The organism is Ideonella sp. FW305-24 (assembly GCF_058788035.1).
The window spans coordinates 1-108,867 of record NZ_JBYTAI010000015.1 but is presented as its reverse complement, the minus strand read 5'-3'; the positions used below and the strand labels follow the sequence as shown (position 1 = coordinate 108,867).

Below are 108,867 nucleotides of genomic sequence, written 5' to 3'. Positions count from 1 at the left end.
ACGGCGAACTGGAGGTGATCTGATGCCCATGCTGCCGATCCACCCCACGACGGACCTGGCGCTGCCGGACAGCTTCACCGAGGCCGTCAAGCCCGCCCGCCCGGACCCGATGCAGGCCGCTGCGAAGCAGGCCGCGCAACAGTTCGAAAGCCACTTCATTGGCCAGATGCTGCACGACATGCGGCGCAGCAGCCGCGTGCTGAGCGACGAGAAGGAGACCCAGCGCAGCGGCGAGGACATGCTGGACATGGCCGACACGATGGTGGCCGACCAGCTGGCCACTCAGGGCGCGTTTGGCATTGCCGACCTGATGCTGCGGCAGGTGATGCCGTCGGCTGCCTCGTCATTTAAGTCCGCACTGCCACCGGTCGCCTCTTCTGAGGACAAGCCCTGAACTCCGGGGCCGGCTTCCCTCCTTCTCTTCACGCCACGCCGTCATGACGCTCATCACCAACGCCCTGTCAGGCGCCCAGGCGGCGCAGGTCGCGCTGAACACCACCAGCCAGAACATCGCCAACGTGATGACGGCTGGCTACACCCGCCAGGGCGTGCTGCTGCGCTCGGTGCAACCGTCGCGCAGCGGCGTGGCTGCAGCGGGTGACGGCGTGGCCTCGCCTTCGCTGTTCCGCTTCAGCGACAGCTACAAGAACCTGCAGCTCTGGCAGTCCAACACCCAGCTCGGCCAGCACAGCGTGGCCCAGCCCTACCTGACCCAGATGGAGCAGGTGATGGGCAACGACGACGCCAGCATCGCCACCGGGCTGGACAACTTCTTCGCGTCGCTGAACGCCGCCAGCGTGGAGCCCACGTCCACGCCCTTGCGGGATGGCGTGATCGGCGCGGCCCAGGCGCTGGCGCAGCGTTTCAACAGCCTGCGCCAGACGCTGTCCAGCCAGCAGGCCGCGGTGAGCCAGCAGCGCCAGGACCTGGTGACGCAGGTCAACAGCCAGGCGGCCGACATTGCCGGCCTGAACAAGCGCATTGCCGCGGCCCAGGCCGATGGCGTGAACGCTTCCGGCCTGATCGACCAGCGCGACCAGAAGATCGACAGCCTGTCCTCGCTGGTCGGCTTGCAGGTGGTGACGCAGCCCGACGGCAGCGCCAATGTCTCGCTGGCCGGCGGCCAGCCGCTGGTGGTCGGCCAGCTGAATTCGGCGCTGACGCTGACGACCCAACCCGACGGCAGCCAGGTCATGGCGCTGAAGTTCGCCAGCGAAAGCTTTGGCGTCAACTCCACGCAGATGGGCGGCGAGCTGGGCGGCCTGGCGGACTTCGAAAGCCAGCAGCTCAAGCCCATGGTGCAGTCGCTGCAGGACATGGCCAAGGGCCTGGCCGACGGCGTCAACAGCGTGCTGAGCGCCGGCTACACGATGAGCGGTGCGGCCGGCAAGCCGATGTTCAGCTTCGACCCGACCAGCAGCACCGCGATGCTGAGCGTGGACCCCACGCTGCAGGCCGCAGACCTGGGCCTTTCCGGCAGTGCCACCGAGCCGGGCAACAGCGACCAGCTGCAGGCCTTGATCGCGCTCAAGCAGCAGCCGGTCGCCATCAGCTCGCTGGGCAATGTGCTGCTGGGCGATGTGTACACCCAGCTGGTCGGCCGCGTGGGCATGGCCAGCCAGTCCAACCAGACGGCGATGGACACCGCGCAGACCGTGCGCGACCAGGCCGATGCCAACTGGAAGGCCACCAGCGGCGTCAACGAGGACGAGGAAGCCATCAACCTGATGCAGTACCAGCAGATGTACCAGGCCAACATGAAGGTGGTCGCCGTGGCCAACGACTTGTTCGACAGCCTGCTGCAAATGCTCTGAGCCCCCGGGAGACCACACCATGCGCATTGCCAGCACCCAGTACCACACGACGATGAACACGGCCCTGCAGCGGGCCAACGAGCGGCTCGAACACATCATGGAGCAGATGTCCACCGGCGCGCGCGTGCAGCTGCCTTCGGACGACCCGGTGACCAGCGTGCGGCTGTCGCGCCTGACGCGCGAGGACGCCGCGCTGACGCAGTACCGCAGCAACATCTCGGCGCTGAAGTCGCGGCTGTCGAACAACGAGGCCCAGCTGACCAGCATGACCGACGACATGCAGCAGGCGCGCGACCTGCTGCTGTGGGCCACCAACGGCAGCAACACCACCGACGACGTGGCCGCGATGGCCAGCTCGCTGACCGCCCTGCGCGACAGCCTGTACGACACCAGCAACAGCCGCGACCAGGAAGGCCGCTACCTGTTCTCCGGCACGGCCACCGGCACGGCCACCGTGACGCTGAACAGCAGCGCCGCCGCCGGCAGCCGCTACAGCTACACCGGCAACGGCGCGCTGCAGCAGGTGGTCGTGGGCAATGGCGTGACGCAGGCGGCCAACGTCGTGTTGCCGGAGTCCGCCGGGCTGCTGAACCAGCTGGACCTGATGATCCAGACGCTCAGCACACCGGGCGTGAACGTCAACGACGCGACCGTGCAGGCCACGCTGAAGACCGGGCTGACCAGCCTGGACAGCGCGATGAATTCGGTCAGCGCACGCATTTCCAAGCTGGGCGGCGCGCAGAACATGCTGGACACGCTGGACGGCGGCCACGCCAGCATCAGCCTGTCCAACCAGCAGGCCGCATTGACGCTGGGCCAGCTGGACTACAACCAGGCGGCGGTGCTGCTCAATGGCTACACCACGGCGGTGCAGGCGACCCAGAAAGCCTACGCCAAGGTCAGTGAACTGTCCTTGTTCAACGCAATGTGATGCCGTGAATCCGCCAGACTGACGGCCTATGCAGACGCTTTCCCTGGACCCGTCGACCCTGCTGCGGCCGACCTCGCCGGCTGGCACGCCTTCTTCGTCTTCGGCCAACGCAGCGGGCCGGACCGGTGCCGCGACGGCCATGCCGTCCGCCGAATTCACCGCGGCCCCCAGGCCCTCGCCGGCAGCCAAGGCCAGTCCCGCGCTGCGCACCAGCGCGTTGCAAGCCTGGGTGCCCGGCCAGCAGCAACAGGTGGCCGCCACACAGCAGACGGCCGACTACCTCGGCCGGCTCGGCCAGGCGCTGGGCGAGTTCAAGCAGGGCCTGAGCCAGGCCATCGCGCTGAAGCTGCCGGCCAGCAGCACGCTGCTGGCCCAGCGTGACCAGATCGGCCAGCTCTGGCAGCAGCGCAGCAGCGCCACCGCCGGCACGCTGGACGCGCAAGGCCAGCGCACCGAACCGGGTGCTGCGCGCCAAAGTTTCCAGATGCGCGGCCTGGACCAGGCCTCGCTCACCAGCCCCGCGCGCGAAACGCTGAGCCTGAACGTGCCCGGCCAACGCCAGGCCATCACCGTGGTGCTGGGCAATGCCAGCGGCCAGCCGGCCGACCCGGACAGCGCGCTGCGCCAGCTCAACGAAGCACTGGCGCCAGCCGACCTCAAGGCCACACTGAACAGCGAAGACGGTTCGGTGCAACTCTCGGTGCCCGAAGCCCAGTGGCCCGCAGTGCGCGACGGGCTCAGCTTGCGCGGCGGCGGCCAGCGCTTTCCGGCCGGCCAACCCACCCGCCCGCGGCTGGAAGCCCAGCCCGAAGCGATGCAGCCGGCCCGCTGGCAACTGGGCGACGCAACCAGCCAGCGCGAGGCCTTGCATGCCGTGCTGGGCGCCGAGCGCCTGATGCGCGAACGCAGCCACGAAACACGCAGCGAACTGGCGGACCTGCAAGCCGCTGCGGACACTTCGAGCGCCGAGTCCCTGGCCGCAGCCCAGGATCGCGCGCAGGCCACGGCCGACAAATTGGCCGCAGCGCCCGCCTATGCCAGCTGGCGCGAACTGCTGCCCGCCGTGCACGCGCTGCAGCGCGACCGCGTCGACAAGCTGCTGTCCTGATCAGTACAGCCGCGGCTCACCCGGCGGCCGGGTCTTGAAGCGGCGGTGCACCCAGTAATACTGCGCAGGCTGCTCGCGGATGCGGGCTTCCAGCCAACGGTTGAAGGCTGCCGTGGCGACCACCGGATCCGGGTCGTCGAAACCCGGCGGCGGGTCCTGGAACGACACCTTGTAGCCGCGGCCGCGCGGCAGCATCGTGATGACCATGGGCTGCACCCGCATCTTCATCGACTGCACCATGCGAGCTGGCGAGGCCAGCGTGGCGGTCTGCACGCCGAAGAAGGGCACGAAGACGGCGTCCTTCTCGGCGAAGCGGCCGAAGTCCATGTCCGGCAGGTTGACGAAACCGGCCCCGTCCTGGATGGCCCGCACGATGGGCCGGATGCCGCTGCGGCGCTCGATCAGCCGCGCATTGCCGAAGCGCGCACGCGACTTGTGCAGCCGCGCGTCCAGCACCGGGTTGCTCTGGCGCTGGTAGATGTTGATCGCGGGGCGCGACTGGAACAGCGTCAGCGCCGGGGCTGCGTAGTCCATACCGACGAAGTGCGGCAGCAGCCACATGATGGGCGCGCCGGTGCGCTCGGCCAACTGGATGTCGCCCTCCACATGCACCAGCCGCCGCACGCGCGCCTCGCTGCCGAACCACAGCACGCAGCGCTCCAGCAGGCTGCGCACCAGGAACACGAAGTGCTCACGGCCGAGTTGTTCGCGCTCCGCCTCGCTCTTTTCCGGAAAGCACAGCCGCAGGTTGGTGCGGACGATGCGCCGGCGCGACTTCAGCAGCGGCCACAGCAGCCGCCCCAGCACCTCGCCGAAAAACGCCAGCACCGGCGTAGGGAACCAGTGCAGCAGCCACAGGCCGAAGATCAGCACGCGGGCGCCGCCGTGCGAGAACTTCGCGCGCCAGCCGGTCTTGTGTCGTTTGCTGCTCATGCCAGCCCCTCGGCCGAGGTGTACCTCTGCCGGTCCCCCGAGGGGACTGCGGGCCGGCTTGGGGCGGCCCGGCGCTCGGCCCGCCCGGCTTCGGTCAACGGCATCGTCTGGTTCATGCCTGCCCTTCCGGCTTGCGCGGATTCTTGTAGCGGTTGTAGCCCCAGATGTATTGCTCCGGGCACTGCGAGATGACCCATTCCATGGCCTGGTTCATCGCGGTGGTCACGGCGAGGTCGTCGGCTTCGGCGTCACCCGTGGGCACCGGCAGGGGCGCGGGCAGCGGACGGTAGCAGAGCCGGAAGCCACGCCCGCCGGGCAGGCGGTCGCACCAGGTGAGCAGCACCGTGCAGCCGGTCTGCATCGCCAGCCGCGGGGCCAGCGTCATGGTGTAGGCGGGTCGGCCGAAAAACGCGGCCCAGGCGCCCTGCCCCTTGGGTGGCACCTGGTCGGGCAACAGGCCGACCGTCTCGCCTTTTTTCAGGGCCCGCAGCATCTGCCGCACGCCGGCCAGCGAGGCCGGCGCAACGCGCATGCCGGGCGCGTTGCGCGAGTGCACCTGCAAGGCCGCCAGGCTGGCTTTCCTGGACGGCCGGTACAGCGCGGTGATGGGCTGCTGCGCGCCCCAGCGTTCGGCATAGCCGCGCGCTGCAAACTCGAAACCACCCAGGTGCGGGGTGAGCAATAGCAAGCCACGGCCGGCGGCCAGCGCAGCGTCCACCTGCTCGGCCCCGTCCCAGACCAGGTAGGGCGCCAGCGAACGGCCAGCATCCCGGAACCACAGCCAGGGCGCCTCGGCCGACATGCGGCCAGCCTGCAGCGCCGAGCGCCGGGCCTGGGCTGGCGTGAGCCCGGCCAGCGCGGCGTTGGCCAGCAGGCGGCGGCGGTAGGACGGCGACAGCGCCCATGCCAGCCAGCCCAGCACCGCGCCCAGGGATTGCACCCAAGCGAGCGGCAAGCGCGAAATACCTCGCAACAAGAACATCAAAGCTTCGGATAAGATCGGCCCCATCGCCGAGTTAACAGGACAACTTGCGGGGCGATGCGCCAGGTTTTCGACCGATGGCGCCGGGCCGATTCTCTCCAGAATCGCCTGCCAAATGCCGCTAAAGCGTTCGCCGCTCTCTCAGGTTGCCGAGCTGCCAACGCGTCATCGACACAGCAACCGGAGAACCGCCAGTGGCGAACGATTATCTCTTCACCTCCGAATCCGTTTCGGAAGGTCACCCCGACAAGGTCGCCGACCAGATCTCCGATGCGATCCTCGACGCCATCTTCGCGCAGGACCCGCTGTCCCGCGTGGCGGCCGAAACGCTGTGCAACACCGGCCTGGTGGTGCTGGCCGGTGAAATCACCACGCAGGCCAACGTGGATTACATCCAGGTCGCGCGCGACACGATCAAGCGCATCGGCTACGACAACACCGAATACGGCATCGACTACAAGGGCTGCGCGGTGCTGGTGGCCTACGACAAGCAGAGCAACGACATCGCCCAGGGCGTGGACCGCGCCAGCGACGACTACCTGAACATCGGCGCCGGCGACCAGGGCCTGATGTTCGGCTACGCCTGCGACGAAACACCCGAGCTGATGCCCGCGCCGATCTACTACGCGCACCGCCTGGTCGAGCGCCAGGCCCAGCTGCGCAAGGACGGCCGCCTGCCTTTCCTGCGGCCGGACGCCAAGAGCCAGGTCACGCTGCGCTACGTGGACGGCAAGCCGGTGTCCATCGACACCGTCGTGCTGTCGACCCAGCACGCGCCCGAGATGAGCCTGGGCGACAAGATGAAGCCCGAGTTCTACGAGGCGGTGCGCGAAGAGATCATCAAGCCGGTGCTGCCGGCCGAATGGTTCACCGCCGAGACCAAGTACCTGATCAACCCGACAGGCCGCTTCGTCATCGGCGGCCCGCAGGGCGACTGCGGCCTGACCGGCCGCAAGATCATCGTCGACACCTACGGCGGCGCCTGCCCGCACGGCGGTGGCGCCTTCTCCGGCAAGGACCCGACCAAGGTCGACCGCTCGGCCGCCTACGCCGCACGCTACGTGGCCAAGAACATCGTGGCCGCCGGCCTGGCCCGCCAGTGCCAGATCCAGGTGGCTTACGCGATCGGCGTGGCCCGCCCGATGAACGTCACGGTCTACACCGAAGGCACAGGCCTGATCCCCGACGAGCAGATCGCCAAGCTGGTCAATGAGCTGTTCGACCTGCGCCCCAAGGGCATCATCCAGATGCTGGACCTGCTCAAGCCCATCTACTCGAAGACCGCGGCCTACGGCCACTTCGGGCGGGAGGAGCCTGAGTTCACGTGGGAGCGCACGGATCGCGCTGCCGCACTGCGCGCAGCAGCCGGCTTGTAAACGCCCAGCGCCAAAGACAAAGGCCGCCACCGGAATCCCGGCGGCGGCCTTTTTTTCGTGGCTGAATGGCGGGTTCAGCCCATTCCGCAAAGCTTGCGAAACGGTCCCAGCACCGCGTCGCCGCGGAAGGGTTTGACGATCCAGCCGTTGATGCCGATGGCCTTCGCGCGCGTGCGCATCGCCGGGTTGTCCTCGGTCGTCAGCATCACGATGCGCACGTCCTTGTTGCAAAGCTCGGTGCGGATCTTCTCGGCCATGGTCAGGCCGTCCATGTTGGGCATGTTGATGTCGCTGACCACCAGCCGGATGCCGGGGTCCTTGTTCAGCTGCACCAGGCCATCGCGGCCATCGGTCGCCACCGCCACCTCGAAGCCGTTCTTGCTCAGGAAACCGGCAACGATCTCCCGCATCGTGTTGGAGTCATCAACCACCAGAACGTGGGCCATGGCGGTCTCCTCTTTGAGGTCTTTGGGAATGAGACATCGGATGGCGCGCGATCAAAACAATTCGAGCTCACCAGTGGCTGCGCTGCTGCCGCTGGAAGCGTCGGCAAACACCGCGAACTCCTCGGGCGACCAGTGCAGGTTGAAGATCAGGCGCTGCACGATGGTCAGCGGTGGCAGGCCGGGGCGGCGCGGGTCCGAAAGCTGGTAGCGCACGCATAGCTGCGGGTCCTGAGAGCCGAACGAGATGTACTTGTGCTCGTGGTTGATCACGATGGGCACCTGGCTCTGCTGGTTGGCAAAGGCCTTGGGCGGGATGTAGCGGTTCTTGAACGCGCCCCAGATCAGGTTGGTCGTCTCGCCCAGCAGGTGATTGAGTTCGCGGAAATTCAGGTCGCCACCGACGCCTTCGTAACCCATGCCCTGCATCAGGCCCTGGCGCAACGCCCCCTCTTCCGTCTGCAGCATCATGTAGCCGCGGCACCAGGTGCTCTCCAGCGGAATCAGCGTCGACACCTGGCCGAAGATGATGCGGTCGTGCACCACGTAGGGCGACTCGGCCTTCACCGTCGCATGCGGGAACATCGAACGCATCGCCGAGCAGGTCAGCTCGACCACACCGTTCACCAGCTCGGTCGGGTAGCGCAGGCTGAAGATGCTGCGCTCGACGCAGGACTGCAGCTGCGCCAGGTCGCCGGTCGTCCACGGATGGCGAATCGCAATTTCCTGCTCCTCGCTCAGCGGCTGGTTGCTGGTGCGGCGCAGGAAGATCGGCAGCTCCGGCCGCAACTTGTGGATGCTGCAGGCCAGCGCCAGGCTGTCCATGCCCTCCAGCGGCAAGTCCTCGGCCAGCATCACGCCGCCCAGGTCCTTGTGCTGCGACAAGGTGGCCAGCGCGTCCGGCGCACTGCGCGGCATGGCCATCAAGCCCATGCGCTCGCAAAAATCCATCAGGCATTGGTACTGCTTGGCGTCATGCTCCAGCAGCAGTACCTTGGCGGCGAGATTGGTGGTCTCAGTCACAGCATCCTCCGAAACCCAGGCGTGAACAAGACGACCAGCCCACACGAGCCGGTCGCTTCATGCATGCTTATCGGCAGGTCGGCGCCGGGCTGGAGGCCCTGGCCACCATTGACTTCAAGCCTTGCGCGGCTTGACCTTGCTGGCGGCCAGCTTGGCCTGGGTGCGGGCGGTTTCCACGTCCGCGTCGTGCACCAGGGCCACGCCCATGCGGCGCTTGACGAAGCTCTCGGGCTTGCCGAACAGGCGGATCTCGCTGTTCGGGACGCGCATGGCGTCGGCCACGCCGTCGAAGACGATGCCCGTGGCATCGACGCCGCCGTAGATCACGGCGCTGGCGCCGGGGCTCTTCAGCGAGGTGTCCACCGGCAGGCCGAGGATGGCGCGGGCGTGAAGTTCGAATTCGTTCTGCCACTGGGTGATCATCGTGACCATGCCGGTGTCGTGCGGGCGCGGGCTGACTTCGCTGAACCAGACCTGGTCGCCCTTGACGAACAGCTCCACGCCGAACAAGCCCTGGCCGCCCAGGTTGTCGGTGACGGTCTTGGCGACGCGGCGCGACTCGGCCAGCGCGGCGGGCGACATCGGGTGCGGCTGCCAGCTCTCCACGTAGTCGCCGCTGACCTGCACGTGGCCGATCGGGTCGCAGAAGAAGGTTTCGACCTGGCCGCTTTCACCCACCGCACGGACGGTAAGCTGCGTGATCTCGTAGTCGAAGTCAATGAAGCCTTCGACGATGACCCGGCCCGGGCCAACGCGGCCGCCAGCCATTGCGTAGTCCCAGGCCTTCTGCACATCGGCCGGACCGTCGATCTTGCTCTGGCCCTTGCCTGAGCTGCTCATCACCGGCTTGACGATGCAGGGGTAGCCAATGCCCGCATCGATGGCCGCTTGCAGTTCAGCCAGCGAATCGCAGAACTTGTACGGGCTGGTCGGCAGGCCCAGGGTTTCGGCGGCCAGGCGGCGGATGCCTTCGCGGTCCATCGTCAGCCGGGCGGCGCGGGCAGTGGGGATGCAACGAACCTTGCCTTCGGCCTCCAGCGCTTCCAGCACCGGCGTGGCAATGGCCTCGATCTCGGGCACGACCAGGTCCGGCTTCTCGGCTTCGATCAGCGCGCGCAGCTGGACCGGGTCGCTCATCGTGATGGTGCGCGCATGGTGCGCCACCTGCTGGCCGGGCGCGTTGTCGTAGCGGTCGACCGCGATGGTCTCGACGCCCAGGCGCTGCAGCGCGATCAGCACCTCCTTGCCCAGTTCCCCCGAGCCAAGCAGCATCACACGGGTGGCGGAAGGGGACAGCGGGGTTCCAAGGGTGGTCATGGCGGAGGTCAATCTCGGTATTTCGATGAGGCCGGCATTGTCGCCGCTGCGGCATCATCCTGACCATGCCTGCCCTGACCCTGGACGACCTGCGCCGCTACGCGATTGCCCGCAGCCTTTTCAAGCCCACCACCCTGCCCCGCGCACTGCAGCGCCTGGGCTTTGTGCAAGCCGACCCGCTGCGCGCGCCGGCCCGCGCACAGGACCTGACGCTGCGCCACCGCGTGCTGGACTACCGCGCCGGCGACCTGGACCGGCGCTACACCAGGCTGCCGTACGAGGAAGACTTCTTCGTCAACTACGGCTATGTGCACCGCGACACGCAGGCGCTGATGCACCCGCGCGAGGCCAGGCACGAGTGGGCGCCCGAGCGCTGGGCGCAGGCCGCGGACGTGCTGGCCTATGTGCGCGAACGCGGCGTGGTGCACCCGCGCGAGGTGGACGCGCATTTCGCCCACGGCAAGGTGACCAACTGGTTCGGCGGCTCGTCCAACGCCAGCACCGAATTGCTGGACGGCATGCACTACCGCGGCATGCTGCGCGTGGCACGGCGCGAGGGCGGCACGCGGCTGTACGCGGTGCGCGAAGCCGCGGCGGCCCCGGTGGACCGGGACGTGGCCTTCGACACGCTGATCGACCTGGTGGTCAACAAGTACGCGCCGCTGCCGGCCACCACGCTGGCGCAGCTCACGCGTTTCCTCGGCGGCGGCGTGCCGCAGTGGCGCGCGCACCGGGCCGAGGCGCTGCACCGCGCCCGCGAGCGGCTGGCCAGTGCCGAGGTGGACGGCGTGCAATGGTTCTGGCCGGCCGACGAAAAACCGGCTTCGAAGCGCCATCAGGTGCCCGAAGCCGTGTGGCTGCTGGCGCCGTTCGACCCGGTGGTCTGGGACCGGCCGCGCTTCGAGCATTTCTGGGGCTGGGCCTACCGCTTCGAGGCCTACACCCCCGCGGCCAAACGCCTGCGCGGCCACTACGCGCTGCCGCTGCTGTGGCGCGAGCAGGTGATCGGCTGGGCCAACCTGAAGGTGAGCGACGGCCGGCTGGTGCCGGACCTCGGTTTCGTGGAGAAACGCCCGCGCAGCGCCGCGTTCAGCCAGGCGCTGGACGAGGAGCTGCAGCGCATGCACAGCTTCCTCGACCTGGGCTGAGAGCCCTCAGAAGCTGTGAATGAATCGATCGGGCCCGAAGGGGTTGTCAAAACGGGCCCAATCTAGGCGCAAAGCACAGCTGTAGCTCGGGCTACAGCGAGCATTTGCAACGACGAGTGGGCGCGTTTTGGCGGCCCAGGCGGGTTCGAGTGATTCGTTCGCAGCTTCTCTAGACGTTCACGTTGGCCATGGCTGCTTCCGGGTAGCGGGTGCCCGAAACCGGGTGTTCGGCCAGCACGGCCATCAGTTGCTCGCGCAGCGCCGGATCCAGCGTGATGCGCGTGGCCGCGGCGTTTTCGTCCAGCCTGGTGCTGCTGCGGGTGCCAGGGATGGGCACGATGTCGTCACCCTGGTCCAGCAGCCAGGCCAGCGCCAGTTGGGCCGGCGTGTGGCCATGGTCGCGGGCCAGCATGCCCAGCGCGTTGGCCAGCGCCAGGTTGGCGTCGAGGTTGGCGGCCTGGAAGCGCGGGTTGGCGCGGCGCCAGTCGTCGGCCGCCAGCTGGTCGGTGCTGCGGATCGCACCGGTCAGGAAACCACGGCCCAGCGGGCTGTAGGGGACCAGCGCAATGCCCAGTTCGCGGCAGGTGGGCAGCACTTCATCTTCGACGTCGCGGCTCCACAGCGAATACTCGGTCTGCACCGCGGCAATCGGGTGCACCGCGGCGGCGCGGCGGATGGTTGCGGCCGAGGCTTCGGACAGGCCCAGGTGCTTGACCTTGCCGGCCTTGACCAGTTCGGCCATCGCACCGACGGTCTCCTCGATCGGCACCTTCTTGTCGACCCGATGCTGATAGTAGAGGTCGATCTGCTCGACGCCCAGGCGCTGCAGGCTGGCGTCGCAGGCCTTGCGCACGTAGGCCGCGCTGCCGTCGATGCCCAGCAGCGTGCCGTCCGGCGCACGCACGTTGCCGAACTTGGTGGCGATCACGACTTCGCTGCGGCGCTTGGCCAGCACCTGCGAGATGAGCTGCTCGTTGCGGCCCACGCCGTACATGTCGGCGGTGTCGAAGAAATTCAGGCCGATGTCCAGCGCGTGGTGCAGCACGGCCAGGGACTGGGCGTCGTCCCGCGGGCCGTAGAAGTCGGACATGCCCATGCAGCCCAGGCCGATGGCCGAGACCTGCGGGCCCTGGGTGCCCAGGCGGCGGCGCGGCAGTGCGGCGCTTGTCTTGGTGGTGGTCATGACAGTCTCTCCTTGTGAGCGGGCAGCGGCCCTGTGCCGCTGCGATGGACCGAAGCTTAGGCAGCGGCGCCACGCCGGCACAGTGCAAAGCTCGGCCATCCTTGCCTGATCCTCCGATCCTGCGGCCACCGCCGCGCCAGGGCCAATGCGGCGCTTGCACAATCGACAGCATGGCCGAATCGACACTTGCAGCTGCCCCATCCACCGCCGAACTTGAACTGGATGCCCTGCGACAGCAGGCCCTGGCCCTGGCGCTGCGCCGAGCCACCAGCGAAGGCACGCATGCCACCGCGGTGCCCGGCCTGAAGCTGATCCGCGCCAGCGCACCCGCCGCGCGGCTGCCTGTCGTCTACGAACCCGGCCTGGTGCTGGCACTGCAGGGCGCCAAGCAGGTGCAGTTGGGCGACGAAGTACTGACCTACGGCCCCAGCCACTGCCTGCTGGTGGCCATGCCGCTGATGCCGCGCAGCCACGTGATCCAGGCCACGCCGGACAAGCCCTACATCTGCCTGCGCTTCAGCTGCGACACCCAGACGCTGGCCGACCTGTTGCTCGAACTGGACGCCGGCCCGCCGGTGACGGCAGCGCCGGTCGAACCCGCCGCCGGCGGCCTGAACCTGGCGCCCGTGACCGCGCCGCTGCTGGACGCTGCGCTGCGCCTGTTGCAGCTGCTGGACACGCCGCAGGACCTGCGCATGCTGGCACCGCTGGTGCAGCGCGAGATCTTCTACCGCGTGCTGACCGGGCCGCTGGGCCCGCGGCTGCGCGCACTGGCGGCCGGCGACAGCGCCGCGCCGCGCATTGCCCGCGCAGTCGAGCAGCTGACGCAGCGCTACGACCAGCCGCTGCGCATCGACGAGCTGGCCGCCAGCGCGGCGATGAGCCCATCCACGCTGCACCTGCGCTTCAAGCAGCTGACGACGCTGTCGCCGCTGCAGTTCCAGAAGTCCCTGCGGCTGCAGCACGCGCGCCGGCTGATGCTGGCCGAAGGGCTGGACGCCAGCACTGCGGCGCACCGCGTGGGCTACGAAAGCCCGTCGCAGTTCAGCCGCGAGTACCGGCGGCTGTTCGGCACGCCGCCGCGGGCCGACATCAGCCAGCTCAAAGCGCCGGCCGATGCGACATAAGTCCTGAAACCGACAGCGCCGGTACTGCACCCGCGGCAAGGGACGCCTCGCCAGCGGCTGCGGTGCTGGTTAGAATCCGGCCCTCGGTTCCGAGGAGCGTTGCAAGGCCAGCAGGCCCCAGGCTCGGAACCTTCTGCTTTGCAACGGCGCTCACCCGCACGGCCCTGCGATCCATGGCCGTGGCGCCCAGGGTGAGTTGTGTCCCGCTTGTGCCGGTGCACGCTGTTGTTCATCCTGTTCGCCACCGCGGGTCAACCCTTTGACTTTCGGAGCTCCCCGATGAATGCAGCCACTCCCGCCAGCCAACTGCTGGCCACCGATTCCCACGTCATTGCCGACCTGTCCCTCGCCGCCTGGGGCCGCAAGGAAATCAAGATCGCCGAGACCGAGATGCCCGGCCTGATGGCGATCCGCGAGGAATTCGCCGCCAGCCAGCCGCTGAAAGGCGCGCGCATCACCGGCTCGCTGCACATGACGATCCAGACCGCCGTGCTGGTCGAGACGCTGCAGGCCCTGGGCGCGCAAGTGCGCTGGGCCTCGTGCAACATCTTCTCGACGCAGGACCATGCCGCTGCCGCGCTGGTCGCCGCCGGCACTCCGGTCTTCGCCTACAAGGGCGAAACCCTGAAAGACTACTGGGACTACACCCACCGCATCTTCGACTTCGGCGCCGCCGGCACGCCGGGCGAAGGCCCGAACATGATCCTGGACGATGGCGGCGACGCCACGCTGCTGATGCATCTGGGCCAGAAGGCCGAGAAGGATCTGTCCGTCATCGCCAACCCGAAGAGCGAAGAAGAGACCGAACTCTTCGCCGCGATCAAGGCCAAGCTGGCGGTGGACCCGACCTGGTACACCCGCAAGAGCGCCGAGATCATCGGCGTGACCGAAGAGACAACCACCGGCGTGCACCGCCTGAAGGAAATGTCGGTCAAGGGCACGCTGCTGTTCCGCGCGATCAACGTCAACGACTCGGTCACCAAGAGCAAGTTCGACAACCTCTACGGCTGCCGTGAAAGCCTGGTGGACGGCATCAAGCGCGCCACCGACGTGATGATCGCCGGCAAGGTCGCCTGCGTGGCCGGTTATGGCGACGTGGGCAAGGGCTCGGCGCAGGCACTGCGCGCGCTGTCGGCCCAGGTCTGGGTGACCGAGATCGACCCGATCAACGCGCTGCAGGCTGCGATGGAAGGCTACAAGGTCGTGACCATGGAATACGCGGCCGACAAGGCCGACATCTTCGTGACCACCACCGGCAACAAGGACGTCATCCGCCATGAACACATGGCAGCGATGAAGGACCAGGCCATCGTCTGCAACATCGGCCACTTCGACAACGAGATCGACGTCGCGTCGCTCGAGAAGTACGAGTGGGACGAGATCAAGCCCCAGGTCGACCACGTGGTCTTCCCGGACGGCAAGAAGATCATCCTGCTGGCCAAGGGTCGCCTGGTGAACCTGGGCTGCGGCACCGGCCACCCCAGCTTCGTGATGAGCTCCTCGTTCGCCAACCAGACCATCGCCCAGATCGAGCTGTTCTGCCACAAGGACGGCTACGACGTGGGCAAGGTCTACGTGCTGCCCAAGCACCTGGACGAGAAGGTCGCCCGCCTGCACCTGAAGAAGGTCGGCGCGATGCTGACCGAGCTGACGGACGAGCAGGCGGCCTACATTGGCGTGCCCAAGCAAGGCCCCTACAAGCCCGACACCTACCGGTACTGACCCGGTTTCGCGCCCAGCGTTCGCCTCGCCATGTACGACGACGATGAGTTGCAGGCAGTGTCCGGCCCCGGACTGAGCACCTTGCTGCAACAGTTCGGCTCGGGTGCTCGCGAGCGTGGCGAACGCTACGCTCGCGAGCGGCGGGTCGGCGAGCTCACACTCACCGAAGACCCGAATGCGAACCCCGGCTGGACGGTGGACGCCGAAGTGGGCGGCAGCTCGGGCAACTACGAGACCTGGCTGGACCTGGTGCGCGACGAAAACGGCCAGTGGTGGTTTGGCGCGGGCTGCGATTGCCCGGTAGGCCAGCGCTGCAAGCACGCGGTCGCGCTGTTGCTTGAGCTGTCAAGGCAGCAGCCTGAGGTCGTGCCACCCACCCAGCCCCAGGCGCCGCGCGCCACCTCGGCACCGGCGGCAACACCGGTGGGCAAAGCGGCGTCCCGGCAGCCGTCCGCCGAAGAAGCGGCGGCTCAGCGCTGGCTGGAAAATCAACAGTTGGTTCGGGTCAGCCTGTCTTTCAGACCCTCACAGCCCGATGGCATCGTTTATTTCGAACTGGCAGAACATCGCGGCCATCAGCCGGGCGAGCACAGGCTCACGCTGAGGCCGGCGCGCAGCAAATTGCTGAAGAAGACCGGGTTGCCGGGACGCTTGCAAAGCCTGCCCTCGCAGAACTTTCACGACTTCAACGCCCATGCCGGAGACCCGGATTTGCTGTTCCTGCTGCAGAACCTGGAGGCCATGCAGCACCTGTCCGGTTCGCGCTGGAACACCCTGCCTTGGGGCGTCCTGGCCGGCGCGCTGGCGCGACCCACGCTGGAGCGGGTCCTGGCCAGTGGCCGCGTGGTTCAGCGCCTGTCCGACGACACGCCGTCTGCACCCTGGCATTGGGGCCCGAGCCGCCGCCTGGACTGGACCTGGCAGCCCCTGGCCTCGGCCATGTGGGCGCTGAGCCCATGCATCCGGGACGCGCACGGCCAGGAAGCCGCTGCCGTGCCCTACCTGGGGCAGGCCAATCTCTATCGGGACGACGCCACCCACTGCATCGGTCCACTGGATCTGCAAGGCATCGCCGAGTCGCAGGTTGCGCAATGGCTGCGCTGCCCGCCCATGCCGGAGGCCTGGCTGCGCCAGCAGCCGGAACTGCGGGGGCTGCTGCCTTCGCTGCCGGAGGCCGTGGCCGAGCCGGTGGTGCGCACCATCCGGCAGATCGCGCCGCGGCCAGTGCTCCGGCTGCGCTGGCCCGAACCGGCGGCCAGGCGCTCGAAACCTGCTGCACCCGCGCCCGTGGCCGAGGCGGAACTTTGGCTCGACTACGACGGCCTGCGTTGCGCCCCCTGGCCGGCGCGCGCGCCCGTACGCCAGTTCGTTACGAGCGCGCAAGGGTTAGTGGAACTGCACCGCGAGCCGGCCGCCGAATTGGCCGCAGCGCATGCCTGGGCCGAATTCGCCACACCGCGCCATGTGACCACATCGGACATCACGGACCCGCCGCACCACTGGCAACTGGGTGGCGCCAGGAGCGAAGACCCGAAGACCCTGCTGGCCGGCTGGCTGACCCAGGATTTCGCGCCACTGCGCGAGCTGGGCTTCATCGTTGAACTCGACGAGGATTGGCTGCGCCGCACCCAGCGGGTCGACGACATCTCCGCCAGCCTGGAAAGCAGCGACCCGCGCGATGCCGGGGGCTGGTTGGACCTTTCCCTGGGCTTCGACATCGACGGCCGGCGCATCAACCTGCTGCCCTTGCTGCCGCAGGTGCTGGCCGGCCTGAATCTGGATGCCGCCAACGATCCCGCCGCCCTGCCCGAGCATTTCTGGCTGCAAACGGACGACAACCACTGGTGGCAGCTGCCCTCGGCGCCGCTACGGCCGTGGCTGCAGGTGCTGATCGAGCTGCTGGGGGAACGCGAAGGCGACTTCGGCAGCGAATCCTTGAGCCTTTCGCCGGTGGAAGCCTTGCGGCTGGGCGCCGACCAGGCCGAGTTCGGCCAAAACGGCCATGCCGCTTTACGAGAGGTGCTGGCGCCACGCCAGGCCGGAGTCACGCTGCCACCGCCTCCCGAGGGACTGCAGGCCAAGCTGCGGCCGTACCAGCAACAGGGCTGGGCCTGGATGAGCGCACTCGCCAAGCATCGCCTGGGCGGCGTGCTGGCAGACGACATGGGCCTGGGCAAGACCCTGCAGACCCTGACCCACCTGCTGGACGAACAACGACGTGGCCTGGGCCGGCACCCAAGCCTGATCGTGGTGCCTACCAGCCTGGTCGGCAACTGGCACCGCGAATGCGAGCGCTTCGCGCCCGAACTGCGCATGCTGGTGCTGCACGGCGCCGGCCGCCACGCGCGCCACGCCGAGTTGGCTGAACACGATGTGGTACTGACGACCTACCCCTTGCTGCAACGCGATCTGCACGTGCTGGTCGAACAGTCCTGGCATGCCCTGGTCCTGGACGAGGCCCAGACGCTGAAGAATGCGCGCACCCATACCGCCAAGGCGGCCCGGCAACTGCACGCCCACCACCGCATCGCGCTGACCGGCACGCCGATGGAGAACCACCTGGGCGAGCTGTGGAGCCTGTTCGACCTGGTGCTGCCGGGCTACCTCGGGCGCGAGCCGCGCTTCACCGAGCTGTACCGCACGCCCATCGAAAAGCAGCGCGACAGCCGTCGCCTGGCCTTGCTCCGCCGCCGGCTCATGCCCTTCATGCTGCGCCGGGACAAGCGCATGGTGGCATCGGAACTGCCGCCGAAGATCGAGCAGGTCGTGCGCGTGCAACTGGGCGCAGCGCAAGCCAATCTTTATGAAACCATCCGCGCTGCCGCCGAGGCCTCGGTGCAGAAGGCGCTCGCCGCCAAAGGCCTGGCCCGTTCCCAGATCTTCGTGCTGGACGCCTTGCTCAAGCTGCGCCAGGCCTGCTGCGACCCGCGACTGGTCAAGCTGAAGAACAACCGCCAGAAGATCGGCAGCGAATCGGCCAAGCTGACCTGGTTGCTGGAGAACCTGCCGCAGATGCTGGAAGAAGGCCGCCGCATATTGCTGTTCTCTCAGTTCACCTCGATGCTGGCGCTGATCGAAGCCGCGCTGGCCAGCGCCGACCTGCGCTGGACACTTCTGACCGGCGACACCCTGGACCGCGAGGCCGCGATCACCCGTTTCACATCGGGCGAGGTGCCGCTGTTCCTGATCAGCCTGAAAGCCGGCGGCACCGGCCTGAACCTGCCGCAGGCCGACACCGTGATCCATTTCGACCCCTGGTGGAACCCGGCTGCCGAGAACCAGGCCACCGACCGGGCCCACCGTCTGGGGCGGACCCAGACCGTCTTCGTCTACAAGCTCGTGGCTGATGGCACGCTGGAAGAGCGCATCCTCGCGATGCAGGCCCGCAAGGCAGAACTTGCCCGCAGCGTGCAAGGCGCAGCAGATGCCGAAGACACCAGCGCCCGCCTCAGCGAAGCCGACCTGAACTGGCTGCTGCAGCCGCTGGGCGCTGCCACGCTCGGCGAAGCCAGCAGCGTCTCCACCGAAAATTCCGAAATGGCCTCTGCATGAACAGCATCGCCGCCCTCTCACATTCCACTGGAACTCCATGCGCGCAGATCAATTGATTCTTCAACGAGGCCTCGTGGCCACCCGGTCGGCGGCTCAGCGCCTGATCGAGAGCCATGCCGTGCGGTGGAAGGGGCCCAAGGGCTGGGCGGTGATCAACAAGGCGGGGCTGGACGTGCCGGAGGAGTGTGAGCTGCAGGTCACCGACGACGCCGAGCTGCGTTTTGTCTCGCGCGGCGGGCTGAAGCTGGAAGGCGCGCTGAAGGCCTGCAAGATCGACGTGGCCGGGCGGCAATGCCTGGACCTGGGGCAGAGCACCGGCGGCTTCACCGACGCGCTGCTGCAGGCGGGCGCGGCCCATGTGGTGGGCATCGACGTGGGCCACGGCCAGTTGCACCCCAAGCTGCAGGCCGACGAGCGCGTGACCAGCTTCGAGGGCCAGAACGCGCGCGACGTCGAGGGCTCGCCGTTTGCGGCCAGCTACGAACCGCACAGCTTCAACTTCGTGACCGGCGACCTGTCCTTCATCACCTCCACCCACGTGCTGCCGACCATGGTCGAGTACCTGGCGCCGGGCGGCGACCTGCTGGTGCTGATCAAGCCGCAGTTCGAGCTGCAGCCCGCGCAGATCGGCAAGGGCGGCATCGTCAAGGACAAGGTGCACTTCATCGAGGTCGAGAACCGCCTCTGGCAGGCCTGCAAGGCGCACGGCCTGAAGGTGCAGAAGTACTTCGAGAGCCCGATCAAGGGCGGCAACGGCAACACCGAATTCTTCGTCTGGGCCAAGCAGCCCGCTTGAACCTGCAAGCCAGATTGACATGACCTCCATCAGCCTAGAGTTCTTTCCGCCGAAGACGCCCGAAGGCGTGGTCAAACTTGCTGCCGTGCGCCAGCAGCTCTATGCGCTCAAGCCCGAGTTCTGCTCGGTGACCTATGGCGCTGGCGGCTCGACGCAAGACGGCACGCTGGCCGCCGTGCAGGCCATCCTGGCCGAGGGCATGGACGCGGCCTCGCACTTCACCTGCGTGGGGGCCACGCGCGCGTCGGTGCGCGAGAAGCTGCAGCTGTTCCAGGGCGCCGGCATCCGCCGGCTGGTGGCGCTGCGCGGCGACCTGCCCAGTGGCTACGGCGCCTTCGGCGAGTTCCGCTATGCCAGCGACCTGATCGCCTTCATCCGCGAGACCACCGGCACACACTTCCACATCGAAGTGGCCGCCTATCCGGAGATGCACCCGCAGGCCAGGTCGCCGCAAGCCGACCTGGAGGCCTTCGCGACCAAGGCGCGGGCCGGTGCGAACTCGGCGATGACGCAGTTCTTCTTCAATGCCGATGCGTATTTCCGCTTCGTCGACGAAGCCCGCGCGCTGGGGCTGGACCTGCCCATCGTGCCCGGCATCATGCCCATCACCAACGCCAGCGGCCTGATGCGCTTTGCCGACAGCACCGGCGCCGACATTCCGCGCTGGATCCGCATGCGGCTGCAAAGCTTTGGCGATGACACGGCCAGCATCAAGGCCTTCGGGCTGGACGTGGTCAGCGCGCTGTGCGAGCGCCTGATCGCCGGTGGCGCGCCGAGCCTGCACTTCTACACGATGAACCAGAGCACGGCCACGCTGGCGCTCTGCGAGCGGCTGGGCCTGGGCGGCTGAGCCCTGTGGCGCCGGCGCATCACCGCGCCTGCGCCAATGCTGACCTGGATCAAGCGCTTTCCGCGGACACCGCCTCGCGCACCGGCAACTTGCGCCAGCACAGCTTGACGAACCCCTCCCCCGGTTGCAATGACATCACGTCATGTCATTCAACAACAAGGAGTTCGCCACCATGCGCAAGACCCTCATCGCCCTGGCCGCCGTTGCCGCCGCCCTCGCCCCCCAATTCGCCGCCGCCCAGCAAGACAGCGGCCAGTGGCTGCTGCGCGCCCGTGCGCTCTACCTGCAGTCCGACAACAGCGACAGCACCGGGCTGGACCTGAAGATCAACGACAAGGCCTTTCCCGAGTTCGATGTCAGCTACTTCTTCACGCCCAACATCGCCACCGAACTGGTGCTGACCTACCCGCAGCGCCACACCATCCGCTCGGGCGACACCATCATCGGCAGCCTCAAGCACCTGCCACCCACGCTGACGCTGCAGTACCACTTCACCGACCTGAAGGCGTTGCGGCCCTACGTCGGCGCCGGCCTGAACTACACCCGCTTCTCGTCGGTCAGCTTCGAGCCCGCGGTAGATGCGGCGCTGTCGCCCTCGATCAAGAAGAACAGCTTCGGCTGGGCGCTGCAAGCCGGCGTGGACGTGCCGGTGAAGGACGGCTGGCTGGTCAACTTCGACCTGAAGAAGGTGCAGATCGAGACCGATGTGAGCTCGGCCGGCACCAAGGTCGGCACCTTCAAGGTCAACCCGCTGCTGGTCAGCGTGGGTGTCGGCAAGCGGTTCTGATTCAAGCCCGGGCGATCTTCACCCAGGACAGTTCATCCCACACCTGCGCGGCGCCGGCCGGCCGGCGCCGATGCCGCGCGCCACCTGCCGACACCCGCGCCTGCAGCCGGGCCAGATGCGACTGCAGGCGCTGATCTTCCGGCCAATGCCGCAGGCTATCCTCCGCAACACGCAGCGCCATGTTCAACCGGCCCAGCTTGAGCAGGGTCGCGCTGAGGTGCAGGAAGATGCCCGCGGACCTGACGCCGCTTGCGAGCGCCTGGGCCAGGACCTCGCGGGCGCCCGGCAGGTCATCGATCTTGAGCAGCAGCTTGCCCAACTGCTCGTTCATTTCGGGATCGTCGGTCGCGATGAAGTGCGCCTCCCGCGCCGCCTGCACGGCGTCGCCCATGCGACCCGTGCGCGACAGCACCTGCGCGCGCTGCATGTGGAACTGCGCCGAGCCCGGCGCCATGGCCAGCGCGGCGTCGATGGCGGACAGCGCGTCTACCCACTGTTCGGCCTGCATCTGGCGCCGGCTCAGCTGAAACAAGCGTCTTGGGTGCTCCCCGTCGCCAAGCATCTGACGGCTCAGTTGCCTGGCCTCATCCTCTCGCCCCAACACCTGCAGGACTTTGGCCTTGAGCCAGATCGAGGTCGGGTCCCGCTCATCACGGGCCACGGCCGCATGCGCAGCTGCGAGCGCTGCATGTGGCCGACGATGGGTCAGCAACCGCCTTGAAAGATTTTTCCAGTAGGTCTTCGAGTCGCGGCGCGCATGGCGATGCAACTGCGGCCCGAGCGAATCGCCCTGCAGCACGTCCAGCACCGCGGGCTTCAACTGCCTGGCTTCATGGAGGAATTGAAGGCAGGGATGACCACTGTGCGGCAAGGCCAAAACATGCAGCCGAGAAGGCGCGATCAGGGCCCTCAATCGGTCCACGTGCAGCCAGTCTGCGTCCTGCGAATCGGCCCACACGAAGTAGCGGCAATCGGCTCCCAGCGCAGCCGCATCAATGCGGTAGCGCCAGGCCAATTGCTGGCCGAAAAATGCCCAGCGCTTGTCGAATGCTTGGTCGATCGCGAACTGAGGGGAGCAGGCCAGGACGGTGTCGAGTTTCAACCGACCTGAAAACGCGATGGCTGCAAAGCCCCCCATCGACGAGCCGTAGCCCACCCGGCGCTCATGGCCTCGATCGGCCACAAAGGCATTGATGGCCGAAAAGAGTTCGGCGGGCACTTCCTGAAACCAGCCATCCACCGAAGACTTGAATGCCAGGACATCGAAACCTGACTTCAGCAGGAAGTCGCCGCCAAACCCCGTGCCGTCGAGCTGCTTGTTGTTCGAGGGCGTGAAGGTCACGGCCAGCGGCCGCCGACCGCCGTCGTTCATCGAGAAAAACTGAACCTTTAACGTCTTGGAGACGTGGAAATCCAATGCCTGCATGCAGCCCTGCCGCCGGTTTTCTAGTGGCCACTCCCGGCCCGCGCGCACGAATGCCGGCGAGCCCCTTCGCGGGACTATAACGACGATTGACAGGTACGTGACAGGAATGCCCCAAGCGGCGGCAGTATTACCACTGAGGAAGCAAGGCTACTTGTCCAGCTGAACGCCCTCTTCGTTCAGCATCGCATCGAGCGGCACGTCGTGCGGCTCGGGCTCCAGCCACGGCACGTAGCCGTGCGAGTAGCCCAGGCCGGCGGTGTACGGCTTCGGCTGGATCTCGGCCAGCGTGCGGTCGTAGAAGCCGCCACCGTAGCCCAGGCGCACGCCGCCGGGGCCGTAACCCACACACGGCACCAGCAGCAACTGCGGGTGGAAGATCTCGGTGTTTTTGGGCTTGGGGATGCCGTAGGCGTCCTCTTCCATCTCGCAGCCGGGATACCAGACGTGAAAGCTCAGGCGCTTGGTCTCGCGGTTCATCACCGGCAGCCCGATGCGCCGCGGCGGCTGGCCGGGCTCCGCTGCCTCGCTCCAGCGGTACAGCGCCGGCAGCGCGTCGAACTCGCCCTTGATCGGCCAGTAGGCGCCAATCGTGGTTTCCGGCCGCTTGATCAGCCAGACCTGCAGCACTTCCTGCAGCTGCGCCGCGCGCTTGTGGCGGTCCAGCAGCCCCATGCGTTCGGCCTGCAATTGTTTGCGCAGCACAGCCTTGTCGCGGGACGGTTCCAGTTGCAGCTTGAACGGCAGGGTCATGGTCGGACTCGGTACCAGGGAGCTTTGCATTGTGCGGCCTGAGCGGCCTGTGCACACCTGGCCTGACCCGCGAGAATCCGACCATGAGCAATGACTTCGTGGCGTGGTGCCGGGAATTGCTGTCGCCGCTGGGCACGGTGCGCAGCCGCCGCATGTTCGGTGGCCACGGCTTCTACGTGGATGACCTGTTCCTCGCACTGATTTTTGACGAGCGGCTGTACCTGAAGGTCGACGACGAAACCCGCGCGAGCTTCGAGGCCCAGGGCTGCACACCATTCACCTACAGCGTGCGCGACGGCGGCCAGCACTCGCTGAGCTATTTCACCGCGCCAGACGACGCGATGGACTCTCCCGCTCAGATGCTGCCGTGGGCCCGGCTCGCGCTGGCTTCGGCGCTGCGTGCCAGAGCCAGCAAACCGCCGGCCAGGAAACGCGCGCCAGCTGCCACGCCACGGCCGGTCTCCTCGCGCAAGCGGGCGAAGGGCAAGGCCGGTTGAGCCTGCCAGGCCAGTTGCACCGGCTTGCCCGCTTCCCATGGGCCGGCAGACAGCTGCTCGCCACGCTGCACGTGCAGCGTTTCGCCGGCTTGCAGCACATGGTCGGACAGGTCGCCGGCGCGGGTGATCCACACCTCGCCTTGCAGCACCTTGAGGTCGCCGGCGCGCGGGGCGCGCCAGGCTTGGGCTTGGCGCAGGGTCATCGCTTGAGAGGCTTGGGTTTGCATGGTGAGGCTCCTTTGGGCTGGCGGTGTCAATAGCGTTCTTGCATCAGTGCGGTGGAAGAAGCTCACCGCTGCATGACCTGAATCATCGGCGTGTGGGCCGTAAAATTCCAATGAGACTTGGCGCAGGGATTGATACCATCTGCGCATGAATACGCCGCTTTCCGGTGCACGCCAGCGCCCGCTCTCGCTGGACGGCCTGCGCAGCTTCGAGGCCGTTGCCCGGCTGCTCAGCTTCAGCGCCGCGGCCGAGGAAATGCACCTCACGCAGCCGGCCATCAGCCGCCAGATCAAGGGCCTGGAGCAAGAGCTGGGCGCCAGCTTGTTCAACCGCGGCACCCGCAAGGTCGAGCTCACTGCCGCCGGCCACGCGCTGCTGCGCAGCGTGGCACCGCTGCTCACGCGGCTGGACACCAGCGTGCGCCAGATCCGCATGGCGCGCTCGCGCACCCAGGTCAGCCTGACGACCTTCCCATCGTTCGCCTCGCTGTGGCTGATGCCGCGGCTGGTCAACTTCGAACGCCAACACCCGAAACTGGACATCCGCATCTCGGCCACCGACAGGCTGGTGGAAGTGGACGATGCCGAGCTGGACTTGGCGCTGCGCAGCTGCATGCCCGACAAGGCCCCTGGCGGCGCCATCCGGCTGTTCGACGAGGTGCTGACGCCCGTGGTGGGCGCCCGCCTGGCCGACGCCATCGCCCGCGGCGAGGCACCGCCGCTGCGCACCCCCGCCGACATGAGCGAACACACGCTGCTGGAGATGGACGACGGCACCGCGCAGGCCACCGCGATGGCCTGGCCGACCTGGCTGGAGGCCAAGGGCCTGGGCCGGCTGCAGCCGCGTCGCTGGATCAGCGTCAACTTCACCCATCAGCAGATGCAGGCCGCGCTGGCCGGCCAGGGCGTGGCGCTGGCCCGGCTGCCGATGGTGCACGACGCGCTGGCCCGCGGCGAGATCGTCGAGCCCTTCGGCGAAACCGGCCGCCTCGGCTCGCCCTACAGCTACTGGCTGATCCCGCTGGGCGCCAACCCGGCCGAGCGCCCCGAACTGCAGGCCTTCACCGCGTGGCTGCTCGCGCAGTCCAAAGAGACCTGTGACGCGGTGGGTTGTAGTGGCCGTGACTTACGATGAAGCGCCCCGGCTCTCAACCACGCCTCGCCATGCAGCTCTACATCGGCAACAAGAACTACTCGTCCTGGTCCATGCGCCCGTGGGTGCTGATGCGCCACTTCGGCATCCCGTTCGAAGAGGTCATGGTGCGCTTCGACAGCTTCGAGGCCGACTCCGCCTTCAAGGCCACCGTCAACGCCGTGGCGCCCACCGGCAAGGTGCCGCTGCTGGTGGACGAAGGTTTCGCCGTGTGGGACACGCTGGCCATCGCCGAATACGTGGCCGAAAAGTTTCCGAACCTGCCACTGTGGCCAGTTGACCAGCGCCAGCGCGCTCGTGCCCGCAGCCTGTGCGCCGAGATGCATGCCGGCTTCGGTCACCTGCGCAACCATTGCTCGCAAAACATCGAAGCTTCACTGCCCGAAGTGGGCGCGAAGCTGATGGCAGAACAACCCGGCGTCGTGTCAGACCTGCAGCGCCTGCAAGCCATGTGGACCGAAGCCCTGGACCAATCCGGCGGCCCCTTCCTCTTCGGCAGCTTCGGCATCACCGACGCCTACTTCGCCCCGGTCGTCGGCCGCATCCGCACCTATGCGCTGCCGGTTTCCGGGATCGTTGCCGAATACATCGCCAACGTGTGGGAGACGCCAGGTGTCGCGGCGTTTGTGGGTGAAGCGCTGGCGGAGAAGGACTTCCGGGAATTCGAAGAGCCGTATCGGAAGTCTGCGGCGGGTTGACCGTAGGTCGGCGCACGATCAGGTCGCCGGGTGGCCGATGTAGCGAAGTAAAGGAGGAGCCGAAGGCGGGGGACATGAGCGGAATCGGTCGCCCGGCGGCCTCGCACGACAACACCTCGGCGAAGGCCTTTCAACCTTTGGCGACCAACGCCGTCCGCAAACGCCCAGGCGCCATGCCGTAGTGCTGCTGGAAAAGTCGGATGAAGTGCGCCGAGTCCGCAAAGCCACTGTCGGCCGCAATGACGCTGATGGTGGCGTCCGTCGTGGTCAGCAGCCACCGCCCGAACTTCAGGCGCGAGCGGCGGTAGAACTCGGCGGGTGACAGGCCCGTCTCGGCGACGAACACCCGCTCCAGTTGCCGCCGGTTGCAGTCCACCAGCCGCGCGATCACGCCGATTTCCAGCGGCGTGGCGATGTTCTTTTCCATCAGCAGGATGGCCTGGCGCAGCTTGTCGTTGTCGGCACCGGCGTAGCCCAGCGCGTGGCGGCGGGCGACGTGGGAGCTGGCGGCGCGGCGGGTGACGGTCATCTGGTGCACGACCTTGGCCGCGCGGTCGGCCCCGCAGTGGCGGCGCACCAGCTCGGTGGCCAGCTCGATGATGGAGACGCCGCCGGCGCAGGTGATGCGGTCGCCGTCAATCAGGTAGTCGCCGTGCGTGCTGTGCGGCAGCGCGGGGAACAGGCGCTGCCAGTCGGCCACGTGGAAGGGGTGCACGCAGGCGGTGTGGCCGTCCATCAGGCCGTGGTGCGCCAGCACGAAGCTGCCGGTGCAGATGCCTAGCAGCGGCACGCCCGAGGCCGCGGCCTGTTTCAGAAAGCGGACCTGCCGGCGGTCCGCCTTGTCCAGCTGCGGCAGCAGGCCGCCGATCACCGCGATGTAGTCGAACGTGGCTTCCGAGCCCAGCGACTGCTGCACCGGCACCTCGATGCCGCAGCTGGCCGCAATGCGCTCGCCAGGCGTGCCCAGGACCGTCCAGCTGCAGCGCAGCTGCTGGCTCTGGTCGCCGATGTCGGCCGCGTGGCGCAGCGCGTCGCACAGGCCGGCCAGCGACAGCAGCGGGAACTGCGGCCACAGCAGGATGCCGATGCGCAGTTCCACGCCGCCCGCGCCGGGTGCGTCCAGGCGCGCCACCAGGGCATCAGCGCCAGTGTCTGGTGCAGCTTTGACGGTTCGGGCGGCTTGTCGCATGCGTTCAATTCGGGGGGTTGCGCCTTCAATGCAAGAAGCAGGCGCGTTCCTAAAGTCGGCTTCGTTCAACCCACCCAAGTGTGTCTCCCAAGGAGTTGCCGATGACCCCGTTCTTGCCCCTGTTGCGCCGCCTGCTGCCTGCTGCACTGCTGTTGAGTGGCGCTTGCGCCTTTGCGCAAACGCCCGCCACCGTCGAGCCCGGCACGCTGACGATTGCCTTCACCGGCGACATGCCCGGCACCGGCTGGCAGGACGGCAAGATGATCGGCTACGACGGCGAGGTGCTGCAGCACGTGGCCGACACGCTGAAGCTGAAGGTCAAGCCGGCGCTGATGGAATGGTCCGGCACCATCGCCTCGGTGCAGGCCAAGCGCGTGGACCTGATGGCCGGCACCATGGGCTGGACCGAGCAGCGCTCGAAGATCATGCTGCTGAGCGACCCGATCCACTACTTCAAGAACGGCATCACCCAGGTCGACAAGACGAACTGGACCACACTGAAGGACCTGGAGAAGAAGAAGGTCGGCACCATCACCGGCTTCTCGTTCATCCCCGAGCTGCGCAAGATCCCCGGCCTGGAGCTGTCGCTCTACGACACCTCCGACGCCGCGGTGCGCGACATGCTGGCCGGCCGCATCGACGCGGTGATCGGCGACCCGCCGGTGATGCAGTACGCCATCTCGCGCAACCCGCAGTGGCACCTGCGCTTCAACGCCTTTACCGACAACAATCCCGACTTCCCGCTGCTGACCGGGCTGGGCCAGGTGGTGATCGGCCTGAACAAGGATTCGCCCGAGCTGCTGGCTGCGGTGAATGCCGAGATCGGCAAGCTCTGGCAGGGCTGCGAGCTGAAGAAGATCGGCACGCGCTACGGGCTGGTGCAGGACGTCTGGTACATGCCGGTGGGCAAGAACTTCCGCGCCGGCGTGGACCGCCCGGCCGGCTGGCCACTGCCCAGCTGCAAGTAAGCCCTGCCGCCGGAAGCTGTCGCCATGAATACCACCCCTCCACCGCTGCTGCAGGTGCGTGACCTGCACAAGCGCTACGGCGCCCTGGAGGTGCTCAAGGGCATTTCCTTCGACCTGCATAAGGGCGAGACGCTCTCGCTGATCGGACCCAGCGGCTCGGGCAAGTCCACCTGCCTGCGCTGCCTGAACTTCCTGGAACGGCCCGACGGCGGCTCGGTGACGCTGGGCCACCAACGCATCGGCCAGCGCCAGGGTGGCAACGGCCAGTGGCGCTTCATGACCGACAGCGAACTCGCGCCGCAGCGCGCCGGCATCGCGATGGTGTTCCAGCTGTTTTACCTCTGGCCCCACCTCACGGTGCGCGACAACGTGGCGCTGGCGCCGATGAAGGCGCAAGGCATCCCCAGGGCCGAGGCCTACGCGCTGGCCGACGCGATGCTGGCCAAGGTGCACCTGCACCACAAGGCAGGCGAGTACCCGGAGCGGCTTTCCGGCGGCCAGCAGCAGCGCGTGGCGATTGCCCGCGCGCTGGCCCAGCAGCCGCAGCTGATCCTGTTCGACGAACCCACCTCGGCGCTGGACCCGGAGCTGGTCGGCGAGGTGCTGAACGTGATCCACGAACTGGCCGACGAAGGCCGCTCGATGATCCTGGTGACGCACGAGATCCGCTTCGCGCGCGAGACGGCCGACCGGGTCATCTTCATGGAAGGCGGCCACATCGTCGAGCAAGGCAGCGCGGCGGAGGTGATCGACCGGCCGCAGGCGGCGCGCACGCGGCAGTTCCTGGGCCAGATGCTCACGGCAGCCTGAAGTCGAGACATGAACGCCCTCGACGTGCTCCCGTCCATCCTCGCCACGCTGGCAGCCGGCGCCTGGACCGCCGCGCGCATCGCCGCCGGTGCGCTGGTCATCGCGCTGGCCGGTGGCCTCGCGCTGGCGCTGCTGGTGCATGCCAGCAGCGGTGGCTCGTTGGCCGGCCGGCTGCTGCGCGGCCTGGTCGCCGCGCTGATCGAATGGGCGCGCAACGTGCCGGCACTGGCCCACCTGTTCCTCTTGTACTTCGGCCTGGCCTCGGTCGGCCTGCGGCTCTCCCCGATGGCGGCCGCCATCCTCGGCCTGGGCGGCATTGGCGCGGCCACGCTGTGCGACGTCTTCGTCGCCGCGCTGAAGTCCCTGCACGTGGGCCAGCACGAAGCGGCCCTGGCCGCGGGGCTCACGCCCTGGCAAACGCTGCGCTTCGTGCTGCTGCCGCAGATGCTGCGGCTGGTGATGCCGGCGCTGACCAACTTCGCCAGCCAGCTGCTGAAGGACACCTCGCTGGCCTCGGCGATTGCCGCGCCCGAGATCATGTTCTTCGCCCGGCAGCTGGTCACCAGCACCTTCCAGACCCCGCTGATCTACGCCAGCGCGCTGGCGCTGTATGCCGCGATGCTGCTGCCGCTGGGCTGGGCCTTGTCCCGCTTCGAAACCCGGCTGACCCGCGGCCGGCTGGAGGCCACGCCATGACCGCATTCTTCGCGCTGTATGCCGACCAGTTGGCCGACTGGCTGCCCCGGCTGCGCCAGGCCGCGCTGCTGACCATCGCGCTTTCGCTGCTCGGCTTTGCGCTGGCGCTGCTGCTGGGCGCCGGCTGGGTCGCGATGCAACGCAGCGGCCGGCCGTGGCAGCGCCGCGTGGCGCAGGCCGCCATCCAGGGCCTGCGCACCGTGCCGCTGCTGGCTTTGCTGCTGGCGCTGTATTTCGCGCTGCCGGCGCTGGGCCTGCGGCTTTCGGGCTTCTGGGCCGGCGTGCTGGGGCTGGGCTTGCACGGCTCAGCCTATGTGGCCGAGTTGCTGCGCGGCGGCCTGTCCGCGGTGCACCGTGGCCAGCGCGAAGCCGCGTTGGCGGCCGGGCTCACGCCGCTGCAGGCCTTGCGCTTTGTCGTGCTGCCGCAGGCACTGCGCGTGATGTTGCCGCCCCTCTTGAACAGCTACGTCGCGCTGCTGAAAGACAGCTCTCTGTGCGCACTGATCGCCACCGACGAACTGATGCTCACCGCCCGCGCCATCGCCAGCGAGTCCTTCCTGCCACTGCACATCTTCCTGCTGGTGGGCGCCTTCTACTTCGCCATCGCCTTCCCGCTGTCCATGGCCTCGCGGCTGCTGCAACAGCGCCTCTCTCGCGGCCGACGCGGTCTCGGCGCAACATGACGCTTCCAATGAATCCCACGCCAGTCCACGCCTCCATCGCCCAGCTCTCGGCCGCGCTGCGCACCGGGTTGCTTACGAGCGAGCAGCTGGTGCAGGCCCAACTCGCCCGCGCCCGGCGGCTGGACGGCCAGTTGCACGCCTTCATCGAGTTGTATGCCGACGAGGCGGTGGCCAGCGCGCGTGCGCTGGACGCGCTGCGCCGGGCCGGCACCACGCTGGGCCCGCTGCATGGTGTGAGCATCGCGGTGAAGGACTTGTTCGAGATCGAAGGCCGCCTCATCACCGGCGGCGCCAGCGCGCTGCCGGCCCGGCGCTCCACGCTGGACGCGACCGTGGTGCGCCGGCTGCGCGCCGCTGGCGCGGTGCTGATCGGCAAGACCCACACCGTCGAACACGCGTTTGGCGGCTGGGGCACGAATGCGACCATGGGCACGCCATGGAACCCCTGGGACCTGGCGACACACCGCGTGCCGGGCGGCTCCAGCAGCGGCTCGGCCGTCGCAGTGTCGGCCGGCATGGCCAGCGCCGCGCTGGGCACGGACACGGGAGGATCGGTGCGCATTCCCGCGGGCCTGTGCGGCCTCACCGGCCTGAAGACCACGCACGGCCTGATCAGCCGCCACGGCCTGATCGAACTCTGCCCCACGCACGACACCATCGGCCCGCTGGCCCGCAGCGCCGAAGACGCCGCGCTGCTGCTGGACGCGATGGCCGGCCCGGACCCGGCCGACCCGGTCTCGCGCCTGTCGCCCGTGCGCCGCGTGGCCGGCGAGCAGTTGCAGCGCCCGATGGCCGGCCTGCGCGCCTGGGTGTTGCCGGCGGCGGAGCGTGAACACGTGTCACCCGAAGTGCTGGCTGGCTACGACGCCGCGCTGCAGGCCTTTCAGCGCCTGGGCTTGCAACTGGTGGAGCGCGCGCTGCCGCAGCCGCTGGCGGAGGCAATGGCGCTGGCCGGCGAGCTGATGAGCGCCGAGGGCTATGCGCAGCTGGGCCCGCTGTACGAGCGCGAGGACCTCAATTGGGACCCCCACGTGCGCCGCCGCATCCTGCTCGGCCGCCAGACCAGCGCCGCGCGCTACCAGCAGCTGCTGAGGGCCCGCGCGCAGGCGATGGCCGCGATGACGGCGGCAATGGACGGCATCGATGTCTGCCTGTTCCCGACCAACGCGATCAGCGCGATTCCCGTGGCCGAGGTGGACGAACTCGCCACGCCGCTGTCGCGCCTGGGCCGCTTCGTCAACTGGCTGGACCTGTGTGCGCTGGCGCTGCCGGTGGGCCTGTCGCCGCAAGGGCTGCCGGTCTCGCTGCAGGTGATCGGCCGGCCGCTGGCCGAACCGCTGATCCTGCGCGTGGGCCACGCGTTCCAGCAGGCGACCGAATGGCACCTCGCCGTGCCACCGGGACTGCAGGAGAGCGCCGCATGAAGGTTGGAGTGATCGGGGCCGGCCTGATCGGCTGCGCCACCGCCTATGCGCTGGCGCGCGAAGGCCATGAGGTGCTGCTGCTGGACGCCGCGAGCGGCCCCGGCCTGGCGGCCAGCCGGGCCAATGGCGCGCAGCTGAGCTACAGCTACGTTGAACCGCTGGCCTCGCCCGGCACGTTGCGCGGCCTGCCCAGGCTGCTGCTGGACCCAGCCTCGCCGCTGCGCGTGCGCCCGGTGGCGAACTGGCGGCAATGGGCCTGGGGCCTGCAGTTCCTCGCGGCCTGCACCACGGCGCAGGTGCAGCGCGGCACGGTCGAGTTGCTGGCACTGGCGCGCATGAGCCGGCAGACGCTGGAAGCCTGGTTGGCGGAAGAAGCCTGGGACATCGCATTCGCGCGCAACGGCAAGCTGGTGCTGTGCGCCAGCGAGGCCAGCCTGGCAGCGCAGCGTCGGCAAATCGCCTTCCAGTCCGGCCACGGCGCCGCGCCGCAGCAGGTGCTGACGGCAGACGAATGCATCGCCCGCGAGCCGGCGCTGGCCAGCCAGGCCGGGCAGATTGCCGGCGGCGTGTGGACAGAAAGCGAATGCGTGGCCGATCCGTTTGCGCTGTGCCACGCGCTGCTGGCCGGGCTGTTGCGGCTGGGCGGGCAAGCGCACTTCAACTGCACGGTCTCGGGCTTTGTCACCGCGAGCCGCAAAGTGCGGGCCGTGCGCAGTTCGCTGGGCGAGATCGAGGCGGACCACTGGGTGCTCGCCACCGGCAGCCAGAGCGCGCAGTTGGCCAAGCCGCTGGGGTTGCGGCTGCCGGTGTGGCCGCTGAAGGGCTACAGCCTGACGCTGCCGCTGCTGCGCCCCGAGCGAGCGCCGCGGGCGAGCGTGACCGACCTGTCGCGCAAGACGGTGTTTGCGCCACTGGCCGGCCAGTTGCGCGTGGCGGCCATGGCCGAGCTGGGCGGCCACGGGCTGGACATTCCACCGCTGCGCGTGGCGCAGATGCTGGCCTCGGTCGAGGCGCTGTTCCCAGGCGCCTGCGAGCTCGACGAGCCGCGGCCCTGGGCCGGCCTGCGCCCGGCCACGCCCACCGGGTTGCCGCTGATCGGCGCGGTGCCGGCCTGGGACAACCTGCTGCTGAACACCGGCCACGGCGCGCTGGGGCTGACACTCGCGGCTGGAAGCGCAGCCCGTGTTTGCGAGTGGTTGAGGCGACCCTGAAGCCCCTGCACCACGCCTGCCGAAGCGAGGGTTCGCCCACCCCCTGCGGTACAGTGCCCGCACGATGCTTCGCGCCCTGTCCAGCCTGTTCCGAATACCTCATTCCCGCGCAGCTTCGCGCCCCTGGGCCAAGCTGCTGCTGATCGCCGCAAGCACCGTGGCGGCACTGGCCGGTCCGGCGGCCGCCCAGGACCGCGACGACGCCATCCGTCAGGCCCGCGATGCGTTTGTGAAGCGTGACCGGCTCAAGCTTTCCGCGCTGCGCCAGCAGGTGCTGGACAGCCGCCACCCACTGGCGCCCTGGGTCGACTACTGGGAGCTGACTGGCCGGCTCAGCGAAGTGCGGGTGGACGAGGTGGAAGCCTTTTATGCACGCTGGCCGGGCAGCTACGTGGAAGACCGGCTGCGCAATGACTGGCTGCTGGAACTCGGCCGCCGCCGCGACTGGGCCAACTTCACCCGCGACCAGCCGCGTTTCCGCATGAACGACGACCGCGAGGTGACCTGCTACGCGCTGCTGGCCGAATACACCGCCGGGCGCGACATCCGCGACGGCGCGCGTCGGGCCTGGATGGCCCAGACCAGCCCCGACGAGGGCTGCCAGGCCCTGGCGCAGACGCTGACCGACGCCAAGCTGCTGAGCGGCGACGACGCCTGGCGCAAGCTGCGCCACGCCGTGGAACACAACCGCCAGAAGCTGGCGCGCAACACCGCCAACCTGCTGGGTGACGACGTGGCCAAGCCGCTGGGCGAGATCTTCGACAACCCGGCCAAGTACCTGGCAAAGAAGGCCAGCGCGCGCAACGGCACGCATGCCTGGCTCAGCGCACTGGCCATCGCTCGCCTGGCGTCTGGCGACGTGGACGTGGCAGCCAGGCAGTTGAACGAACGCTGGGGCACGATGCTGCCGGCCGAGCAGGCCGCGTGGGCCTGGGCCATCGTCGCCCGGCAAGGCGCGCTGGGCCTTCACCCGGACAGCCTGGACTGGCAGAAGAAGGCCTTCTCCCTGCTGAAAAAGCGCGAGGCCGATCGCCCGGACTGGAGCGACGAAACCCTGGGCTGGATGACCCGCAGTGCGCTGCGCCTGGGCCAGGGCAGCGAGCGCTGGACACTGGCGCTGCGCGACATCGAGGCGATGGGCACGACCGAGCGCAACGAGCCGGTCTGGCAGTACTGGCGGGCCCGCGCGGTGATGGCGCTGGCCAAGCCCGGCGAGGCAGGCAATGTGGACCGGCAGGAAGCCCGCAAGCTGCTCGAAGCGCTGGCGCCGCAGCTGGGCTACTACGGCCAGCTGGCCTCGGAAGATCTGGGCGCCGTGCAGCCGCTGCCGCCGCGCCCGGCGCCGCTGACCGCACCGGAACGCCAGGCCGCGCAAAGCCACCCCGGCCTGCAGCGCGGGCTGATGGCGCTGGCCGCGGGACTGCGCTCCGAAGGCGCCCGTGAATGGAATTTTTCGCTGATCGGCATGAGCGACCGCGAGCTGCTGGCCGCTTCGCAGCTGGCCTGCGAGCGCGAGGTGTGGGACCGCTGCATCAACAGCAGCGACCGCACCCGCGCCGAGTTCGACCTCAACCAGCGCTACCCGATGCCGCACCGCGAGCAGTTGCTGCCGCGCGCCAGCGAGATCGGGCTGGACCCGGCCTATGCCTACGGGCTGATCCGCCAGGAGTCGCGCTTCTATGTGGATGCGCGCTCGGCCGTGGGTGCGTCCGGCCTGATGCAGGTCATGCCTTCGACCGCGAAGTGGACCGCCAAGAAGATCGGCCTGGACTACAGGCCCGACATGCTCAGCGACCGCGACACCAACCTGCGCCTGGGCACCGCCTACCTGAAGCTGGCGCTGGACGACTTCAGCGGCTCGCAGACGCTGGCCGCCGCGGCCTACAACGCTGGCCCCGGCCGGCCGCGCCGCTGGCGCGACGGCCCGGTGCTGGAAGCGGCGATCTGGACCGAGAACATCCCGTTCAACGAGACGCGCGACTATGTGAAGAAGGTGCTGTCCAACGCCACCTATTACGCCGGCCTGATGAGCGGCAAACCCGCCTCGCTGAAGGCGCGCATGGGCGGCAGCATCGGCCCGCGCGACAGCAGCGTGCCCGAGCCGGCACCGGACCTGCCTTCGCGCGTGGACCCCACAACAGGCGAAGGAGCCTCACGATGAACCAGGTGCTGATCCTCGGCGGCAGTGGCTTTGTCGGCCGCACGCTGTGCGAACTGCTGGTGCGCGGTGACGACTTTGCGGACGGCCGCTTCCACGAGGCCCTTGGCAACGCGCTGGGCCGCCGCGACACCGCGCTGCGCCTGGTGGTGCCCACGCGCCGGCGCGTCAACGCCCGCAACATCCTGCCACTGCCGCTGGTCGACCTGCTGGAAGCCGATGTGCATGACGACAAGGCGCTGGACGGGCTGCTCCAGGGCTGCGACGCGGTGGTCAACCTGATCGCGAAGCTGCAGGGCAGCGAGGCCGAGCTGGATGCGGTGAACGCCAAGCTGCCGGCCCGTCTGGCCGCCGCCTGCCAGCACACCGGCGTGAAGCGCGTGGTGCATGTCAGCGCACTGGGTGCGGCCGCCGATGCGCCTTCGCGTTACCTGCGCAGCAAGGCCAAGGGCGAGGCTGCGCTGCAAGGCAAGGGCCTGACAGTGACGGTGCTGCGCCCCTCGGTGATCTTCGGCGACGGCGACCACATCACGCCGCTGTTCGCCTCGCTGCAGCGCCGCTTCCCGGTCCTGCCGCTGGCCGGCGCACACGCGAAGATGCAGCCGGTGTGGGTGGGCGACGTGGCCGCGGCGATTGCCAAGGTGCTGAGCTGGCCGGCCACGCAAGCTACGCCAGCGGTGATCGAATGCGCTGGGCCGGAAGTTGTCACGCTGGGTGAACTGGCCCAGCAGGCCGGCTGGGCCGCGGGCCAGGCGCGGCCGGTGTGGGCGTTGCCCGGCCCGCTGGCCACGCTGCAGGCCATGCTGATGGAACTCGCCCCCGGCGAGCCGCTGCTGAGCCGAGACAACCTGGCCAGCCTGACCGTGCCCAGCGTGGCCACTGCAAACGTGACCGGCCTGGCGTCGCTGGGCATCGTGCCGCAGCCGATGTCGGCCATCCTGCCCGCCACGCTGGGTGCCGGCCAGCGCTGCGCCCGGCTGGACGGCTTTCGTGCCCGCCACCGCTGAAACAGGACGGTCTCGCATGAAAGCCTACGTGGTGGGCGGCGCGGTGCGCGACGCGCTGCTGCAGCGCCCGGTCAACGACCGTGACTGGGTCGTCGTCGGCGCGACGCCGGCCGATATGGTCGCCGCCGGCTACACGCCCGTCGGCGCGGATTTCCCGGTCTTCCTGCACCCGCAAACACACGAGGAATACGCGCTGGCCCGCACCGAGCGCAAGACCGCGCCGGGCTACAAGGGCTTTGTGTTCCACACCTCGCCCGAGGTCACGCTGGCCGAGGACCTGGCCCGGCGCGACCTGACGATCAACGCGATGGCGCGCGACGACGACGGCGCACTGGTCGACCCCTTCAACGGCCAGCGCGACCTGCAGCAGCGTGTGCTGCGCCACGTCGGCGAAGCCTTTGCCGAAGACCCCGTGCGCATCCTGCGGCTGGCCCGCTTCGCGGCCCGTTTCGACGACTTCACGGTCGCCCCCGAAACCGAGGCGCTGATGCAGCAGATGGTGGCCGCCGGCGAGGTCGACGCACTGGTGCCTGAGCGGGTCTGGCAGGAGGTCTCGCGCGGGCTGATGGAAGCCAAACCCAGCCGCATGTTCGAGGTGCTGCGGCGCTGCGGCGCGTTGGCCCGGCTGATGCCCGAGCTGGACCGGCTCTGGGGCGTGCCGCAGCCGCCTGCGCATCACCCCGAAGTGGACACCGGCGTGCACGTGATGCTGGTGCTGGACATGGCCGCGCAGATGGCCGCGCCGCTCACGGTACGCTTCGCATGCCTGTGCCACGACCTTGGCAAAGGCACGACGCCGCCCGAGGAATGGCCGCGCCACCTGGCCCACGAAGCTCGCAGCGAAGACCTGGCACGCGAACTGGCGGTGCGCCTGAAGGCGCCCACCGAGTGCAGCGAACTTGCCCAGCTGGTCGCCCGCGAACACACCAACATCCACCGCGCCACTGAATTCAACGCCCGCGCGCTGATGCGCCTGATCGAACGCTGCGACGCCTTCCGCCGCCCGCAACGCTTCAAGGAAGCCCTGATCGCCTGCGAAGCCGACGCCCGCGGCCGCACCGGTTTCCAGGACCGGCCCTACCCCAGCGGCCCGCGACTGCTCAAGGCCGTCGATGCCGCAATGGCCCTGCCCACAAAGCCGATCGCCAGCGGTGCGATGGCCAAGGGCGCCCAGGGCCCAGCAGTTGCGGAGGCCATCCGCCTTGCGCGACTGCAAGCGGTGGCGCAAGCGTTAGATGAACATCTCGACGAAGGTTGACAGCTCGGTTGCGAACTCGCGTCAATCGCAAATGGCTGCAGGCTACGCATTGCCTCTCTTGAACCAGCGAAGGCTGCTCGGGAAGAGGAACAACACCGCCGCCAGTCCGAACACAACGCCTTGTCCAACGTAGATTGCCCGAAGCACCCCTGGGGGACTGGTCTCGTAGTACTGCATGCCCGCAACTGCCGTGAAGCCGAGAACGGCGAATGCCCACGGCAGTGAGCGCACCGCCTTGCGAACCAGGGCGTCAATCACCCACGCAGCGAGTGCGCCCGCCAACACAGTCAACACAGTCAACACAAGGAGAGGCGTGCTGTGTTCTCCGTGTTTGATGTACAGGTCCGCGATGCCCATAAGTAAGCCTGCCACCCCAAGAAGTCCTGCGATTCTCGGAATCACGGGCGGTGGGCCAGGTGGCCTCCTCGGCACCTGACTCGGTTCCAGGTCGGTGACTTCTGCTTGCGGAGGTGAGTAGAGGTTCGGCTCGTTCACGGTCAGTTGCCCCCGCATTCCTTCGCAATCACCGGCGCCATGCGCGAATGCAGAGATCCAGACTTCTGCGCCTGTAGCAAGTCGTCAAAATGCGCAATGCGTGACTTCGGATCCTTGCTGACAAAGACTGCATAGGCCTTCAGCGTGCTCTCAACCCCCGCAACCTGCAACGATAGCTGGTCCCGAATGCCTGGATTCTGTATTTGGTACGCAAGGTTTCCGAACATCTGCTGGGCAAGCAGCACGGCACTGTTCGGAGGAGACTGACTTGGAACCGGTCCGAGAATTTCGCAAACCGTGATGCTGAAGTCTTTTGTCTCTTCTAGCCACTGCATCAGCCACTTTCGACTCTGTGCTGCCTCGACTCCGAGCGGATTCTTCTCCAGCGTGGCGACAAGTCTTACAACGCGCTCAGAATCTTTCTCTGGGCTTGAAGGGTCAGCGGTCAAAGCCAAGCCACTTGCCAGAATGAGCGAGATCAGTGAGACAAGGTTGCGCATGATTTGTTGGTGTGGCGGCGTGGCTTCTTGAGCAATTCCAGGGACGACGGCTTTGCTCTGGAGACCGCATGGATGCAGAACCCGCCGTCACAACACCATCATCACACCCGACGCCACCAGGCTGAGCAAGATGCAACTCGCAAACGGCAGGAAGATCTGCCGGCCGAAGAAGCGAAAGCGCACGTCGCCGGGCAGGCGGCCGAGGCCGAGTTTCTGCAGCCAGTCACCGGCGCGGTTGAAGATCAGGCAGATCAGCAGCAGGACGATCAGCCAGCGCATGGGGTTCCCTGGCTCATAGCCGGTGCATGCGGTCGCCGTGGGCGAAGCCCAGCGGGTTGAACTGCAGGCCGGCGGTGGCGAAGGCGATGACCTTGAACAGCTCGCCCATCTCGTGTTCGGTGACCAGCTTCTGGCCCATGGCACGTTCGCGCAGCTCGGCGCCGGCCATCATCTCGGCGATGCCGCAGTTGAAGAGGAAATGCGCCTGGCTGGTGTAGCCGATCACGTCCAGTCCGGCTTGCTGGCCGGCCAGCGCGATGCCTGTGAAGTTGACGTGCGCGGTCAGGTCCTTCTCGCCCGGGTCGCCCAGCGGGTCGTGGTCGACCTGGTGCAGGCGGTGGGCGATGAGCGTGCCCTGGTGGCGCTGCAGGTGGTAGTACTCGGCCTCGGGGAAGCCGTAGTCCAGGAAAAACGCCGCGCCGCGCTGCAGGTGCTCGGCCAGACTGCGGATGAAGGCCTCGGCCTGCGGGTGAATTTCGGTGACCATGCCGGGCAGCACGGCGCCGCCTTCGACGTCGATGAAGGGAATCGTCAGCTCGCTGGGCCGGTCGGCGAACACGAGCTGGCCGGCTTCGCCCAGCGCCACGCCGCGCTCGTGCCAGCTGCCCTCGGGCTGGCGCACCAGCAATTGCACCGGCATGGCGTCCAGCACCTCATTGCCGACCACCACGCCCTGCATCACGGCCGGCCATTCGCTGGCCCATGAGACCCGCTCACCAAAGCGGGCGAGGCGCAGGGCCTGGCGCGCGCGCAGCGTGCCGCTGAGGTCGATGATGGTGTAGCGCGTCAGCGGCTGGCCCAGCGCGTCCAGCGCGCTGATCAGCTGCTCTGCCAGCGCGCCGGAGCCGGCGCCGAATTCGAAGACTTCCGTCGTGCCGCTCTCGCGCAAGGCCTGCGCGACCTGCACGGCCAGCGCTCGGCCGAACAGCGACGTCAACTCCGGGGCGGTGACAAAGTCGCTGCCGCTTTGCGGCATCAGGCCGAACTTGCGGCTGCTGTTGGCGTAATAGCCCAGGCCGGGCTGGTACAAGGCCATGGCCATGTAGCGGTCAAACGGCAGCCAGCCGCCATTGGCCGCGATGGCCTGGGCGATCAGCGTCAGCAAGTCGGCAGACGCCGTGCCGGGCAAGGCCTCACCCGGCCGCTGTGCTGGCGGCACCGATACACTGTCGGGTTGGCTTTTTCGCATCGCGAGATTGTAGGTTCCATGGCTTCGCCCTCCTCCCTTGCTGCCTCACTGCCCGCTGGCGTGCGCCCAGTTTCGCTGGTCACCGGCGGCGCACGGCGCATTGGCCGCGAGATCGCGCTGTACCTGGCGCGCCACGGACACGACCTGGCGCTGCATTGTCGGCAGTGGGGTCACGAGGCCGAAGAGACCGCGGCCGAGTTGCGGGCGCTGGGCGCGCAGGTGGCAGTGCTGCAGGCCGAGCTGGCGGACGAGGCCGAATGCAGGGCGCTGGTGCCGGACGCGGTGGCCCGCCTGGGCCGGCTGGACGCGGTGGTCAACAACGCTTCGCTGTTCGAATACGACGATGCCACCACGGCCAGTACCGCGCTGATGGCAAGCCACTGGGCCGCGAACACCGCCGCGCCGGTGCTGCTGGCGCAGGCACTGGCCGCGCATGTGAACGAGCGCGCAGCGACCGAAACCGCCGCGACGGGCTGCGTGGTCAACCTGCTGGACCAGAAGCTGTGGAACCCGAACCCGGACTATTTCTCGTACACGCTGAGCAAGGCCGCGCTGCGCGAGGCCACGGTCCTGCTGGCCCAGGCGCTGGCGCCGCGCGTGCGGGTGGTGGGCGTGGCGCCTGGCGTCACGCTGCTGTCCGGCCCGATGACCGAGGCCGAGTTGGCCCAGGCCAGCCGCATGACGCCGCTGCAGCGCTCGTCCAGCCCGGCCGACATTGCGCGCGCAGTGCTGTTCCTGATCGAGTCACCCGCCATCACCGGCACCACGCTGCTGGTAGACGGCGGCCAGCACCTGAGCGCACAGCCGCGTGACGTGCTGTTCCTGGCGCGGGCCCAGGCCACCACCACCGCCCTTCCCGTTTCTTCTTCGCAAAGCTGATCGCCATGTCGACCACTGCCCTGCTCCATCCGCGCCTGGCCGATTGCCGCCGGCTGTTCCTGCGCAACTACGAGGTGTGGATCAACATCGGCGTGCACGACTTCGAGAAGAAGGGCGAGCAGCGGGTGCTGTTCAACATCGAGCTGTTCGTGCCGCTGGCCATGTCCACGCCCAAGGACGACGAACTGCGCGAGGTGCTGGACTACGACTTCATGCGCCGCAGCATCGCGCAGCGGGTTTCGCTGGGCCACATCCATCTGCAGGAGACCTTGTGCGACGAGGTGCTGGCGCTGATGCTCGCCCACCCCAGCGTGCGCGCCGCGCGGGTCTCGACCGAGAAGCCCGATGTCTACCCGGACTGCGATGCGGTGGGCGTCGAAGTCTTCGGCCTGAAGGATTGAGCCGCCATGAACGCTTCCGCTGACACCCAGGCCTTGCGCGCCGCCGAAGCTTTTGCCGCCGAGACGGCAGAAGCGGCCGAGGCCAACAAGAAGGCCAAGAAGGCCGCCTTCGAGACCAACAAGCTGAGCAAGCGGCTGCACCGTCAGGTCGGCCAGGCGATTGCCGACTTCAACATGATCGAGGACGGCGACAAGGTCATGGTCTGCCTGTCCGGCGGCAAGGACAGCTACGCCATGCTGGACATCCTGCTGAACATGCAGCAGCGTGCGCCAATCAAGTTCAGCATCGTCGCGGTGAACCTGGACCAGAAGCAGCCCGGCTTCCCGGAAGACGTGCTGCCGACCTACCTGAAAAGCCGCGGCGTGGACTTCCACATCGAGGAGCAGGACACCTATTCCATCGTCACCAACCTGATTCCCCAGGGCAAGACCATGTGCAGCCTGTGCTCGCGGCTGCGCCGCGGCATCCTGTACCGGGTGGCGAAGGAGCTGGGGGCCACGAAGATTGCGCTGGGCCACCACCGCGACGACATGGTGGTGACGATGCTGATGAACATGTTCTTCGGCTCGCGCCTGAAGGGCATGCCGGCCAAGCTGGTGAGCGACAACGGCGAGCACGTGGTGATCCGCCCGCTGGCCTACGTGGCCGAGACCGACCTGGAGAAGTGGGCCGTGCACCGCGAGTTCCCCATCATCCCGTGCAGCCTGTGCGGCAGCCAGGACAACCTGCAGCGGGTCCAGATCAAGCAGATGATCCGCGACTGGGACAAGCAGTACCCCGGCCGCATCGACAACATGTTCACCGCGATGGGCAACATCTCGCTGTCGCACCTGATGGACCGCAAGCTGTTCCCGTTTGCCAGCATGCGCGCCACCGGCACACCCGACCCGCAAGGCGACAAGGCCTTCGACGAGGACGAGGATTGCGGCAGCACATCCGGCGGCAGCGGCATTGCGGTACAAACCATCAAGCTGGACCTGGCCTGAGCCTCGCTGTCGTGTCGCTGTCCTGACTGCGCGCACGGCCTGGGCGTCTGTCAGCACGGCGCACGGCTGGTTCGTTAGCCAGATTACGGGGCGCTGAAGCTTTGCAGCGCCAATTTCGAGGAGATCACCGTGCAAGCAGTTTCCAGAACTTCCACTTCCAACCGCCGCCGCGTGCTGGGTGCCACCGCGGCAGCCTTGGCCGCCGTCACGCTGGCCGGCTGCGCCGGCTGGAACATGCTGACCAGCCAGGTCACCACCTTCGGCACGTGGCCGGCCGAGCGCCAACCCGGCACCTTCGCGTTCGACCGGCTGCCCTCGCAGCAGGTGCATGCCAAGGATCAGGATGCCGTGGAGCAGATGGCGCTTCCGGGGCTGACCGCCGCCGGCTTCGTGCCCGCCGCGCCGGGCACCCAGGCCGACGTGCTGGTGCAGATCGGCGCCCGCTTCGACCGCCAGGACCGCTCGCCCTGGGACGACCCGCTGTGGGTGCGCCCCTGGGGCCCGCGCTGGGTGGGCACGCCCTGGGCCGGCCCGTTCTGGCGCGACTACGCGCTACGCAACCCTGGCTACAGCCGCGAGGTGGCCGTGCTGATCCGCGATCGCAGCAGCGGCGAGGCGCTGTACGAGGCGCGCGCTTCCAGCGACGGCACCACGCAGGGCGGCACCGCCATCTTCACGGCGATGTTCAGCGCTGCGCTGAAGGGCTTCCCGGCGGTGCAGAGCGAGCCGCACGACGTCACAGCCGGTTTGCCAGGCTGACACCTCAGACACCGCAGCCAACGGCGCCCTCGGGCGCCGTTTCGCTTTGCGCGCCGCCGATAATCGCAGCATGAACCTGAACGTCGTGATCATGGCCGCGGGCAAGGGCACCCGCATGCGCTCCGCGCTGCCCAAGGTGCTGCACAAGTTGGCCGGCCTGCCCTTGCTGCAGCATGTGCTGCGCAGCAGCGCCGAGCTGCAGGCGCAGCACACGGTGCTGGTCACAGGCCACGGCGCCGAGGCGGTCGAGGCCACTGTCGGCGCTGACGTGCGCTGCGTGCGCCAGATGCCGCAGTTGGGCACCGGCCATGCGGTGCAGCAGGCGGTGCCGGCACTGGACGACACCGCCGGCACCACGCTGATCCTCAATGGCGACGTGCCGCTGATCCGCCCGGCCACCGCGAGGGCGCTGGCCGAGGCCTGCGCCGAAACGAAGCTGGCGCTGCTGACGGTGACGCTGGCCGACGCGACCGGCTACGGCCGCATCGTGCGCAGTGCGGATGGGCAGCAGATCCTGGCCATCGTCGAGCACAAGGACGCCAGCGCCGCGCAACGCGAGATCCGCGAGGTCTATACCGGCATGATGGCGGCACCGACCGTGGCGCTGAAGCGCTGGGTGGCCACGCTGAAGAACGACAACGCGCAGCAGGAGTTCTACCTGACCGACATCGTCGCGATGGCGGTGGCCGAGGGCGTGCCTGTGGTCAGCGCGCAGCCGGCCGACGAGACCGAGGTGCTGGGCGTCAACAGCCCGTCGCAGCTGGCCGAGTTGGAGCGCCGGCTGCAGCGCCGCCAGGCCGAAGCGCTGATGGACGCCGGCGTGCGCCTGGCCGACCCGGCGCGCTTCGACCAGCGCGGCACGCTTGCCTGCGGGCAGGACGTGGAGATCGACGTGAACTGCGTGTTCGAAGGCACGGTGACGCTGGGTGACAGCGTGCAGGTTGGCGCGAACTGCGTGATCCGCAATGCGGCGATTGCCGCTGGCGCGCAGATCCGCCCCTTCACCCACATTGACGGCGAAGCCGATGGCGTGACGGTGGGCGAAGGCTCGCTGATCGGCCCGTTTGCGCGGCTGCGGCCGGGCGCGGTGCTGGGCCGCGAAGTGCACATCGGCAACTTCGTCGAAGTGAAGAACTCGACGCTGGCCGACGGCGCCAAGGCCAACCACCTGGCCTACCTGGGCGACGCGACCGTGGGCGCGCGCGTGAACTATGGCGCCGGCAGCATCACCGCCAACTACGACGGCGCGAACAAGCACCGCACGGTGATTGGCGACGACGTGCACGTGGGCTCGAACTGCGTGCTGATCGCGCCCATCACGCTGGGTGCCGGCGGCACGATTGGCGGCGGCTCGACGATCAGCAAGAACACCCCCGAGGGCCAGCTCACGGTGTCCCGCGCCAAGCAGATCAGCCTGCCGAACTGGACGCGGCCGGTAAAGGCCAAGAAGAGCTAGGCGCTGGCCAACTGGCGACGGTAAACCGACATCGCCAGGCACAGGTCTTCCCAGGTCTTGGCCTTCTCGGTCAACTGGCGCAGCAGGTAGGCCGGGTGGTAGGTGACGATGACCGGCACGCTGGCATGCTGGTGCACCTTGCCCCGCAGCTTGCCGACCGATTCGTCGGTGCCCAGCAACTGCTGGATCGCGAAGCGGCCCATGGCCAGGATCAGCTTGGGCTGCACCAGCTCGATCTGGCGCGACAGGAAGGGCGCACACAGGGCCAGCTCTTCGGGCAGCGGATTGCGGTTGCGCGGCGGCCGGCATTTCAGCGTGTTGGCAATGAAAACCTGCTGCGCCGCCTCGCCGTCCTGGCGGGTCAGGCCCACGGCCTTCAACATCTGGTCCAGCAACTGGCCGGCGGCGCCGACAAAAGGCTCGCCCAGCCGGTCCTCCTGCTCACCCGGCGCCTCGCCGACGATCATCCAGTGCGCCTGCGGATGGCCGACGCCGAAGACGGTCTGCGTGCGGCTTTCGCACAGGCTGCAGGCGGTGCAAGCGGCCACCGCTTCGCGCAGCGCGGGCCAGTCCATGCTGGTGACGGGGCTGTCGCTGCGCGGCATGGCCACAGGCGCTGGCGTCGCGGGCCGAGCCACAGGTGAAGATGCAGTGGGAGCTGCCTGCACTTGAGCGGCCGGCGCCGGCCGCTCAATCACCTCGGCGGGCGGCAGCGCCGGGGCAGGTGCTGGCGGTGTGTCCAGCAACAGTTCTGCAGCAGGCGGCGGCGCCCAGACCTTCAGGCCCATGCCGCGCAGCAGCGCCTGCTGGCGTTCAGACCAGGTCATGTGAATCCTCCGCACCACCGAGCTGGGCTGGCAGCAGGCCGGGCGACTGCAGCGCGGCACGCATCACCACCGCGTCTTCGCGCAAGCCCTGTCCTGCCGGGTAATAGGCCTTGCGGCGGCCGACTTCGGTGAAGCCGCTGAAGGCGTAGAGCCGGCGCGCGCGATGGTTGCTGTCGCGCACTTCCAGCCACAGCGTTTGCGCGCCTTGGCCCCAAGCCTGCGCAGCCAGGTGCGCCAGCAGTCGCCGCGCATGGCCCCGGCCTTGCGCGGCAGGTGCGACGGTGATGTTGAGCAAGTGCGCTTCCTCGACGCCAGGCATCGCGACGTAATAGCCCAGGCAGCCGGGCTGGCGCTCGGTGCGGCGGGTGCCGGGCGCCGGTGGTTCGATCAGCAGCCAGGCGGCATAGCCCGCGGCCAGCGAGTCGGTGAAATTACCGCGGCTCCACGGGAAGCTGTAGGCCTGCTGCTCCAGGTGGCAGACCAGGTCCAGGTCGGCCACCGTCATCGCGCGCAGCGCCAGCCCGCCCAGCGCGGGCCAGGGCGCCACGCCGGAGGGTTCGGTCTCCTGCGGACGCGCGCTCATGCCTGGCTGGCCTTCAAGACTTCGCGCTCGGCCGTGGTCAACGCCACCTTGTCGCGCACATAGACCGGAAGAGCCTGCTCAGGCGGCACAGCGGCACCATCGGTCCAGGCGGCGCGGGCCAGCCGCAACAGTGCAGCAGCCCGGTCGACCTGCTGAGGCCAGGCTTGCGCGCCTGCGGGCAGCGGCAGGCGTTCGCCGAAGGCCTGCATCGCGTTGCCGGCAACGTGGCGCGGCGGCTGGCCGGCCCAGCGCAGCTGCAGGGTTTCGAGGCCATGCAGCGCGGGCGCTTGCAGCGTGGCCCAGCGCCGGCCATCGTGCTGGTAGGCGGCAGCGTAGACCTCGTCCATGCGCGCGTCCATCGCGACCCAGAGGATTTCGCGCGCAGCGGCAGCGCCCTGGCTGCGGGCGTCCTCGGCGACGATCAGCAGGCTGTCGATGCACAGCGCGGGTTTGCCGGCGCCAAAGGCCAGGCCTTGGGTGACCGAGACCGCCGTGCGCAAGCCGGTGAAGGCGCCGGGACCCTGGCCACAGGCAATCGCGTCGAGCTCGGTCATCGTCAAACCGGCCTCGGCCAGCAGCGACAGCACCAGCGGGATCAGCGTGGCGGAGGCTGCCGCGCCACCGATTTCGTTGCGCGTCAGGACCAGATCGCCATGGCACAGCGCCACGGCCATCTGCTCGGTGGCGGTGTCCAGCGCCAGCAGATTCATGGGGTTTGCGGGCCGCGCGCTGACGGACCGGACGAAGGAGAAGACGAGGCAACGCGCATCGCGGAAGTGTAGCCGTGCGATCATTTCCGCATGCATTTCCCACTCCCTCGCCACCGGCGCAGGACTGCCCTGGCGGCGCTGCTGATCGCGGCGCTGGCGCCGGTCGCCCAAGGCGCGGAGGTCCAGGCCTTGCCGACTGGCGTGCAAGCCGCGCTGCAGCGCGCCAAGCTGCCCGACAGCGCGCTGTCCGCCGTCGTGCAGGAGGTGCGCAACGGGCCAGAGCCCGGCGTGCCGCTGCTGCGCTGGAACGAGGCCCAGCCGGTCAACCCGGCCTCGGTCTTCAAGCTGCTGACCACCTTTGCCGCGCTGGACCTGCTGGGCCCTGCATGGACCTGGAGCACCCCGGTCTACTTCGGTGGCCCGGTGCGCGACGGCGTGCTCGAAGGCTCGCTGTACCTGCGTGGCAGCGGTGACCCGACGCTGGTGATGGAGCGCGTGTGGCTGATGCTGCGCCATCTGCAGCAGCTCGGCGTGCGCGAGATTCGCGGCGACATCGTGCTGGACCGCGGCGCCTGGAGCCTGCCGGCCAGCTCGCCAGCTGATTTCGATGGCGAATCCGCCCGCCCCTACAACGTCCGGCCCGACCCACTGCTGCTGAACCTGAAGGCCTTCACGCTGACGTTGCGGCCCGACCCGGCGCGCGGCATCGCCAGCGTCAGCATGGAGCCGCTGCTGGCCGGCGTGGCGGCCGACACCAGCGTGCCGCTGGCGGCCGGCCCTTGCGAGGACTGGCGCACGGCGCTGAAGCCGGACTGGAGCGACCCCGGCAAGGTGCGGCTGACCGGCCGCTACCCGGCCAGCTGCGGCGAACAGCCCTGGCCCGTCGCCTACAGCGACCCGGCCAGCTTCAACGCGCGGCTGCTGGCGCAGACCTGGTTCGAGCTGGGCGGCCGGCTGGGCGGCAAGGTGCTGGACGGCGCGGTGCCCGCAGGGCTGAAGCCGGCCTGGGAGCAACGCTCGCCGCCGCTGGCCGAGGTGGTGCGCGACATCAACAAGTTCAGCAACAACGTGATGGCCGAGCAGCTGTTCCTCAGCCTGCCCGGTGCCACCCGGGCCGACGCCGACCTGAGCGGCTCGCGGCCGGAGGATGCCCGCGCGCTGCTGCAGCGCTGGCTGCAGGCGCGGCTGGGCGACGCGGCGCAGCGCGAAGTCGTGGTGGCCAATGGCTCCGGGCTGTCACGCGACAGCCGGGTCAGCGCCCTGGCCCTGGCCCAGTTGCTGGCCCAGGCCTGGCAAAGCCCGGTGATGCCGGAGCTGATTTCGTCGCTGCCGGTCAGTGGCATGGACGGCACGCTGCGCCGCTCTGTCACCACGCTGGGCCGCGCCCACCTGAAGACCGGCTCGCTGCGCGATGTGAATGCGGTCGCCGGCTTTGTGCTGTCCAACAGCGGCCGGCGCTACGTGGTGGTGGCGATGCTGAACCATCCGCTGGCCGGCGCCGGGCGACCGGTGCTGGACGCGCTGGCCCAGTGGGCCATCGACGATGCAAAACGCTGAAAGACAAACGCCGCCTTGAAGGCGGCGCTCGAAGGTCAGGCAGGGCCCGATCAGAACGGGTTGTTCACGGCGCGCGAAATGGCTGCGTTCCCTAGCTGCTCCTGCGCCAGGGGCGCGATCAGCCGCAGGCCATCGGCCCACAGGTTCTTGGTTGCCGCGGTGTCCGAGGTCACGGTCGCCGTGGTGCAGGTGCCCAGCGCATCGCCGCCGTCCAGGTAGCCATCGGCGTCGGCATCCACCCCGTTGATGGTCTCGACATGGTCCTCGTTGCAGGCCAGGTCTGAGGTGTTGTAGCCGCCGTAGCGGTCCAGGTTGGCGACGATGTCGTTCAGCGACAGCAGGCCGATCTTGGTGCCATCGTTGATCAGCGCCAAACGCAGGCCGGTATTGAAGGCCTCGCTCATGCTGGTCATGGTCTTCGCCTCGGCCGAGCCTTGCGACAGCGCCCAGGGACTCAGGCCCACGTCGAAGATCTGGCTCACCAGCACCCGCGGCCCCAGGCCGGCCAGCTTGTTCACCAGTGCACCGACCTGCGCGCCGCGGTTCTGGGCTTCGGCGACCTTCTCGCCTTCGGCGCTGAAGTTCAGGTTGTCCTTGAAGATCTCGACAATGTCGTTGACGCCGACCAGCACCGTGATCAGGTCCTTGTTGTTCAGAGGGTCGTGCACGATGTTGGCCTGGAAAGCCTCGACCTGAGGTTCCAGCGTGCGAACGGTGGCGCCGTAATGGGCCAGCATGTAGGCCTGCAACTTGTCTTCGCTGAGTGCATTGGGATTGCACTCCTTGAAAACAAGGCCAAAGTCGGAAGCCAGGCGTTGAACCCAGATGGACTGGGCTGTGAGATTGCAGGCGATGGTGCCATTGGTCGTGTCGCCGGTGTTCAAGCCGTTCATCGCGAAGTTATAGCCATTGCCGTTGTTGTCACGGTCCACCAGTGCGCTGATTTCGTCACCGAGCACGATCAGCCGATCGGGGTTGAACTGATCCACACGAGAAGTGCTGCCACCGCAGGCGGCCAGCAGGCCGGCCGACAGCAGCGCGGCACCCAGGCCACGCAGCAGTTGGCGGGCGGGAAACAAAAACGTCATCATGGCTCCAGTGTCATTCAATTCGAGGTGGGGCGGCGCAGGCCACTCAGGCGGCTGCGGCCCGTTGCAGCCGGTCTCGCACGCCCTCCCAGGCGGCGTCGGCAGGCGGGGTTTCGATCCAGATCAGCGGCACGCCCAGCGCATCGAGCGCGCGCAGTGCCGCAAACAATTCATGGGCCGCGGCCGCCGCGTCCTGCGGCATGGCCCGGTAAGGCATGCGCCGGTCGGCCGGCCGCACCGTGCGGGAATATACCGCTGCCAGCGGACGGCCCTGCGGCTCGCCTGCACCCAGCAACTGCAATGCGGCCTGCAACTGGGCTGCGTCCATCAACCTGACCTTGGCCCGTGGCGCGTAATGGGCTTCCAGCGTGCCGGACGCACGCGGGGCGGCCGCATCCGGTGCCAGCAGCGGCTCGCCGAGCACAGCCTCCAGCTCGGCGCGTGTCAGGCGGCCGGGGCGCAGCAGCACCGGCCTGGCGCGGGTGCAGTCGACGATGGTCGACTCGATGCCGACCTCGCAGTCGCCGCCGTCCAGCACCAGCAGGCCGTCGCCAAATTCGCCGGCCACATGCGCAGCACTGGTCGGGCTGACGCGGCCGAAGCCATTGGCACTGGGCGCTGCCACGCCGGGCACGCCCAGCGCGGCGGCAGCCTTCAACACCGCCAACGCGACCGGATGCGCGGGGCAGCGCAGCCCGATGCTGTCCTGCCCACCCGCAGCGGCTTCGGCCAGACCGGCCCGCCGAGGCACGATGACTGTCACCGGGCCGGGCCAGAAGGCATGGGCCAGACGCTGGGCACTGGCCGGCCATGCCGCGGCGAAGGCCTGCGCCGAAGCCACGTCGGGCACGTGCACGATCAGCGGATGGTCGCTGGGCCGACCCTTGGCGGCGAAGATGCGCGCCACCGCGGCCGGATCGTCGGCCCGCGCACCCAGCCCGTAGACGGTCTCGGTCGGCAGCGCTACCAGCTCACCTGCGGCCAGGCGTTCGGCGGCCAGCCTGATCGCGGCCGGCTCACGGCCCTGGAGAATGCTCATCTCGGCGCGGGGCTCAGAACCCGGGCAGGCCCAGCAGCGCGGCGGCCCGCAGCGCGGTGTCGCGCGCGGCCTCGGCGTTGGGGCCGGTCAGCGTCAGGTGGCCCATCTTGCGGCCGGGCCGGGCATCGGCCTTGCCGTACAGGTGCAGGTGGGCACCGGGCAAGGCCAGCACCTGCTCCCAGGGCGGCGTCACCTGCGTGCTGCCGCCGTCGCGCAACCACAGGTCGCCCAGCAGGTTCAGCATCACGCAGCAGGAATGCAGCCGCGGCGGCGCCAGCGGCAGGCCGGTCATCGCGCGCACCTGCAACTCGAACTGCGAAATGTCGCAGGCGTTCAGCGTGTAATGGCCGGAGTTGTGCGGCCGCGGTGCCATTTCGTTGGCGACCAGCCGCGGCTCGCCGCCATCGTCGTCGGCCAGCACGAAAAATTCGACGCACAGCACGCCGACGTAGCCCAGCTCGGCGGCGATCGCCGCAGCGCACTGCACCGCCTGCTGCGCCAGTTGCGGCGAGACGTCCGGCGCGGGCACTTCGGTCACGGCCAGAATGCCGTCGCGGTGCAGGTTCTGCTGCACCGGGAAGTTCACCAGTTGGCCATCGGCGCCACGCGCGACGATCACGCTCAGCTCGCGCAGCAGCGGCAGCCGCTGCTCCAGCACGCAGGCCACGCGGCCCAGGCGCTGCCAGGCAGCCGCCAGCTCGGCCGCATCGTTCACGCGGGCCTGCCCCTTGCCGTCGTAGCCCATGCGCGCGGTCTTCAGGATGCCGGGCAGCAGGCCGGCCGGTACTGCCGCCAGGTCGGCTTCGGTGCGGATGACCGCATGCGGCGCGCAGGGCACGCCCGCACGGCTGAAATGGGCCTTCTCGTCGGCACGGTCCTGGCAAATTGCCACCGCGTCACCCGCGGGCGCCACCGGCCGGCGCTCGGCCAGCACCCGCAGCGACTGGGCAGGCACGTTCTCGAATTCAGTCGTCACCGCGTCGGCCACATCGGCCAGCAGCGCCAGCCCGACCGGGTCCAGGTAGTCGGCCTGGATGTGGCGGTGCGAAACCAGCCCGGCCGGGCTGTCCGGGTCCGGGTCCAGCACTGCTGTGCGGTAGCCCAGGGCCTGGGCAGCGTGCACGAACATGCGGCCCAGCTGGCCGCCGCCCATCACGCCCAGCGTGGCCCCAGGCAACAGAGGCCGATCGGCTCGCGGCTGGGTCATTGCAGGTCCTGGGTCATCGCCCGCGCAACTTCGGTCTGGCGCACACGGAAGGCGGCCAGCTGCTCGCGCAGCGCGGCGTCCTGGTTGGCCAGCATCGCGACCGCGAACAGCGCGGCATTCGCTGCACCGGCGGTGCCGATGGCGAAGGTCGCGACCGGAATGCCCTTGGGCATCTGCACGATGGAATGCAGCGAGTCGACCCCTTGCAGGTGGCGGCTGGCGACCGGCACGCCGAGCACCGGCACCAGCGTCTTCGCAGCCAGCATGCCCGGCAGGTGGGCCGCACCGCCGGCACCGGCGATGATGGCCTGCAGGCCGCGCGCCTGCGCGGCTTCGGCATAGGCGAACATCTCGTCCGGCATGCGGTGGGCCGAGACAACACGCGCCTCATGGGCGATGCCGAACTCGGCGAGAATCTGGGCCGCGGCCTTCATGGTTTCCCAGTCGCTGGACGACCCCATGACAATGCCAACCACGGGCGAGGCGCTGTTCATCAAGGCTTCTGACTCCGGATCACACAAAACACGGATTTTAGGCTGCGCTTGTTTCCAGCCGGTGAGGCCTCATTTGCGACCCTGCCGCCGGTGGCCTGAAGAGGACCTTCAAACCGTCTGAGAACAGCGCCCGATCTGCGCCCTCCGCCAGCTTTTCCAAGAACACCATGATCGACATCACCATTGAGAATTTCCAGGCCGAGCTGATCGAAGCCTCGATGCAGCAGCCGGTCCTGCTGGACATCTGGGCGCCCTGGTGCGGGCCGTGCAAGTCGCTCAGTCCGGTGCTGGAAAAGCTGGAGACCGACTACGAAGGCCGCTTCCTGCTGGCCAAGCTCAACAGCGACGAACAGCCCGAGATCGCCGGCCAGCTGAGCCAGGCCTTTGGCGTGCGCTCCATCCCCTTCTGCGTGATGTTCTCGCAGGGCCAGCCGGTGGACGGCTTTGTCGGCGCGCTGCCGGAAGCGCAGATCCGCGAGTTCCTCGCCAAGCACGTGCCGACCGAGGACGAACTCGTTGCCGAGGCCGAAGTGGAAGAGGCCGAGCAGCTGATGGCCGAAGGTGGCGACGTGCAAGACGTGCTGGCCAAGCTGCAGGAAGCCGTTGCCATCGACCCGGCCAACGACACCGCCCGCCTGGACTACCTGAAGCTGCTGCTGAGCCTGGCAGGCGACGAGCCGGCGCGCATCGCGCAGGCCCGCCACGCCTTCGAGCCGGCCGCGGCCAAGGTGTTGTCCGATACCCGCTTCTCCGCCGTGGAGCACTGGCTGAAGGCGGCCGAGGCCATGGCACAGGCCCGCCCACGGGCCGAGCTGGACGCCGCCATCGCGGCGAACAAGCGTGACTTCGATGCACGCTTCGAGCGCGCCCAGCAACTGCTGGTCGCCGGCGAGCCGACCGCGGCCATGGACGAGCTGCTGGAGATCCTGATGCGCGACAAGGCCTGGAACCAGGACCTGGCGCGCAAGACCTATGTCGCCATCCTGGAGCTGATGACCAAGCCCGCGCCCAAGGCCGCAGCCGAGGCCGCAACCAAAGGCACGCTGGAAATCGCCGGCAAGGCCGCCGTGACCTCGTCCGACCCGGTGCTGGACCAGTACCGGCGCAAGCTCAGCATGGTGCTGTTCTGACCGGCTGATGCACTCGGCCTGCCGAGTGCATCAGCCCTTCAAATGACTTCTCGCAGCGTCGTGGCGAGGGTCTCGCGCATCGACTGCTGGTGCACTTTGTGCAGTGCCAGCGACTCCTCGGCGCGAGCCTGGTGCACCGCCGCTTCGTCGGGCAGCTGGCAAGCGCCAAACACCCGGGCCAGGCGGGCGTGGGTCGCCGCCCAATCGTCGGCATCGAACTGCGAGGCCAGGCCGCGCTCGGCCTGGCGCGCATCCCGCAGGCCTTCGGCCAGGCGCTGGCTGCACACATGGCACCAGGCCCGGTCGGCCAGGAAACGCGGCTCGCGGTAAGCCATGCCTTCGCTGCGGGCGCGGCCCAGGTAGGCATCGAACAAGGCCACGGCCTCGTCGAAACGGCCCAGCACGACCAGCAACTGCGCGCGCAGCTGGATCGGCACCATCGCGGTCAGCGCCACGGCACCTGCGCCCCAGTCGTAGTTCGCGGTGGACTCGGCTTCCAGCAAGGCCTTGGCGGCCACGTCCAGGTCGGTGTGGCCAAAGGCATCGTCAAGCCCGATGCGCGCCGAGCGCATCGCCGAGATGTTGTGCAGCAGCGCGCTGATCATCGAGCCGTCGCCATCGGCGCTGGCATGGGTGCGGGCCTTCAGGTACCAGACCTGCGAGGCCTCGTCGTCACCCGCGAAGCGGTAGGCGTCTGCCAGCACCAGCCCGGCACGGGCGCGGGCGCTGTGGTGGTCGGGTGCGGCCAGTTGCAGCGTCTCCAGCAGCTGCCCGGCCATCTGCGTCATGCTGGATTCGTTCCAGCTGCAGCTGGCCAGCCATGCCGAAGCCAGGGCCTGCATCGCGGTGTCGCCGGCCTCCATCGCCAGCTCGCGGCTGCGGCGGAACTTGTCCTTGGCCTTGGGCGCCAGCGCCTCGAAGTGGTCGATCTGCCCGTCCACCAGCCAGACCCACGCACTGAGCCGCGCCGAGCGTCGGCGCTGGCTCTGGGTGCGCAGCCCCGCCAGGGCAAAGCGGGCATCGGCCAGCAGGCCGTGGCGGGCCAGCGCGCCGGCACGTTCAGCCTTCAGGCATTCACGCTGGACCGGGTCATCGGCGCTGACAATCGCCGCGTCCAGCCGCTCGATCAGACGGGAGGCCATTGCAATGCGCCCCGCTTCAGCCGGTGAGGCGCTCGAGCGCCTCGCGGTACTTGGCAGCCGTGTGCCGCACCACCTCGGCCGGCAGCGCCGGCGCGGGTGCGGTCTTGCCCCAGGGCTTGCCGTCCACCGTGACCTGCTCCAGCCAGTCGCGTACAAACTGCTTGTCGTAGCTCGGCGGGTTGATGCCTTCCTGGTAGCCCTCGACCGGCCAGTAGCGCGAGGAGTCGGGCGTCAGCACCTCGTCCATCAGCGTCAGCGTGCCGTCGGCGTCCAGGCCGAACTCGAACTTGGTGTCGGCAATGATGATGCCCTTGGTCAGCGCAAAGGCGGCGGCCTCCTCGTAGAGGCGGATGGCGACCTCGCGCATCTTGGCCGCCAGCTCGGCGCCGATCTGCTTTTCCATCTGCGCAAACGAGATGTTCTCGTCGTGCTCGCCCATCTCGGCCTTGGTGGCCGGCGTGAAGATGGGTTGCGGCAGCTTGGAGGCGTTTTTCAGGCCGGCCGGCAGCTTCTCGCCGCAGACCGACTGGCTTTCCTGGTATTCCTTCCAGCCCGAGCCGGCGAGGTAACCGCGCACCACCGCCTCGACCGGGATCGGCTTCAGGCGCTTGACCAGCATTGCCCGGCCCTTGACCTGCGCCACCTCATCGGGCTCGACGACCGATTCCGGCGCGTCGCCGGTCAGGTGGTTGGGCACCACATGACCCAGCTTGTCGAACCAGAACAGCGCCATCTGCGTGAGCAGCGCGCCCTTGCCCGGAATCGGCTCGGCCATGACGACGTCGAAGGCCGACAGGCGGTCCGAGGCAATCATCAGGATACGGTCCTCGCCGACCGCATAGTTGTCTCGCACCTTGCCACGGGCCAGCAGAGGAAGGGAATGCAGGGAGCTTTCGTGCAGCGCGTGGTCCATGAAAAATCTCAAGTGAACAACAGGCGATTGTAAAACCGCCCGCGCGGCATGGGCACTGCCGGCGGGCGGTTTCGCGAATGCAGCCTAACAGAGAGGTCGCGGTGCAAGCCTGTCAGTTGACGGTCTGCGCCAGTTCGCCCAGCGCATAGCGGCGGGCCACGTCCGCCAGCGGCACGGCCTTGATCTTGCCCGCCTGGCCTTCGCAGCCAAACTCCAGGTAGCGCTGCTTGCAGACCTTCATTGCCGCCTCGCGGGCCGGCTTGAGCCATTCGCGCGCGTCGAACTTGTCGGGGTTCTCGGCCAGGAACTTGCGCACCGCGCCGGTCATCGCCAGGCGGATGTCGGTGTCGATGTTGATCTTGCGCACGCCGAACTTGATGGCCTCCTGGATCTCCTCGACCGGCACACCAAAGGTCTCCTTCATCTTGCCGCCGTACTGGTTGATCTGCGCCAGCAGCTCCTGCGGGACGGAGGAGGAACCGTGCATCACCAGGTGGGTGTTGGGAATGCGCTTGTGGATTTCCTTGACGCGGCTGATGGCCAGGATGTCACCGGTGGGCTTGCGGCTGAACTTGTAGGCGCCGTGGCTGGTGCCGATGGCAATCGCCAGCGCGTCCAGCTGCGTGGCCTTGACGAACACCGCCGCCTCTTCCGGGTCGGTCAACATCTGGCTGTGGTCCAGCTTCACGTCGGCGCCAATGCCGTCCTCCTCGCCAGCGTCGCCGGTTTCCAGGTTGCCCAGGCAGCCCAGCTCACCCTCGACCGTGACACCGACCTTGTGCGCCATCTCGACCACGCGGCGCGTCACGTCGACGTTGTAGTCGAACGAGGCCGGCGTCTTGCCGTCCTCGCGCAGCGAGCCGTCCATCATCACCGAGCCGAAGCCCAGGTCGATCGCACCCTGGCAGATCGCCGGGCTCTGTCCATGGTCCTGGTGCATCACCAGCGGGACTTGCGGCCAGGTTTCCACGGCCGCCTGGATCAGGTGCTTGATGAAATGCTCGCCGGCATATTTACGGGCGCCGGCACTGGCCTGCAGGATCACCGGCGCGTTGACTTCGGCCGCGGCCGACATCACGGCCTGCACCTGCTCCAGATTGTTGACGTTGAATGCCGGGATGCCGTAGCCGTTTTCGGCGGCATGGTCCAGCAGTTGGCGCATGGAAACGAGAGGCATGGTCTGCTCCGAGAGAGTGAAAAATCCTGAGGGCGGGCCGGCGGCAGAAGGCTGCCCGCGGCAGTCCTGCACTCTTCGTAACCACGCCGTAACTCGCCAAATTCTAACGACCGCAGGGCGCCGACGGGGGCTTCAGCCCCCAGTTCTTGGGCGCCGGCCTGCCGGCAACTGCGCCATATCGCCGCAAATCCCGTGCCTTTCCCCGCCTTTTCCGGCGCTGCCCATCGGCTTGGCCGGGCAAAACTTGAGCCCAATCTCGTTCAAGCATGTTCACAGGGCGCCCGTGCGCCGGAGAAGTCCCATGGCCCGCACCGATCTCGCTTCCGCCACCACCTGGATCACCTCGCTGGTGCAGCGGCACCCCAGCGGCCTGGCGCAAGCCGTGGCCGCCCGCGCCGGCTGCTCTCTGGCCAAGGCGCGCCGGTTGGTGCACCAGCTGACCGAACTGGGCTGGCTGAAGCGCTCCGGCCCGCTCAACCGGCCGCAATTCGAGGCTGGCCCCATGCGCCAGATCGTGCAGCGCTACCCGCTGCAAGGCCTGGACGAAGACCGTCCCTGGGCACGCGACTTTGCGCTGCATTTCTCGCTGCCCGTCCATGTGCGCGAAATGATGCAGCACGCCTTCACCGAGCTGCTGAACAATGCCATTGACCACAGCGAAGGCACGCAGGTCGCCATCTCGCTGCGCCAGACGAACAACCATGCCCAGTTGCTGGTGTCGGACGACGGCCGCGGCCTGTTCGACAAGATCCGCGAGGGCTTCGACATCGAAGACCCCGCCGCCGCGATGCTGGAACTGAGCAAGGGCAAGCTGACCAGCAGCCCGCAGCGCCACACCGGCCGCGGCCTGTTTTTCACCTCTCGCCTGGCCGACGTGTTCGATCTGCACGCCAATTCGCACGCTTTCCAACACCGAGAGTGGCGCGAATCGCACTGGGTGCAGGGCAAGGCCATGCGCCAGAGCGGCAGCGCGGTCTATCTGGCGATTGCACTGGACACCTCGCGCACGCTGGAACAGGTGATGCGCTCGGCCAGCCTGGACGGCGAAAGCTATGGCTTCGAACGCACCACGCTGCCGCTGCGCCTGCTGACCGGCGAACACGTGGCCCTCGAATCCCGCTCGCAGGCCCGCCGCGTCGCCGCCCGCCTGGGCCAGTTCAAGCAGGCCGAGCTGGACTTCAGCGGTGTCGAGCGCATCGGCCAAGGTTTCGCCGACGAACTCTTCCGCGTCTTTGCCCGCGACCAGCAGCAAGTCGAACTGCAGATCCGCAACGCGAGCAGAAATGTGGCCGCGATGATCGCGGCGGTTCAAGCCAGCTGAAATCAGCGGACCATGCAGACTTTCAACATGTTCGTACCGCCGGGGTGGCCCATCGGCTCGCCGCAGGTGATGGCGTAAGTGTCGCCAGGCTTCAAAGCCCCACGTGCCACCAGCAGGCGTTCGGCTTCGGCCAGGGCCTGGTCGCGGTCGGTGTGGGTGGGCATCAGGATCGGGCGCACGTTGCGGTAGAGCGCCATGCGGGTCTGCGAGCCGGCCTTGCTGGTCAGGCCGTAGATCGGCACCTTGATGCGGTAACGGCTCATCCACAGCGCCGTCGAACCCGATTCGGTCAGCGCGATGATGGCCTTGCAGCCGAGGTGGTGCGCGGTGAACAGCGCGCCCATCGCAATCGACTGGTCGATGCGGCCGAAGCGCTTGTTGGTGAAGTCGGCGTCCAGCCGCACGTCGTCGGCGCGCTCGGCCTCCAGCGCGATCTGCGCCATCTGCTCCACGGTTTCCACCGGATAACGGCCGGCGGCGGTCTCGGCGCTCAGCATCACCGCGTCGGTGCCGTCCAGCACGGCATTCGCCACGTCGCTCACTTCAGCGCGCGTCGGCACCGGGTTGACGATCATCGACTCCATCATCTGTGTGGCCGTGATGGCAATCTTGTCCATCTCGCGGGCCATGCGGATCATGCGTTTTTGCAGCGCCGGCACCGCCGCGTTGCCCACTTCCACCGCCAGGTCGCCGCGCGCGACCATGATGCCGTCGCTGGCCTTCAGGATGGCTTCCAGGTGCGGGATGGCTTCGCTGCGCTCGATCTTGGCGATCATCGCCGGCTTGTGGCGCCACGGTTCGCCGGCCACATTGGCCAGCTGGCGCGCCATTTCCATGTCGGTGGCATTCTTGGGAAAGCTCACGGCCAGGTAATCGCACTGGAAGCTCATCGCGGTCTTGATGTCTTCCATGTCCTTGCCGGTCAGCGCCGGCGCGGTCAGGCCGCCGCCCTGCTTGTTGATGCCCTTGTTGTTGGACAGCTCGCCGCCGATCTTCACCAGCGTGAAGACCTTGTCGCCCTGCACGCGGTCGACCGTCAGCACGATCAGGCCGTCGTTGAGCAGCAGCACGTCGCCGGGCTTCACGTCGCGCGGCAGTTCCTTGTAGTCAAGGCCCACGCCTTCGATGTCGCCAGGCTCGGTGCGGGCCGCATCCAGTACGAACGGCATGCCGTTCTCCAGCATCACCTTGCCCTGCTCGAACTTGCCGACGCGGATCTTCGGGCCCTGCAGGTCGGCCATCAGCGCAACCGTCTTGCCGACCTTGGCGGCGCACTGGCGCACCAGGTTCGCACGGTCGATGTGGTCTTGCGCCTTGCCGTGGCTGAAGTTCAGCCGCACCACGTCCACGCCAGCCTGCAACAAGCGCTCCAGGACCTCCGCGTCACTGGAAGCTGGGCCAAGGGTGGCGACGATTTTGGTGGCACGGGACATGAAGCGGTCTCCTGAGGGGGGCCTCATTATCCGCAGCCGCGGGCGCTTGGCGTTACAAGCGAATTACCAACGCAAAACGGTGAAATCGCGGACCGCCGCCGCGCGGCCGGTCCGCGCCCATTTCACTTCGCTGCGGCGCGCTGCGCGGCCACGTCGGCCACCGCCAGCGCGGTCATGTTGACCACGCGGCGCATCGTGGCCGAAGGCGTCAGCACATGCACCGGCGCGGCGGCGCCGAGGAGGATGGGGCCGACCGTCACGTTGTGGCCGCTGGTCACCTTCAGCACGTTGAACAGGATGTTCGCGGCGTCGAGGTTGGGCATCACCAGCACGTTGGCACTGCCGCTCAAAGTGCTCTCGGGCAGGATGGCCTGGCGGATGTCTTCCGACAGCGCGGCGTCGCCGTGCATCTCGCCATCGCACTCGATCTCGGGCGCACGCTGCACGAACAGGTCGCGGGCGGCGCGCATGCGCTTGGCGCTGGGCCGGGTCGACGAGCCGTACATCGAGTGGCTGAGGAAGGCCAGTTTGGGCGGCAGGCCAAAGCGCTGCACTTCTTCGGCAGCCATCAGCGCGATGTCGCACAGTTCCTCGGCCGACGGCGCTTCGTTGACGAAGGTGTCGGTGATGAACAACGTGTGCTGGTCCAGCATCAGCGCATTCATGGTCGCCATCGTCGTGATGCCAGGCCGCGGCCCGATCACCGCCTTGACGTGTTCGAAGTGGCCATCGAAGCGACCCACCAGGCCGCACAGCATCGCGTCCGCATCACCGCGGCGCAGCAGCATCGCGCCGATCAAGGTGTTGGAGCGGCGCAGCGCCGCCTTGGCAGCCTCTGGCGACACGCCGTCGCGGCCCATCAGCTTGTGATAGTCCTCCCAGCAGGCGCGGTAGCGCGGGTCGTCTTCAGGGTCCACGACCTCGAAGTCCACGCCTGGCTTCAGGCGCAGGCCGGCGCGCTCGATGCGCATCGCGATCACCGCCGGGCGGCCGATCAGGATGGGCTTGGCCAGGCCTTCGTCCAGCACCGCCTGCACCGCACGCAGCACACGCTCGTCTTCACCCTCGGCATAGACCACGCGCGCCGGCTGCAGCTTGGCCGCGGCGAACACCGGGCGCATGAACATGCCGGTCTGGTAGACGTAGCGGCTCAGCACGTCGCGGTAAGCGTCCATGTCGGTGATCGGCCGGGTGGCCACACCGGAGGCCTCTGCCGCCTTGGCCACGGCCGGGGCGATGCGCAGGATCAGCCGGGCGTCGAACGGCGTCGGGATCAGGTATTCCGGGCCGAACTTCAGCTCCTTGCCGGCATAGGCCGCCGCCACTTCGTCGGACGCCTCAGCCTTGGCGAGTGCTGCGATCTCGCGCACGCAGGCCAGCTTCATCTCTTCGGTGATGCGGGTGGCGCCACAGTCCAGCGCGCCGCGGAAGATGTACGGGAAGCAGAGGACGTTGTTGACCTGGTTCGGGTAGTCCGACCGGCCGGTGGCGATGATGCAGTCCGGCCGCGCGGCCTTGGCCAGCTCGGGGCGGATCTCCGGCTCCGGGTTGGCCAGCGCCAGGATGATGGGCTGAGTGCCCATCTTCTTGACCATCTCGGCGGTCAGCACGCCGGCGGTGGAGCAGCCAAGGAACACGTCCGCGCCTTCGATCACGTCGCTCAGCGTGCGGGCCAGCGTGACCTGGCAGTAGCGCTGCTTGGACTCGTCCAGCTTGCCGCTTCGCGCATCGTCGCGCTCGCTCTGGATCACGCCCTTGGAGTCGCAGACGAAGATGTGCTCGCGTTTCACGCCCAGGCCAACCATCACGTCCAGGCAGGCAATGGCCGCGGCACCAGCGCCCGAGACGGCCACCTTCACTTCGCCGATCTGCTTGCCCACCAGTTCCAGCCCGTTGAGCAGCGCAGCGCTGGAGATGATGGCCGTGCCATGCTGGTCGTCATGGAAGACCGGGATGTTCATGCGCTCGCGCAGCTTCTTCTCGATGTAGAAGCACTCGGGCGCCTTGATGTCTTCCAGGTTCACGCCGCCCAGCGTCGGCTCCATCGCGGCAATGATCTCGACCAGCTTGTCCGGATCGTTCTCGGCCAGTTCGATGTCGAACACGTCGATGCCGGCGAACTTCTTGAACAGGCAGCCCTTGCCTTCCATCACCGGCTTGCTGGCCAGCGGCCCGATGTTGCCCAGGCCCAGCACCGCCGTGCCATTGGTCACCACGCCGACCAGGTTGGCGCGCGAGGTGTACTCCGCTGCCAGCGACGGGTCTTGCTCAATCGCCAGGCACGGATAGGCCACGCCCGGGGAATAAGCCAACGACAGGTCCCGCTGGTTCAGCAGGGCCTTGGTCGGCGTGACCGCGATCTTGCCGCGGGTCGGGCTGCGGTGATACTCGAGCGCGGCTTCGCGCAGGGCCTGTTCGGCGGGAGACAAGGAAGGCTTGGTCATGGACACAACAGGTGAGGAACAGAAGCGTGGGTGCGCCTGGCCCAACGCCAAGTGCATCCACCCCAATCTATCCCTGCAAAACCGGCGGCCCTAAGGGAAACCCACAATCATGCAAAAAATGCATGATCTCATGCCCGCAGCCGGCGCTCAGCCTTGCGCGCGCTTGCTCAGGATCTCGAAGGCCGGCAGGGTCTTGCCTTCCAACACTTCGAGGAAGGCGCCGCCGCCGGTCGAGATGTAGCCCACATCCTTCTCGATGCCGTACTTGGCGATGGCCGCCAGTGTGTCGCCGCCGCCGGCGATGCTGAAGGCCTCGCTGTCGGCAATCGCGCGGGCAATGGTTTCGGTGCCGTGAGAAAAGGCCTCGAACTCGAACACACCGACCGGACCGTTCCAGACGATGGTGCCGGCGGCCTTCAGCTGCGCGGCCAGCCTGGCGGCGGTCTCGGGGCCGATGTCCAGGATCAGGTCGTCGTCGGCCACGTCGGTCGCGGCCTTGACGGTGGCCGGCGCGTCAGCGGCAAAGGTCTTGGCGCAGACCACGTCTGTGGGGACTGGCACCGCGGCACCGCGTGCCTTCATCGCCTCGATCACCGCCTTGGCCTGGTCCACCAGGTCCAGCTCGACCAGGCTCTTGCCGATCTTCAGACCGGAGGCCAGCAGGAAGGTGTTGGCAATGCCGCCGCCGACGATCAGGCCGTCCACGTTCTTCGCCAGCGACTGCAGGATGGTCAGCTTGGTCGAGACCTTGGAGCCGGCGACGATGGCCACCAGCGGGCGCTTGGGATTGGCCAGCGCCTTGTTGATCGCGTCGATCTCGGCGGCCAGCAGCGGGCCGGCGCAGGCGATCTTGGCGAACTGGGCGATGCCATAGGTCGAGGCCTCGGCGCGGTGCGCTGTGCCAAATGCATCGTGCACGAAGATGTCGCACAGCGCGGCCATCTTCTTCGCCAGCACTTCGTCGTTCTTCTTCTCGCCCTTGTTCACCCGGCAGTTTTCCAGCAGCACGACCTGGCCCGGCGCGACGTCCACACCGTCGACCCAATTGGCCTCCAGCTTGACCTCGCGGCCCAGCAACTCGCCCAGGCGCACGGCCACCGGCGCCAGCGAATCCTCGGGCTTGAACTCGCCTTCGGTCGGGCGGCCCAGGTGGCTGGTGACCATCACCGCAGCACCGGCCTTGAGCGCCAGTTCGATGCAGGGCACCGAAGCGCGGATGCGGGTGTCTTCGGTGATGTTGCCCGACTTGTCCTGCGGCACGTTGAGGTCGGCGCGGATGAACACGCGCTGGCCAGAGACCTTGCCCTGGTCCACGAGGTCTGCAAAGCGGATGACGTTCATGGTGGTGTGATGGTTGAAGTGAAGGGAGGAAATACGAGCCGTGCTCACCAGCCCAGCGTGAGCCGCAGCGTCAGCAGCACCACGGTGCCGCAAACGATGGTGCCGAGGATGCCGCGGCGCCACCAGAACCACAGCGCGCCGGCCGCAGCGGCGAACAGCCGCGCGTCGCGCCAATCATGGATCAGGTGGCCTTGCGTCATCACCGTTTCCGGCACGACGACCGCCACCAGCGCGGCCAGCGGCGCGTAACGCAGCGCCTCGCGCAGCCAGGCGGGAATGGGCACCTCGCGCTCGGGCAGCAGGAAAAAGCCACGCGTCAGCACCGTGATCAGCGCGAGTCCGATCAAGGCAATCACAGCTTCCCAGGTGCTCATGTGCGGTCCCCGGGATTGGCCACCGTCGTCGGCGCGGGCGGCGCCTTGAAGTGATCCAGCAGCACGCCGATGGCAATCGCCGCGGCAATCGCGGTGACGATGTTGAGCTTCAGCGGCAGCGAGTAGGCTGCCACCGAAGCGCAGCCGGCCACGGCGGCGGCGAGCCAGGTCGCGCGGTCAGACAGCAGCGAGCCCGTCAGGCCCAGCAGCGCCAGCGTGCCGGCGAAGCCCAGGCCCCAGGCGGTGGGGATGGTGTCGGCCAGGAAGATGCCCAGCAGCGACAAGATTTGCCAGGCCAGCCAGTTGACCACCGCGCCGCCCCAGAAATAAGGCAGTTGCTCGGGCGAAGGCTTGGGCTCGGGGAAACGCCGCATGAAGCAGACGTAGTTCAGGTCGGCCGTGAAATAGGCCTGCCACATGCGCTGGCGCCGCGGCAAGTGGCCGAAATAAGGCCGCCAGCCCGCACTGAAGATCACGAAGCGCAGGTTCACGCAGATCGCCGTGGCCCAGACGACCCAGATCGGCGCGCCGGAAACGATCAGCGGCAGCGTGGCCAGCTGCGCGCTGCCGGCGAACACCAGCAAGGACATCAGCACCGACAGCGGCACGCCCAGGCCGGTTTTGACCATCGCCACGCCGGTCACCAGACCCCAGGCCGCGATGCCCAGCGCAATGCCCACCATCTCGTGTGCACCACGCCGGAATTCAGGATGCCGCCACAGCGGCTCAGAAACGCTCATGCCGCCATTGTCCTATGGACCCTGGCAGCCGGAATTTCAGGCCGGCATCTGCCTGCGGGCCTGACCAACCGCCCGCGCCCCATCAGAGCGCTGCGCGACGCATCAAGCCTCAGGCAGGCTTCTTGACCCAGGCGTTGCACCAGCCGTTGGCATGGACCTGCTTGCGGCCGAACATCGCGCAGCCGGCCCATTCGTCGCTGGCTGCGCCCTGGAAAAGGCCGCAGTCCACGCAGCGTTGCGAGGCCTGGTGCTTGGGGAATTTCGCGCCGTCCACCTTGCTGGTGTCGTGCTTATAGCCCAGCGCGGCCGAGGTTTCGTCGGCTTCGTCCACATGCACCGGCGCGGCCAGCGCGGAGGCCGGCAGCGCCACGCTGGCGCCCACAGTGCCCAGCGCCTGGATCATGAAGAAACGGCGGGAAGAAAGTGAAAAGGGGGAGTTCATGCTGCAAGCTCCAGCCGGACCGGCGCGCGGCCCGGCGAGGGGGGCATCCAGCGATGCCCCCGGGTTCAATCCCTGCGGAAGGGAAACGGGAAAGGCCATGCGCCTGCGGGTCAGCCTCTAGCCCTTGGGCAGCTTGAACACCCACATCATCCCGCCCTGTTCGAGGAAGTTGACCTTCTTGGCCACTTCCCCGCCCCACAGCGGCACTGCACCACCCCAGCCGGAAGCAACGCCCACGTACTGCTCGCCGTTCTGCTGCCAAGTGACCGGCGGCGCCACCACGCCGGAGCCGGTCTGGAACTGCCAGACGACCTTGCCGGTCTTGGCATCGGCCGCCTTCAGGTAGCCCTCTGGCGTGCCCCAGAACACCAGGTTGCCGCCGGTGGTCAGCACGCCACCCCACAGCGGCGCGCTGTTCTTCACCTCCCAGACGATCTTGCCGGTCTTCGGGTCCATGGCGCGCAGCGAGCCGATGTAGTCCTCGTTGAGCGGCCGGATGGTGAAGCCCGCACCCAGGTAGGCCGCGCCCTTCTTGTATGCCACGGGCTCGTTCCAGATCTCCATGCCCCATTCGTTAGACGGCACGTAGAACAGCTGCGTGTCCGGGCTGTAGGCCATCGGCATCTGGTTCTTGCCGCCCAGGAAGCCGGGCGCGGAGAAGACTTCGCTGCCCTTCTTGCCGTCGCCCACAGTCGGGTCACCGGGCCGGTTCTCGGCCACGAAGTTCGGGCGCCCGGTGGCCAGGTCCACACCAGTGGCCCAGGTGATCTTCTTGACAAACGGGAAGGCGTTGACCAGCTTGCCGTTGTTGGCATCGATCACGTAGAAGAAGCCGTTGCGATCGGCCTTGCCGCCGACCCGCTTGTCATCCATGTCGAAGGTGATGAACTCGTTGGCGCCGTCGAAGTCCCAGCTGTCGTTGGGCGTGCCCTGGTAGTGCCACTTGATCTGGCCGGTCTTCACGTCGATCGCGACGGTGGAGCAGGAGAAGAGGTTGTCGCCCTTGCGCAGGTGGCTGTTCCATGGCGCCGGGTTGCCGGTGCCGAAGTAGGCCAGCCCCGTCTTGCGGTCATAGGTGCCGCCCAGCCAGGTGGCCGCGCCGCCGGTCTTCCAGAGGTCGCCCGGCCAGGACTGGTTGGTGGTGCCGGAGATGCCGTTTTCCTGCTTGTTGCCATCCTTGTCCCAGAGGTACCCCATGTGGCCTTCGACCGTCGGGCGGGTCCAGACCAGCTTGCCGGTGCGCGGGTCGCGCGCTTCGACGCGGCCGACCACGCCGAACTCGCCACCGGACACGCCGGTCAGCAGCAGGCCCTCGGCAATGATGGGCGCAGCCGTGGCGGAATAACCGGCGGCGTAGTCGTCGATCTTGGTCTTCCAGACCAGGTCGCCGGTGTCCTGGTTCAGCGCGACCAGCTGGGCGTCCAGCGTGGCGAAGATGACCAGCTTGTCGAACAGCGCTGCGCCGCGGTTGACCACGTCGCAGCAGGGCATGATGCCCTCGGGCAGGCGGTGCTCGTACTTCCACAGCTTCTTGCCGGTGGCCGCGTCCAGCGCGAACAGGCGCGAGTAGGACGCGGTGACGAACATCTTGCCGTTGTAGATGACGGGCTGGGACTCCTGCCCGCGCTGCTTTTCGCCGCCAAACGAGAAGGCCCAGACCGGCGTCATCTTGCCGACGTTGGCAGTGGTGATCTGCTTGAGCGGCGAGTAGCGCTGGCCTTGCGGCGTGCCTCCCCAGCTCAGCACATTGCCCGAGGCCGAAGACTCGGTTTCGATCATCTGATCGGTCACGCCGGCGGCATGGGTGCTGGCCGCCGCGGCCAGCCCGATGCACATCAACAGGTTCAAGAGAGTCGGTCGCATGTTGTCTCCACGTGGGGTGAGCGCCGCCCGGTGGACCGGGCTGGCGACGCAGTTGCGCGCTGCTACACAGCGCAATGTCTGTGCCACTCGGCCGGGGCCGGAGGGGGTTTGCCAGACGGTGGTTTTCCACGCACGTCACCCGGGTTTCCCCCGCCAGCTGTGCCACGCTTGCACAGTCAGGTGTGTCATGCCGGATGTGCCAGGCCGGGTATTCCGGCGTGGCGCTGCGCCACACTGGCTCAGGCCGTGAGCCCGGGCCAGCCTGGTGACACCCAGCGCCGCCCGGCCTTGTCCACGAGCAGCAGTTCGACCGACCATTCCCGTGCCAGCGTGACGGCCCGCCGCGGCCCGGCCATGAAGGCGACCTTGGTGAAGGCGTCCGCCAGCGCGCCTTCGCGGGCCAGCACCGCCACCTCGGCCACTTCGGGTGGCAAATCGCCGCTGCGCGGGTCCAGGATGTGGTGGTGGTGAAAGTCCGGCGTGAAGCAGCTGGGGTTGTCGGCCGAGGTGGCCAGGCAGGCCTCCTGCAGATCCAGCCCATTGATCCAGGCCGCGGCATCGCGCGGGTCGGCCAACGCCAGGTGCCAGGGCTGGCCGGCAGGGTTGCGGCCACGGCCGGCCCACTCGCCACCATCGACCAGCGCCTGCGTGATGCCGTGCTGCTGCAGCAGGGTTGCGGTGGCATCGGCGCCGTGGCACGGGCCAGGCCGGAGGCCAGGGCACTGGCGCCGGCGCCCAGCGCGCCGCAGGAATTGGTGACGGCGCATGTCAAGCTCCTCCTGGCGCGCCGGCGCGATGTTGTCGCCCACCACCTGTTCGCGGCGGTGCGGTGAATACGGTGGCGCCTTGCCCGGAATGGCGGTGAAGGCCAGGTGCTCGAAACCGGGGATCACGAAGCTGGCGCAATGCTGCTCACCGCTGACCGCAACCATGTGCACAGGGAGCAGTTGCAGTTCCACTGCGGGAACCCGCCGCCTGCGCCAGAGCCGAGCACAAGGATTTTCATGAGGGGCCATGGCCAGGTGTGGAGGTGGCGACGGCATCAGCGCGGCGATGTGCATCGTGATTTCGAAGCCGAAGCGCAGGTCTCCGCAGGCGGGGGTGGTCCAGGCCATGGGATGTCTCCATCTGCAAAGCCCGTGCCGAAACACCCGGGATCAGGCCGGGCCGGGGGTTATCCTCGGAAAGCAGCCCAGGCCACGCCTCTGCGGCGCCAGGACCGCGGGGTTGCCAGGGACCGCGGCAGCGCGGCAGGCGGCGGGGCGGCCAGGCGGCTGCGCGCCCGGCTGTGTCACTCTGGGACAGGCCCATAACACGCCGGCTGCGCCTGGCACAGGGTAGACCCGCGGCTGCGGGTGCCCGGGGCTGAGACGCTCAGCCTCTCAGCCCTTCTGGCCCAGGCGCAGCTTGCGGTAGATGGTGTTGCGGCTGATGCCCAGCTGCTTGGCGGCCAGCGAGATGTTGCCCTGGGCGGCGTCCACCGCGGCACGGATCAGGTCGATCTCGGCCTCGACCAGGGTGCGCGCAGCCGCGGGGCCGGCAGCGGGCAAGCTCAGCTCGCGTGAGGGCGCGGCGGGCGGCAACTCGCGCGGGGCGCTCGCGGGTGCCCAGGCTACCGCGATGGCTGGCGCCGAGGGCAGCGCCTCAACCAGCCCATGCGCGCCCGCACGGAGCTCGCTGCTGCGCATGCGCCGGATGTCGTCCAGGAAGTCGTCGGACAGGTGGTCCTCGGTGATCTGCGTTTCCCCGGCCGCCATCACTGCCGCCGTGCGCAGCACCGTGGCCAGTTGCCGCACATTGCCCGGCCAGTGGTAGCGGTTGAACAGCGCGATGACCGAGGGGCTGAGCGCCAGCGAGCCGGCCACGCCCAGCGACATCAGGATGCGCTGCGCGACCACCGTCAGGTCGCTGCGGTCGCGCAGCGCCGGCAGCCGCACGACCAGCCCGTCGAGGCGGTAGTAGAGGTCTTGACGGAAGCTGCCTTGTTCGATCATGGCCCGCAGGTCCCGGTGCGTGGCGCTGACCACCGCAATGTCCACCGGGATGGACCTCTGGCTGCCCAGCGGCGTCACGCAGCGCTCCTGCAGCACCCGCAGCAGGTGGGCCTGCAGGCCCAGCGGCATGTCGCCGATCTCGTCGAGGAACAGCGTGCCGCCGTTGGCCTGCAGGATGCGGCCGGTTGCCCCCTTGCGACGCGCGCCGGTGAAGGCCCCTTCCTCGTAACCGAACAGCTCGGCCTCGATCAGCGTCTCGGGGATGGAGGCGCAGTTGACCGCCACGAAGGGCTGGCGCGCGCGCTCGGAGTCCTGGTGCACGGCGCGGGCCAGCAGCTCCTTGCCGGTGCCGGTCTCGCCGAGGATCATCAGCGGGATGTCGCGGTTCAGGATGCGCTGGACCTTGCGCGCCACGGCCTCGAACTGCGCGTCGCCGGTGCTCAGGTAGTGCAGCCCGGACATGCGGGATTCGGCCACCGGACGCGTGGCCGCACCGGCGGATTCGCCGGCGGGGACGGCCCGCATTTCCGGCACGGTCGTCAGGCCCCCGGGCAGGCCGGTGATGCGCTGCAAGGACCCGCTGGCCCGCGGACTCAGGTGCACCAGCCGGCCGTTGGCCAGGTGCAGGCGCATCGGCTGAGCCAGCGGTGCGCGCAGGTGGTCGATCAAGGCCCCGACGCTGGTGTTGAGCAGGCTCACCAAGCTGTGCATGCGCACGGCGGCGCTGCTCATGTCGAGCAGGTCCAGCGCGCTGCGATTGGCCCCCAGGATGCGGCCATCGCCGCCCACCACCAGGATGCCCTCCAGCAAGGTCCCGATGAATTCGGGCCGGATGTGGAAGTGCAAACGCAGTCGGTCGCCGCTGTCGTCCGTCAGCCAGTGGTTCTCGATCATGCGGGCCGACATCCTCACCAGGCCCATGGTGTGCTGGTGGTACACACGCTGGTCTCCGGTGACGTCCAGCACGCCCAGCATGTTGCCGCGCGGGTCGAAGATCGGCGCGGCGGAACAGGTCATGAAACTGTTGACGTGCATGAAGTGCTCGCCGGCGTGGACCAGGGTGGGCAACTCGTCCACCAGGGCGGTGCCAATGGCATTGGTGCCCTTGGACTGCTCGGCCCAGTTCACGCCCGGCGCCAGCGCCACCTTGTTGGCCCGGGCCAGGAATTCGTCGTCGCCCACGGTATGCAGGATGGTGCCCTGCGCGTCGGTCAGCACGATCATGCTGCCGGTGTTGACGATCTGCTCCAGCAGCATCTCCATCACCGGCGCGGCATGGCTGGACAGCCGCAGGTTGCGCTCGCGCGCGATGTTCAGGTCGCCGCGCAGCAAGGGCTCGAAATCCGGCCGCTCCACCCGGGTCAAGCCCAGGGCTGCGCAGCGCAAATGGGATTGCTCGATCAGCTCTGTCCGGGCCGGCAGGTTCTCCTGGGGCACGGCCACCGGGGAGGTCCAGGCGCCAGCGCGAGGTCCCGTCCCGTTGGCCTCTGAGTCAGCCACAGACATCGTCATCCAGTTCTCCTCCCGCGCTCACGCGCAGGTTGTCTCCGTGAGATCTCGCGGGTCAACCCTGATGCATGTGCCACCCGGGGTGCCCGCGACTGTTCATTCCTGCAACAGGCTCCGATGGCCGGCTTCAGGCTGACAGCAGCCTTGCCAGCCTCCCCGCTCGCAGGCGGGCCGGTTGATTGGAGCAGAAGCATCTGCAAGAGGGAATTGACGCAACAACTGTTCCCACGTGAAGCATTTCCCGGTGGCACATGGTTTGCGTTGAAGACGCGCATCCGGCCTCGAACCAAGAACAAGGAGACACACCATGAACCGCCCATCATCCCGCGACAGGCTCGGCCGCTGGGCCCGTCGAAGCATGCTGCTGTGCAGCATCGCCAGCGCCGCCGCCTGGGCTCACGGCGACGTGACGCCACAACCGGTGGACACCACCGGCCTGCCCAATCTGGGCGAGGCCTGGCGGAGTGAAAACCCGTTCAGCGGCAATGAGGTCGCGGTGCGCATCGGCACCTCGGGCTTCAACCAGAACTGCGCCCGCTGTCACGGGCTGGAGGCCATCTCGGGCGGCATTGCGCCCGACCTGCGCCGGCTGGACAACGACTGCGTGGGCATGCAGGGCGCCGAGCTGCGCAAGTCCTGCAAGGCCGAGATGGACGACTACTTCATGACCACCGTGCGCCATGGCCGCAGCCGCAATGGCGCGGTCTACATGCCGCCCTTCGAGGGCGTGCTGAGCCAGGAGGCGCTGTGGACCATCAAGACCTACCTGGAAACCCGGCGCGAAAAACCCCTGCCCTGACGCTGGAGGAGATTCCCATGACAGACGCTCCCTGGACCCGCCGCGCGCTGCTGCGCGGCCTCGCTGCCACGGCCGCTGCCACGGCCCTCGCCACGCCGATGTGGCCCGCCTCGGCGACCACGCTCGCACAGGTGCGAGAACGCGGCACCCTCAGGTTCGCGATCTACAAGAACATGCCGCCGTTCCATGTGGACGGCCGCGGCATTGACGTGGACCTGGCCCAGGCGCTGGCCGATGCCTTGCAGGTGAAGCTCGCGCTGATGCCGTTCTACGCTGACGACAACATGAACGACGACCTGCGCAACATGGTCTGGAAGGGTCATTACCTGGGCTACGGCCCGGCCGACGTGTTGCTGCATGTGCCGGTGGACGCCCCGTTGATGGAAGCCAATCCGCAAGTGCTTTTGTTCGGCCCCTATTGCCGGGAGCGCGTGGCCATCGCCCGCCGCCTGCAGGCCCTGCCGCGGCTGGACACGCTGGAACCGCTGACCGGACAAGCTGTGGCGGTGCAGGGCCAGTCGCTGGCCGGCTGGCTCTTGATCGGCGCCAACGACGGCATGCTGAGGGAGTCCCTGCGCACGCAGTGGAAGGACGGCACCGAGGCGGCCCAGGCGCTGCTGCGCGGTGAGGTGGTGGCGGCCGCCGGCCTGGCCTCGGAGCTGGAGACGGTGATCCGGAACGACCCGCGCTACGCCATCACCCCGTTGCCCATGCCGCGCGCGCCGCGTGACGGCTGGGCCGTGGGTCTGGCCGTCAAACGCGACAGTATGGACCTGGCTCAGGCCCTGACCCAGGCGCTCACCGCGTTGGGCCAGGCCGGCCAGCTGCGCGAGATCTTCGCCAGGCAACACCTGGAATGGCATGCAGCCTGAAGCCCAGCCCGCGGGCCTGGGTCAGTGCGCCGGTTTCTTGGCGTCCTTGGCGTCCTTGGCAGGCTTGGCGTCCTTGCCGTCTTTCCCGGCTTCGCTGGCAGCAGGCTTGCTGTCGTCGGCAGCGTCATCGCCTTCGGGCGGCTTGGGCTTCTTCTCTTCCGGCTTGATCACCGGCACCACCGGTTCGATCTTGTTTTCGCGCATGTAGTCGTCCATCTCCCGCCAGCCGGCGTAGATGGACGCCTTTTCGGCCTTCTTGTTCAGCGTGTAGCAGTCTTCGATGGCGCGGCCAGCGTGGCGGCAGGCCGCACCAATGGCCTTGCCCTCGGCGGACTTCTTCTCGGCAACGACGGTGGCGGACTCGATGCCCAACTGGTCGCAGCCGGCCAGCAGGCTGGCAAGGACAAGGGTAGACACAAGGATGCGGCGCATCCCTGGTCTATCGGCCCGCATCACCGCGGGCTTGAGCCTGCGATGGCCCGATCTGGCGCCGGAAAGCGGGTCTTCTCAGCGTCCCGCGGCCATGGCGAGCAGGCGCTCGACACGCTCCTCGGTCGAAGGATGGGTCGAGAACAGCCCGCGCAGGCCGCCGGCGGAGAGCGGGTTCATGATCATCATCTGCGCGGTTTCCGGGTGGCGCTCGGTGGTTTCCAGCGGCAGGCCTTGCGCTGCGCGGTGGATCTTCTGCAGCGCCGAGGCCAGGGCCTGCGGGTCGCCGGAGATCTGCGCGCCACCGCGGTCGGCCTCGAACTCGCGCGAGCGGCTGATGGCCATCTGGATCAGGCTGGCAGCCAGCGGCGCGAGCAGCATCACCAGAATCGAGACGATGGGATTGACCGAGCGGCCTTCACTGTCGCGCCCGCCAAAGAACATCGCGAAATTGGCCAGCATGCTGATGGCGCCGGCCATGGTCGCGCTAATGGTCGAGATCAGGATGTCGCGATGCTTCACGTGCGCCAGCTCGTGCGCCATCACGCCGCGCAACTCGCGCTCGCTGAGCACGCGCAGGATGCCGGTGGTCGCGGCCACTGCGGCGTGTTGCGGGTTGCGGCCGGTGGCAAAGGCATTGGGCGCGTCTTCCTGGATCAGGTAGACCCGCGGCATCGGCAGCTCAGCCTTGGCCGCGAGCTCGCGCACCAGGCGGTAGAACTGCGGCGCGGTGGTTTCGTCGACTTCCTGCGCGTTGTACATGCGCAGGACCATCTTGTCGGAGAACCAGTAGCTGAAGAAATTCATCCCCAGCGCAATCACCAGCGCCAGCACCATGCCTTGCTGGCCGCCCAGCAGCCGGCCAATGGTCATGAACAGCGCGGTGATGGCCGCCATCAGCACGGCGGTCTTCATCAGGTTGAACATGGCGAACTTTCCTTCCAGCATCGAAACACACGCGCCAACAGGCGGCGCGACCGACGCGGCCCCATGACCGTGTCACTGGATCAGATGGCGGCGGACCGCCGAAGTTCAACCGTTGCGCCGGTTCACTCGGGCAACGGCAGGGTCTGTCCGACCTGGCCAGGCTTGGCCTGCAGCAGCGCCGCGACCGGCAAGCGCTTACCGCCAGGCCGCTGGACCTGTCGCAGGGCCAGCGCGCCTTCGCCGCAGGCGATGCGCAATTCGTCGCCCGCTGCCAGGACCTGGCCGGGCTGCACGCCAGCTGGTGCCGGTCGCAACTCGGCCTGCCAGAGCTTCACGAGCTCGCCATCCCAGACAAAGCTGGCGCCCGGGAACGGGTCAAACGCACGCACCCGGCGCTCGATCAACGCGGCCGGCAGCCGCCAGTCGATCGCGCTTTCAGCCTTGTCGATCTTGTGGGCGTAGGTGACGCCCTCTTCCGGCTGCCGCATGGCCGGCAGCGGCTCGCCGCGCTGCAGGGTTTGCAGCGCCTGCACGATCAACTCGCCGCCCTGGACGGCCAGACGGTCGTGCAGCGTGGTGGTGCGGTCGCCTGCCTGAATGGGCTGTTCGCCGATCAGCAGCATGTCGCCGGTGTCCAGGCCGGCGTCCATCTGCATGATGGTGATGCCGGTGCACGCATCGCCGGCCTCGATGGCGCGATGAATCGGGGCAGCGCCGCGCCAGCGGGGCAGCAGCGAGGCGTGGATGTTCAGGCAGCCCAGGCGCGGCAGGTCCAGGACCCAGGTCGGCAGGATCAGACCGTAGGCGGCGACGATCATCACGTCGGGCGCTGCGGCCAGCAAGGCTTCGCGCGCCGCAGCGGCGTCTTCCGGGTACTTGCCGTCCAGCCGCAAGCTGCGCGGCTGGCTGACCGCCACGCCGTGCTGAAGCGCCAGCGCCTTGACCGGCGAGGCCTGCAACTTCATGCCGCGGCCGGCCGGGCGGTCTGGCTGGCTCATCACCAGCGGCACTTCGAAGCCGGCGGCCAGCAAGGCCTGCAGTGCCACCGAGGCGAATTCGGGCGTGCCGGCGAACACCAGTTTCAGCGGACGCGGAGCCGAGGCGTCCTGAGAAGACGAAGAATCACCCATGCGCGTCGATTCCGGCGCGCTCAACGGGATTTGGCGTCGTCGCGCGTCTTCTTCAGCATCTTGGTCTTGATGCGGCCTTGCTTGAGTGGGCTCAGGTATTCGACGAACACCTTGCCGGCCAGGTGATCCATTTCATGCTGCACACAGACCGCCGTCAGTCCGTCCGCATCGAATTCGTAGGGCTGGCCGTCACGGCCCAACGCACGCACGGTGACCCTGGCGTGCCGGGGCACCTCGTCATAGATCGTGGGCACGGAGAGGCAACCTTCCTCGCCGACGGTCATCTCGTCGCTGAGCTTCAGCAGCTCCGGGTTGATCAGCACCAGCGGCTGGTCGCGGCCCTCGGAGGTGTCCATCACGATCACGCGGCGGTGCACGTCGACCTGGGTCGCGGCCAGGCCAACACCTTCGGCCTCGTACATCGTGGCCAGCATGTCGTCGACCAGTTGCCGGACTTCGGCGTCCACCGCCAGCACCGGTTCGGCCACCTTGTGCAGGCGGGGATCGGGATATCGAAGAATCGGAAGCAGGGCCATGGTGTCGGAAAGGATGGGAATCGATCTGTCAGCGGTGTGCAAAAAAGGAGCAAGCGCACTCGCCATTGTTGACCCTGCACAACGTGCGGTTTCACAACACAGCTGTTTCAGCCTGTTTCGTTAAACCGATTTCATTGCGGCATCAAGGGTTTAGGGGCAGAATTTGCCGGAGTTTCTAGCATTGCCCGCCGGTGGTCATGCGACGGGTGGGCCTCCAGCGCCCGACCGCCGTCAACCGGAATTGTTGCACTGTCACAAATTTCCGGCTCATCGTCCGGGAGTCTCCATCCATGAGCCGTCTGTCATTCCACTGCCTGCCCCCATTGTTCTTCGCCCTGGCCGGCTCACTGACTGCCTCGGGTGCCTTTGCGGTGGACTACCCCATCACCCCAGGCCAGCGCAGCACTGCTCAGCAGGTGGCCCAGGCCGGTGTGCCGCTGTCGGAGCTGTCGCCCAATGCGCCTGACAGCTACACCATCAAGAAGGGCGACACGCTCTGGGACATCTCCAAGCTGTTCCTGAAGAGCCCGTGGCGCTGGCCCGAGCTCTGGGGCATGAACATGGAGCAGATCCACAACCCGCACCTGATCTACCCGGGCCAGGTGCTGTTCCTGGACAAGTCCAATGGCCGCGCGCGGCTGACGCTGGGCCGCCCGGTGGGCAACGAGGAAAAGCTGTCGCCGCGGGTGCGTTCCGAGCCGCTGATCACCGACGCGATCTCCTCGGTGCCCATGCACCTGATCGGCCCGTTCCTGAACGACGCGGTGGTCTTCGAGACCAACCAGTTGGAACTGTCGCCGCAAATCGTTGCCACCCAGGAAGGCCGCGTGCTGCTTTCGCGCGGTGAAACCGCCTATGTCAAGGGTGACGTGGATGCCGCCCGCAACTGGCAGCTGTTCCGCGAACCCAAGCCGCTGACCGATCCAGAAACCGGCGAGATCCTGGGCTTCGAGGCTCGCCATGTCGGCACCGCAGAGCTGATCGCCAAGCCCGATGTGAGCTCGCTCACCAGCGCCGACGAGATCGCGCCATCGGTCTTCCGCATCAACACGCTGCGCGAAGAAGCCAATGTCGGCGACCACCTGGCGCCGCTGCCCCCGCGCGACACCAGCCCGTTTGCACCGCACGCCCCGTCCAATGGCCTGAAGGGCAGGATCATTGCCGTCTATGGGGATGGCCTGAACGCCGGCCAGAACCAGATCGTGTCGCTGAACCGCGGCCTGCGCGATGGCGTCGAGCGCGGCCATGTGCTGGCGCTTTGGCGCGCCGGCACCCGGCGCCCTGACCCGACCGACAAGAGCAAGATGCTGGTGTTGCCCGACGAGCGCCACGGCCTGCTGTTCGTCTTCCGCGTCTTCGAGCGCGTGTCCTACGCGCTGATCCTGCAAGTACAGGACCCCGTGCACTCTGGCGACAAGTTCACCCAGCCCTGAGCCCGCAACGGCAGGCCGCACTGGCCTGCCGCGATGCGCGCGCCCTCAGCGCTGGCTCCGCCGCCATGAGCACCACGAAGCTGCCCGAGGCTGAAGCCCGAGCCTGGCTGCTGCTGGTGCACACGCCGGGCGCTGGCGGTGAATCGGTTCGCCGCCTGCTGGCCGCGTTTGGCTCGCCACAGGCCGTGCTGGCAGCGCCTCGCAGCGCCTGGCATGAAGTGGCCGGCGCGGCTTGCGCCCAGGCCCTGTCGGCGCCCAATGGCGACACACTGGCACTGGTCGACCGCACGCTGGCCTGGCTGGCCGAGGCGCCGGGCCAGCGCCATTTGCTGACGCTGGGCGATCCTGTTTATCCGGCACCGCTGCTGCAGACCGTCGACCCGCCAGCGCTGCTGTACGCCGTGGGTGACCTGGACCGGCTGCAATACCCGGCGCTGGCCATTGTTGGCAGCCGGGACGCCACACCGCATGGCCTGGAACACGCACGCCGCTTCGCCGACACCGCCAGCAAGGCCGGCATCTGCGTGGTCTCCGGCCTCGCGCTGGGCATTGACGGTGCGGCGCACGAAGGCGCGCTGGACGGCATGGGCGGCACCATCGCAGTGGTGGGCACCGGGCTGGACCTGATGTACCCGCGCCGCCACCTGGCGCTGGCGCGCAAGATCGCCGAACAAGGCCTGATCCTCAGCGAGTTTGCACTGGGCACGGCGTCGCTGCCGGCCAATTTCCCGCGCCGCAACCGCATCATTGCCGGACTGGCCCAGGGCACGCTGGTGGTCGAGGCCACGCTGCATTCCGGCTCGCTGATCACCGCCAAGCTGGCACTGGATGCCGGCCGCGAAGTCATGGCCCTGCCCGGCGCCATCGGTTCGGCTCAGTCGCGCGGTTGCCATCAGCTGATCAAGGATGGTGCGGCGCTGATCGAGTCGCCGCAGGAGTTGCTCGAACTGCTGGGCTGGGCCGCGCCGACACCGCCGCCCGAAGGCAGCCGGCCACGCGTGCGTCGCGGCAGCGCGCACCCGGTGCGCACCACCGGTGCAGTCGCCTGGAATCCGCAGACGCCCGAGCCCGAACCCAAAGCACAGGCCCCAGCGCCTCGGCCTGACAAGGAAGACCCGCTGCTGACTGCCATGGGGCACGAGGCAGCGACGGTGGACGCGCTGGTCGCCCGCACCGGTTGGCCTGCTGACCGGCTGCTGGCCAGGCTGCTCGAGCTGGAGCTGGACGGCCTGGTCGTGCGGCTGCCCGGCGGGCTGCTGCAGCGCCGCGCGACGACCTGAAACAGGCCCCACGCGGTGCGCCAAACACCCGGCTGACAGGCCGGCTTCTTTGCACCAGTGTGTCAAGCGCAAACGGGTATAGTCAGTTCATGTTCGATGTTCTGGTCTACCTGTACGAAAACTACTGGCGGCCCGATGCCTGCCCGGATCACGACCAGCTGACGCGAAAGCTGTCGGCTGTCGGGTTCGAGTCCGACGAGATCCAGGAAGCTTTGAGCTGGCTGGATGGCTTGGCCGCCACTGCCGACAGCACCCAAAGTGCGCCGCAAAGTCCGCAAAGCCTGCGGGTCTACCTGCCGCGCGAACTGGACTTGCTGGGCGATGAATCGGTGGGATTCATCAGTTTTCTGGAGTCGGCGGGGGTTTTGCCACCGCCCATGCGTGAGCGCGTGATTGACCGGGCGACCGCCGTAGGCAGCCCGCTGACGCTGGACGACCTGAAGATCATCGTGCTGATGGTGTTCTGGAGCCAGGGCGAAGAACCCGACGCGCTGATCCTGGACGAACTCTTCGTCGCGCCGGAAGACAGGCTGATCCACTGACCCCGGCCCCACGGACCCACATAAAACAAAGCCCGGCATGCCGGGCTTTGGTGCTTTCGGGCGGCAGGTTTCAAGCGTCGGCCATCAGGCGAGAGGGATCGGCACTGAGCTTGCGCAGCGCGTCGCGCGTCGCGGAAATCGTCAGCGACTCGTCCTGCACCGGCACCAGCAAGCCCGCCTGCAGGAAAGCCGCCAGCCGCGTCTTCTGGAACAACACGCAACGCCCTTGCGAACCGACAAACAAAGACAGCTGCTTGTGCATGCCCTGCCACGACAGCCGAACCGTTTCGCGGCGGCCACGCAGCTCCAGCGTGTAGGCGCTGCCCGGCTGCAGTTGCGCCGCAGCGGCCAGCATCGAAGGGCCTGGCATCGAGCCGCCTTCGGCGACGATTTCCAAGCCTTCGTTGCGGTGGTTGGCCTCGTCCAGTACCCAGGAATCGTCCAGCTCGAGATCGTCGTCCGGCATCAGTTCCTCGATGGTTGCCAGCCGCTGCTTCAGGTGTTCGAGCTGTTCCGGGCTGACTGACGTGGCGCGTGCGCTGAAGGCCGCCGTGAGGGCCAGATTCAGTGCCTTGACGGCATCTTCCTGCTTGCGCGCATCCAGGCCCGCGGCGTTCATGCCGCGGCGGATCACACCCAGCAGCGGTGGCAGCCGGCGAATGACCTCGGCGCGTTCCTCGCGCGTGGTCTTGGAGCCTGCCGCCCACATCAGATCGGCTGCAGCGTCGCGCACCGTCTTCACCTCGTCGCTGTGCGGGCCGTGGCGCACCGCGGTGGTCGCCAGCACGTCGGCCCAGATGTGGAACAGGAAGTCGCGCACGCCCTCCTGCACAGGCAGCTCGTTGAGCATCTTGCGCAACTCGATCGTGTACTGGATCGCCAGCGTCTCGCGTTGCTCGATCTGCTGCGCCAGCGACACGCCGGCCTTGGTCGCATCGTTGCGCTCGCTGAAATAGCGCTCCAGGAATTTCTCGAATTCGCTCAGCACGGCCTGGAACACACGCCGGCCCGTGTCGGGGAAAGCCTCGACGACCTGCACCACGCGGCGGATCTCGGCTTCCAGTGGCGTGCCGATGACCTCCGCATCGCCCTCGAAACCCATCACGCAGGCCCCCAGGCGGTCGATCAGCCGGCGAGCCGGGTGGTCGGCACCGGAGAAGAAATCGGGTTCGGCCAGCGCCACCCGCAGCACCGGCATCTGCAGCCGGGCAAACCAGATGCGCAGCAGTGCGGGAATGCGCTCGTCGGTCAGGATGCTCTGGAACAGCAGCGCCACCAACTCGACCGTGGCCCGCTCTTCCGGCGTGGCCGCGGCCTGCTTGAGCGTCTGCTGGCGCTCACGAAGCTCGGCCACGAGTTGGGCCGGCGAGGCCAGCAATTCGCCGCTAGGACCCACACCGCCAGCCGCCTGCTGCGCCTCGACCTGGGCCACCACGCGGATCTGCGCCTGGGCCATGGCTTGTGACAGCTGCTGCGACGGGCCACGGCCGGGCGCCTGATCTCGGAAACCGGGCAGGTGGCGTTCAAGAATGTCGCTGAACTGGCCCAGCACGGCTTCGGCGCGCTGCAAAGCCCCGCCACCGGCCTGGCGAGTCATCATGCGGGTTTCGTCGTCCAGCCCACCGCTCATGCCGGTGGAGGCACCCGTGTGGTAACCGGTGCTGTAACCCCCGATGCCACCGGCACCGCCGCCCGCGCGCCCGGGGCCGCCCGGCCCGCCAGGGCCGGTTGCAATGCCGCCCGCACCCGGTGGGACCGCACCACCCGGACCGGTGGTCCAGCCGCCCTGCCCGCCCTGTCCTTCGGCCATTTCGCCGCCGGGCCCATCCTGGCCAGGCGCACCGGCAACACCGGTTCGATAGCCCGCAGCCTGTGGCCGCATGGACAAGCCGGGTCCACCCGCACCGCCGCGCGCCACCGCGCCGCCTTGCGGCTGGCCACCCTGGGCACGCTGGCCGGATGGGTGCTGGCCGCCCTGGCCGCTACCTTGCGACAGCGAAGCCGGCATGACCCGGCTGATGTTGGGGCCCAGTGGCTGGGGTTCGCTCCAGCCGGAGTTGTCGGACTGGGTGCTGGGTCCGGACGTGGTGGAAGGTGCGCCGCTGGTGGTGTCCAGCGGCGTGGGGCTGGTGCTGGTGCCGTCGGAGCGGCGGATGAAGGGTCGCAGGTCGACGCGGGGCAGCACGCCACGCTCAATCAACCACTGATTGGTCGCGTGAAAGGCTTTTTCGACGTGCTCGGAACAGGCCTTGTGCAGCACGTTCTCCAGCATGCGCCAGCTCTCCAGCGTCAGCCCGGCTTCCAGCCAGGCCTTCAGCATGCCGCGCGCCACGACTTGCGGGCGGAACAGGTCGTCGTCGTCCAGGTCGCTCTGGCCGGACAGATCGGTCAGCCGCGCGCGCAGGTCGGCAAATTCCCAGGTCGTGCGGTCCAGCACGGCCAGCGTGAGCCGGGAGATCAGGATGTTGCGCTGGATGGTCGCGTCGTCGACCAGTTGCAGCCCGCCGCCGCCAGCAAAGGCGCCAGCGAACTCGGCCAGCGTGGTGTGCGGTGCTTCCGGCAAGAGCTTGGCGCGAAGCGTGCTGGCGACCAGCGGCAACCACTGGCTGCCATTGCGCATCAGGTCCTGCAGCGTGTCCTGGCGCAGCTGCATCACCGCGCGCTCGGCAGTCTGGTCCAGCAGCACATGCGCCTCGGCGATCGCAGCCTCACGCAGCGGCTGCAAGTCCTTCAAGACCTGGTCGGCAAAGAAATGCCGGGCCTGGTCTATCGTGGGGGCGCCGGCAACTGCGTCAGGCATGAATCCGTATCTGTTCGAGTGGACTTTCCACTCTACACCACCGCTCCGCTGTTCGGATCGTTCGGATCACCTTCCTTGGCCGCCGAGAACTTGATCAAGTCCTCTCGCTTGACGCCCAGCCACATCGCAATGGCCGCGGCGACGAACACCGACGAATAGATGCCGAACAGGATGCCGATGGTCAGCGCAATCGCGAAGTAGTGCAGCGTGGGGCCACCAAACACCAGCATCGACAGCACCATCATTTCGGTACAACCGTGGGTGATGATGGTGCGGCTCATCGTCGACGTGATCGCGTGGTCGATCACCTCGTGGGTGCTCATCTTGCGGTACTTGCGGAAGGCCTCGCGGATCCGGTCGAAGATGACCACCGACTCGTTCACCGAGTAGCCCAGCACCGCCAGCACCGCCGCCAGCACCGAGAGCGAGAACTCCCACTGGAAGAAGGCGAAGAAGCCCAGGATGATGACCACGTCGTGCAGGTTGGCGATGATCGCGGCGACCGCGAACTTCCACTCGAAGCGGATCGCAAGATAGGCCATGATGCCCAGCACGACGAAGATCAGCGCCTTGCCGCCGTCCCAGGCCAGCTCTTCGCCGACCGACGGGCCGACGAACTCGGTGCGCGAGAGCTTCAGCGGCTCGGCACCGGCCACTTCGCAAGCCTTGCGGCTCACCTGCTCGCCTTGTGGCGTGGTGTATTGGCGGTCAGCCACCTGGCCGGATTCAGCGTGGCACAGCTCGGCAAACACGTTGCTGGCCATGTCGGCAGCCTTGGTGGTCTTGCTGACCGGCAGGCGGATCATCACGTCATGCGAGGTGCCGAAATTCTGCACCTGCACTTCGCCAAAACCCATCTTCTCGACCACCTCGCGGGTGCGGGCCAGGTCGGCGGCCTGGGTGTAGGCCACCTCCAGCACTGTGCCGCCGGTGAACTCGTTGGAGAAGTGCAGGCCGCGCGTGACCAGGAAGAACACGGCGGCGACGAAGGTCAGCGCCGAGATAGCGTTGAACACCAGCGCATGCCGCATGAACGGGATGTCGCGCCGGATACGGAAGAATTCCATGGCAGAACCTCTGGGAGAACGTTGCTTGCGGGGCTGCGGCAGAAGCCTGTCAGCTGGCGTCGGAGGGTTGGACCTCGGTCGATGTCGAGGCGCCAGCGGCACCCGCCGGGCGCCAGATCTGGCCGATGGAAACCGACTTGAGCTTCTTCTGGCGGCCGTACCAGAGGTTCACCAAGCCACGCGAGAACATCACCGCGGAGAACATCGAAGTCACGATGCCCAGGCAGTGAACCACCGCGAAACCGCGCACCGGCCCTGAACCGAAGGCCAGCAGCGCAACGCCGGCGATCAGCGTCGTGATGTTGGAGTCCAGGATGGTCGCGAACGCACGCTCATAGCCCGCGTGGATCGCCGCCTGCGGCGAGCTGCCGTTGCGCAATTCCTCGCGCACCCGCTCGTTGATCAGCACGTTGGCGTCGATGGCCATGCCCAGCGCCAGCGCAATGGCGGCAATGCCGGGCAGCGTCAGCGTGGCCTGCATCATCGACAGCATGGCCACCAGCATCAGCAGGTTGAAGGCCAAGGCCAGCGTGGAGAACACGCCGAACAGCAGGTAGTACAGGCACATGAACACGGCGATCGCCGCGAAGCCATAGGTCAGGCTGTGGAAGCCCTTGGCAATGTTGTCGGCGCCCAGGCTGGGGCCGATGGTGCGTTCTTCGATGATTTCCATCGGCGCGGCCAGCGAGCCAGCGCGAAGCAGCAGCGCGGTGTCGGTGGCTTCCTGGGTTGTCATGCTGCCCGAGATCTGGAAGCTGGCACCCAGCTCGCCGCGGATCACCGGCGCGGTGATGACCTCGCCCTTGCCCTTCTCGAACAGCAGGATGGCCATGCGCTTGCCGACGTTGTCGCGCGAGATGTCGCGCATGATGCGCGTGCCCTTGGCATCGACCTTCAGGTGCACGGCCGGCTGCTGGTGGTCGTCGAAGCCGGGTTGCGCGTCGGCCAGGTTGTCGCCGGTGAGGATGACCTGGCGCTTGACGATCAGCGGGCGACCACCACGCTCGACGTAGCGCTCGGTGCCAAACGGCACCGGCCCGCTGCCGGTGGCCGCCGCAGCGGCTTCGGCGCTGTCGTCGACCATGCGCAGTTCCAGCGTCGCGGTGCGGCCGATGATGTCCTTGGCCTTGGCGGTGTCCTGCACGCCAGGCAGTTGCACGACGACCCGGTCCAGCCCCTGCTGCTGGATCACCGGCTCGGCCACGCCGAGTTCGTTGACCCGGTTGTGCAGCGTGGTGATGTTCTGCTTGAGCGCGGCCTGCTGCACCTTGATGGCCTCGGCGGGCTTGAGCGCGCCGCTCAGCGACAGGTCGCCATTCGCGCCGGCCTGCGGCGTCCACTGCACATCGGGCAGGCTGTCGCTCAACAGGCCCAGCGCGGTGGTGCGGGTGGCCTCGTCGCGGAAGTTGACGGTGACCGTGTTGCCGTCGCGCGAGATGCCGGAATGGCGCACGTTCTTGTCGCGCAGCAGCGTGCGGATGTCGCCCGTCAGCGATTCGGCCTTCTTGGTCAGCGCCGCCTTCATGTCGACCTGCATCAGGAAATGCACGCCCCCCTGCAGGTCCAGGCCCAGGTTCATCGGCAGCGCATGCAGGCTGGCCAGCCACTGCGGCGAGCGCGACACCAGGTTCAGCGCAACGATGTACGACGGATCATTCGGATCGGCGTTCAGCGCCTTGCCGATCACGTCCTTGGCCTTGAGCTGCGCATCCGTGTCCGCAAGGCGCGCGCGCACCGAGTTGCCTTCCAGCTGCACGTAGTCGGGCTTCAGCCCGGCGGCGTCCAGCGCCTGCTGCACCCGGCCCACCAGCGAGCCGTCGACCTTGACAACGACCTTGCCGCTGGAAACCTGCACCGCTGGCGACTGGCCGAACAGGTTGGGCAGCGTGTAGACCAGGCCGATGACCAGCGCGAACGCCAGCAGCACGTATTTCCACAGAGGGTAGCGATTCATGGGCAGTTCGCGGGCTGGGACACAGCCCGCGCCATGTGACGACGGCCCGCCAAGGCGGGCCGACCGGATTCAGAAGGCAAAGAAACGAAAAGGCGGACGCCAGCGGCGCAGCTTATTTCATCGAACCCTTGGGCAGCACCTGCACGACGGTGTGGCGCTGCACCTGGACTTCGACGTCCTTGGCGATCTCGACAAACAGGATGCTTTCCGAGACCTTGCTGATGCGGCCCAGCAGCCCGCCGCCGATGACGACTTCATCGCCCTTGGCCAGCGCCTCGATCATGGCCTTCAGCTCCTTCTGGCGCTTCATCTGTGGCCGGATCATGATGAAGTACATCACCACGAAGATGCCGACCATCGGCAGGAACTGGACCAGACCGGACATGCCACCAGCGGCCTGGGCAAGAGAAACAGAAGAGATCGACACGTGAATTCCTTGTGGGAGAGTGTGGTCGCCACGAGGCGGCCACGCAAAAAGCCCGCAGCACCGACCAGGGTCTTGCTCGAAGACCCGGGGCACACGGCAACCGCCGATTGTAGGACCCGCTAGGACCCTTGCCCCGACGACAGGTTCAAGCCGGCCTGGATGACCTGCACCGGCTCGTGGACATGGCCCGCATGGGCCGGTCCGCCGTGCACCGCCCGCAGGTGGCCGCCAGCCTTGTTGCCCTGCGCAGGCGCCATTTCGCACGCGGCCGATTCCAGCCCGGACAGGATGCCGCACTGCGCCGCCGCCGAAGCACCGCTGCACTGCTCGCGCAAGGCCTTCAGCTGCTTTTCCAGTTGGCGCAGCTCGCGGATGCGCTGGCTGACATGGCCGATGTGCGCGTCCAGCAGCTGGTTCACGTCATGGCAGTCGCCGCCGGGCGCGTCCTTGAAGCGCAGCAACTGCCGCACCTCGTCCAGCGACATGTCCAGCCCGCGGCAGTGGCGGATGAACTGCAGCCGCGCCAGGTGCTCCGGCAGGTAGACCCGGAAATTGCCCTCGGTGCGCGCAGGCGCCGGCAGCAGCCCTTGCCGCTCGTAGTAGCGGATGGTCTCCACCGGCGTGGCAGCCGCCTCGGCCAGAACGCCAATCTTCATCTTCGTGACCTTCAAGTCTGGGTGCGGCAATTCTAGGCAGCCAGGCCGCTTCTCCCTGCTGGCGGCAGCGGCTTGACTCTGGAGTGGCTACAGGCTTTCCAATCCGGCCAACGCTCTGGAAACCGCCATGTCCAACCACACCGCCCGGCCGCACGACCACGACCACGACCACGACCACGACCACGACCACGATCACGCGCCAGCGCCCGCCGCGTCCTGTGGTGGCTGCTGCGCCCACGAAGCAGCGCCTTTGCGAGCAGCCACCGCCGCCGCGCCGGGTCAGTTGCTGCTGCGCATCCCGGACATGGATTGCCCCGTCGAGGAAAACCAGATCCGCGCGGCGCTGGCCACGTTTGGCGCCATCGAGCAGCTGAAGTTCGACCTGCCGGCGCGGGCGCTGGCGGTCTCAGTTCCGGCCGAGGCCTGGCCCGGCGTGGTCTCTGCGATCCAGGCCGCCGGCTTCGCCACCGAAACCCTGTCCGCCCCATTGCCTGCCGACACCGGCCGACAGGCCCTGCGGCGCGAGACGCTGCGCCTGGTCGCCGCATTGGTGATTGCGGCCGGCGCCGAGTTGCTGGACCTGCTCGCACCCGCCACGCCCATCCTGCAGGCGCTGGGCATGGGCCTGGCCGCGTTGGCCATCGTGCTGGCGGGCTTCAGCGTGCTGCGCAAGGGCCTGGCCGCCTGGCGCCGGCTGCAGCTGAACATCAGCGCGCTGATGACAGTGGCGGTGCTGGGCGCGTTTGCAATCGGTGCCTGGCCCGAGGCGGCGATGGTGATGGCGCTGTATTCGCTGGCCGAGCTGATCGAGGCGCGGGCGGTGGACCGGGCCCGCGGCGCGATCCAGAACCTGATGGCGCTCACACCCGAAGAAGCCGAGGTGCGCCAGCCCGATGGCAGCTGGCAACGACAGGCGCTGGCCCAGGTCGCCATTGGCGCGGTGCTGCGCGTGAAGCCGGGCGAGCGCCTGCCGCTGGACGGCGTGGTGCTCACTGGCCAGGGCGCGGTGGACCAGGCCGCCATCACCGGCGAAAGCGTGCCGGTGGACAAGGCGCCGGGCGACACCGTCTTCGCCGGTACCGTGAACCAGGGCAGCGCACTGGAGATTCGCAGCACCCAGCCGGCGACCGACACGCTGCTGGCCCGCATCATCCGCGCGGTTGAACACGCCCAGGGCCAGCGCGCGCCGACCCAGCGCCTGGTCGACCGGCTTGCGACGGTCTACACGCCGGCCGTGTTCGCCATTGCCGCGGCCGTCGCGCTGGGCATGCCGCTGCTGCTGGACACGCCCTGGCTGCAAGCAGCCTACAAGGCACTGGTGCTGCTGGTCATCGCCTGCCCCTGCGCGCTGGTGATCTCCACGCCGGTCACCGTCGTCAGCGGCCTGGCCGCCGCCGCACGTCGCGGCATCCTGATCAAGGGTGGCGTGCACCTGGAGCAGGCCCGGCTGCTGCGCAGCGTGGCGCTGGACAAGACCGGCACATTGACACGCGGCGAACCTCAGCTGGTCGCGCAACAGGTTTTTGGCGGCGACGACGCGGTGGTGCTGGACTGGGCCCGCAGCCTGGCGACACGCTCGGACCATCCGGTCTCCCGCGCCATTGCCGCCGGCCTGGCGCAGGCCAGCACGGCCGAAGTGGACGGCTTCAGCGCCGCGCCAGGGCGTGGCGTGCAAGCCAGCATCGCCGGTCAAGCGCTGCGGCTTGGCAATGCGCGCTGGATGCGCGAGGCGGGCCTGCTGACACCGGCCGTCGAGGCTGCGATGCAGGCCCATGAACTCGCCGGGCACAGCGTGACGCTGCTGGCCGATGCGCAGGCCGTGCGCGCCCTGCTGGCGGTGGCCGACACGGTCAAAGCCCATGCGGCCGAAGCCGTGGCCGAGCTGAAGGCGCTGGGCGTGACGCCGGTGATGCTGAGCGGCGACAACGCGGTCACGGCGCAGGCCATTGCCGCGGGTGTCGGCATTCAGGACGTGCGCGCCCCCTTGCTGCCCGAGGACAAGTTGAAGGCGATCGAAGCCTTGCAGGCACACGGGCCGGTGGCGATGGTCGGCGATGGCATCAACGACGCGCCGGCCCTGGCCCGTGCCAGCCTGGGCTTTGCGATGGGCGGCGCAGGCACGGACGTCGCGATCGAGGCGGCCGACGTGGTCATCATGAACGACGACCTGCGGCGCGTACCCGAGATGCTGCGGTTGTCGCGCCGCACGCACACGGTGCTGTGGCAGAACATCGCGCTGGCGCTGGGCATCAAGGCGGTGTTCCTGGCGCTAGCAGTGGCCGGCCAGGCGACCATGTGGATGGCGGTGTTCGCCGACATGGGCGCCAGCCTGCTGGTGGTAGTCAACGGGCTGCGGCTGCTGCGCTTCGGGCGCTGAGGGCGATCAGGCCTCGGGCGGCGGCGCATCGGCGCCATGGCCGGCGTGCCAGTACGCTGCGGCGCGGATCGCGTGCTTGTCGTGGCCTTTTTCTTCGACCAGCACGCGGCGCAGCTCGGCCATCAGGCCGCCCTCGCCGCCACCCCAGACGTAGCCTTCGCCCGCCGGCAGCGTCCACGCGCGGATGGCAGCCAGGCAGGCCTCGGCATCGTCCACCCATTGCACGTCCAACTGCGCAGCGCTGCTCAGCGGCCGGCGGTCGGCTTCGGGCACCCGGCCGATCACCGTCACGCGGGTGCCGGCTGGCAGTTCTTCAAGGCGGCGGCAGATCGCCGGCAGCGCGGTTTCGTCGCCCACCAGCAAATGCCAGGCGTAGTCCACCGGCACCAGGAAAGAGCCGCGCGGTCCGCCGATGCGCACATGCTGGCCCACGGCCGCCTGCTCGGCCCAGGTGGCGGCCGGGCCGTCGCCATGCAGCGCGAATTCCAGCGTCAGCTCGCCACTTGCGGCGTCGAAGCGAGGCGTGTAGTCGCGCCGGGCTTCTTCGCCGTCGGCCTGGGCGATGAACAGCTTGATGTGGTCGTCGAAGGCCGGACTGGTGAAGTCCTCCAGCGGCCCCTTGAACACCACGGCGCGCATGTGCGGCGTGATGTCAGAAACACGCACCACTTCCAGCTCGCGGAATTTCAGCTCATGGCGCACACGCTGCACGCGCTTGGCGGACGGATTCGGATCGGCAACTTCAGTGCGCATGGTCAGGCGGTTCGAATTGATTGACAATGTCATCCATCATGCGCAAATCAATTGACAATGTCAACCAAAAGGCTTTGAGCATCGCAAGCCCGCAAGAGGCTCGCGGCGAAGAGCTGATGGAGCTGGTGCACACCGTGATGCACCAGCTGCGCTCGGCCCAGTACCAGGCGCTGCGCGACAGCGAAGGCCTGTCGGAGCTGACCCACCTGGAGAGCAAGGTGCTGGGCTTTTTCGGCCGCCGGCCGGGCAGCACGCAAAGCGACTTGGCGCAGCACAGCGGCCGCGACAAGGCCCAGCTGGCTCGCATGATCAAGGGCCTGCGCGACCGCGGGCTGCTGGCGGCCGAAGCCGATCCGCACGATCGCCGCCACCAGCACCTGCGCCTGACGCCCGCCGCCCAGGCGCTGATGGAGAGCCTGGACGCGCAAGGCCGCATCCTTGGCCGCCAGGCCGTGACCGGGCTGTCAGCCACCGAGCAGGCTCAGCTGCTGAGCCTGATGCGGCGCGTGCACGACAACTTGCAGGCCGAAGGCGGCAGCGTCGCGTGAACGCGACCTCACGGCTTGCAAGGCTTTCAGCGCTGGCAGACAATCTTGTCATCATGAAGATCATTCACGCCATCCAGGCAGCCCTTGCTGCCATCTTGCTCGCCCTCTGACAGCGATTGGATCGTGTGCGGAAGGCGCTCTGCCTTCCGTGTGCTCAAGACACAACCCGGCAGGCTCCGTCCTCCCGGGTTGTTTTGTTTTCCGGGCCTGATTTTTCTTCTCTCACCCCTGCCATGCGCACCTACGACAAGCTGATTGCGACGATTCCCGCCCGCCGGAGCGTGGACTTCGTTTCGCCGCGCCTGCGCTTCGGCTGCAGCAGCTTCTTCTTCCTCTCGCGCTAGCCCTGTTGGCAATGTCTTCACTGCCGGGCTGGCGCACCAGTCACCCGGCGGTCCGTTTGCGCACGCGTTGCGCACGGGCCGGAAAGCATTGTCATGAATACGAGCTTCAGGAACCTCCGCAACATCGGCGTCATCGCCCACGTGGACGCAGGCAAGACCACGACCACCGAACGCATCCTGTTCTACACCGGCGAGCACCACCGCATCGGCACGGTGGACGCCGGCAACACGCGCATGGACTTCGATCCGCAGGAGCGCCAGCGCGGCATCACCATCCACAGCGCGGCAGTCACCGTGCACTGGCGCGGCACGCAGATCAACCTGATCGACACGCCAGGCCACATCGACTTCAACATCGAGGTCAAGCGCTCGCTGCGCGTGCTCGATGGCGCAGTCGTGGTGTTCGACGGCGTGGCCGGCGTGGAGCCACAGACGGAGACCAACTGGCGCCTGGCGGACCAATACCGCGTGCCGCGCATTGCGTTTGTCAACAAGCTGGACCGCACCGGCGCGGACTTCGCGCGCGTGGTCGAGATGATGGCGACGCGCTTGGGCGTGCGCGCGCTGCCGCTGCAGTTGCCGATCGGCACGGAAGGCGATTTCCGCGGCGTGGTGGACCTGCTGACGATGCGGGCGCTGCTGTGGGACCGCGACGATGCGAGCCAGCCGCCGCGCGAAGCCGAAATCCCGGCAGAGCTGTTGCAGGACGCCACGCGCCAACGCGCGAAGCTGGTCGAGGCCATCATCGAGCAGGACGATGCATTGCTGGCCACCAGGCTGCAAGGCGACGAGCTGCCGCTGGCAAACCTTCGGGCCGGCCTGCGGCGCGCGACGCTGGCCAATGCCGTGGTGCCGGTGCTGGCTGGCTCGGCCTTCCGCAACCGCGGGGTCGAGCCCTTGCTGGATGCCGTTGTGGACTATCTGCCGCGACCGGGCGAAGCCCTGGCCGAACAGCCCGAAGCCGATCCGCAAGGGCCGCTCGCAGCGCTCGCGTTCAAGGTGGCGACGGACGATCACGGCACGATGGTCTTTGTGCGGCTGTACCGCGGCCGGTTGCGGCGTGGCGACATGGTCTTCAACAGCAGCACCGGCCACAGCGAGCGTGTCTCGCGCTTGTACGAGGTGCATGCCGATCAGCGCGTGGAAAAGGACGAACTGGTGGCCGGCGACATCGCCGGCATCGTCGGCCTGAAGGACACGTTGACCGGCCACACGCTGAGCGACCGGGCACATGCGCTGCAACTGGAGTCCATCGACGTGGCCGAGCCTGTCATCGACCTGGCACTGGCACCCCAGCGCCAGGCCGACAGCCAGGGCCTGCTGCGCGCACTGCAGATCCTGCAGCGCGAGGACCCCAGCCTGCGCGTGCGGCAGGACGCCGAGTCGGGTCAGACCATCCTGTCCGGCATGGGCGAGTTGCAGTTGGAGGTGGCGGTCGAAAAGCTGCGCAGCCGACATGGCGTGAACGTCTCGGTTGGTCGGCCGCAAGTGGCCTATCGCGAGACCATCACGCGCGAAGTGGAAGTGCATCACCTGCACCGCAAGCAGAGTGGCGGCCCGGGCCAGTTTGCCGAGCTGACGCTGCGCTTTGTGCCGCTGGCGCGCGGCGAAGGCTTCCGCTTCGAGCAGCAGGTGGTGGGCGGCGCGATCCCGCGTGAGTTCATCCCGGCCGTTGAGCAAGGCCTTCGCCGGGCGGCACTGTCAGGCGTGCTCGCCGGCATGCCGGTGGTGGACTTCAGCGCCACGCTGGTGGATGGCAGCGCACATGCGCGCGACTCGTCGGCCCTGGCCTTCGAGCTGGCGGCGGCCGCGGCCTTCGCGAGGCGATGGCCAAGGCCGGTCCGCAGCTGCTGGAGCCGGTGATGGCAGTCGAAGTGCTGACGCCGCTGGACCACCTGGGCGACGTGATCGGTGACCTGCACCGCCGGCGCGGCACGGTGCTGGGGCAGGACGCACGCGGCGCGACCGCCGTAGCAGTGCAGGCGGAAGTGCCGCTACAGGCCATGTTCGGCTACATCGGCAAGCTGCGCGCCTTGAGCACCGGCCGGGCGTCGTTCTCGATGCAGCATGCGCACTACGCCGCAGCGCCGGAAGCGGCATTGGCCACGGCAGCCTGACGCGACAAGGGGCGGCCTCTCACGAGGTCGCCCCTCTTTTGCACTGCAGCGCCGAGCAGCAAGGATCTGGCGCAGCCATGACAAAAGGCCCACACCGTTTGACCGGTGGAGGCCTTCTCATTTTGTTTGGTTGCGGGGGCAGGATTTGAACCTGCGACCTTTGGGTTATGAGCCCAACGAGCTACCAGGCTGCTCCACCCCGCGACTGAGCTGGACACAAGCACCGCCTGGAACGGCACCTGTCGATTTGTTTGACTGCGCCATGCGGCCTCTTAAGGCATGCTGCACAGCGAATCAACATCATGAAATTCTGGTTGCGGGGGCAGGATTTGAACCTGCGACCTTTGGGTTATGAGCCCAACGAGCTACCAGACTGCTCCACCCCGCGACTGAAGCTAGCATTCTATAACGAAATTGGACTCAGAGTCCAGCGCCCTGCAGGGTTTTCTCAAAGTCCCGCGCCGACTGGAAACCGACCAGCCGCGCCGCGCCGATTTCCTCGCCTTGCGGATTGAAGAAGATCGTGCCGGGCGGGCCGAACAGCTGGAAGCGCTTGAGCAAGGCCTTGTCGTCTGCAGTGTTGGCCGTCACGTCGGCCTTGAGCAGCAAGGCACCCGCGAGGCGGGCGCGCACTGCCGCGTCGCTGAAGGTGAAACGCTCCATCTCCTTGCAGGACACGCACCAGTCGGCATAGAAGTCCAGCATCACTGGGCGGCCAGCAGTCTTCAACGCCTGATCAAGCTCGGCCACGCTGCGGACGGGCTGGAACGGCAGACCCGCCTCGGCGGGCTGCTCCGCCGCGCCAGCTGCTCGTCCTGAAACGATGTGGACCAGCGGCTGCAACGCATCGCGACCGCCGGAGGCCGCACCGATCAACAGCAGCACGCCATAGACCAGCGCAGCCGCACCCGCGGCGCGCTGCAGCCAGACACGTGGCGCGGCGCTGTGCGGGCTGGCGTCGAACGGCCGCAGCATGAAGCCGGCGACCAGCAACAAGGCCGCCCAGCCGACCAGCACCAGCGCCGGTGGCAGCACCGGCTGCACGATCCACAGCGCCACGGCCAGCAGCAGCAGGCCGAAGAAGTGCTTGACCACGTTCATCCAGCTGCCCGAGCGCGGCAGCCAGGCGCCAGCGGAAGCGCCGAGGACCAGCAGCGGCGTGCTCATGCCCACCGCCAGCGCGAACAGCGCCGAGCCGGCGAGCAGCACGTCGTGCGTCTGGCTCAGGAACAGCAGCGTGCCGGCCAGCGGCGCGGTGACGCAGGGGCTGACGATCAGCGCCGATAGGCCGCCCATCAGGAATACGCCGAACAGCTTGCCACCCGGCAGGCTGCGCGACGCGCCGTCCAGCTTGCCAGCCAGACCGCCGGGCAGGCGCAGTTCGTACACGTCGAACATCGACAGCGAGAAACCAGCCAGCAGCAAGCCGAACAGAACCAGCACCCACGGCTTTTGCAGCGCCGCGGCCAGGCCCTCGCCGGCCAAACCCGCCGCCACGCCCAGCGCGGTGTAGATCATCGCCATGCCCAGCGAATAGGCCAGCGCCAAGCCGAAGCCGCGTGCCCGCGAGGTCGCGCCACCGCCGGCGATGATGGACGACAGGATGGGCAGCATCGGCAGCACGCAAGGCGTGAAGGCGAGCAGCAGACCCATCAACCAGAAGGCGCCCCAGACGGCCCAGAGCGAGCCGCCTTGCAGCAGCGCCTGGACGCGGTTGCCTTCGCTGACGGGCGCGGCGGCGGCAGTCACAGGCGCGGCCGATGTTGCCGGCGCGGCACCCGGCGTTGCGGTCGCCGCAGCCTGCAGGTCGATGCCCTTCTTCGCGTCAGGTGCTGCGGAGCTGTTGGCACCGGCAGCATCCGGCACGGCGTCCACATCCGGCACGACCTGCACGCTGCCGTCGCCACCAAAGCCTTTCAGCGCGACTTTCAGCGTCAAGGTTTGCGGCGGGTAGCAAAGGCCGGCTTCAGCGCAACCCTGGTAGACCACGCGCAGCGTGAACGGGCCACTGGCTTGCTTGACCGGCAGCTTGACCGAAAGGTCACCGTGGTAGGTTTCGACGTTCTTCTGGAAAGTCTGGTCGAACTTGACCTTGCCCTTGGGCAGGTCTGCCTCGCCCAGCGTGGCGCCGTCGGCCTCGAACTGGAAGTGCTCGCGGTACAGGTAGTAGCCGGAGGCCACTTTGAACAGCAGGCCGACGCTGCGATCGTCCGCTGCCTGCGCCGAGACGACAAAGGCCTGCGCCGGGTCCAGGAACTCCTGTTCGGCGTGGGCGGGGCGCATCAGGCTGACCAGCAGCAGTGCGAAGCACAGCGCCAGCCAGGGCAGCACGGAGAGGTTCAACCGGCGCGGCACGGGGCGTGCGGCACGGGAGGGCAAAAGCAACGAAGACGACATCATGGGCGAAGTGTGAGGGCTTCGACGAAGCGAGGTGCAGACAGGTGCTTGTGGCATCCGCCTGCAGCCGCACCGCGCGGTATCGGCACGGTTGCAGGGTAGATCCACCTTGCGACCGCGCCATGAAAAAAGGCCAGCAGATGCTGGCCCTTGTTCTCAGGACTGGGCGATGTGAACCGCCGCGTCGCTGAATGGCTTACGCCGCGGCTTCGGCCGTTTCGGCTTGCGCGTCGGGGCGGTCGACCAGCTCGACATAGGCCATCGGCGCGTTGTCGCCAACGCGGAAGCCCATCTTCAGGATGCGGGTGTAGCCGCCCGGACGGGTCTGGTAACGCGGGCCCAGCTCGTTGAACAGCTTGGTGACGATGTCACGGTCGCGCAGGCGGGCGAAGGCCAGGCGGCGATTGGCCACGGTGGCTTCCTTGGCCAGCGTGATCAGCGGCTCGACGACGCGACGCAGTTCCTTGGCCTTGGGCACGGTGGTCTTGATCGCTTCGTGTTCCAGCAGCGAGACGCACATGTTGCGCAGCATGGCTGCACGGTGTTCGCTGGTGCGGTTGAGTTTACGGAGACCGTTACGGTGACGCATGGTGCTTTTCCTTTCCTAGAGTATTGCCAGCAGCCGGATCAGGTACTGCCGGGGGCACCTGGCAGAGCAAAACGCTCCACCTTCATGAAATAAAGCCCCTTTCCAGCGGCACCCGTGGATCCGGCTCTGCCGGTCCACCAGGTGCGCCCCCTCGAAGGGGGCTGGCGAAGCCAGTAGGGGGTGAGTCGATCAGCGCTTATCCAGGCCCTGGGGCGGCCAGTTTTCCAGGCGGGCGCCCAGAGTCAGGCCACGCGAAGCCAGCACTTCCTTGATTTCGTTCAAGGACTTGCGGCCCAGGTTCGGCGTCTTCAGCAGCTCGGTTTCGGTGCGCTGGATCAGGTCGCCGATGTAGTAGATGTTCTCGGCCTTCAGGCAGTTGGCCGAACGCACAGTCAGTTCGAGCTCGTCGACCGGGCGCAGCAGGATCGGATCGAACACCGCCGAGCTCTTCGCCGCTTGTTCGCCGAAGGTGGCGATCTCGCCAGCGTCCAGCTGTGCGAACACGGCCAGTTGCTCGACCAGGATCTTGGCCGATGCGCGGATCGCTTCCTCGGGCGAGATGGCGCCGTTGGTCTCGATCTCCATCACCAGCTTGTCCAGGTCGGTGCGCTGCTCGACACGGGCGTTTTCGACCGCGTAGCTGACGCGCCGGACCGGCGAAAACGATGCGTCCAGCACGATGCGGCCGATCGACTTCGTCGGCTCATCGCCGTAGCGGCGCATGTTGCCGGGCACATAGCCGCGGCCCTTCTCGACCTTGATCTGCATGTCCAGCTTGCCACCGTGGGCCAGGTGGGCAATGACGTGCTCAGGGTTGACGATCTCGACGTCGTGCGGGGTCTGGATGTCGGCCGCGGTGACGGGGCCTTCACCTTCCTTGCGCAGGACAAGGGTCACTTCGTCACGGTTGTGCAGACGGAACACCACGCCTTTGAGGTTCAGCATGATGTGCACCACATCTTCCGCGACGCCGTCGACCGTGGAGTACTCATGAAGCACGCCAGCGATCGTGACCTCGGTCGGTGCGTAACCCACCATCGACGACAGCAGCACGCGACGCAGCGCGTTGCCGAGCGTGTGACCATAACCACGCTCAAACGGCTCGAGCGTGACTTTGGCGCGGTGGCCGCCCAGCGGCTCCGCAACGATGGCTTTGGGTTTCAGCAGATTGGTTTGCATGTAAGTCCAGTTCCTCTCAATACCCTCGGCTCGTTACACCGATAAGGCTGACGGACCACGCCGGAAAGCGAAAAACCCGCAGCGGAACCGGCTTGCCGCAGCGGGGTGACTGCTGCGCGCCGGCAGGGCCGTGCGCGCAAGAAATCAGATCAGCGCGAATACAGTTCGACGATCAACGATTCGTTGATCTCGGCGCCGAATTCGTCGCGGTCAGGCGCCTTCTTGAAGGTGCCTTCGAGCTTGGTGGCGTCCACCGCAACCCATGCCGGCAGGCCGATCGACTCGGCCAGCTTCAGCGAGTCGGTGACACGCAGTTGTTTCTTCGACTTTTCGCGGATCGCCACCACGTCGCCGGCCTTGACCTGGTACGACGGAATGTTCACGACAATGCCGTTGACCGTCAGCGCCTTGTGCGACACCAGTTGGCGGGCTTCGGCACGGGTCGAGCCGAAGCCCATGCGGTACACCACATTGTCCAGTCGCGATTCCAGGATGGTCAGCAGGTTCGCACCGGTGCTGCCCTTGCGGCGGTCGGCTTCAGCGAAATAGCGGCGGAACTGACGCTCCAGCACGCCATACATGCGCTTGACCTTCTGCTTTTCACGCAGTTGCAGACCGAAGTCCGAGGTGCGCTGACCCGAGGTACGGCCGTGCTGGCCGGGCTTGGTGTCGAACTTGGCCTTGTCGCTGATGGCGCGGCGAGCGCTCTTCAGGAAAAGGTCGGTGCCTTCGCGGCGAGACAGTTTCGCCTTGGGGCCGAGGTAACGTGCCACGTTTGTGTCCTTCAGTCGTTGTCTGACGCGACGCCCGCGGCCTGCGGCGTGACACTCCTGACGGAATGCGGCCGAAAAACCGTGGCTCGCGCGAGTCTGGCGGGTATTCTTTGAATTCGCTCAGACGGTGGGCTTACGGTGCCTGCGCGCTCGCTGGTAGATCTTGCAAAACCTGCAGACCCATCCAATTCGCGAAGCAGACCCCTGGAACCCAAACGGCCAGCGAGCGAAAGGCTTTTCAGCGTTCCGCGCACCGGCGTTCGGGAAACTCTCGATTGTAGCAGGGCATGACGCCCTGCGCCAACTCAGATGCGGCGACGCTTTTGCGGGCGGCAGCCGTTGTGCGGGATCGGGGTGATGTCCGAGATCGAGTTGATCCGGATGCCCAGCGACGCCAGCGCACGCACCGAGGACTCACGGCCAGGACCAGGGCCCTTGATCCGCACGTCCAGGTTCTTGATGCCCTGTTCCTGGGCAGCACGACCGGCCGTTTCAGCAGCGACCTGGGCAGCGAACGGCGTCGACTTGCGCGAGCCCTTGAAGCCCTGGCCACCTGACGACGCCCACGACAGCGCGCCGCCTTGACGGTCGGTGATGGTGATGATGGTGTTGTTGAACGACGCGTGCACGTGCGCAATGCCGTCCGCGATGTTCTTGCGGATCTTCTTGCTCACGCGCCGAGCGGCGGTGCTGGCAGGGGACTTGGCCATGTCTTGTACTCTTCAGATGTTTCGGACGGCGCTTACTTCTTCAGCGCTGCGGCACCCTTGCGCGGGCCCTTGCGGGTGCGAGCGTTGGTGCGGGTGCGCTGACCGCGCATCGGCAGGCCGCGACGATGGCGGAAACCGCGGTAGCAGCCCAGGTCCATCAGGCGCTTGATGTTGATCGAGGTTTCGCGACGCAGGTCGCCCTCGATCGTCAGCTTGCCGACTTCTTCCCGGATCTTCTCCAGGTCGCCATCGGTCAAGTCCTTGATCTTCTTGGACAGGGGAATGCCGACCGCTTCGCAGATCTTCTGCGCCGTCGTACGGCCGATGCCGTAGATGTAGGTCAGGCCGATTTCCGCGTGCTTCTGCGGCGGAATGTTGATACCAGCAATACGTGCCATTGTGCTTCCTTAGCTTCGTGTCAGCGCTCGCAACTCAACCTTGCCGCTGCTTGTGGCGGGGGTCGGTGCAGATCACGCGAACCACGCCATTGCGGCGGATGATCTTGCAATTGCGGCACATCTTCTTGACTGATGCTGCGACTTTCATGATCTTCTCCTTGACCTTCTCAAACGCTCATTTCAGTTTCAACACGAAATGAGCGCGACTCAATTCGTACCCGGCACCCAGTTCAGGACGAGCTCAGCTCGACTTGAAGTTCGCCTTCTTCAGCAGCGATTCATACTGCTGGCTCATCACATACGACTGCACCTGGGCCCAGAAGTCCATCGTCACGACAACGATGATCAACAGGGACGTGCCGCCGAAGTAGAACGGAACGTTGTACTTCAGGACCAGGAACTCGGGCAGCAGGCAGACCAGCGTGATGTAGATCGCGCCAGCCAGCGTCAGCCTGGCGAGGATCTTGTCGATGTGCTTCGCGGTCTGCTCACCCGGGCGAATGCCAGGGATGAACGCGCCGCTCTTCTTCAGGTTGTCAGCAGTCTCGCGGCTGTTGAACACCAGTGCCGTGTAGAAGAAGCAGAAGAACACGATCATCGCGGCGAACAGCATCACATAGATCGGTTGACCCGGTGACAGCGCCGACGAGATGTCCTTCAGCCAGCGCACGCCTTCGCCGGTGGCAAACCAGCCCACCACCGTTGCCGGCAGCAGGATGATGGACGACGCAAAGATCGGCGGAATCACGCCCGACATGTTCAGCTTCAAGGGCAGGTGCGACGACTGGCCGCCGTAGACCTTGTTGCCGACCTGACGCTTGGCGTAGTTCACCAGGATCTTGCGCTGGCCCCGTTCCACGAACACCACGGCAAACGTCACGGCAATGACGATGGCAATGATGAACAGGCAGGCAATGATGCTCATCGATCCGGTGCGAACCAGTTCGAACAGGCCACCAATCGCATTGGGCAGGCCGGCGGCAATGCCGCCGAAGATCAGGATCGAGATCCCGTTGCCCAGGCCACGCTCGGTGATCTGCTCGCCCAGCCACATCACGAACATCGTGCCTGCCACCAAGCTGAACACGGTGGTGATGCGGAAGCCGAAGCCAGGATCCAGCACCAGGCCTTGCGAGCCCTCCAGCGCCAGGGCAATGCCCAGGGACTGAAAGATCGCAAGCACCAGGGTGCCGTAACGCGTGTACTGGGTGATCTTGCGACGACCCGATTCACCTTCCTTCTTCAGCGCCTCCAGGCTCGGCACAACGTAGCTCATGAGCTGCATGATGATCGAGGCCGAGATGTACGGCGTGATGCCCAGCGCGAACACCGTGAACCGCGACAGCGCGCCACCCGAGAACATGTTGAACAGGTTCAGGATGCCGCCCTGCTGACCCTGGAACAAGGCCTGCAGTTGCTGCGGGTTGATGCCTGGCACGGGAATGTGCGCACCAATGCGATAGACGACCAGCGCCAGCAGCAGGAAAACCAGTCGACGACGAAGGTCGCCAAACTTGCCATTCTTGGCCAGCTGATTCGGTGAGGTTGCCACGGGCGTGGGTGTCCTAATCTGCCGTCAGACTTCAGGCCAGCTCGCCGCCGGCAGCTTCGATGATGGCCTTGGCGCCGGCGGTAGCGCCGATGCCCTTCAGGACCACCTTCTTGCTCAGCTCGCCCGACTTGATGACCTTCACGTTCTTCACGATCTGGGCCACCATGCCGCGCTGCTTGAGTGCCAGCAGGTCAACTTCAGCCAGGTCCAGCGCTTGCAATTCACCCAGGGTGATTTCAGCGTTGTACTTCAGCAGGGCCGACTTGAAACCACGCTTGGGCAGGCGACGCTGCAGCGGCATCTGGCCGCCTTCGAAGCCAACCTTGTGGTAGCCGCCGGCACGCGACTTCTGGCCCTTGTGACCGCGACCAGCGGTTTTGCCCAGGCCGGAACCGATGCCGCGGCCAACGCGGCGCTTGGCATGTTTGGCACCGCCAGCGGGCTTGATGGAATTGAGTTGCATGTTGCGTTTCCTCGTGGCGGGCGCTTAGAGCACCAGGACCAGGTAGGCGATTTTGTTGATCATGCCGCGCACCGAAGGAGTGTCCTCCAGCACGCTCTGGCTGTTCACGCGACGCAGGCCCAGGCCACGCACCGTGTCACGGTGCGATTGCTTGCAACCGATCGGGCTGCGCACCAGCTTGACCGTGAGGGTCTTCTTGGCTTCAGTCATTGAAGTTCTCCTCGGCGATTCAGTTGAAGATTTCTTCAACTGTCTTGCCGCGCTTGGCAGCGATCGATGCCGGCGTGGTCGAGCGCTTCAGCGCGTCCAGCGTGGCACGGACCATGTTGTAGGCGTTCGAGGTGCCATGGCTCTTCGCGACGATGTCGGTGATGCCCAGCACTTCGAAAACGGCGCGCATCGGGCCACCAGCAATGATGCCGGTACCGGCGGGTGCCGGCATCATCATCACGCGGGCTGCGCCGTGTGCACCTTCGACCTTGTGGAAGATCGTGCCGTTCTTCAGCGCGACCTTGATCATGCCGCGGCGAGCAGATTCCATGGCCTTCTGCACCGAAACCGGCACTTCCTTGGCCTTGCCCTTGCCCATGCCAACGCGGCCATCGCCGTCGCCGACCACGGTCAGCGCCGCGAAGCTGAGGGTGCGACCACCCTTGACCACCTTCGTGACGCGGTTCACCGCGATCATCTTTTCCTTCAGGCCGTCGTCATTGCCTTCGGTCTGCGCGCGGGGTTGAAACTTTGCCATTTCTGTATTCCTTTGCGATCAGAACTGCAGGCCGGCTTCGCGAGCTGCCTCGGCCAGCGCCTTGACGCGGCCGTGGTAGGCGAAACCTGCGCGGTCGAAGGCAACCTTCTCGACGCCGGCGGCCTTGGCCTTCTCGGCGACGCGCTTGCCCACCAGCGCAGCAGCGGCGGCATTGCCACCGTTGCCAGACAGTTCGGCCCGCAGGTCCTTTTCGACGGTGGACGCAGAAGCCAGCACCTTGGTGCCATCGTCGGAAATGACGCTGGCGTAGATGTGCAGGTTGGTGCGGAAGACGGTCAGGCGCGCGACGCCTTGCTTGGCGATGCGCTCGCGCGTTTGACGCGAGCGACGCAGACGCTGTTCTTTTTTGGTCAGCATGGTGTCGCTCCTTACTTCTTCTTGGTCTCTTTGAGGACCACGCGCTCGTCGGCGTAGCGGATGCCCTTGCCCTTGTAGGGCTCCGGCGGCCGGAAGGCACGGACTTCAGCAGCGAGCTGACCGACGACCTGGCGGTCGGCGCCCTTGATCAGGATCTCGGTCGGGGTCGCGGTGGTCACGGTGATGCCGGCAGGCATGTCCTTGACCACGGGGTGCGAGAACCCGATCTGCAGATTCAGCTTCTGGCCTTGGGCCTGGGCACGGAAGCCCACGCCAACCAGTGTGAGCTTCTTCTCGAAGCCCTTGCTGACGCCGTTGACCATGTTGGCCAGCAGCGCGCGCACGGTGCCACTCATGGCATCGGCTTCAGCAGACTCGTCGGTCGGGCTGACCTTCAGCACACCTGCTTCGCTCTCGACCTTGACCAGCGCATGCGCCGGCCGCACCAGGGTGCCATTGGCGCCCTTGACGGTGATCTGGTCGTCCACGATCTTGACGTCCACGCCTTGCGGGACGGTGATCGGCATTTTTCCAACGCGGGACATTGCTCGACTCCTTCCCTTTAGGCCACGTAACAGAGCACTTCGCCGCCGACACCGGCTGCGCGCGCTTTGCGGTCGGTCATCACGCCCTGGGGCGTGGTCACGATGGCAACGCCCAGGCCGTTCATGACCTGCGGAATGGCGTCACGGCCGCGGTAGATCCGCAGGCCAGGACGGCTGACTCGTTCGATGCGCTCGATGACCGGACGGCCAGCGTAGTACTTCAACGAGATTTCAAGTTCGCTCTTGCCGGTCTCACCCTTCAGGGCGAAGGCATCGATATAGCCCTCGTCCTTCAGCACCTGCGCGATCGCAACCTTGAGCTTGGAAGCCGGCATGACAACCGACGTCTTCTCAACGGCCTGCGCATTGCGGATGCGGGTCAGCATGTCGGCGATAGGATCACTCATGCTCATAGCTGTATTCTCCAGTTCGCCTTGATTACCAGCTGGCCTTGATCACGCCAGGGATGTCGCCCTTGAAGGCGAGTTCGCGGATCTTGCTACGGGCCAGGCCGAAGGTGCGGAACGTGCCACGGGGACGACCCGTGAGTTCGCAACGATTGCGCAGGCGGGTCGGATAGGCGTTGCGCGGGAACTGCTGCAGTTCCAGACGTGCTGCGTAACGCTCTTCTTCCGACTTCTTTGCGTTGTCGATGATGGCCTTCAGCTCGGCGTACTTCTTCGCGTACTTGGCGACCAGCTTTTCACGCTTGTCTTCACGCTGCTTGAGGGAAGTTTTTGCCACAGGTCACCTCAGTTCTTGAACGGGAAGCGGAACGCGGCGAGCAGTGCCTTGCACTCATCGTCGGTCTTCGCGCTGGTCGTGAAGGAAATGTTCATCCCACGGATCGCGTCGATCTTGTCGTACTCGATTTCCGGGAAGATGATCTGTTCCTTGACGCCGATGTTGTAGTTGCCGCGGCCATCGAACGAACGGCCGGAGATACCACGGAAGTCACGCACACGCGGCAGGGCCACGGTGACGAAACGGTCCAGGAACTCGAACATCCGCGCGCCACGAAGCGTGACCATGCAGCCGATCGGCACCTGCTCACGGATCTTGAAGCCCGCGATGGCCTTCTTCGACTTCGTGACCACAGGCTTCTGGCCTGCGATCTTGGTCAGGTCGCCGACGGCGTGGTCCATGACCTTCTTGTCGGCCACGGCCTCGCTCACACCCATGTTCAGGGTGATCTTGGTCAGGCGCGGCACTTCCATCACCGACTTGTAGCCGAACTTGGCCATCATGTCGGGCACAACCTTCTCTTGGTAGAAGGCCTGCAGCCGGGCGACGATCGCCGCTTGTTGCGTTTGACTCATGCTGGATACCCGCCTTAAGCCTTGATCTCTTCGCCGCTGGACTTGAACACGCGGACCCGCTTGCCGTCGGCGAGGGTCTTGATGCCCACGCGGTCAGCCTTGCCGGCAGCCGCATTCCAGATGGCAATGTTGGATTGGTGGATCGGCATGGTCTTGTCGATCACGCCGCCAGTCGTGCCCTTCATCGGGTTCGGCTTGGCGTGCTTCTTGACCATGTTGACGCCTTCGACGACCACACGGTCCTCGTCGACGCGCAGCGACACGGTGCCACGCTTGCCTTTGTCACGGCCGGTCAAGACCACGACCTGGTCGCCTTTGCGAATCTTGTTCATCGCGATTCCTTCAGTCTTGGCGAGATGCTCAGAGCACCTCAGGCGCCAGCGACACAATCTTCATGAAGCGCTCGGTGCGCAGTTCGCGCGTCACCGGGCCGAAGATGCGGGTGCCGATCGGCTCCAGCTTGGCATTGAGCAGCACGGCGGCGTTGCCGTCGAACTTGACCAGCGAGCCGTCTTGGCGACGCACGCCCTTGGCGGTGCGCACGACCACAGCGCTGTAGACCTCGCCCTTTTTGACGCGGCCACGCGGCGCGGCTTCTTTGATGCTCACCTTGATGATGTCGCCGATACCGGCATAGCGACGCTTGGAGCCGCCCAGCACCTTGATGCACATGACGGACTTGGCGCCCGTGTTGTCCGCGACGTCAAGCCGCGATTGCATTTGGATCATGTCGATTCCCCAACTTGCTCCCGGCCCGCATCACCCCCTTGGCGACACATGAACGGTCAGTATTGGTCCCGTCTTGTTTGACGCCTAACGAACGCTGGAACGCGCACGCCTTGCATCAAGCAGCTTGGGCTGAAACCGGCCCGGGTCTCGCCACGAGTGGCCAACGGTGTTTGCGTTGGCGTACGAGCGGGCCCTAGACCGGCGAAGCTTTCAATTATGCATGAGGTGAAACGCGGGTGTCAACACCTCTGCTTCAGAAAGACCTGGGGCTGCGCGCCCGCGCCCCAAGGGCTTCGAGCACGTCAGAGCGCTTTTGCCTGTGCCAGCAGTGTCTGGGCATCGCTGACCTCGAACTTGCCTGGCGCCTCGACGTTCAGCGTCCTGACCACACCGTCGACAACCAGCATCGAATAGCGCTGCGAGCGCACGCCCATGCCGCGCGCAGCCAGGTCCAGCGTCAGCTCGGTCGCGCGGGCGAAGTCGGCCGAGCCGTCGGCCATCATGCGCAGCTTGCCAGCCGTGTGCTGGTCGCGCGCCCAGGCGCCCATGACAAACGCATCGTTGACCGACACGCACCAGATCTCGTCTACGCCAGCAGCGTGCAGCGCCTCTGCGTTCGCCACATAGCCGGGCACGTGCTGGGCCGAGCAGGTCGGCGTGAAGGCGCCCGGCAGCGCAAAGATGGCCAGGGTCTTGCCCGCAGCCAATTGCGCAACCTCGAAGGTGTTTGGTCCGAGGCTGCAGCCCTCGCCTTCGACTTCGAAGAATTCCTGCAGCTTGGTCGCCGGCAGGCGATCTCCAACTTTCAACATGCTTGTCCTTGTTTGGGTGGGGTGAAAACGGGCCGCCCAATGAAAACGGCCGGATGCTGGAGTATTCCAGCATCCGGCCGCTATGTGAGACGTCGGGGCTTGCGCCCCTCGAACTCAGCGTGCGATCAGCTCACACGATCAGACCAGGCGGGCCTTCTCGATCAAGCGGGTCACCACCCAGTTCTTGGTCTTGGACATCGGGCGCGTTTCCGCGATCTCGACCATGTCGCCCATGTGGTACTCGCCCTTTTCGTCATGGGCGTGGTACTTGCGCGAACGGGCCACGATCTTGCCGTAGAGCTCGTGCTTGACGCGACGCTCGACCAGGACCGTGATGGTCTTGGCGCGCTTGTCGCTGACCACACGGCCCACCAGGGTGCGCGTGTTGGTGGTCTTGTCAGTCGTCGCCACGGCGACTTCTTGAGCTTGCGTCATTTCGTCGCTCCCTTCTTCTTTTCGGCCAGGACGGTCTTGGCACGAGCGATGTCGCGACGGGCCTCGCCCAACAGCGTGTGGTTGGTCAGCTGCTGGGTGCCCTTTTGCATGCGCAGGTTGAAGTGCGCACGCAGGAGGTCAGCGACTTCCTTTTCGAGCGCAGCCACATCCTTGGCTCGCAGTTCAGATGCATTCATGATGAACTTTCCTCTCAGGCGCCGAGCATGCGGGCCACGAAGGTGCAACGCAGCGGCAGCTTTGCAGCAGCCAGCGTGAACGCTTCGCGAGCCAACGCTTCAGGCACACCGTTGATCTCGTAGAGCACCTTGCCGGGCTGAATTTCAGCCACGTAGTACTCCGGGTTGCCCTTGCCGTTACCCATCCGGACTTCGGCGGGCTTTTGCGAGATCGGCTTGTCCGGGAAGATGCGGATGAAGATCCGGCCACCGCGCTTGATGTGGCGCGAAATGGCACGGCGAGCCGCTTCGATCTGGCGAGCCGTCAGACGGCCACGCTCGGTCGCCTTCAGACCGAAGTCACCGAAGGACACGTTGGCACCGCGGGTGGCGACGCCGGTGTTGCGGCCCTTCTGCTCCTTGCGGTACTTGCGACGATTAGGTTGCAGCATGCTTATTCTCCTTTGCCTTCGCCACCGGCAGGCGCGGCGACCTTGCGCACGCGCTTGACGGCGGGAGCGCCAGCACCACCGGCGGGGGCGCCGGCAGCTTCGGCAGGCCTGTCGCCAGCCGGACGCGGGGCGCCACGGTCGCCGCCCGGACGGCCACGGCCGGTCGGGGCACCCGGACGGGTGTTGCGACGCGGGCGGCGATCATCTTCAGCACCCGGAGGCGTGTTGATGGTCGGCGCTTCGCCATTGGCCAGGCGGTCACCGCGGTAGACCCAGACCTTGACGCCGATGACGCCGTAGGTGGTCTTGGCTTCCGAGAAACCGTAGTCAATGTCGGCCTTCAGGGTGTGCAGCGGCACACGGCCTTCGCGATACCACTCGCAACGAGCGATTTCGATGCCGTTCAGACGGCCGGACGACATGATCTTGATGCCCTGGGCGCCCAGGCGCATCGCGTTCTGCATCGCACGCTTCATCGCGCGGCGGAACATGATGCGCTTTTCCAGCTGCTGGGTGATCGAGTCGGCGATCAGCTGCGCATCGATTTCGGGCTTGCGCACTTCCTCGATGTTCACTGCCACCGGCACGCCCAGGCGGCGGGTCAGTTCGGCCTTCAGGTTCTCGATGTCTTCACCCTTCTTGCCGATCACCACACCCGGACGGGCGGAGTAGATCGTGATGCGGGCGTTCTTCGCAGGACGCTCGATCAGAATGCGAGACACGGCGGCATTTTTCAGCCGGGCCTTCAGGAATTCACGAACCTGCAGGTCTTCGGCCAGCATGCCGGCGAAGTTGCGGTTGTTGGCATACCAGCGCGACGCCCATGCACGGGTGACGGGGAGCCGGAAGCCGGTCGGGTGGATTTTTTGTCCCATGGTCTTCCTTGGCTTAGTTGCCCACGGTCACGTAGATGTGGCAAGTGCCCTTGCTGATGCGATTTCCACGGCCCTTTGCGCGGGCCGAGAAACGCTTCAGCGTGGTGCCTTGCTCCACGTAGATCGAGGTGACCTTCAGTTCGTCGATGTCCGCGCCGTCGTTGTGCTCGGCGTTGGCGATGGCGCTCTCGAGTGCCTTCTTGACGATCCCGGCGGCCTTCTTCTGGGTGAACGCCAGAATGTTGAGCGCTTGATCGACTTTCTTGCCGCGAATCAGGTCGGCGACAAGCCGGCCCTTGTCGGCCGACAGTCGCACGCCACGGACGATTGCTTTCGTTTCCATCGTCGTGTCCTTTACTTCTTGGCCTTTTTGTCCGCAGGGTGACCCTTGAACGTACGGGTCAGTGCGAACTCGCCCAGCTTGTGGCCGACCATCTGGTCGCTCACATACACGGGCACATGCTGCTTGCCGTTGTGCACGGCAATCGTCAGGCCAATGAAGTCGGGCAGGATCGTCGAACGGCGCGACCAGGTCTTGATCGGCTTCTTGTCCTTCACGGCGACGGCTTTTTCAGCCTTGGCCAGAAGGTGGTGGTCCACAAAGGGACCCTTCTTGAGTGAACGTGCCATGGTCCAGCCCTTACTTCTTGCGACGCGAGACGATGAACGTCTGCGTGCGCTTGTTGTTGCGAGTGCGGTAGCCCTTGGTCAGGGTGTTCCACGGCGACACGGGAGCCTGGCCCTCGCCGGTACGGCCTTCGCCGCCACCGTGCGGGTGGTCCACCGGGTTCATGGCAGTACCACGAACGGTCGGACGGATGCCCTTCCAACGGATCGCACCGGCCTTGCCGTACTGGCGCAGGTTGTGCTCTTCGTTGCTGACTTCACCGATGGTGGCACGGCACTCGATGTGGATCTTGCGGACTTCACCCGAACGCAGCCGAAGCTGGGCGTAGGTGCCTTCGCGCGCCATCAAGGTCACCGAGGTGCCAGCCGAACGCGCAATCTGCGCGCCCTTGCCAGGCATCATTTCGATGCAGTGGATGGTCGAGCCCACCGGGATGTTGCGGATCGGCAGCGTGTTGCCAGCCTTGATCGGCGCTTCCGAGCCGCTCATGATGGTTGCACCGACTTCAAGACCGCGCGGGGCGATGATGTAGCGGCGCTCGCCATCGGCGTAGCACACCAGCGCAATGTGGGCGGTGCGGTTAGGGTCGTACTCGATGCGTTCGACCTTGGCCGGAATGCCGTCCTTGTTGCGCTTGAAGTCGACCACGCGGTAGTGGTGCTTGTGACCACCGCCCTTGTGGCGAACCGTGATGTGACCGTTGTTGTTGCGGCCGGAGTTCTGCTTCTGGGGTTCCAGCAGCGAAGCTTCCGGCGCGCCCTTGTGCAGGTGCTTGTGAACGACCTTGACGACGGCGCGACGGCCGGCGGAGGTCGGTTTGACTTTGACGACTGCCATGATTTACGCGGCCTCCCCGGAGAAGTTGAGCTCCTGGCCGGCCTTCAGCGAGACATACGCCTTCTTGACGTGGTCGCGACGGCCCATGTTCTTGCCAAAGCGCTTGGCCTTGCCCTTGACGTTGACGACAGCCACGGCTTCGACATCGACCTTGAACAGCAGCTCGACCGCGGCCTTGATTTCAGGCTTGGTGGCGTCGCGCAGGACCTTGAACAGGACCTGGTTGTGCTTCTCGGCGACCATGGTGGCCTTTTCCGAGATCACCGGCGCAACCAGCACCTGGGCCAGGCGGCCTTCATTGAATTTACCGATGACGGGGTTGATGCGGCTCATGCGAACATCTCCTTGAGCTGCTCGATCGCGGCCTTGGTCACCAGCACCTTCTTGTAGAAAACCAGTGACAGCGGATCGGCGTAGCGCGGCTCGACGACCAGCACGTTGGCCAGGTTGCGCGAAGCCAGGAACAGGTTGTCGTCGATCTGGTCAGAGATGACCATCACCGAGCTCAGGCCCATGGCCTTGAACTTGGCAGCCAGTTCCTTGGTCTTCGGCGAGTCGACAGCCAGCGAATCCACCACGGCCAGACGGCCGTCGCGGGCCAACTGAGACAGGATCGCAGCCATGCCGGCGCGATACATCTTCTTGTTGACCTTCTGGGTGAAGTTCTCGTCCGGGCTGTTCGGGAAGGTGCGACCACCCCCGCGCCACAGCGGCGAGGACGTCATACCAGCACGAGCGCGGCCGGTGCCCTTTTGGCGGAACGGCTTCTTGGTCGAGTGGTGAACCGCTTCGCGGTTCTTCTGGGCACGGGTGCCTTGACGCGCATTGGCCTGGAAGGCCACGACGATCTGGTGCACCAGGGCTTCGTTGTAATCACGGGCGAACACGGTGTCGGGCGCGTCCACCTTGGACGTGGCCTGACCTTGTTCGTTCAGGAGCTCGAGTTGCATCAGTTGGCTCCCTTCTTGGCCTTCGCCTTGACGGCAGGACGCACGACCACGTGGCCGTTCTTGGCGCCCGGCACCGCACCGCGGACCAGCAGCAGCTGGCGCGCTTCGTCGATGCGGATGACGTCGAGGTTCTGGGTCGTGACGGTTTCGTCGCCCATGTGGCCGGACATCTTCTTGCCCGGGAACACGCGGCCCGGATCCTGCGCCATCGAGATCGAACCCGGCACGTTGTGCGAACGGCTGTTGCCGTGCGACGCGCGCTGCGAGCCGAAGTTGTGGCGCTTGATGGTGCCCTCGAAGCCCTTGCCGATGGAGGTGCCCTGCACGTCGACCTTTTCGCCGGTGGCGAACAGGGAGACGGGAACGACAGCGCCCGGCTTGTACTCGGCGGCCACATCGGCCGCGACACGGAATTCCTTGAGGATTTCACCGGCTTCGACGCCCGCTTTCGCGAGGTGGCCGGCTTCAGGCTTGGTCACGCGCGATGCTTTGCGCGAACCGAACGCCACCTGGATGGCGCTGTAGCCGTCGGTCTCAACGGTCTTGATCTGGGTCACGCGGTTGTTGGACACATCCAGCACGGTCACAGGGATGGCATCGCCATCGTCCGTGAACACACGCATCATGCCCACCTTGCGGCCCAGCAAGCCGAGACGGTTGCTAAGACTCATGGTTTTTCTCCGCCCCCATGCCCTCATGGCGAGGAGGCCGGTTTAACAAACCCGACAACGATTGGCCGGGCTGACGAAGCTTCAGTCGCCGCGAATCACCTTGAAGGGCTCTCCGCGCCGCCGAAGCCAATTGCTCTATCCACACGGCAAAGGGCGGAGCACCAAAGCGCACCACCCTTTAACGCGGAAAAGCTTGCGAGTATAGCGTGCCTGCGGGCGAACCCGCAAGCACGCTGTTCGCAGGGCTGCTTACTGCAGCTTGATCTCGACGTCCACGCCAGCCGGCAGGTCCAGCTTCATCAGCGCGTCGACGGTCTTGTCGGTCGGGTCGACGATGTCCATCAGGCGCTGGTGCGTGCGGATCTCGAACTGGTCGCGCGAGGTCTTGTTGACGTGCGGCGAACGCAGGATGTCGAAGCGCTGCATGCGGGTCGGCAGGGGCACGGGGCCCTTGACGATCGCGCCAGTGCGCTTGGCGGTGTCAACGATTTCCAGGGCGGACTGGTCGATCAGCTTGTAATCGAATGCCTTCAGGCGGATGCGGATCTTTTGCTTTTGCATGACTGTTCCTAAAAAGAGCGATGAGGCGGAGGGCACCTGGCTGGCACCGACCGCCGGTCATGCAATTACTCGATGATCTTGGCAACCACGCCGGCGCCGACGGTGCGGCCACCTTCACGGATGGCGAAGCGCAGGCCTTCTTCCATCGCGATCGGGGCGATCAGCTTGACGGTGATGCTGAC

113 protein-coding genes, 2 tRNA genes, 2 pseudogenes and 1 riboswitch (1 of these 118 only partly in view) are annotated in these 108,867 nt (G+C 67.2%); of the genes and pseudogenes, 41 read left to right on the top strand and 76 right to left on the bottom strand.

What is annotated here, in order from left to right; genetic code table 11:
* The 5 genes in view from AC3WR5_RS28405 to AC3WR5_RS28385 are tightly spaced (at most 43 nt apart) and all read left to right on the top strand, a layout consistent with a single transcriptional unit that may run on beyond the window.
* Positions 1–23, top strand: the 3' end of a protein-coding gene (locus AC3WR5_RS28405) for a flagellar basal body P-ring protein FlgI (RefSeq protein ID WP_492488854.1). It extends 1,108 nt beyond the left edge of the window; only the last 23 of its 1,131 coding nucleotides appear in the window; the start codon falls outside the window, past its left edge; the stop codon is at positions 21–23.
* A complete protein-coding gene (locus AC3WR5_RS28400; RefSeq protein ID WP_492488853.1) occupies positions 23–394 on the top strand; it encodes a rod-binding protein in 372 nt (123 codons plus the stop codon). Before AC3WR5_RS28405 ends, AC3WR5_RS28400 begins: the two co-directional genes overlap by 1 nt.
* A 43-nt stretch (positions 395–437) precedes the next feature.
* Positions 438–1,814, top strand: a complete 1,377-nt coding sequence (flgK, locus tag AC3WR5_RS28395; RefSeq protein ID WP_492488851.1) for a flagellar hook-associated protein FlgK — start codon at positions 438–440, stop codon at positions 1,812–1,814.
* A gap of 19 nt (positions 1,815–1,833) precedes the next feature.
* Entirely contained in the window at positions 1,834–2,745 is a 912-nt protein-coding gene (gene flgL, locus AC3WR5_RS28390) for a flagellar hook-associated protein FlgL (protein WP_141287871.1), read from the top strand.
* A gap of 28 nt (positions 2,746–2,773) precedes the next feature.
* Entirely contained in the window at positions 2,774–3,853 is a 1,080-nt protein-coding gene (locus AC3WR5_RS28385; protein ID WP_492488849.1) for a hypothetical protein, read from the top strand.
* Here AC3WR5_RS28385 and AC3WR5_RS28380 read toward each other — a convergent pair whose 3' ends face one another.
* Together AC3WR5_RS28380 and AC3WR5_RS28375 are read right to left on the bottom strand one after the other, a co-directional pair.
* Positions 3,854–4,786, bottom strand: a complete 933-nt coding sequence (locus tag AC3WR5_RS28380; RefSeq protein ID WP_492488848.1) for a lysophospholipid acyltransferase family protein — start codon at positions 4,784–4,786, stop codon at positions 3,854–3,856. It abuts the gene before it with no gap.
* 112 nt (positions 4,787–4,898) lie between these two features.
* The gene (locus AC3WR5_RS28375) at positions 4,899–5,768 is read right to left on the bottom strand and encodes a lysophospholipid acyltransferase family protein (RefSeq protein WP_492488846.1); all 870 of its coding nucleotides are present in this window, start codon (positions 5,766–5,768) and stop codon (positions 4,899–4,901) included.
* 194 nt (positions 5,769–5,962) lie between these two features.
* On the opposite strand from AC3WR5_RS28375, the gene metK reads away from it, so the two are divergent.
* A complete protein-coding gene (gene metK, locus AC3WR5_RS28370; protein WP_492488845.1) occupies positions 5,963–7,144 on the top strand; it encodes a methionine adenosyltransferase in 1,182 nt (393 codons plus the stop codon).
* Positions 7,145–7,218: 74 nt separating this feature from the next.
* On the opposite strand, the gene AC3WR5_RS28365 is transcribed toward metK, so the two are convergent.
* The 3 genes from AC3WR5_RS28365 to purT form a co-directional block, all read right to left on the bottom strand.
* Positions 7,219–7,590: a response regulator gene (locus AC3WR5_RS28365; RefSeq protein WP_141289719.1), complete on the bottom strand. Its 372-nt coding sequence runs from the start codon at positions 7,588–7,590 to the stop codon at positions 7,219–7,221.
* A gap of 51 nt (positions 7,591–7,641) precedes the next feature.
* A complete protein-coding gene (locus AC3WR5_RS28360) occupies positions 7,642–8,610 on the bottom strand; it encodes a chemotaxis protein CheX (protein WP_141289720.1) in 969 nt (322 codons plus the stop codon).
* A 114-nt stretch (positions 8,611–8,724) separates the two neighbouring features.
* The gene (purT, locus tag AC3WR5_RS28355; protein ID WP_492488842.1) at positions 8,725–9,927 is read right to left on the bottom strand and encodes a formate-dependent phosphoribosylglycinamide formyltransferase; all 1,203 of its coding nucleotides are present in this window, start codon (positions 9,925–9,927) and stop codon (positions 8,725–8,727) included.
* A 65-nt stretch (positions 9,928–9,992) separates the two neighbouring features.
* Between purT and AC3WR5_RS28350 the strand changes: the two genes are divergently transcribed.
* The gene (locus AC3WR5_RS28350) at positions 9,993–11,075 is read left to right on the top strand and encodes a DNA glycosylase AlkZ-like family protein (protein ID WP_492488840.1); all 1,083 of its coding nucleotides are present in this window, start codon (positions 9,993–9,995) and stop codon (positions 11,073–11,075) included.
* A gap of 169 nt (positions 11,076–11,244) precedes the next feature.
* On the opposite strand, the gene AC3WR5_RS28345 is transcribed toward AC3WR5_RS28350, so the two are convergent.
* Positions 11,245–12,258 (bottom strand): aldo/keto reductase, encoded by a 1,014-nt coding sequence (locus AC3WR5_RS28345; RefSeq protein ID WP_492488838.1) that lies wholly within the window; start codon positions 12,256–12,258, stop codon positions 11,245–11,247.
* A 170-nt stretch (positions 12,259–12,428) separates the two neighbouring features.
* Between AC3WR5_RS28345 and AC3WR5_RS28340 the strand changes: the two genes are divergently transcribed.
* The 6 genes from AC3WR5_RS28340 (at position 12,429) to AC3WR5_RS28315 (ending at position 21,092) form a co-directional block, all read left to right on the top strand.
* Positions 12,429–13,385, top strand: coding sequence for an AraC family transcriptional regulator (locus AC3WR5_RS28340; protein WP_492488836.1), 957 nt, complete (start codon positions 12,429–12,431; stop codon positions 13,383–13,385).
* An 85-nt stretch (positions 13,386–13,470) separates the two neighbouring features.
* Positions 13,471–13,544: riboswitch (S-adenosyl-L-homocysteine riboswitch) on the top strand.
* Positions 13,545–13,664: 120 nt separating this feature from the next.
* The gene (gene ahcY, locus AC3WR5_RS28335) at positions 13,665–15,107 is read left to right on the top strand and encodes an adenosylhomocysteinase (RefSeq protein WP_492488834.1); all 1,443 of its coding nucleotides are present in this window, start codon (positions 13,665–13,667) and stop codon (positions 15,105–15,107) included.
* A gap of 30 nt (positions 15,108–15,137) precedes the next feature.
* The gene (locus tag AC3WR5_RS28330) at positions 15,138–18,659 is read left to right on the top strand and encodes a DEAD/DEAH box helicase (protein WP_492488832.1); all 3,522 of its coding nucleotides are present in this window, start codon (positions 15,138–15,140) and stop codon (positions 18,657–18,659) included.
* A 73-nt stretch (positions 18,660–18,732) separates the two neighbouring features.
* On the top strand, positions 18,733–19,455 hold the full coding sequence (locus tag AC3WR5_RS28325) for a TlyA family RNA methyltransferase (RefSeq protein ID WP_492488830.1): 723 nt from the start codon (positions 18,733–18,735) through the stop codon (positions 19,453–19,455).
* 19 nt (positions 19,456–19,474) lie between these two features.
* Positions 19,475–20,305 (top strand): methylenetetrahydrofolate reductase [NAD(P)H], encoded by an 831-nt coding sequence (metF, locus tag AC3WR5_RS28320; RefSeq protein ID WP_141289710.1) that lies wholly within the window; start codon positions 19,475–19,477, stop codon positions 20,303–20,305.
* Positions 20,306–20,477: 172 nt separating this feature from the next.
* Positions 20,478–21,092, top strand: a complete 615-nt coding sequence (locus AC3WR5_RS28315) for an OmpW/AlkL family protein (protein WP_141289713.1) — start codon at positions 20,478–20,480, stop codon at positions 21,090–21,092.
* 1 nt (position 21,093) lies between these two features.
* Here AC3WR5_RS28315 and AC3WR5_RS28310 read toward each other — a convergent pair whose 3' ends face one another.
* Complete coding sequence (locus AC3WR5_RS28310; protein ID WP_492488828.1) at positions 21,094–22,518, bottom strand: tetratricopeptide repeat protein; 1,425 nt, start codon at positions 22,516–22,518, stop codon at positions 21,094–21,096.
* Positions 22,519–22,665: 147 nt separating this feature from the next.
* On the bottom strand, positions 22,666–23,268 hold the full coding sequence (locus AC3WR5_RS28305) for a 5-formyltetrahydrofolate cyclo-ligase (RefSeq protein WP_141290281.1): 603 nt from the start codon (positions 23,266–23,268) through the stop codon (positions 22,666–22,668).
* An 83-nt stretch (positions 23,269–23,351) separates the two neighbouring features.
* Between AC3WR5_RS28305 and AC3WR5_RS28300 the strand changes: the two genes are divergently transcribed.
* Positions 23,352–23,765 (top strand): TfoX/Sxy family protein, encoded by a 414-nt coding sequence (locus tag AC3WR5_RS28300; RefSeq protein WP_141290282.1) that lies wholly within the window; start codon positions 23,352–23,354, stop codon positions 23,763–23,765.
* A 47-nt stretch (positions 23,766–23,812) separates the two neighbouring features.
* On the opposite strand, the pseudogene AC3WR5_RS28295 reads toward AC3WR5_RS28300, so the two are convergent.
* A pseudogene (locus AC3WR5_RS28295) lies at positions 23,813–23,968 on the bottom strand (DUF2917 domain-containing protein); the annotation flags it as partial.
* 169 nt (positions 23,969–24,137) lie between these two features.
* Here AC3WR5_RS28295 and AC3WR5_RS28290 point away from each other — a divergent pair.
* The gene (locus AC3WR5_RS28290) at positions 24,138–25,124 is read left to right on the top strand and encodes a LysR substrate-binding domain-containing protein (RefSeq protein WP_492488827.1); all 987 of its coding nucleotides are present in this window, start codon (positions 24,138–24,140) and stop codon (positions 25,122–25,124) included.
* Positions 25,125–25,153: 29 nt separating this feature from the next.
* Positions 25,154–25,840 carry a glutathione S-transferase family protein gene (locus AC3WR5_RS28285; protein WP_492488825.1) on the top strand — a complete coding sequence of 229 codons (687 nt, stop codon included), beginning with the start codon at positions 25,154–25,156 and terminating at the stop codon, positions 25,838–25,840.
* A gap of 130 nt (positions 25,841–25,970) precedes the next feature.
* Here the strand turns inward: AC3WR5_RS28285 and AC3WR5_RS28280 are convergent, their stop codons facing one another.
* Positions 25,971–27,029 carry a GlxA family transcriptional regulator gene (locus tag AC3WR5_RS28280; RefSeq protein ID WP_492488823.1) on the bottom strand — a complete coding sequence of 353 codons (1,059 nt, stop codon included), beginning with the start codon at positions 27,027–27,029 and terminating at the stop codon, positions 25,971–25,973.
* A 101-nt stretch (positions 27,030–27,130) separates the two neighbouring features.
* Here AC3WR5_RS28280 and AC3WR5_RS28275 point away from each other — a divergent pair, with 101 nt between their 5' ends.
* The 9 genes from AC3WR5_RS28275 (at position 27,131) to AC3WR5_RS28235 (ending at position 37,244) form a co-directional block, all read left to right on the top strand.
* Positions 27,131–27,997, top strand: coding sequence for an ABC transporter substrate-binding protein (locus AC3WR5_RS28275; protein ID WP_492488822.1), 867 nt, complete (start codon positions 27,131–27,133; stop codon positions 27,995–27,997).
* A 24-nt stretch (positions 27,998–28,021) separates the two neighbouring features.
* Positions 28,022–28,807, top strand: coding sequence for an amino acid ABC transporter ATP-binding protein (locus AC3WR5_RS28270; RefSeq protein WP_492488820.1), 786 nt, complete (start codon positions 28,022–28,024; stop codon positions 28,805–28,807).
* Between the two features lie 9 nt (positions 28,808–28,816).
* A complete protein-coding gene (locus AC3WR5_RS28265) occupies positions 28,817–29,503 on the top strand; it encodes an amino acid ABC transporter permease (protein ID WP_492488819.1) in 687 nt (228 codons plus the stop codon).
* Positions 29,500–30,186, top strand: coding sequence for an amino acid ABC transporter permease (locus tag AC3WR5_RS28260; RefSeq protein ID WP_492488818.1), 687 nt, complete (start codon positions 29,500–29,502; stop codon positions 30,184–30,186). Before AC3WR5_RS28265 ends, AC3WR5_RS28260 begins: the two co-directional genes overlap by 4 nt.
* A gap of 8 nt (positions 30,187–30,194) precedes the next feature.
* Entirely contained in the window at positions 30,195–31,610 is a 1,416-nt protein-coding gene (locus AC3WR5_RS28255; protein ID WP_492488816.1) for an amidase, read from the top strand.
* The gene (locus AC3WR5_RS28250; RefSeq protein WP_492488814.1) at positions 31,607–32,821 is read left to right on the top strand and encodes a D-amino acid dehydrogenase; all 1,215 of its coding nucleotides are present in this window, start codon (positions 31,607–31,609) and stop codon (positions 32,819–32,821) included. The genes AC3WR5_RS28255 and AC3WR5_RS28250 overlap by 4 nt, the downstream gene beginning before the upstream one ends.
* A gap of 64 nt (positions 32,822–32,885) precedes the next feature.
* Positions 32,886–34,982, top strand: a complete 2,097-nt coding sequence (locus AC3WR5_RS28245; protein WP_492488812.1) for a lytic transglycosylase domain-containing protein — start codon at positions 32,886–32,888, stop codon at positions 34,980–34,982.
* Positions 34,979–35,986 carry a complex I NDUFA9 subunit family protein gene (locus AC3WR5_RS28240; RefSeq protein ID WP_492488810.1) on the top strand — a complete coding sequence of 336 codons (1,008 nt, stop codon included), beginning with the start codon at positions 34,979–34,981 and terminating at the stop codon, positions 35,984–35,986. The genes AC3WR5_RS28245 and AC3WR5_RS28240 overlap by 4 nt, the downstream gene beginning before the upstream one ends.
* Positions 35,987–36,002: 16 nt before the next feature.
* Positions 36,003–37,244, top strand: a complete 1,242-nt coding sequence (locus AC3WR5_RS28235) for a multifunctional CCA addition/repair protein (RefSeq protein WP_492488809.1) — start codon at positions 36,003–36,005, stop codon at positions 37,242–37,244.
* Positions 37,245–37,286: 42 nt separating this feature from the next.
* Here AC3WR5_RS28235 and AC3WR5_RS28230 read toward each other — a convergent pair whose 3' ends face one another.
* The 4 genes from AC3WR5_RS28230 to AC3WR5_RS28215 form a co-directional block, all read right to left on the bottom strand.
* Positions 37,287–37,601 (bottom strand): hypothetical protein, encoded by a 315-nt coding sequence (locus AC3WR5_RS28230; protein ID WP_492488807.1) that lies wholly within the window; start codon positions 37,599–37,601, stop codon positions 37,287–37,289.
* 140 nt (positions 37,602–37,741) lie between these two features.
* Positions 37,742–38,239, bottom strand: a complete 498-nt coding sequence (locus AC3WR5_RS28225; protein ID WP_492488805.1) for a hypothetical protein — start codon at positions 38,237–38,239, stop codon at positions 37,742–37,744.
* 87 nt (positions 38,240–38,326) lie between these two features.
* Positions 38,327–38,518: a DUF2905 domain-containing protein gene (locus AC3WR5_RS28220; RefSeq protein WP_492488804.1), complete on the bottom strand. Its 192-nt coding sequence runs from the start codon at positions 38,516–38,518 to the stop codon at positions 38,327–38,329.
* 13 nt (positions 38,519–38,531) lie between these two features.
* Positions 38,532–39,707 carry a class I SAM-dependent methyltransferase gene (locus tag AC3WR5_RS28215; RefSeq protein WP_492488803.1) on the bottom strand — a complete coding sequence of 392 codons (1,176 nt, stop codon included), beginning with the start codon at positions 39,705–39,707 and terminating at the stop codon, positions 38,532–38,534.
* An 18-nt stretch (positions 39,708–39,725) separates the two neighbouring features.
* Here AC3WR5_RS28215 and AC3WR5_RS28210 point away from each other — a divergent pair, with 18 nt between their 5' ends.
* The 5 genes from AC3WR5_RS28210 (at position 39,726) to glmU (ending at position 44,189) form a co-directional block, all read left to right on the top strand.
* Complete coding sequence (locus tag AC3WR5_RS28210) at positions 39,726–40,586, top strand: SDR family oxidoreductase (RefSeq protein ID WP_492488802.1); 861 nt, start codon at positions 39,726–39,728, stop codon at positions 40,584–40,586.
* A 5-nt stretch (positions 40,587–40,591) separates the two neighbouring features.
* The gene (locus AC3WR5_RS28205; protein ID WP_492488801.1) at positions 40,592–40,987 is read left to right on the top strand and encodes a dihydroneopterin aldolase; all 396 of its coding nucleotides are present in this window, start codon (positions 40,592–40,594) and stop codon (positions 40,985–40,987) included.
* Between the two features lie 6 nt (positions 40,988–40,993).
* On the top strand, positions 40,994–41,974 hold the full coding sequence (gene ttcA / locus AC3WR5_RS28200; RefSeq protein ID WP_492488800.1) for a tRNA 2-thiocytidine(32) synthetase TtcA: 981 nt from the start codon (positions 40,994–40,996) through the stop codon (positions 41,972–41,974).
* Positions 41,975–42,103: 129 nt separating this feature from the next.
* A complete protein-coding gene (locus AC3WR5_RS28195) occupies positions 42,104–42,733 on the top strand; it encodes a DUF4136 domain-containing protein (protein WP_492488799.1) in 630 nt (209 codons plus the stop codon).
* A gap of 70 nt (positions 42,734–42,803) precedes the next feature.
* Positions 42,804–44,189 (top strand): bifunctional UDP-N-acetylglucosamine diphosphorylase/glucosamine-1-phosphate N-acetyltransferase GlmU, encoded by a 1,386-nt coding sequence (glmU, locus tag AC3WR5_RS28190; protein WP_492488797.1) that lies wholly within the window; start codon positions 42,804–42,806, stop codon positions 44,187–44,189.
* Here glmU and AC3WR5_RS28185 read toward each other — a convergent pair.
* The 3 genes from AC3WR5_RS28185 to tsaB are packed head-to-tail and all read right to left on the bottom strand — an operon-like array spanning position 44,186 to position 46,309.
* Entirely contained in the window at positions 44,186–45,016 is an 831-nt protein-coding gene (locus AC3WR5_RS28185; protein ID WP_492488795.1) for a uracil-DNA glycosylase, read from the bottom strand. The two genes, glmU and AC3WR5_RS28185, sit on opposite strands and share 4 nt — an antisense overlap.
* Positions 45,003–45,599 (bottom strand): ribosomal protein S18-alanine N-acetyltransferase, encoded by a 597-nt coding sequence (gene rimI, locus AC3WR5_RS28180; RefSeq protein WP_492488794.1) that lies wholly within the window; start codon positions 45,597–45,599, stop codon positions 45,003–45,005. Before rimI ends, AC3WR5_RS28185 begins: the two co-directional genes overlap by 14 nt.
* Positions 45,596–46,309 carry a tRNA (adenosine(37)-N6)-threonylcarbamoyltransferase complex dimerization subunit type 1 TsaB gene (gene tsaB / locus AC3WR5_RS28175; RefSeq protein ID WP_492488792.1) on the bottom strand — a complete coding sequence of 238 codons (714 nt, stop codon included), beginning with the start codon at positions 46,307–46,309 and terminating at the stop codon, positions 45,596–45,598. The genes rimI and tsaB overlap by 4 nt, the downstream gene beginning before the upstream one ends.
* A 90-nt stretch (positions 46,310–46,399) precedes the next feature.
* Between tsaB and dacB the strand changes: the two genes are divergently transcribed.
* Complete coding sequence (gene dacB, locus AC3WR5_RS28170; protein WP_492488791.1) at positions 46,400–47,866, top strand: D-alanyl-D-alanine carboxypeptidase/D-alanyl-D-alanine endopeptidase; 1,467 nt, start codon at positions 46,400–46,402, stop codon at positions 47,864–47,866.
* 50 nt (positions 47,867–47,916) lie between these two features.
* On the opposite strand, the gene AC3WR5_RS28165 is transcribed toward dacB, so the two are convergent.
* The 4 genes from AC3WR5_RS28165 to purE are packed head-to-tail and all read right to left on the bottom strand — an operon-like array spanning position 47,917 to position 51,694.
* On the bottom strand, positions 47,917–48,954 hold the full coding sequence (locus AC3WR5_RS28165; RefSeq protein ID WP_492488789.1) for an SGNH/GDSL hydrolase family protein: 1,038 nt from the start codon (positions 48,952–48,954) through the stop codon (positions 47,917–47,919).
* A gap of 46 nt (positions 48,955–49,000) precedes the next feature.
* Complete coding sequence (locus AC3WR5_RS28160; RefSeq protein ID WP_492488787.1) at positions 49,001–49,993, bottom strand: L-threonylcarbamoyladenylate synthase; 993 nt, start codon at positions 49,991–49,993, stop codon at positions 49,001–49,003.
* A 13-nt stretch (positions 49,994–50,006) separates the two neighbouring features.
* Entirely contained in the window at positions 50,007–51,200 is a 1,194-nt protein-coding gene (locus tag AC3WR5_RS28155; RefSeq protein WP_231010059.1) for a 5-(carboxyamino)imidazole ribonucleotide synthase, read from the bottom strand.
* Positions 51,197–51,694 (bottom strand): 5-(carboxyamino)imidazole ribonucleotide mutase, encoded by a 498-nt coding sequence (gene purE / locus AC3WR5_RS28150; RefSeq protein WP_141285834.1) that lies wholly within the window; start codon positions 51,692–51,694, stop codon positions 51,197–51,199. The genes AC3WR5_RS28155 and purE overlap by 4 nt, the downstream gene beginning before the upstream one ends.
* 167 nt (positions 51,695–51,861) lie before the next feature.
* Between purE and AC3WR5_RS28145 the strand changes: the two genes are divergently transcribed.
* Positions 51,862–52,824, top strand: a complete 963-nt coding sequence (locus tag AC3WR5_RS28145; protein WP_492488784.1) for a tetratricopeptide repeat protein — start codon at positions 51,862–51,864, stop codon at positions 52,822–52,824.
* 38 nt (positions 52,825–52,862) lie between these two features.
* Here the strand turns inward: AC3WR5_RS28145 and AC3WR5_RS28140 are convergent, their stop codons facing one another.
* The 3 genes from AC3WR5_RS28140 to fba form a co-directional block, all read right to left on the bottom strand.
* Complete coding sequence (locus AC3WR5_RS28140; RefSeq protein ID WP_141285830.1) at positions 52,863–53,966, bottom strand: hypothetical protein; 1,104 nt, start codon at positions 53,964–53,966, stop codon at positions 52,863–52,865.
* Positions 53,967–53,982: 16 nt separating this feature from the next.
* On the bottom strand, positions 53,983–54,879 hold the full coding sequence (locus tag AC3WR5_RS28135) for a phosphoribosylaminoimidazolesuccinocarboxamide synthase (RefSeq protein ID WP_492488782.1): 897 nt from the start codon (positions 54,877–54,879) through the stop codon (positions 53,983–53,985).
* Between the two features lie 112 nt (positions 54,880–54,991).
* Positions 54,992–56,056, bottom strand: a complete 1,065-nt coding sequence (fba, locus tag AC3WR5_RS28130; RefSeq protein ID WP_492488780.1) for a class II fructose-bisphosphate aldolase — start codon at positions 56,054–56,056, stop codon at positions 54,992–54,994.
* Positions 56,057–56,357: 301 nt separating this feature from the next.
* Here fba and AC3WR5_RS28125 point away from each other — a divergent pair, with 301 nt between their 5' ends.
* Complete coding sequence (locus AC3WR5_RS28125; protein WP_492488778.1) at positions 56,358–57,377, top strand: STAS-like domain-containing protein; 1,020 nt, start codon at positions 56,358–56,360, stop codon at positions 57,375–57,377.
* Positions 57,378–57,379: 2 nt separating this feature from the next.
* On the opposite strand, the gene pyk is transcribed toward AC3WR5_RS28125, so the two are convergent.
* The 9 genes from pyk to AC3WR5_RS28080 form a co-directional block, all read right to left on the bottom strand.
* Positions 57,380–58,810: a pyruvate kinase gene (gene pyk, locus AC3WR5_RS28120; RefSeq protein ID WP_141285821.1), complete on the bottom strand. Its 1,431-nt coding sequence runs from the start codon at positions 58,808–58,810 to the stop codon at positions 57,380–57,382.
* Positions 58,811–58,932: 122 nt separating this feature from the next.
* A complete protein-coding gene (locus tag AC3WR5_RS28115; RefSeq protein ID WP_492488776.1) occupies positions 58,933–61,254 on the bottom strand; it encodes an NADP-dependent malic enzyme in 2,322 nt (773 codons plus the stop codon).
* 147 nt (positions 61,255–61,401) lie between these two features.
* Positions 61,402–62,595 carry a phosphoglycerate kinase gene (locus AC3WR5_RS28110; RefSeq protein WP_492488775.1) on the bottom strand — a complete coding sequence of 398 codons (1,194 nt, stop codon included), beginning with the start codon at positions 62,593–62,595 and terminating at the stop codon, positions 61,402–61,404.
* A 44-nt stretch (positions 62,596–62,639) separates the two neighbouring features.
* Entirely contained in the window at positions 62,640–62,969 is a 330-nt protein-coding gene (locus AC3WR5_RS28105; RefSeq protein WP_492488773.1) for an AzlD domain-containing protein, read from the bottom strand.
* Entirely contained in the window at positions 62,966–63,709 is a 744-nt protein-coding gene (locus AC3WR5_RS28100) for an AzlC family ABC transporter permease (RefSeq protein WP_492488771.1), read from the bottom strand. The genes AC3WR5_RS28105 and AC3WR5_RS28100 overlap by 4 nt, the downstream gene beginning before the upstream one ends.
* 109 nt (positions 63,710–63,818) lie before the next feature.
* The gene (locus tag AC3WR5_RS28095; RefSeq protein WP_141285809.1) at positions 63,819–64,151 is read right to left on the bottom strand and encodes a high-potential iron-sulfur protein; all 333 of its coding nucleotides are present in this window, start codon (positions 64,149–64,151) and stop codon (positions 63,819–63,821) included.
* A gap of 117 nt (positions 64,152–64,268) precedes the next feature.
* Complete coding sequence (locus AC3WR5_RS28090) at positions 64,269–66,014, bottom strand: PQQ-dependent methanol/ethanol family dehydrogenase (protein WP_492488769.1); 1,746 nt, start codon at positions 66,012–66,014, stop codon at positions 64,269–64,271.
* Between the two features lie 239 nt (positions 66,015–66,253).
* The gene (pqqA, locus tag AC3WR5_RS28085; RefSeq protein WP_492488768.1) at positions 66,254–67,129 is read right to left on the bottom strand and encodes a pyrroloquinoline quinone precursor peptide PqqA; all 876 of its coding nucleotides are present in this window, start codon (positions 67,127–67,129) and stop codon (positions 66,254–66,256) included.
* Positions 67,130–67,396: 267 nt separating this feature from the next.
* Entirely contained in the window at positions 67,397–69,514 is a 2,118-nt protein-coding gene (locus AC3WR5_RS28080) for a sigma-54-dependent Fis family transcriptional regulator (protein ID WP_492488949.1), read from the bottom strand.
* Positions 69,515–69,824: 310 nt separating this feature from the next.
* Between AC3WR5_RS28080 and pedF the strand changes: the two genes are divergently transcribed.
* Together pedF and AC3WR5_RS28070 are read left to right on the top strand one after the other, a co-directional pair.
* Positions 69,825–70,316 carry a cytochrome c-550 PedF gene (gene pedF, locus AC3WR5_RS28075; RefSeq protein WP_141288126.1) on the top strand — a complete coding sequence of 164 codons (492 nt, stop codon included), beginning with the start codon at positions 69,825–69,827 and terminating at the stop codon, positions 70,314–70,316.
* A gap of 17 nt (positions 70,317–70,333) precedes the next feature.
* Positions 70,334–71,188, top strand: coding sequence for a substrate-binding periplasmic protein (locus AC3WR5_RS28070; RefSeq protein ID WP_492488767.1), 855 nt, complete (start codon positions 70,334–70,336; stop codon positions 71,186–71,188).
* 21 nt (positions 71,189–71,209) lie between these two features.
* Here the strand turns inward: AC3WR5_RS28070 and AC3WR5_RS28065 are convergent, their stop codons facing one another.
* The 4 genes from AC3WR5_RS28065 to def all read right to left on the bottom strand — a co-directional run bounded on the left by AC3WR5_RS28065 (position 71,210) and on the right by def (position 74,210).
* Positions 71,210–71,605 (bottom strand): hypothetical protein, encoded by a 396-nt coding sequence (locus tag AC3WR5_RS28065; RefSeq protein WP_492488766.1) that lies wholly within the window; start codon positions 71,603–71,605, stop codon positions 71,210–71,212.
* 90 nt (positions 71,606–71,695) lie between these two features.
* On the bottom strand, positions 71,696–72,544 hold the full coding sequence (htpX, locus tag AC3WR5_RS28060; protein ID WP_492488764.1) for a zinc metalloprotease HtpX: 849 nt from the start codon (positions 72,542–72,544) through the stop codon (positions 71,696–71,698).
* 122 nt (positions 72,545–72,666) lie between these two features.
* Entirely contained in the window at positions 72,667–73,629 is a 963-nt protein-coding gene (gene fmt, locus AC3WR5_RS28055) for a methionyl-tRNA formyltransferase (RefSeq protein ID WP_492488948.1), read from the bottom strand.
* A gap of 65 nt (positions 73,630–73,694) precedes the next feature.
* Positions 73,695–74,210 carry a peptide deformylase gene (gene def, locus AC3WR5_RS28050; RefSeq protein WP_141288122.1) on the bottom strand — a complete coding sequence of 172 codons (516 nt, stop codon included), beginning with the start codon at positions 74,208–74,210 and terminating at the stop codon, positions 73,695–73,697.
* A gap of 290 nt (positions 74,211–74,500) precedes the next feature.
* Between def and AC3WR5_RS28045 the strand changes: the two genes are divergently transcribed.
* From AC3WR5_RS28045 to AC3WR5_RS28035, 3 genes are all read left to right on the top strand, one after another.
* Complete coding sequence (locus AC3WR5_RS28045) at positions 74,501–75,643, top strand: LysM peptidoglycan-binding domain-containing protein (protein WP_141288121.1); 1,143 nt, start codon at positions 74,501–74,503, stop codon at positions 75,641–75,643.
* A gap of 65 nt (positions 75,644–75,708) precedes the next feature.
* Positions 75,709–76,923, top strand: a complete 1,215-nt coding sequence (gene dprA, locus AC3WR5_RS28040; RefSeq protein WP_492488762.1) for a DNA-processing protein DprA — start codon at positions 75,709–75,711, stop codon at positions 76,921–76,923.
* Between the two features lie 89 nt (positions 76,924–77,012).
* Entirely contained in the window at positions 77,013–77,465 is a 453-nt protein-coding gene (locus AC3WR5_RS28035; protein ID WP_141291160.1) for a Smg family protein, read from the top strand.
* A 70-nt stretch (positions 77,466–77,535) separates the two neighbouring features.
* On the opposite strand, the gene AC3WR5_RS28030 is transcribed toward AC3WR5_RS28035, so the two are convergent.
* The 5 genes from AC3WR5_RS28030 to cadR all read right to left on the bottom strand — a co-directional run bounded on the left by AC3WR5_RS28030 (position 77,536) and on the right by cadR (position 84,369).
* Positions 77,536–80,265, bottom strand: a complete 2,730-nt coding sequence (locus tag AC3WR5_RS28030; RefSeq protein ID WP_492488760.1) for a DUF1631 family protein — start codon at positions 80,263–80,265, stop codon at positions 77,536–77,538.
* A gap of 32 nt (positions 80,266–80,297) precedes the next feature.
* The gene (gene secF, locus AC3WR5_RS28025; RefSeq protein ID WP_141289267.1) at positions 80,298–81,332 is read right to left on the bottom strand and encodes a protein translocase subunit SecF; all 1,035 of its coding nucleotides are present in this window, start codon (positions 81,330–81,332) and stop codon (positions 80,298–80,300) included.
* Between the two features lie 49 nt (positions 81,333–81,381).
* Positions 81,382–83,286, bottom strand: a complete 1,905-nt coding sequence (gene secD / locus AC3WR5_RS28020) for a protein translocase subunit SecD (RefSeq protein WP_492488757.1) — start codon at positions 83,284–83,286, stop codon at positions 81,382–81,384.
* A 112-nt stretch (positions 83,287–83,398) separates the two neighbouring features.
* Entirely contained in the window at positions 83,399–83,671 is a 273-nt protein-coding gene (gene yajC / locus AC3WR5_RS28015) for a preprotein translocase subunit YajC (RefSeq protein ID WP_141289271.1), read from the bottom strand.
* 161 nt (positions 83,672–83,832) lie between these two features.
* Positions 83,833–84,369, bottom strand: a complete 537-nt coding sequence (gene cadR, locus AC3WR5_RS28010; protein ID WP_492488755.1) for a Cd(II)/Pb(II)-responsive transcriptional regulator — start codon at positions 84,367–84,369, stop codon at positions 83,833–83,835.
* Positions 84,370–84,496: 127 nt separating this feature from the next.
* Here cadR and AC3WR5_RS28005 point away from each other — a divergent pair, with 127 nt between their 5' ends.
* Positions 84,497–86,746: a heavy metal translocating P-type ATPase gene (locus AC3WR5_RS28005; RefSeq protein ID WP_492488753.1), complete on the top strand. Its 2,250-nt coding sequence runs from the start codon at positions 84,497–84,499 to the stop codon at positions 86,744–86,746.
* 6 nt (positions 86,747–86,752) lie between these two features.
* On the opposite strand, the gene AC3WR5_RS28000 is transcribed toward AC3WR5_RS28005, so the two are convergent.
* Entirely contained in the window at positions 86,753–87,499 is a 747-nt protein-coding gene (locus tag AC3WR5_RS28000) for a siderophore-interacting protein (RefSeq protein ID WP_492488751.1), read from the bottom strand.
* A 74-nt stretch (positions 87,500–87,573) separates the two neighbouring features.
* Here AC3WR5_RS28000 and AC3WR5_RS27995 point away from each other — a divergent pair, with 74 nt between their 5' ends.
* Both AC3WR5_RS27995 and fusA read left to right on the top strand, forming a co-directional pair.
* Complete coding sequence (locus AC3WR5_RS27995) at positions 87,574–88,047, top strand: MarR family winged helix-turn-helix transcriptional regulator (protein WP_492488749.1); 474 nt, start codon at positions 87,574–87,576, stop codon at positions 88,045–88,047.
* A gap of 437 nt (positions 88,048–88,484) precedes the next feature.
* Positions 88,485–90,508, top strand: a pseudogene (fusA, locus tag AC3WR5_RS27990) (elongation factor G).
* Positions 90,509–90,635: 127 nt separating this feature from the next.
* Here fusA and AC3WR5_RS27985 read toward each other — a convergent pair.
* The 33 genes from AC3WR5_RS27985 to AC3WR5_RS27825 form a co-directional block, all read right to left on the bottom strand.
* Positions 90,636–90,712 (bottom strand) — tRNA-Met (locus AC3WR5_RS27985).
* Between the two features lie 107 nt (positions 90,713–90,819).
* Positions 90,820–90,896, bottom strand: a tRNA-Met gene (locus AC3WR5_RS27980).
* 32 nt (positions 90,897–90,928) lie between these two features.
* Complete coding sequence (gene dsbD, locus AC3WR5_RS27975; protein WP_492488748.1) at positions 90,929–92,908, bottom strand: protein-disulfide reductase DsbD; 1,980 nt, start codon at positions 92,906–92,908, stop codon at positions 90,929–90,931.
* A 193-nt stretch (positions 92,909–93,101) separates the two neighbouring features.
* Positions 93,102–93,494, bottom strand: a complete 393-nt coding sequence (gene rplQ / locus AC3WR5_RS27970) for a 50S ribosomal protein L17 (protein WP_141285590.1) — start codon at positions 93,492–93,494, stop codon at positions 93,102–93,104.
* Positions 93,495–93,683: 189 nt separating this feature from the next.
* On the bottom strand, positions 93,684–94,673 hold the full coding sequence (locus AC3WR5_RS27965) for a DNA-directed RNA polymerase subunit alpha (RefSeq protein ID WP_141285592.1): 990 nt from the start codon (positions 94,671–94,673) through the stop codon (positions 93,684–93,686).
* Positions 94,674–94,822: 149 nt separating this feature from the next.
* Positions 94,823–95,446 (bottom strand): 30S ribosomal protein S4, encoded by a 624-nt coding sequence (gene rpsD / locus AC3WR5_RS27960; RefSeq protein WP_141285594.1) that lies wholly within the window; start codon positions 95,444–95,446, stop codon positions 94,823–94,825.
* 305 nt (positions 95,447–95,751) lie between these two features.
* Positions 95,752–96,156, bottom strand: coding sequence for a 30S ribosomal protein S11 (rpsK, locus tag AC3WR5_RS27955; RefSeq protein ID WP_141285596.1), 405 nt, complete (start codon positions 96,154–96,156; stop codon positions 95,752–95,754).
* Positions 96,157–96,188: 32 nt separating this feature from the next.
* Complete coding sequence (gene rpsM / locus AC3WR5_RS27950; RefSeq protein WP_141285598.1) at positions 96,189–96,554, bottom strand: 30S ribosomal protein S13; 366 nt, start codon at positions 96,552–96,554, stop codon at positions 96,189–96,191.
* Between the two features lie 34 nt (positions 96,555–96,588).
* Positions 96,589–96,702: a 50S ribosomal protein L36 gene (gene rpmJ / locus AC3WR5_RS27945; protein ID WP_028997278.1), complete on the bottom strand. Its 114-nt coding sequence runs from the start codon at positions 96,700–96,702 to the stop codon at positions 96,589–96,591.
* A 93-nt stretch (positions 96,703–96,795) separates the two neighbouring features.
* Positions 96,796–98,106 carry a preprotein translocase subunit SecY gene (gene secY / locus AC3WR5_RS27940; protein WP_141285600.1) on the bottom strand — a complete coding sequence of 437 codons (1,311 nt, stop codon included), beginning with the start codon at positions 98,104–98,106 and terminating at the stop codon, positions 96,796–96,798.
* Between the two features lie 31 nt (positions 98,107–98,137).
* Complete coding sequence (gene rplO / locus AC3WR5_RS27935; RefSeq protein WP_141285602.1) at positions 98,138–98,569, bottom strand: 50S ribosomal protein L15; 432 nt, start codon at positions 98,567–98,569, stop codon at positions 98,138–98,140.
* A 24-nt stretch (positions 98,570–98,593) separates the two neighbouring features.
* Positions 98,594–98,779 carry a 50S ribosomal protein L30 gene (rpmD, locus tag AC3WR5_RS27930; RefSeq protein WP_141285604.1) on the bottom strand — a complete coding sequence of 62 codons (186 nt, stop codon included), beginning with the start codon at positions 98,777–98,779 and terminating at the stop codon, positions 98,594–98,596.
* Between the two features lie 19 nt (positions 98,780–98,798).
* Positions 98,799–99,317, bottom strand: a complete 519-nt coding sequence (gene rpsE / locus AC3WR5_RS27925) for a 30S ribosomal protein S5 (RefSeq protein ID WP_141285606.1) — start codon at positions 99,315–99,317, stop codon at positions 98,799–98,801.
* Between the two features lie 18 nt (positions 99,318–99,335).
* The gene (gene rplR, locus AC3WR5_RS27920; protein ID WP_141285608.1) at positions 99,336–99,695 is read right to left on the bottom strand and encodes a 50S ribosomal protein L18; all 360 of its coding nucleotides are present in this window, start codon (positions 99,693–99,695) and stop codon (positions 99,336–99,338) included.
* 11 nt (positions 99,696–99,706) lie between these two features.
* On the bottom strand, positions 99,707–100,240 hold the full coding sequence (gene rplF, locus AC3WR5_RS27915) for a 50S ribosomal protein L6 (RefSeq protein WP_141285610.1): 534 nt from the start codon (positions 100,238–100,240) through the stop codon (positions 99,707–99,709).
* Between the two features lie 17 nt (positions 100,241–100,257).
* Entirely contained in the window at positions 100,258–100,653 is a 396-nt protein-coding gene (gene rpsH / locus AC3WR5_RS27910; protein WP_141285612.1) for a 30S ribosomal protein S8, read from the bottom strand.
* A gap of 25 nt (positions 100,654–100,678) precedes the next feature.
* Positions 100,679–100,984, bottom strand: a complete 306-nt coding sequence (rpsN, locus tag AC3WR5_RS27905) for a 30S ribosomal protein S14 (RefSeq protein ID WP_141285614.1) — start codon at positions 100,982–100,984, stop codon at positions 100,679–100,681.
* Between the two features lie 8 nt (positions 100,985–100,992).
* Positions 100,993–101,559, bottom strand: a complete 567-nt coding sequence (gene rplE / locus AC3WR5_RS27900) for a 50S ribosomal protein L5 (protein WP_141285616.1) — start codon at positions 101,557–101,559, stop codon at positions 100,993–100,995.
* Positions 101,560–101,573: 14 nt separating this feature from the next.
* Complete coding sequence (rplX, locus tag AC3WR5_RS27895) at positions 101,574–101,891, bottom strand: 50S ribosomal protein L24 (RefSeq protein ID WP_141285618.1); 318 nt, start codon at positions 101,889–101,891, stop codon at positions 101,574–101,576.
* Between the two features lie 28 nt (positions 101,892–101,919).
* The gene (gene rplN / locus AC3WR5_RS27890; RefSeq protein WP_088286487.1) at positions 101,920–102,288 is read right to left on the bottom strand and encodes a 50S ribosomal protein L14; all 369 of its coding nucleotides are present in this window, start codon (positions 102,286–102,288) and stop codon (positions 101,920–101,922) included.
* Between the two features lie 302 nt (positions 102,289–102,590).
* A complete protein-coding gene (locus tag AC3WR5_RS27885; RefSeq protein ID WP_492488747.1) occupies positions 102,591–103,100 on the bottom strand; it encodes a peroxiredoxin in 510 nt (169 codons plus the stop codon).
* Positions 103,101–103,238: 138 nt separating this feature from the next.
* Positions 103,239–103,535, bottom strand: a complete 297-nt coding sequence (gene rpsQ / locus AC3WR5_RS27880) for a 30S ribosomal protein S17 (RefSeq protein WP_141285622.1) — start codon at positions 103,533–103,535, stop codon at positions 103,239–103,241.
* Positions 103,532–103,732, bottom strand: a complete 201-nt coding sequence (rpmC, locus tag AC3WR5_RS27875; protein ID WP_141285624.1) for a 50S ribosomal protein L29 — start codon at positions 103,730–103,732, stop codon at positions 103,532–103,534. The genes rpsQ and rpmC overlap by 4 nt, the downstream gene beginning before the upstream one ends.
* Before the next feature lie 14 nt (positions 103,733–103,746).
* Positions 103,747–104,163 carry a 50S ribosomal protein L16 gene (gene rplP / locus AC3WR5_RS27870; protein WP_141285626.1) on the bottom strand — a complete coding sequence of 139 codons (417 nt, stop codon included), beginning with the start codon at positions 104,161–104,163 and terminating at the stop codon, positions 103,747–103,749.
* Positions 104,164–104,165: 2 nt separating this feature from the next.
* Entirely contained in the window at positions 104,166–105,038 is an 873-nt protein-coding gene (gene rpsC, locus AC3WR5_RS27865) for a 30S ribosomal protein S3 (protein WP_492488746.1), read from the bottom strand.
* 13 nt (positions 105,039–105,051) lie between these two features.
* Positions 105,052–105,381 carry a 50S ribosomal protein L22 gene (gene rplV, locus AC3WR5_RS27860; RefSeq protein WP_141284842.1) on the bottom strand — a complete coding sequence of 110 codons (330 nt, stop codon included), beginning with the start codon at positions 105,379–105,381 and terminating at the stop codon, positions 105,052–105,054.
* An 11-nt stretch (positions 105,382–105,392) separates the two neighbouring features.
* Entirely contained in the window at positions 105,393–105,668 is a 276-nt protein-coding gene (gene rpsS, locus AC3WR5_RS27855; RefSeq protein ID WP_141284844.1) for a 30S ribosomal protein S19, read from the bottom strand.
* Positions 105,669–105,678: 10 nt separating this feature from the next.
* The gene (gene rplB, locus AC3WR5_RS27850; protein WP_141284846.1) at positions 105,679–106,503 is read right to left on the bottom strand and encodes a 50S ribosomal protein L2; all 825 of its coding nucleotides are present in this window, start codon (positions 106,501–106,503) and stop codon (positions 105,679–105,681) included.
* Positions 106,504–106,506: 3 nt separating this feature from the next.
* Positions 106,507–106,836 carry a 50S ribosomal protein L23 gene (gene rplW, locus AC3WR5_RS27845; RefSeq protein ID WP_141284848.1) on the bottom strand — a complete coding sequence of 110 codons (330 nt, stop codon included), beginning with the start codon at positions 106,834–106,836 and terminating at the stop codon, positions 106,507–106,509.
* Positions 106,833–107,453 (bottom strand): 50S ribosomal protein L4, encoded by a 621-nt coding sequence (rplD, locus tag AC3WR5_RS27840; protein WP_141284850.1) that lies wholly within the window; start codon positions 107,451–107,453, stop codon positions 106,833–106,835. Before rplD ends, rplW begins: the two co-directional genes overlap by 4 nt.
* Complete coding sequence (gene rplC, locus AC3WR5_RS27835; protein ID WP_141284852.1) at positions 107,453–108,124, bottom strand: 50S ribosomal protein L3; 672 nt, start codon at positions 108,122–108,124, stop codon at positions 107,453–107,455. The genes rplD and rplC overlap by 1 nt, the downstream gene beginning before the upstream one ends.
* Positions 108,125–108,373: 249 nt before the next feature.
* Positions 108,374–108,685 carry a 30S ribosomal protein S10 gene (gene rpsJ / locus AC3WR5_RS27830; protein ID WP_019561663.1) on the bottom strand — a complete coding sequence of 104 codons (312 nt, stop codon included), beginning with the start codon at positions 108,683–108,685 and terminating at the stop codon, positions 108,374–108,376.
* Positions 108,686–108,750: 65 nt separating this feature from the next.
* A partial coding sequence (locus AC3WR5_RS27825; protein ID WP_080380372.1) for an EF-Tu C-terminal domain-related protein occupies positions 108,751–108,867 on the bottom strand: 117 nt, incomplete at its 5' end.

What these genes read in the sequence shown, in the direction of transcription:
- AC3WR5_RS28400 (WP_492488853.1), top strand. Translation starts at nt 23, where the DNA reads ATGCCCATGCTGCCGATCCACCCCACGACGGACCTGGCGCTGCCGGAC.
- flgK (WP_492488851.1), top strand. Translation starts at nt 438, where the DNA reads ATGACGCTCATCACCAACGCCCTGTCAGGCGCCCAGGCGGCGCAGGTC.
- flgL (WP_141287871.1), top strand. Translation starts at nt 1,834, where the DNA reads ATGCGCATTGCCAGCACCCAGTACCACACGACGATGAACACGGCCCTG.
- AC3WR5_RS28385 (WP_492488849.1), top strand. Translation starts at nt 2,774, where the DNA reads ATGCAGACGCTTTCCCTGGACCCGTCGACCCTGCTGCGGCCGACCTCG.
- AC3WR5_RS28380 (WP_492488848.1), bottom strand. Translation starts at nt 4,786, where the DNA reads ATGAGCAGCAAACGACACAAGACCGGCTGGCGCGCGAAGTTCTCGCAC.
- AC3WR5_RS28375 (WP_492488846.1), bottom strand. Translation starts at nt 5,768, where the DNA reads ATGTTCTTGTTGCGAGGTATTTCGCGCTTGCCGCTCGCTTGGGTGCAA.
- AC3WR5_RS28365 (WP_141289719.1), bottom strand. Translation starts at nt 7,590, where the DNA reads ATGGCCCACGTTCTGGTGGTTGATGACTCCAACACGATGCGGGAGATC.
- purT (WP_492488842.1), bottom strand. Translation starts at nt 9,927, where the DNA reads ATGACCACCCTTGGAACCCCGCTGTCCCCTTCCGCCACCCGTGTGATG.
- AC3WR5_RS28350 (WP_492488840.1), top strand. Translation starts at nt 9,993, where the DNA reads ATGCCTGCCCTGACCCTGGACGACCTGCGCCGCTACGCGATTGCCCGC.
- AC3WR5_RS28345 (WP_492488838.1), bottom strand. Translation starts at nt 12,258, where the DNA reads ATGACCACCACCAAGACAAGCGCCGCACTGCCGCGCCGCCGCCTGGGC.
- AC3WR5_RS28340 (WP_492488836.1), top strand. Translation starts at nt 12,429, where the DNA reads ATGGCCGAATCGACACTTGCAGCTGCCCCATCCACCGCCGAACTTGAA.
- ahcY (WP_492488834.1), top strand. Translation starts at nt 13,665, where the DNA reads ATGAATGCAGCCACTCCCGCCAGCCAACTGCTGGCCACCGATTCCCAC.
- AC3WR5_RS28330 (WP_492488832.1), top strand. Translation starts at nt 15,138, where the DNA reads ATGTACGACGACGATGAGTTGCAGGCAGTGTCCGGCCCCGGACTGAGC.
- metF (WP_141289710.1), top strand. Translation starts at nt 19,475, where the DNA reads ATGACCTCCATCAGCCTAGAGTTCTTTCCGCCGAAGACGCCCGAAGGC.
- AC3WR5_RS28315 (WP_141289713.1), top strand. Translation starts at nt 20,478, where the DNA reads ATGCGCAAGACCCTCATCGCCCTGGCCGCCGTTGCCGCCGCCCTCGCC.
- AC3WR5_RS28310 (WP_492488828.1), bottom strand. Translation starts at nt 22,518, where the DNA reads ATGCAGGCATTGGATTTCCACGTCTCCAAGACGTTAAAGGTTCAGTTT.
- AC3WR5_RS28305 (WP_141290281.1), bottom strand. Translation starts at nt 23,268, where the DNA reads ATGACCCTGCCGTTCAAGCTGCAACTGGAACCGTCCCGCGACAAGGCT.
- AC3WR5_RS28300 (WP_141290282.1), top strand. Translation starts at nt 23,352, where the DNA reads ATGAGCAATGACTTCGTGGCGTGGTGCCGGGAATTGCTGTCGCCGCTG.
- AC3WR5_RS28290 (WP_492488827.1), top strand. Translation starts at nt 24,138, where the DNA reads ATGAATACGCCGCTTTCCGGTGCACGCCAGCGCCCGCTCTCGCTGGAC.
- AC3WR5_RS28285 (WP_492488825.1), top strand. Translation starts at nt 25,154, where the DNA reads ATGCAGCTCTACATCGGCAACAAGAACTACTCGTCCTGGTCCATGCGC.
- AC3WR5_RS28280 (WP_492488823.1), bottom strand. Translation starts at nt 27,029, where the DNA reads ATGCGACAAGCCGCCCGAACCGTCAAAGCTGCACCAGACACTGGCGCT.
- AC3WR5_RS28275 (WP_492488822.1), top strand. Translation starts at nt 27,131, where the DNA reads ATGACCCCGTTCTTGCCCCTGTTGCGCCGCCTGCTGCCTGCTGCACTG.
- AC3WR5_RS28270 (WP_492488820.1), top strand. Translation starts at nt 28,022, where the DNA reads ATGAATACCACCCCTCCACCGCTGCTGCAGGTGCGTGACCTGCACAAG.
- AC3WR5_RS28265 (WP_492488819.1), top strand. Translation starts at nt 28,817, where the DNA reads ATGAACGCCCTCGACGTGCTCCCGTCCATCCTCGCCACGCTGGCAGCC.
- AC3WR5_RS28260 (WP_492488818.1), top strand. Translation starts at nt 29,500, where the DNA reads ATGACCGCATTCTTCGCGCTGTATGCCGACCAGTTGGCCGACTGGCTG.
- AC3WR5_RS28255 (WP_492488816.1), top strand. Translation starts at nt 30,195, where the DNA reads ATGAATCCCACGCCAGTCCACGCCTCCATCGCCCAGCTCTCGGCCGCG.
- AC3WR5_RS28250 (WP_492488814.1), top strand. Translation starts at nt 31,607, where the DNA reads ATGAAGGTTGGAGTGATCGGGGCCGGCCTGATCGGCTGCGCCACCGCC.
- AC3WR5_RS28245 (WP_492488812.1), top strand. Translation starts at nt 32,886, where the DNA reads ATGCTTCGCGCCCTGTCCAGCCTGTTCCGAATACCTCATTCCCGCGCA.
- AC3WR5_RS28240 (WP_492488810.1), top strand. Translation starts at nt 34,979, where the DNA reads ATGAACCAGGTGCTGATCCTCGGCGGCAGTGGCTTTGTCGGCCGCACG.
- AC3WR5_RS28235 (WP_492488809.1), top strand. Translation starts at nt 36,003, where the DNA reads ATGAAAGCCTACGTGGTGGGCGGCGCGGTGCGCGACGCGCTGCTGCAG.
- AC3WR5_RS28230 (WP_492488807.1), bottom strand. Translation starts at nt 37,601, where the DNA reads ATGGGCATCGCGGACCTGTACATCAAACACGGAGAACACAGCACGCCT.
- AC3WR5_RS28225 (WP_492488805.1), bottom strand. Translation starts at nt 38,239, where the DNA reads ATGCGCAACCTTGTCTCACTGATCTCGCTCATTCTGGCAAGTGGCTTG.
- AC3WR5_RS28220 (WP_492488804.1), bottom strand. Translation starts at nt 38,518, where the DNA reads ATGCGCTGGCTGATCGTCCTGCTGCTGATCTGCCTGATCTTCAACCGC.
- AC3WR5_RS28215 (WP_492488803.1), bottom strand. Translation starts at nt 39,707, where the DNA reads ATGCGAAAAAGCCAACCCGACAGTGTATCGGTGCCGCCAGCACAGCGG.
- AC3WR5_RS28210 (WP_492488802.1), top strand. Translation starts at nt 39,726, where the DNA reads ATGGCTTCGCCCTCCTCCCTTGCTGCCTCACTGCCCGCTGGCGTGCGC.
- AC3WR5_RS28205 (WP_492488801.1), top strand. Translation starts at nt 40,592, where the DNA reads ATGTCGACCACTGCCCTGCTCCATCCGCGCCTGGCCGATTGCCGCCGG.
- ttcA (WP_492488800.1), top strand. Translation starts at nt 40,994, where the DNA reads ATGAACGCTTCCGCTGACACCCAGGCCTTGCGCGCCGCCGAAGCTTTT.
- glmU (WP_492488797.1), top strand. Translation starts at nt 42,804, where the DNA reads ATGAACCTGAACGTCGTGATCATGGCCGCGGGCAAGGGCACCCGCATG.
- AC3WR5_RS28185 (WP_492488795.1), bottom strand. Translation starts at nt 45,016, where the DNA reads ATGACCTGGTCTGAACGCCAGCAGGCGCTGCTGCGCGGCATGGGCCTG.
- rimI (WP_492488794.1), bottom strand. Translation starts at nt 45,599, where the DNA reads ATGAGCGCGCGTCCGCAGGAGACCGAACCCTCCGGCGTGGCGCCCTGG.
- tsaB (WP_492488792.1), bottom strand. Translation starts at nt 46,309, where the DNA reads ATGAATCTGCTGGCGCTGGACACCGCCACCGAGCAGATGGCCGTGGCG.
- dacB (WP_492488791.1), top strand. Translation starts at nt 46,400, where the DNA reads ATGCATTTCCCACTCCCTCGCCACCGGCGCAGGACTGCCCTGGCGGCG.
- AC3WR5_RS28165 (WP_492488789.1), bottom strand. Translation starts at nt 48,954, where the DNA reads ATGACGTTTTTGTTTCCCGCCCGCCAACTGCTGCGTGGCCTGGGTGCC.
- AC3WR5_RS28160 (WP_492488787.1), bottom strand. Translation starts at nt 49,993, where the DNA reads ATGAGCATTCTCCAGGGCCGTGAGCCGGCCGCGATCAGGCTGGCCGCC.
- AC3WR5_RS28155 (WP_231010059.1), bottom strand. Translation starts at nt 51,200, where the DNA reads ATGACCCAGCCGCGAGCCGATCGGCCTCTGTTGCCTGGGGCCACGCTG.
- purE (WP_141285834.1), bottom strand. Translation starts at nt 51,694, where the DNA reads ATGAACAGCGCCTCGCCCGTGGTTGGCATTGTCATGGGGTCGTCCAGC.
- AC3WR5_RS28145 (WP_492488784.1), top strand. Translation starts at nt 51,862, where the DNA reads ATGATCGACATCACCATTGAGAATTTCCAGGCCGAGCTGATCGAAGCC.
- AC3WR5_RS28140 (WP_141285830.1), bottom strand. Translation starts at nt 53,966, where the DNA reads ATGGCCTCCCGTCTGATCGAGCGGCTGGACGCGGCGATTGTCAGCGCC.
- AC3WR5_RS28135 (WP_492488782.1), bottom strand. Translation starts at nt 54,879, where the DNA reads ATGGACCACGCGCTGCACGAAAGCTCCCTGCATTCCCTTCCTCTGCTG.
- fba (WP_492488780.1), bottom strand. Translation starts at nt 56,056, where the DNA reads ATGCCTCTCGTTTCCATGCGCCAACTGCTGGACCATGCCGCCGAAAAC.
- AC3WR5_RS28125 (WP_492488778.1), top strand. Translation starts at nt 56,358, where the DNA reads ATGGCCCGCACCGATCTCGCTTCCGCCACCACCTGGATCACCTCGCTG.
- pyk (WP_141285821.1), bottom strand. Translation starts at nt 58,810, where the DNA reads ATGTCCCGTGCCACCAAAATCGTCGCCACCCTTGGCCCAGCTTCCAGT.
- AC3WR5_RS28115 (WP_492488776.1), bottom strand. Translation starts at nt 61,254, where the DNA reads ATGACCAAGCCTTCCTTGTCTCCCGCCGAACAGGCCCTGCGCGAAGCC.
- AC3WR5_RS28110 (WP_492488775.1), bottom strand. Translation starts at nt 62,595, where the DNA reads ATGAACGTCATCCGCTTTGCAGACCTCGTGGACCAGGGCAAGGTCTCT.
- AC3WR5_RS28105 (WP_492488773.1), bottom strand. Translation starts at nt 62,969, where the DNA reads ATGAGCACCTGGGAAGCTGTGATTGCCTTGATCGGACTCGCGCTGATC.
- AC3WR5_RS28100 (WP_492488771.1), bottom strand. Translation starts at nt 63,709, where the DNA reads ATGAGCGTTTCTGAGCCGCTGTGGCGGCATCCTGAATTCCGGCGTGGT.
- AC3WR5_RS28095 (WP_141285809.1), bottom strand. Translation starts at nt 64,151, where the DNA reads ATGAACTCCCCCTTTTCACTTTCTTCCCGCCGTTTCTTCATGATCCAG.
- AC3WR5_RS28090 (WP_492488769.1), bottom strand. Translation starts at nt 66,014, where the DNA reads ATGCGACCGACTCTCTTGAACCTGTTGATGTGCATCGGGCTGGCCGCG.
- pqqA (WP_492488768.1), bottom strand. Translation starts at nt 67,129, where the DNA reads ATGGCCTGGACCACCCCCGCCTGCGGAGACCTGCGCTTCGGCTTCGAA.
- AC3WR5_RS28080 (WP_492488949.1), bottom strand. Translation starts at nt 69,514, where the DNA reads ATGTCTGTGGCTGACTCAGAGGCCAACGGGACGGGACCTCGCGCTGGC.
- pedF (WP_141288126.1), top strand. Translation starts at nt 69,825, where the DNA reads ATGAACCGCCCATCATCCCGCGACAGGCTCGGCCGCTGGGCCCGTCGA.
- AC3WR5_RS28070 (WP_492488767.1), top strand. Translation starts at nt 70,334, where the DNA reads ATGACAGACGCTCCCTGGACCCGCCGCGCGCTGCTGCGCGGCCTCGCT.
- htpX (WP_492488764.1), bottom strand. Translation starts at nt 72,544, where the DNA reads ATGTTCAACCTGATGAAGACCGCCGTGCTGATGGCGGCCATCACCGCG.
- def (WP_141288122.1), bottom strand. Translation starts at nt 74,210, where the DNA reads ATGGCCCTGCTTCCGATTCTTCGATATCCCGATCCCCGCCTGCACAAG.
- AC3WR5_RS28045 (WP_141288121.1), top strand. Translation starts at nt 74,501, where the DNA reads ATGAGCCGTCTGTCATTCCACTGCCTGCCCCCATTGTTCTTCGCCCTG.
- dprA (WP_492488762.1), top strand. Translation starts at nt 75,709, where the DNA reads ATGAGCACCACGAAGCTGCCCGAGGCTGAAGCCCGAGCCTGGCTGCTG.
- AC3WR5_RS28035 (WP_141291160.1), top strand. Translation starts at nt 77,013, where the DNA reads ATGTTCGATGTTCTGGTCTACCTGTACGAAAACTACTGGCGGCCCGAT.
- AC3WR5_RS28030 (WP_492488760.1), bottom strand. Translation starts at nt 80,265, where the DNA reads ATGCCTGACGCAGTTGCCGGCGCCCCCACGATAGACCAGGCCCGGCAT.
- secF (WP_141289267.1), bottom strand. Translation starts at nt 81,332, where the DNA reads ATGGAATTCTTCCGTATCCGGCGCGACATCCCGTTCATGCGGCATGCG.
- secD (WP_492488757.1), bottom strand. Translation starts at nt 83,286, where the DNA reads ATGAATCGCTACCCTCTGTGGAAATACGTGCTGCTGGCGTTCGCGCTG.
- yajC (WP_141289271.1), bottom strand. Translation starts at nt 83,671, where the DNA reads ATGTCCGGTCTGGTCCAGTTCCTGCCGATGGTCGGCATCTTCGTGGTG.
- cadR (WP_492488755.1), bottom strand. Translation starts at nt 84,369, where the DNA reads ATGAAGATTGGCGTTCTGGCCGAGGCGGCTGCCACGCCGGTGGAGACC.
- AC3WR5_RS28005 (WP_492488753.1), top strand. Translation starts at nt 84,497, where the DNA reads ATGTCCAACCACACCGCCCGGCCGCACGACCACGACCACGACCACGAC.
- AC3WR5_RS28000 (WP_492488751.1), bottom strand. Translation starts at nt 87,499, where the DNA reads ATGCGCACTGAAGTTGCCGATCCGAATCCGTCCGCCAAGCGCGTGCAG.
- dsbD (WP_492488748.1), bottom strand. Translation starts at nt 92,908, where the DNA reads ATGATGTCGTCTTCGTTGCTTTTGCCCTCCCGTGCCGCACGCCCCGTG.
- rplQ (WP_141285590.1), bottom strand. Translation starts at nt 93,494, where the DNA reads ATGCGTCACCGTAACGGTCTCCGTAAACTCAACCGCACCAGCGAACAC.
- AC3WR5_RS27965 (WP_141285592.1), bottom strand. Translation starts at nt 94,673, where the DNA reads ATGCAAACCAATCTGCTGAAACCCAAAGCCATCGTTGCGGAGCCGCTG.
- rpsK (WP_141285596.1), bottom strand. Translation starts at nt 96,156, where the DNA reads ATGGCCAAGTCCCCTGCCAGCACCGCCGCTCGGCGCGTGAGCAAGAAG.
- rpsM (WP_141285598.1), bottom strand. Translation starts at nt 96,554, where the DNA reads ATGGCACGTATTGCTGGTATCAACATTCCGCCGCAGAAGCACGCGGAA.
- rpmJ (WP_028997278.1), bottom strand. Translation starts at nt 96,702, where the DNA reads ATGAAAGTCGCAGCATCAGTCAAGAAGATGTGCCGCAATTGCAAGATC.
- rplO (WP_141285602.1), bottom strand. Translation starts at nt 98,569, where the DNA reads ATGCAACTCAATTCCATCAAGCCCGCTGGCGGTGCCAAACATGCCAAG.
- rpmD (WP_141285604.1), bottom strand. Translation starts at nt 98,779, where the DNA reads ATGACTGAAGCCAAGAAGACCCTCACGGTCAAGCTGGTGCGCAGCCCG.
- rpsE (WP_141285606.1), bottom strand. Translation starts at nt 99,317, where the DNA reads ATGGCAAAGTTTCAACCCCGCGCGCAGACCGAAGGCAATGACGACGGC.
- rplR (WP_141285608.1), bottom strand. Translation starts at nt 99,695, where the DNA reads ATGCTGACCAAAAAAGAACAGCGTCTGCGTCGCTCGCGTCAAACGCGC.
- rplF (WP_141285610.1), bottom strand. Translation starts at nt 100,240, where the DNA reads ATGTCCCGCGTTGGAAAAATGCCGATCACCGTCCCGCAAGGCGTGGAC.
- rpsH (WP_141285612.1), bottom strand. Translation starts at nt 100,653, where the DNA reads ATGAGCATGAGTGATCCTATCGCCGACATGCTGACCCGCATCCGCAAT.
- rplE (WP_141285616.1), bottom strand. Translation starts at nt 101,559, where the DNA reads ATGAGTCAAACGCAACAAGCGGCGATCGTCGCCCGGCTGCAGGCCTTC.
- rplX (WP_141285618.1), bottom strand. Translation starts at nt 101,891, where the DNA reads ATGAACAAGATTCGCAAAGGCGACCAGGTCGTGGTCTTGACCGGCCGT.
- rplN (WP_088286487.1), bottom strand. Translation starts at nt 102,288, where the DNA reads ATGATCCAAATGCAATCGCGGCTTGACGTCGCGGACAACACGGGCGCC.
- AC3WR5_RS27885 (WP_492488747.1), bottom strand. Translation starts at nt 103,100, where the DNA reads ATGTTGAAAGTTGGAGATCGCCTGCCGGCGACCAAGCTGCAGGAATTC.
- rpsQ (WP_141285622.1), bottom strand. Translation starts at nt 103,535, where the DNA reads ATGACGCAAGCTCAAGAAGTCGCCGTGGCGACGACTGACAAGACCACC.
- rpmC (WP_141285624.1), bottom strand. Translation starts at nt 103,732, where the DNA reads ATGAATGCATCTGAACTGCGAGCCAAGGATGTGGCTGCGCTCGAAAAG.
- rplP (WP_141285626.1), bottom strand. Translation starts at nt 104,163, where the DNA reads ATGCTGCAACCTAATCGTCGCAAGTACCGCAAGGAGCAGAAGGGCCGC.
- rpsC (WP_492488746.1), bottom strand. Translation starts at nt 105,038, where the DNA reads ATGGGACAAAAAATCCACCCGACCGGCTTCCGGCTCCCCGTCACCCGT.
- rplV (WP_141284842.1), bottom strand. Translation starts at nt 105,381, where the DNA reads ATGGAAACGAAAGCAATCGTCCGTGGCGTGCGACTGTCGGCCGACAAG.
- rpsS (WP_141284844.1), bottom strand. Translation starts at nt 105,668, where the DNA reads ATGGCACGTTCACTCAAGAAGGGTCCCTTTGTGGACCACCACCTTCTG.
- rplB (WP_141284846.1), bottom strand. Translation starts at nt 106,503, where the DNA reads ATGGCAGTCGTCAAAGTCAAACCGACCTCCGCCGGCCGTCGCGCCGTC.
- rplW (WP_141284848.1), bottom strand. Translation starts at nt 106,836, where the DNA reads ATGAGCCGCATCAACCCCGTCATCGGTAAATTCAATGAAGGCCGCCTG.
- rplD (WP_141284850.1), bottom strand. Translation starts at nt 107,453, where the DNA reads ATGCAACTCGAGCTCCTGAACGAACAAGGTCAGGCCACGTCCAAGGTG.
- rplC (WP_141284852.1), bottom strand. Translation starts at nt 108,124, where the DNA reads ATGAGTCTTAGCAACCGTCTCGGCTTGCTGGGCCGCAAGGTGGGCATG.
- rpsJ (WP_019561663.1), bottom strand. Translation starts at nt 108,685, where the DNA reads ATGCAAAAGCAAAAGATCCGCATCCGCCTGAAGGCATTCGATTACAAG.